Source organism: Pseudoalteromonas sp. HF66 (assembly GCF_011806445.1).
GTDB classification, from domain to species: Bacteria; Pseudomonadota; Gammaproteobacteria; order Enterobacterales; family Alteromonadaceae; genus Pseudoalteromonas; species Pseudoalteromonas apostichopi.
Genome location: NZ_JAATOU010000008.1, coordinates 57,672 through 173,014 on the forward strand (window position 1 = coordinate 57,672; position 115,343 = coordinate 173,014).

Sequence of the window (115,343 nt, forward strand, 5' to 3'; positions counted from 1 at the left end):
CGAAATTAAAGGCCGTGGCACTATTGCTGTATTAGAAGACCCACAAGGGGCTGTATTTTCGCTGATCAATACAGTTAATGGTGACCCAGAAACTCAGCAAACTGATAACGGCTGGATTTGGCAAGAAGTATGGAGTGATAACCCAGATCAAAGCAAAGCCTTTTATCAATCACTTGACAGTTATTCAGCACAAAGTAAACCACTTAACAATGGCAATTACAGTTACTTAGCTTTAAATGGCACACCTGCTATTGGCTTTGTAAAAAAACCAGATGCCGAGATTGGTAACACATGGGTAAATTACATCAAAGTAGCTGATGTTGATGCAACCCTATTAAAAGTAACCGCCGCAGGCGGCATAGTTCTGATGGCACCAAATGACAAAGTCCGTAATGGCAGCGTCGCAATTATTCGTGATCCAGCGGGTGCTGGTATTGTAATTCAGGAGCAAATGTAATGAATAAAAAAATGATTCGCTTAGCTGCTCTTGCGGCTGCACTGTTAGCTTTAAACGCCTGCACCCCCTATGCAAGTCTAGATATTAATGCGCCGTTTAAAGTAGGCCCTGTATATGTTAATCCGAGCATTGGTATTGGCGGTACACTTTAATAAATTATAGGGCTCTGCGTTTTAAACAAAGCGCCCTATTCATTAATGTTTTACTTTTAAGCGCTGAACCTGTGTAAGCACATCTTCAGCCTTAGCACCTAAGTAAACGTAAATAGCAAGAGCAATCAAAAGTCCAACTACAGCAAACATCATCAAAACAGCGGGTATAACATACTCTGTTTGCCCTAGTGCTGCTTTAAACATGGTAAGCAAAGCTTCTATTGATACCGCAATCAGTATTGTTGAGATAAAGCGCGTAATCGTGCGTCTTGTCGAGCTGTGACGAAAAATATCCTTATGCATAAGAATTTCTTCTTCCAGTATAGTTTTCCCTAAATCGAAAATAGCCAAAGCTAAAGTAACAAAGATAATAATAGTAAATGGCTTAAGAGGATCTGACTGCATATCTTCATTCAAGACTAAATCCACCATACCAGCAAACACCTTATATAACAGATAAGTTACCAAGCAAAACAAACAGCCAACAATCAGACCATAACCAACCCTGAAGTAAGGTGTCATTCTTGCTCGCTTAATATCTCCCATAATAAATTCGATTAACTCAGTTAAACACACATCAATTACCAAAAATTGCTGCTTACCTTTTTCGGAAGGAATCATTTTAATAACTGAAATACATAAATGCTTTGTTGCTGTCGAAATATACGGCGAAGTAAAATGGGGATCAGGCGAAGCTGAAGCAAGTAAGAAATAAGGCCGAGCGCTTAAGTCCTGACCAGCCCCTACATGCGCGAGTTTTTTCTTATATTGACGTTTAAAACAAACATTATAACCCTGCTGAATACCTTGTTCATTCAAGCAATATTGTAATTCTAGAAATGGATATTGATTGACTAGCTGCTGATATTCTTGCTTGTTAGTTAAAGATGCCTGAACGCTTGCCAGTATTGAGAGCAGTAAATTATGAATAAGCACTTGTTGCTCTTCATAGCGTTCTATAGCACTTAAATAACTCATTCTTGCCATTTTGCTTCCTTAGAATAATAGACACACTAAGCTAAGCAAGGAAGGCTCCAAATTTGTAACGCCTTGATAATCAGTTGATTGGAGGATTTGAAGATTTAAAAACAATGATCAAGGCACTATAAAAGTGCAGAGTATAATTAAAAAGCACTAAAACGAAAAAAGCCGTAACTTATTAAGTTACAGCTTTTTAATTTTGGTGCGGATGGGGGGACTTGAACCCCCACGGCCGAAGCCACCACCCCCTCAAGATGGCGTGTCTACCAATTCCACCACATCCGCATACAATTCTGTATGTTGTTAAGCTTGTTGTTTACTTGAGGAATGAAAACTACTTAACAATAATTAGTAAAAACTAATTAGTTAGGTACGTCAGACGCTTTTTCTTCTGTCACAGGCACATCAGTTTGTGCTGGTGTTACAGTTTCAACAGCTGGCGCAGCCTCTAGGTTTTCCCACTCATCAGTCTTTTTAATTTGACCTGCAGTAAGGTTGCCCAGAACAATACTTAGTACGAAGAAGATCGTCGCTAAGATTGTTGTTGTTTTAGTCATGAAGTTACCAGCACCTGATGAGCCAAACACAGTTGCAGAAGCACCTGCACCAAATGATGAACCCATATCAGCGCCTTTACCTTGTTGGATTAAAACCATACCAACTAATGCTAAAGCAACGATTAAATAAACTACTAATAAAATTTCGTACATCTTATACGGTCCCTTTTGCACTTTCACAGATAGCAGTAAACGAATCTGCTTTAAGACTCGCGCCGCCAATAAGGCCACCGTCTATATCTGGTTGTGCAAATAATAATTCGCTATTTTTTTCATTCACGCTACCACCATATAAGATGGTTAGTTGCTGTGCTATTTCGCTATCCGAAGAAGCAATTTTCTCACGAATAAACTTATGTACAGCTTGCGCTTGCTCAGGAGAGGCAGTCTTACCTGTGCCAATGGCCCAAACGGGCTCGTATGCTACCACAGAATTCTTCAGTGCTGCTACACCTAATTTGCTAATTACAGCATCAATTTGTGCTGCAACCACTAATTCAGTTTCATTTGCTTCACGTTGCTGTTCACTTTCACCAACACACAGAATAGGTGTTAAGCCAACTTGCTGCGCTCGTGCAAACTTATCTGCAACAACGTCATCTGACTCACCGTATATGCTACGACGTTCAGAGTGACCAACAAGTGTAAAAGTTGCGCCTAAGTCTTTTACTAACTGGGCATCTACTTCACCAGTAAACGCACCAGCATGATTTTCAGAGACTGTTTGCGATCCAAAAGTTACGTTTTGTTGCTGCAAAGAACTCAACAATGGGAATGGTGGAAACACCACTATATCCAGTTCATCCGATTGAACATTTTTGATAGCAGTTGATAACTGTTCAACAAGCTCTAAAGAGCCGTTCATTTTCCAATTACCTGCGACCATCGGCTTACGTGTTGCCATTATTCCACTCCACATTAGAAAGCGGGCAAGATACTAACTCGACTTGCCCAAAGTTACAAGAGGTTATTGTTATGCCTCGGTTTGTTTGCTCACAGTTTCGACAACTTCGGCAATTTTGCGTGCGCTATCAAGAACAACCTTTTCCTGTTCAGCTTCAACCATTACTCGTACAACTGGCTCAGTCCCTGATTTACGCAGTAATACACGACCTGTATCACCTAACTGTTCTTCAACCAGTGCTACCATATCAACGACAGCTTGATCTTGCGTTGGATCAGTGCCTTGTGGGTAACGCACATTGATCATTTTCATTGGGTACTTTGTAAAACCAGCCCCTAAGTCTTGCAATGTTTTATTCTGAGCAACCATCGCAGCCAACACTTGTAAGCTTGAAATAATGCCATCACCCGTGCTAATTAAATCAAGGTTTAATACGTGACCTGAGCTTTCACCACCGATTTTCCAACCATTTTCTTGCAATAACTCCATTACATAACGGTCACCTACTTTACTGCGAGCAAAACCAATGCCACGTGCTTTTAAGGCATTTTCAAGACCCATGTTTGACATAACAGTACCAACAACACCACCACCTAACATATCGTCGTTGGCTACTTGACAAGCAATGATATAAACAATGTCATCACCATCAAAAATTCGCCCATTATGGTCAACCATCATTACACGGTCACCGTCACCATCGTAAGCAATACCTACATCAGCATTGTGCTCAAGAACTTTACGTTTTAGGGTTTCAACGTGAGTTGCACCACATTCAAGGTTAATATTTACACCATTTGGCTCACAAGCATGACAGATAACCTCAGCACCTAACTCACGCATTACTGAAGGAGCAATGTGATAGGTAGCACCATTTGCGCAATCAAGAACGATTTTTAAACCTTCAAGTGATAAGCCTTGCGGGAATTGGCTTTTACAAAACTCAATGTAACGGCCATCTGCCGTTTCTAAACGACGTGCTTTACCAAGTTTATCAGAGGCAACACAGGTCATTGGTTCATCCATCATAGCTTCAATTTCAAGCTCAACTTCATCAGGTAGTTTTAAACCTCTGCTTGAAAAGAACTTAATACCATTATCGTGGTAAGGGTTATGAGATGCACTAATTACAATCCCCGCTTCGGCGCGAAAAGTTTGTGTAAGATACGCCACCGCGGGAGTCGGCATAGGGCCCAATAATACAACATCGATGCCAGCAGCTATTAAACCGGCTTCAAGTGATGTTTCGAGCATATAGCCAGAAATACGGGTATCTTTACCAATAATAACCTTTTTCGTCCCTATTTTTGATAATACGCGACCTGCTGCCCAGCCTAACTTCAATGCAAATTCAGGAGTGATTGGAAACTCACCAACCATACCGCGAACACCATCCGTGCCAAAATACTTTCTTGTTTTACTCATTTGTAATTCCTTTCGTGCATGCTTGCCAAACGCTAAGCACATCAACTGTTTCTTGTACGTCATGAACGCGGATAATTTTCGCACCATTTTGTGCTGCAATCAGCGCACCAGCCAAGCTTCCCGCTAAGCGTTCATGTGTTTCTCTATTTAATAAATTACCGATCATCGATTTACGAGATAACCCCGCGAGAACCGGTAACTTGAATTGATTAAATACATCAAACTTATTTAAGATTTCGTAATTATGAGCCAGAGTTTTACCAAAACCAAAACCTGGGTCTAAAATAATACGCTGTTGCTGAATACCCGCTTGCTCACATTTGGCTAAACGCTCTGCAAAGAACTCATTAATATCAGTAAACAAATCATCATAGTGTGGGTTACTTTGCATAGTGCGAGGCTGACCTTGCATGTGCATTAAGCAAATTGCCACCTCAGGGTATTGAGCTAAGACCTCAATAGCCCCAGGTTCTTGCAATGCTCTAACATCATTAATGATGTCAGCACCAGCAATAATCGCTTGGCGCATGACTTCACTTTTACTGGTATCAATGGAAATGATGCAGTCGCTAGTTTTTCTAAGTGCTTTGACTAAAGGTATAACTCGCTCAAGCTCATCTTCAAGAGATACATCTGGAGCCCCTGGACGTGTTGACTCGCCGCCTATATCTATTATTTTTGCGCCTTGGTTTAATAATATTTGAGCTTGCTTGACAGCGCTGTCTAGTTGGCAGTAGCTGCCACCATCAGAAAATGAATCAGGAGTGACATTTAAAATCCCCATCACGACAGGGGAATCGAGGTGTAAAATACGACCTCGGGGTAATTTAAGAGCGGTCATTTTTACCTTCAAATCTTCCATGCATTTGCTCTACTAACAAAGAGCCAATTTAATGCTAAAAAAAAACCCCGGCATCCGGGGTTTTTGCTGTGTATATTTTAACGATTATTCAGCTTTGTCATCAAGGCTTGTTTCATCCTTTTTTACTGAATCATCCTCTTTTGTCTCATTGGCTACAGGCTCTGCTTTTGCTGTAGGCTTTTTATCATCTGAACGACGGTCATGAACATCACGCGGCTCTCGTACAGGCTGACGTGCCATTAAGTCATCAATTTGACCGGCATCAATCGTTTCGTACTTCATTAGTGCATCTTTCATTGCATGTAAGATATCAATGTTATCTTTAAGGATTTGCTCTGCACGTTGATAGTTACGATCTGAGAATAAACGAACTTCTGTGTCGATCACTTTTGCTGTTTCATCAGACATGCTCATAGAACGGCTACCGCCGCCACCCATGTACATTTCGTTTTGATCTTCAGCATAAAGTAACGGACCAAGTTTCTCACTTAGACCCCATTGGGTAACCATTTTACGAGCAATATCAGTTGCACGTTCAATATCGTTACTTGCACCGGTTGTAACTTTGTCTTCACCATAAATTAGCGCTTCGGCGATACGACCACCATAAAGGCTAGAAATCATTGACTCTAATAGCTCTTTTGAGTGGCTCACACGATCTTGCTCTGGCAAGTACATAGTGACACCTAGCGCACGTCCACGAGGAATGATAGACACTTTATAAACCGGATCGTGTTCAGGTACCATGCGACCAACAATCGCGTGACCCGCTTCATGGTAAGCAGTCATTTCTTTTTCTTGCTCACTCATCACCATGGTCTTGCGCTCTGCACCCATCATGATTTTATCTTTTGCGGCATCAAATTCAGCCATGCTTACTACGCGCTTGTTCCCACGAGCTGCATATAATGCTGCTTCGTTAACTAAGTTTGCAAGGTCTGCACCAGAAAAACCTGGCGTACCACGTGCAATAACAGCGGCTTCTACGTTGTCACCTAAAGGCACTTTACGCATATGAACTTTAAGGATTTGTTCACGGCCACGAATGTCAGGAAGACCAACAACAACTTGGCGGTCAAAACGGCCAGGACGTAATAACGCAGGGTCTAATACATCTGGGCGGTTCGTTGCAGCAATAACGATAATACCTTCGTTACCTTCAAAGCCATCCATTTCAACCAGCATTTGGTTAAGTGTTTGCTCACGTTCATCGTGACCACCACCCATGCCAGCACCACGTTTACGGCCTACTGCATCGATTTCATCAATGAAGATGATACAAGGTGCTGCTTTTTTCGCTTGTTCGAACATGTCACGTACACGTGATGCACCTACACCAACAAACATTTCTACGAAATCAGAACCTGAAATTGTGAAAAACGGCACTTTAGCTTCACCAGCTACTGCTTTAGCAAGTAACGTTTTACCCGTACCAGGAGGACCAACCATCAACACGCCTTTCGGGATGCTGCCTCCAAGCTTTTGGAATTTTGATGGGTCACGTAAGAAGTCAACTAACTCAGTCACATCTTCTTTCGCTTCGTCACAACCCGCTACGTCAGCAAAAGTCGTTTTAACTTGGTCTTCGCTCATCAGGCGCGCTTTGCTCTTACCAAAAGACATCGCACCTTTACCGCCACCGCCTTGCATTTGACGCATGAAGAAAATCCATACACCAATAAGCAGTAACATTGGGAACCAAGAGATTAAAATGCTGGCGAGGAATGACTGCTCTTCAGGCTTAACGCCTTTAACATTAACATTGCTTTTTAAAAGATCATTCAAGATGTCTTTATCATACATAGGCATGATGGTTTGAAAGCGTTCACCGTTTGTTTTGGTACCTGTAATAGTACCCGTTGTGCTTTCAATAGAGACTTCTTGGATAGCGCCACTACGAGCGTCGCTAACAAATTGAGTGTAACTTGTTTGGCGATCAGCCTGATCACCACCATTAAAGCTCTGAAACACTGACATTAGCACTACTGCAATGACCAGCCAGAGTATTAGATTTTTCGCCATATCGCTCAAGGAGTTAACCTCTTGTATCCAATTAATTTAAATTCAACTTAACGCAGCACAACTGTACTACAGTTTGTAGCCTGTCGCCACTATATAAACTTCCCGAGAACGGGCGCGTGATGCATCAGGCTTTCTAATTTTCACCGCTTTAAAGCTATTACGTACTTCCTGCAAGTATTGATCAAATCCTTCGCCTTGGAAGACTTTGACACAAAATGCGCCATTTTTCTTTAAAACTTGGTGGCACATATCTAATGCCAACTCAACTAAGTACATACTACCAGCTTGGTCAACAGATGTATTGCCGCTCATATTTGGCGCCATATCAGAAAAAACAACATCCACGTTTTTTCCATCAATGCGTGTCAATAGAGCATCAAGCACCGCTTCTTCACGAAAGTCACCTTGTAGAAAGTCAACACCTGCCAGCGAGTCCATAGGTAAAATATCACAAGCAATAACTTGGCCTTTGTCACCTACCTTTTCCGCTAAATATTGCGACCAACTACCTGGTGCAGCACCTAAATCAACCACAGCCATCGATGGTTTAATTAATTTATCTTTGTTCTGAATTTCGTCTAATTTGAAAACCGCACGAGAACGCCAGCCTTTCTTTTGCGCTTCGTGAACATAAGGATCGTCGAAATGTTCCTTCAGCCAACGCTTAGAACTGGCTGAATGTTTTTTATTTGCCATAAATTAATACGTAACTAATTAGTAATATTCTCTAGATGGCGTTAGAATACCCTTAATTCAAGCCATATTCAGCAAAATTTGTAACATGATGAAATTATCGAACAAACAAAAGCAGTTTTTAAAAGGCCAAGCGCACAGTTTAAAACCTGTTGTATTACTTGGTGCAAACGGGTTAACCGAAGGCGTTTTAGTTGAAATTGAAAGCGCTCTAGATATTCATGAGCTAATCAAAGTTAAAGTTCCTACTGACGAACGTGAAACTAAGACATTGATTTTTGATGCTATTGTTCGCGAGACAGGCGCAACAAAACTACAAACAATTGGCCACACAATTGTGTTGTATCGCCAAAGCGAAGAGAAAAAGATTCAATTACCACGCGGTTAATCTAACCCGAGGAAATCTTGAATCAAGGAAAAGCCAGCAAAAATGCTGGCTTTTTTGTAGGCAAAAAATTTTGCATTAATTTGTAACTAAACTTTTTTACCTAGGTTATTTTTGCTCACGAGTGTATTTCAGTACCCGATTGATAAACTCAGTGGTTAACTCATTAATTAACCCGGTTTCAGCATTGAGAACTAAGCTAAACCCTATGTTCAGATGTGGAAACACAACAATATCGCTGCGATAACCTTGCACCCAGCCACTATGGTAATACAGCAGTTCATCATCATAGTTATATACACGCCAACCCAACCCATAATAAGCATCTTTGACATGACTACGCCAAACTCTACGACGAGTTTCCTTTTTAGTATGTGTATAAGGGCGTGTTTGCTTAATAAGTGCTTCTAGAGGTAACACGTCAGGATACTGCCCTAACTGCGCATTCAACCAAATAGCCATATCATTTGCGCTGGCATTGACACCTGCAGCGGCAGGTACCTTATAATAGTTTTTCTTTAATCGTGAAGTATACCAACGCTTTCTTCCACGAACATGAGGGTGAGCATAATTATCATCTCTTACCATCCCCTCAAAACCAACACTGGCATCCACCATTTTCAAGGGAGCAAATATATACTCTGAAATCCAGTGCGAGTAATCCATCTGTGTTGATTGATAAATTACAGAATCAATCAAGCTAAACATCACATTTTGATAACCGTAGCACTCGCTTGGTTTACAGATAGGTTCAACAGTCAATAACCGCTCAACAATGTCTGGGTAGCTCATACGCGACTCAATAAGGTTATCGTATGCATTAGGTACTAAGCCACTTGAGTGACTAAGGATGTGATAGATTTTTAAGTCATCTTTATAAGCTGTATTAGAAAAAGCAGGAATAAACTTACTTATTGGGTCGTCAATATTAAACTCACCTTGTGCTGCAAGTTTTGCGGTCAACGAGCCGGCAAAAGTTTTTGATACTGACGCTAATCGAAAACGTGTGTGTTTATCAACTTTGCGACCTTTTTCTATTTTTGTTCGCCCAATACCACGAATAAAATCTTCATTACCAATATTTACAATCGCCAATGACCCCCCTGGGATCCCTTTGCTTTTTAGTTTTCGGGTTAGGTGTTTATTATAGTCAGCAACGAAACTTTGCCACTGTTTGTCACTCGAAGTAGCTTCACCACTCACCACAAGCAGTAATAAAGAAAAAAGAAAAAGAATTAAAGATGAGCTGTACTTCATTATTTATTTTTTTAAGTCTGTTTGGGAAGTTTCTCATAACATAATATCATGAACTTTTGCCTCGACTAACGTACAATACGCTTAATCTTAACTTTTTATGGGTAGACTATTTTTCATGCGCTTACTTGTGGTTTTGTTTTTTACTTTAATTTCAGTTGGTTGTGCTCTAAAACCTGAACCAGCTCCGTTACTTTCAATGCCTAAGAAACCAAGCTTACAAAGCCAACGCTTTCAAGTTGTGTACCAAACAGAGCATGCTGCGCCTAAAGTAAAGTCAGTACAATTACCTGCACATGTGGTTAGTACACATCAAACTGTTGTCATTGTTGCTGATAAAACCAGTGTAACAGATACGCTTTACGCGCAGCTGGCCGAAGCACTCACAGCAAAGCAATTAAAGGTTGTAGAAGAAGGTGCACAAGCAGACTATACCCTTTCAATTCACCAGCTTGATCTTGAATTGATTGAAGACACAGAATACCAATTGGTAAAACCTGAAAAGCCATTGCCTTTATTTGATGAAGTAGCAAAACAGTTCCCGGTTCAAAAGTGTGCAACTATTTTAGGCCAAGTGAGTATGCGTCTGACTCATAAAAAAACCGGTGATGTTGTTTGGTTCGCAAAATCATCGATTGATAGTGCAAGTTTTCATCGTGAGCCACTTATCTATAGTTTTGAACAGCAACAGTTAATAAAGAATGAACTTGAAGTAGCGAGTTTTGTGCACGAGCAAAACTCAGAACAAGCTCGGATGGAGCGTATTAATAAAGAAGTCACTATTCCTGCTTATCAGACCTTCACACAAGTGAACGCGTTTAAAAAAGAGCAAGGCCCGTGTAACCGTACAGAAATTAGCGCTCTAACACCTATGATGCAGTACTACTTGAGCAGTATTTTAATCGATAAAATTAAAGTTCAGTAAAACTCATTAGCTGTTTGCCTACCCATAGGCAAACAGCGCCCTCCTTGAATTTGCAACACTTTCTTACACTTCCAATTCCTACTAATACATTTTTTTACAGATTACAGGAACTCCTTAACAATATACTATAAGCTATTACCCTTTCTAACAGACAAGGAAGCAACGTTGCGAGCTCATAGTGCCCTATTATTGATATGTTTAACCCTGCTTAGTACCACAAGCCGAGCTAGTAATCGCTATTATGCAGATAATACTTTAGAACCAAGCCAAGGTTTTGCATGGGACTGGGGCATAGGTCTAGGTTACTACATTGAAGATTCTTACCTTGTTGGCATGGATTCATACAATGATGGTATAGAGCCAGATGTTCACCTCGCCGTTTCTTACGACCGTTTTTATCTTGATTACGATCAGAGCCAACTCAGTGGTGGTTTAACACTCGGTTACAGTGTTATCGATAAATTTGAATGGGGCTTAGATATTGTTGGCACGAACATTCAATCTGGATTTGATGAAACAGGCTTAAACATTTATGGCAACGATGTGATTGAAGAGCTCAAAGGGATTAGAGCTAGAGACTACGATTTTGATGTAGGGCTGCGTTTATCGCGTCGCTTTGAGAATTCACAAATTTCATTTGAGTATTTACACGATGTGTCAGGTGCGCATAATGGTTGGGTAATGAATTCATTTTTTAGTCAAATTATCCCTTGGCGAAATTGGGAATTTCGCTCAGGCGTTGGCTTGAGTGCCTATTCAAATGACTTTACAGATTATTACTTTGGCATTTCAAACGCAGAAGCATTGGATACACGCCCAGCATATAACCCAGATACCTCTTACAGTCTTATTTTTGAATTTCACGCAGAATACCCCATCAATAGGCACTGGGTATTTTTAACTGGCTGGCTATCAACTTGGTTTTCAAATGATATCCACCAAAGCCCTATTATCTCTCAAGAATATCAGCATAAAGCCAAGGTAGGCGTGCGTTATGTTTTCTAAGTATTACTTGTGCTTTATCTTCTTGGTGTCAGGGCCCTTATTCGCCAAGCAGCAGTTAGAAGCTGATCAGACAACCGAAAGTGCACTAGTTGCACTACCAGATACCTGTGTAGCGCTGCGTGAAGGCAGAAATTGTTATGCCGAAGTTGATATTACATGGCACCAGCAGCAAGTTGGTAATTACTGCTTACGTAACGCACAAAGCAAGCACATAATGCAATGCTGGTTAATGCAACAAAAGGGCTTATTTAGATACCAATTTGATTCAGCAGAAACCATAGGTTTTGAACTTATAAGTAGTGATAACGGTAAGGTTGTTGCAAGCACTGAAATACAATTACAGTGGGTCTATCAAAATCGTCAGAAGAAACGTCGTTGGCGACTGTTCTAAGCAGGAGTAAAAAATGGAACATTACGGAACTATCTTATTAGTAGAAGATGATATCTCGCTCGCCAACTGGGTTGCGGAATACTTAATTGAGCAAGGCTATCAAACGACTATATGCCAACGCGGTGACCTAGTAGTTGAGCAAGTACGTAAAACAAATCCAGACTTAGTGTTGTTAGATATTATGCTACCAGGTCAAGATGGTATTAGTGTGTGTCGCGATTTAAGGCATTTTTATCAAGCTCCGATTATTATGCTAACTGCACGTGATGATGAAATGGATGAAGTTATAGGCCTCGAAGTGGGTGCCAGCGACTATATGATGAAACCAGTTCGCCCTCGCGCTTTATTAGCACGTATTAAAGCTGCACTTCGTTCTAAAACCGACACGCATGAAGCTGCAAACTCTGAACTTATAAGTGTTGGTAAATTATCAATTAACACTGAATCACGCACGGTTTACTTGGCTAACGACGAGGTACATATTTCAAGCGCTGAATATTTACTGCTAAACTATTTAGCAAGCAATGCAGGTCAGGTGGTATCTCGTGATGCGGTGTTTAAGGCAACGAAAGGCCGAGAGTATGATGGCTTGGACAGAAGTGTAGATGTACTCATTTCCTCATTAAGAAAAAAATTTAATGATGACCCACAGCACCCTGAAAAAATTAAAACCATTTGGGGCAAAGGCTATTTACTTGTTGCCACTGCTTGGCAATAACGACTAGCGCCTGTGAAAAAGTTTTATATTTCGCTACTTGGTAGCGCTTTGCTTTCAATCATTGTTTTGGGCTGGCTAATTGATGCTTTTAGCCAACAAACCCAGGCACCTCAGGATGTGTTTTCTAGCGAAACGAAAATGATCAAAGGTTTTGCAAAGCAACTGGCTAAACTTGACGCGAAGCAACGAGAGCACGCTATTGCAGAGTTTAATCAAGACTTTTCTGTACAACTTGAGTATCGACCAACCCAATCCCTTGCGCTGCCTTACTCATTATTAGCTCAAATAACTCAGCCAAGTGGTCTCATTCTAGAAGATCAGCAAGGCTATTATTTGCTTTACAGTGAAGCAGCCCTTGATACTCATCATATAAAAATGCGACTAGACAAAGACTTAACTCATGAACAAGGTAACGATGTATTACTTACCTTGTTATTCTACACTGGGTTATGTGTATTTATGGGCTTCATTATTGCACCACTTGCAAAGCGTTTAAGCGTATTAAACGAGGCGGCACAACGCTTTGCAAAAGGTGATTTAAAAAGTCGCATTCAATTATCACACTTTACTTATATCAAAGATGTTGAACTGACATTTAACCGCATGGCAAACCAAATAGAAAAACTCCTTGATGAGAATAAGTTAATGGCATCGAGCTTATCTCATGATATTCGCACACCTATAGCTTGTTTACGATTTGGTTTAGAAGCGGCACAAGACTGTCCAAGTGAAGAAAAGCGCCTTGAATATCTTGCACGCATGGAAAACGACTTAGATCAAATGGAGTCTATGTTAAAAAGTTATCTGGCATTTGCAACACTTGAGCAAAAATCTAATCAGCTAACGTTTAACCACTCTGATCTGCAAACTTATATTCTAACTTTAATTCATCAAATAGAACCTAAGCTTGAGCAACGCGGTTTACGAATCAGTCACCGAGTTAAAGTTGGTGATATTTGTGCTGATTTACACTGGTTAGCACGCGCCATTGTTAATCTATTAAGTAATGCCTGTGACTTTGCAGAGTCTGAAATTTCAATCAGTGCAACCAGTACTAATGAGTGTATCACTATAAGTATTGAAGATGACGGCCCTGGTGTGAGCGAACAAAATTGGCAAAAAGTATTTAGCCCATTCTTTCAAGAACAAACGCACCGTAATCGCGATGGAGAAAGCTACGGGCTAGGTCTTGCTATCGTGGCTAAAGTCGCTGATTGGCACCACGGCACGGTCGAAGTATCAAAAAGTAAGCAGCTAGGTGGCGCCTGTTTTAGCATAACAATCCAAAATAAAAGCCAATAAACATGTTTCATTTGTGTTAATTGTTTCGTATTGTAATGCGCAATTGCACGAATTCTACGCTGACAACTCGCACACAACGAAGAACAACCAAAATGCGGATGATTAACCCTTTTTATTTAGTGTTAATTCGAGTAGATTGTCAGCGCCGTCACAAATAGAGAAGTAACAATAATATGAGCGCATCACGTGGGGAGTTCAGCTCCCGCTTTGGATTTATTATGGCTGCAGCAGGCTCTGCTGTTGGCTTAGGAAATATTTGGGGTTTCCCAACACAAACTGCAAGTAATGGCGGTGCCGCGTTTTTAGTGGCTTATTTAGTGTTAGCATTTTGTCTTGCTTATCCTGCTTTAATGGCTGAGTTAGTAATTGGTCGTCATGGTCAAGCTAATGCCGTCACTTCACTTCGAAAAGTAACGAATCAAGCATGGCAAAAGAAGTTCGCCTTCGTGGTGGGTTTTGGCGGTATTATTTGTGCGGGTCTCATCTTAAGCTTCTATGCGATTGTGGCTGGCTGGATGCTGAGTGCAACCCTCGAACCCGTTGCACAATTAGCCGGTCAAGAACAAGCTGGCGCTTGGCTAAGTGAGCAATCACTATCAAGAAATCTTATATTTACTGCTGCATTCATAATTCTAACCGTCTCTATTATCTCTAAGGGTGTAGAAAACGGCATCGAAAAATGGTCTAAACGCTTAATGCCTGCCCTTTTAGGTATTTTGTTTATGCTAATCATCTATGTAATGACGCAAGAAGGCGCGATGGAAGGCCTAAAAGCGTATTTAGTGCCAGACTTTTCATCGATTTTAAACCCAGAGTTATTAGTGAATGCGTTAGGGCAGGCGTTTTTCTCATTGTCGCTTGGTACCAGCGTAATGATTATCTACGGCTCATACATAAGCAAAAAAGAGAATTTAGTATCGCTAGGTGCGTATGTTACTTTAATCGATGTGTTCATTGCCTTTGTAGCTGGTTTATTGATTATTCCAGCTATGTATGTTGCACAAGCGCAAGGCGTACAAATTTTTTCTGCTGAAGGTGCCCTACTTTCTGAAGATACCTTGGTATTCCAAGTGCTACCAGCATTATTCACTAGCATGGGTGATGTAGGTATTTTTGTTGGCTTTGCTTTTTTTGCTTTAATGAGTATTGCCGCATTAACGTCATCAATCTCGATGCTAGAAGCACCTGTTTCTTATGCAGTTGAGCGCTTTGCTTTGAAACGTGTTCAAGCTACTTGGATCATCGGTGGTATCATTGCACTCGTTAGTTTCACAATCGTATTTAACCTAAGCACGTTATTTGGTTTTGTAATTACTTTAACCACTAAGATTGGGCAGCCTATTCTAGGCTTAATGTGTTGTATTTTTGTCGGTTGGATTTGGCATCGTGCGTCTTTACTAAAAGAAATTCAACAAGGATGCCCAGAAGCTGCAAACAGCTTCTTCTGGAAAGTATGGCCATGGTACATTAAGTTCATTTGTCCACTTGCCATTGCATTGGTATTTGCTAACTCATTACTAAATTAACAAATTACGGAGGTAGCCATTTGGCTACCTCAAACACATATCCTGGTGTGGAATGCCATCTTCTAAATAATCATCCCCCACATTTACAAAGTCAAATTGCTGATAAAACCCGGTTAAATAGCACTGAGCACCAATCATGATCGCTTTATCTGGCCAATGTTTTTTACAAGTATCTATCGCGGTTTGCACTAGTTTAGTTGCCAACCCATCACCACGAAATTGCTCTGCAACCAGCACTCGACCAAATGCGCTAAATTGCTCATTCTTTTTATAGCAACGTGCATAGGCAGCTACCTGCTGAGCTTTAAACAAAAATATATGCTGAGTAAGCTCATTGTTATCAACTTCGTCAATTTCTGGGTAAGGACAGGTTTGCTCTACAACAAATACATCAACCCGCGCCCGTAAAATGGCGAATAACTCATCTTTACTGAGTTCGCTATAACTTTTAATAGAAAACATAACGCTCCTTTATGAAGACAAAAAACCCAGCCGTAGCTGGGTTTTAACTAACTAGCTAATAGTTAGTCTTTAAGCAAATAATCGTTCTAGCTGATCACAAAGCTGTGACAGATTTACATGATCATGTTCAATGGTTAAATCTACATAACCATCCCCTCTGAAGGCGCGATCAAGTTCGATTAATACATGTGTTTTATGCGCTTCAGGCACAAACGACAACTCAACCTCTTGTAAACCAAAGAGGCTACGGCTATTTGGGCGATATTCTAATTCTTGATAACAACCAGAGTGTGATTGAAAAGTGGGAGCCCTTAAGAAGCCTTTTTCTACATCCGCTTTTACTAGACTGAAGCCCAGTCGATCCATCGCTTCCATAAACGTGCTTACAGCGTCATTAGGATAAATATGCAATGCATCACGGTCTGTTGGATCAAGCGCTAAATCAATGTCTAAGCCAGTTTCAAGCCAAACATGCGATTGGTTATAACCAGCATTAATTTCGGTGATCGGTGTTTCAGAATGAAGGCGAGCTTCAAATGGAATATGTTTTTCAACACCCGCTGCAATTGTGCCTATATCTGTAATACGCCATTTTTCAATAACATGGTTTGTGAAATACTCACCATCTTCGCCATCGACTTTTACACGTGTCATAAGTGCTAGGTCTAAACCCGATATTTCTTGGTTCACATCGCCACCTTTGATGACAATAACGGCATTAAACTTTTGACCCGGTTGTAAATGCTCTGTCTCGAGTACAGTGTCAACTTTTGCTGCACCAATACCTACTGATGCAAGGATTTTCTTAAACATCTATTCTCCTTAAGCCAGCTTCTAACCTATGGCTTAAATTCCTTTGTTAATGCATCTTAACCACAATTAAAAGCTAATGTCAGCGAAAAAATGATGCTTTTGCCGGATTAATCAATAAATCATGTATAAGTGCTTATTTTTTGAACTCCTATTACTCGTTGTTGTTTTCCAACTACGAATATTTCGCTACACTTCAAACAAATGAAGTTAAAAGAACAATTATGGAACTAATCTACTTTGCTACCGCGTTCGTTTGTGGCTTTGCTGTTTACCAGTTAAAGCTGCCTCCTCTTATCGGCTTTTTATTAGCGGGTTTTGCACTCAACCTATATGGATATAAGACAACCGAGCTGCTAAATACCTTGGCAAGTCTTGGTGTTACTTTGTTATTGTTTAGCATTGGTCTTAAACTCAAAGTATCTAACCTAATGAAGCCACAAGTATGGGCGCCAGCCTCAATGCATATTGTTTTGAGTAGCACGCTGTTTAGTGGTTTTATGTTGTTATTAGGTGCCTTAGCACTACCTTTATTTAATGAGCTGACTTGGCAAAGTGCATTATTAGTCGGCTTTGCCTTTAGCTTCTCAAGCACCGTATTTGCAGTAAAAGTACTTGAAGAGCGCGGTGAAATGGCAAGCCTTCATGGTAAAATTGCTATTGGTATCTTAGTTATGCAAGATATCTTTGCGGTTATCTTCTTAGCCATCAGTACAGGTAAAGCCCCAAATATTTGGGCACTGGCATTATTAGTCGGCTTACCAGTTTTAAGACCTGTGATGTTTTGGGTATTAAACCGCTCAAAGCACGGTGAATTATTGCCGCTGTTTGGTTTTTTCTTTGCACTTATTATTGGCTATCAGGCTTTTGAATTCGCGGGCCTTAAGGGTGATTTAGGCGCTTTGATCATTGGTATGATGTTCGCTTCACATAAAAAAGCTGGTGAGTTATCAAAGTCGTTACTTAATTTAAAAGACGTATTATTAGTCGGCTTTTTCTTAAATATTGGCTTGAATGCAGAACTGACAACTCATGCAGTGATCGTTGCAATCATCATTATATTAGTCTTACCATTAAAAGTTGCTCTTTATTATGTGCTAACAAACACATTCAAATTACGTGCTCGTACTTCTTTGTTAAGCGCCTTCAGCTTAGCTAATTATAGTGAGTTTGGCTTAATTGTGTGTGCTGTTGCCGCCACCAGTAATATGATCACCTCTGAGTGGTTGGCAGTGATGGCTATTGCTGTGTCGATCACCTTTATTTTAGCTTCGCCATTAAATAAGCGATCAAATGAAGTTTATGTGAAAATTGAACATTGGCTGCTTAAATTTGAAAGTGATAGTCGTCTTGCTGAAGAGCTGCCCGTAAACCTTAATGATACAAAAATTGTTATATTTGGCATGGGTCGCATTGGTACAGGTGCTTATGAAACAATCAGCCAAACCCATCCAAATCTTGTCGCAGGTATTGATATAAAGCCTGATGTTGTTGATAAACATATCAAACGCGGTCGCCGTGTATTGCTTGCAGACGCCACTGACCCTGATTTCTGGCAGCGTGTAAATCACTCACATGTAGGGATGGTGATGCTTGCGATGCCGAAGCATATGCAAAATATTTTTGCTTTAGAGCAACTTCGTGCTTCTGGCTATGAAGGTCAGGTTACTGCTATCGCAAACTACCCAGATCAGCAAAAAGAACTAGAAGATATGGGGGTTGACTCGACATATAACTTCTATTTAGAAGCTGGTAGTGGCTTCGCTGAGCATGTAAAACAAAAACTTTTCTCTTAATGTAAAAAAAAATTATCAGTACCTCCAGATGGTACTGATAATTATTTTCACTGTATTCAGTTAGTTGGCTAACTAGTTTTCTTTCCTCAACAACCCCGTCCCCACATTGGGTTAAGCCTATTTACAAAGCTTTACATCCAAATTAGCAATCAGGCTAAAAAAAAGAGTAGAATTAATTCTAAGGTGCTTAGCTAAGTATCTATTTTTAACACAAAAAAGTTTAGCCATGTTGTGATTTCGTTATCTCAAATACAGCGCGGTTAGATTGATTGAGGTTGTTTAAATGAAAAATAAGTTTACCAACGAGTTTTTAGCAAATACGGATGATGCACGTGGTGGGAAACTTTCAGATATTCAGCAGCAACTTGATGAGTTACAAAATAACGGCATGACTGCTTTGGATATTAGAACCGTGCTATTCAACAAGATGCTCGATGTATATCAAGTACCTAGTGATCATTTTCTTCGTGACTGTGAAACACCTGAACGAATCGACGACCCAGCTATTGCCCTCAAGCTAAATAAGCTTGGCTTTACGAAAAAGCGTCGTAACCAACTACACTAATACGCCGTAATTAATTTAGTGGCTGTTATTCTGAGGGCCTACATCCCTCACTAAATAGGCTGTTTCTTGCCCGTCACAGCCTATTTTCTCTCCCCTTTTTACCGTATCATCTAGCTTTAAAATTTCTTTGAGATAAAGATGGATACAGCTCAACTCAAACGCGCCATAAATACTAAGATGCCATTTGGAAAGTATGCTGGTCGCCCTTTATTATTGCTGCCAGAGCCTTATTTGGTGTGGTTTAAACAACAAGGATTTCCTGATTCCCAGTTAGGTGCACAACTAGCGATGATGTATGAAGTGAAGCTCAATGGCCTAGAAAAAATGCTAATGCCATTATTAGATGAAAAATAATTAACCTTTTTTCGAACTTTTATAATTAAGTGCGGTCTATTACTTTGCTACTTGTTTATTTTTGGTTTTAATCTTTAAAAAGCGCCTTAGGCGCTTTTTTTATGCCTGCAAAAATACCTGTAATCTAAGGCTTAATTAGTCTTGAACAAGCGAATCACAAATTTTGCTCCACCTAATGGTGAATCACACACTTCAGACTGCCCTTGATGCCAACTGACAATTTTAGCGACAATTGCAAGACCTAACCCAAAGCCACCTGTTTTCTTATCACGGCTTTTATCTAAACGAGTAAATGGCTTAAAAATACTTTGCCACTCAGATTTAGCGATCCCTGGACCATCGTCTTCAACACTAATTTGTATCGAATCACCTAACTCTTCAAGGCTCACATGAATTTTGTGGTTTGCGTATTTTTGTGCATTGCCTAATAGGTTTTGAATACAACGCGCCATAAAATGCTCGTCACACTCGTAGTAAAGCTGCTTAGGTGCACTCACAGCTACCTCAATGTCAGTAGCAAATTCGAGCTTATTCACCACACTGTTGATAAGCGCAGTAAGGTCACAAGAACGTGGTTTTAAACTCGGTTGATGTGAATCAAGCCGCGCATATTCCAGCATTTCGGAAACTAATGCCTCAAGCTCTGCAATATCAGCCTGCATGTTATCAATGTAAGTATAAGATTTTTCATTCTCAACTTGCTCTTCAAGCATAGCAATTGCAAACTTTAAACGAGCAAGTGGCGTTCTAAACTCATGAGAAACAGAAGAAGTAAGCTCTTGCTGTGCTGCTAGAAGGTATTGGATACGCTCTTGCATCGCATTGAGTGTATCTGTGATTGGCAGGAAAAAGGATTTGGAAGCGTCTTGTAGTTCGAAGTCTTGCGCTCCTCCTACAGCTTCACAGGCAAGTGTGAGTTTATTAAAATCTCGCCATAGTAATAAGCTCCATAGCCCAATAGGCAAACCAATTACTGTTAATAATAAAAAGTAAGGCCAAACTGAGCTAAAATTTGGGTTTTCAACAGAAAGTGGACCTACTTGCAAAAGCTGTGTGTCGTTGATAGCAATATACCAAACCACCTTTTGCTCTTTATTAAACAAATACAGATGATGATCATTTTTGAGCTGTGATTTTAAATCATCTGGTAAAGCAAGGTCTGAGAGATTAATCAATTCGCTTTCATACTCTCGTTCTAGCGAAGCTAAACCATTATCCGTTTGGCTTAATAGCCATAGAGATTTACCAAATTCTTGGTCGAGGGCTATTTGTTGTTGAGTTTCTTCGTAGGGCCATAACTGTTCTATGACCCCACTAACAAGAAACAGAGAAACTATTATATAAAGATATAAGCTTGCAAATAGTTTCCCCATTAATGTTTACATATCCCATGCATCAGATACAAAGAGGTAACCTTGTCCCCAAACTGTTTTAATTCGGTATGGTTTATCACTGTTATCACCTAGCTTCTTGCGGATACGTGATACGCGTACATCAACTGTACGGTCTAAGCCATCATACTGACGGCCAATCATATGCTGGTGCACATGTTCACGGCTTAACACTTCACCTGCATTTGATGCGAGTAACCAAAGTAGCTCAAATTCATGGGAAGTCAGTGTAATTTCACTGCCTTTTAGTGTAACGATGCGGCTAGTTTTATCAATAGTTAAATCACCAAAACTAAGCTCTTCAGGTGCTTTGTTAGTAGCTTGTCCACGACGTAATAACGCATTAATACGCGCTAATAACACACGAGGCTCAGCAGGCTTGATTACATAATCATCTGCGCCAAGCTCCAAACCAATCACTTGGTCAAAGTCTTCACCTTTTGCTGTTAACATTAAAATAGGTAAGCTGAATTTATCACGAACCTGACGACACACACTAAAACCGTCTTTACCTGGTAACATGACATCTAAAATCATTAGATCAACAGGGTTGTTTTCAAGGTATTCAAATACTTCATCGCCGCGTTCAAGGACCGCAACATCCAACCCATTATGCTGAAGGTAATCACGTGTTAACTGCTGTAAGCCGAGATCATCTTCAACAAGTAAAATCTTTGCCATTGGTTGCTCCTAAATTAAAAAAAGCTCCACGGTGAGCGTAACCTACGCCTCGTTGTTTTTGCTTCGGTGCTTTGCACTTCGACTTTTGCTGTCGCAATTTTACTCCCCGTGTGCGGATTGACTAAGGAGTATATTGTTTCAATCTGAACCCGCGCTTTATGGCTGAAAACCCCTGAACTAGTGTCGTTCCAGCATTGAATTTTCTGATTATTTTGGTACAAACACAAATCTTGAGGCTGTTGACTTTGCCAACTCATTTTTAACTCAAGATCACAAAATTCGTGCTGTTGTAATACAACGCACACTTTTGGTGTGATATCAAACTGAGTCGCTTGTGCATAGCTTGGGGAAGCCCAAATAACAGCAACAAACACACACAGACTAAAAGCAAAATACTTCATATTAAAAAATATGATTGAATCCTATAAATGCAGTCATCGAGTACGTGTGTTCAAAAAGCGGACTGTCATCCACGGCTGAGTAGTCATAATATGCTAAATGAAAACGAAGAGAGTTAGCCTCACTCAGGGGCCAACGGGCGTCGATTTTAGCATAAGGTTGCCAGCTACTGCCAACATCAATTTCCCCATATGAGGACTCTTCTGCCGATAAACCATAAAAATAATCATTTAGTCTGGCTGATTTGTACCAGATCCCTAGGCTAGGTGCGATCGATAAGTTTCCTATACGGTGATGTGATTGCCATTGTAAAGCACTACGCAAACCGTTATAAACTCCGGAAACATCGGTCAACGCTTGTACAGAGATAACATGATTATTTCGAATATAGTGATAACTTAAGCCAGCATCTAAAGCCCAGCGTCTTTTTTTAATATCGCTTGTAGATACAGACTTTTCTGCCAGTTCATTACTGGTGGTCGATTCAACAATAAAACTATTTGATGTTTGCAGTGCAAATATATTACTTGGATGGAAATCTATAAAGAAACGCGTCTCAGGGTTGAACTCAGTAACAAAGTTAACGACGTGACTATCACTCTCTTGTAATGAATAACCTAAACGGCCATTATCAAAGAACCATTTTTCACCATAAAAAGCGATTTCAGGCAGCACGAGCAAAGGTAAGTTATCACCTCCATGAAGTGGATTCGTGATCACCCCCGCACCTGTATTAATACTTAGATGCCATTGCTGGGTATCAATCTGTTGATTTGCCACACGGCTTTCACGTTCAGTGCGCGTTGAGTCATCAGCGCTTGCTTGACTCACTAGCATGCCAAATATGGCATAAACCAGTGCGCACATCCTGATCGTTTGAGATTTCATTGTTATTTTACGACCAAAGAAATTTATGCAATAAAAGCATAATATCAAGATGTGAACAAACTGTCGTTGCAAGGTTACAACTATTCACAAATTTGATACATATATCGATTAAGTTTGTTACTCTTCGACGATTTCTATGCGATTGCGACCATGCTCTTTTGCTAAATAAAGCGCTTTATCAGCTTTAGCAATCAGTTGTTCCGGTTTACTATTTTTAGCTTTAATAGCAATACCAAAGCTTGCTGTCACTTGGCTTAACACCTTGTCAGATTTAGGATTTTTAATTTGTAGTTTAGTAACAGCCTGACGTAGTTGCTGGGTAAAGTTAGTCATATCACTAATGCTGGCAAACTGAGCCGTGAAACAAAACTCTTCGCCACCATAACGATAAGCTTGGCCAACACTTGAAACATGCTTAAGTAGTTTTGCTGAAACAGCTCGTAAAACTTGATCTCCTTTTTGGTGACCAAAGGTGTCGTTAAACTGTTTAAAGTGATCGATATCGACCATTGTAAGCACGGCGACTTCAGCTAAATTATTAGTTTGGCAAAATCGCGTTATATCTTCATCAAACTTACCACGATTATAAAGCCCAGTCAGAGGGTCTTTTTCAGCTTTACTTCTTGACCTAACAAGCTCTTGCTTTAGCTCTGTAATTTCGGAGTACGCCATAGCGAGTTGGTTTTGAAAATCTTGCGCACGGCTTTGCAAAGCTGCCGACTCATCACTTAAACGCTCTACACAATCAAGTACATCATCAAAGCCACTTTCTTGGCTTATATCAGCACTCGTTAGTGTTTCACGACACTCTTGCAGCGCCTGATTAAATTCAGTTGAGTAATTTAGTGCTTCGTTAATATCTTGATGTACCTTGCCAACAACATCGTTAAAGCCGCTAGAGAGCTGATAAAATAGTGCCAAGTCATCCCGAGATAAGTACTTATCGAAAAGCCGTTTTGCCTGCTCATGACTACAAGTATTGTGTTGTTTAATAATACTATCGAGCTCTTTACTTAACTTTTGATTTTTATCACTCACATAGCAATACCAAAGCGCATAATTAAGCGGCGTAATTGGCATCTTGTATTTTACCATTAGAGGAATTGCTAGCTTCAGACAATGGCTCGAGTAGCTTAAAGAGTGGTCGGCTTGCGCTGAGAGTATCATGAGTCTAGGCCATGAAAATTTTTATTATTTCAATTAAGTTAACAACACCCAAAGAAAAATCAATGAAAAAGGATTTTGACAGACTAAAACCAGTAAAAACCACGAAAAAATTTTACAAAAACCAATACTAAATAACTAATTAAAGTGTGCGGTTGTATCTATGTAAAAGTTTAAATTAAAGTCAAAGCCACTAGTTATTAAGTTAAATTGCTTGCTGGGTAAGCGATTGAGCAATACTCCAAATCGCGTTGAGTGCAGGATCATGACGCTCTTTATTTAGTACGGCTAGACCAATTTCGAAACCTGCAATAGTTTGTTCTGCATCACTAACAATTTGCACTTTATCTTTGAGCGGGCTGTTATCCAGTACTATTTTTGGCACCATAGCAATACCTAAACCTAGACTCACCATAGAGACCATAGCTTCATGACCTGCAACCTGCGCATATATACGGCCATGAATATTTTTTTTACGCCACCACTGCTCAAGACGCTGTCTTGATAAACCTTGCTCAGCAACAATAAATTCTAAATCTGACCAATCAATTTGCTCATTTGCTGACAGTTTTTCGCTGATCGGGCACACGATTTTTGGCGCAATCAATACTAGTGGCGAATAACCAACACTAGTAAAGGCAATTTGTCCCGGTAGTTTTGTTGGTTTAGCAGCAATTGCCATATCTTCATGACCATCTAAAACACGATTTATTGCTAATGCAGGGTCACCAGTATTCAAAGTAATTTCAATATATGGGTGCTGCATACGCAGTTGTTCAAGTATTTGATGTAAAAAACTATATGAGGCAGTTACAGAGCAATAAATACTGACATTGCCATAAACATGCTGTTGCGGCTCTTGTACATTAGCTTTAAAACGATGCCAGTTAGCAAGCGTCGCATTAGCGTACTCAATAAATGACTCACCCTCGCGGGTTAATTTTACGGTGCGATTATCCCTATTAAATAACACCACCCCAACCTCTTCTTCGAGTTGCTTGATGTTCCGACTCAAGGTTGGCGCACTGATATGGCAAAGCTCACTGGCTCTTGCAAAGTGTAGCGTCTTTGCTAACGCCAAAAAGTAATTAAGATGTTTATGATCCATACCACCACCATTTCATTTTATGAAATACTTTAATTCAAATATATCATTTTACGCAAGGTAAAAAATTGCATAGTGTTAAGACATACAAAGAACACTACGTCGGTTCTTTGATTTTCTAACAAAATTGTATTTATAGGACACTAACAATGGCGAATTATTTTAATACTCTTCCTTTAAGAGAGCAGTTAGCGCAATTAGCGCAGTGTGAATTTATGGACCCAGCAGAGTTTGCTGATGGTGTAGACGCTTTAAAAGGGAAAAAACTCGTTATTGTCGGTTGTGGCGCACAAGGCCTTAACCAAGGTTTAAATTTACGTGACTCAGGTTTAGATGTTTCTTATACATTGCGTGAATCAGCTATTGCTGAGCGTCGTCAATCTTTCTTAAACGCATCTGAAAATGGTTTTACTGTAGGCACATATGAAGAGCTTATCCCAACAGCAGATGTAGTATTAAACCTAACACCTGATAAACAACATACCGCTGTTGTAAATGCTATTATGCCTTTAATGAAGCAAGGCGCAACGCTTGCTTACTCACATGGTTTCAATATTGTTGAAGAAGGCATGCAAATCCGTGAAGACTTAACGGTTATCATGGTTGCACCTAAGTGCCCTGGATCGGAAGTACGTGAAGAATATAAGCGTGGCTTTGGTGTACCAACATTGATTGCGGTTCACCCAGAAAATGATCCTCAAGGCCATGGCCTAGCTCAAGCTAAAGCTTATGCAGCTGGTACAGGTGGTCATCGTGCTGGCGTATTAAAATCATCATTCATTGCGGAAGTTAAATCTGACTTGATGGGTGAGCAAACGATTCTATGCGGTATGCTACAAACCGGTTCATTACTATGCTTCGACAAAATGGTTGAAAAAGGTATTGATGCAAGCTACGCGTCTAAACTAATCCAATACGGTTGGGAAGTGATCACTGAAGCACTTAAGTATGGCGGTGTTACTAACATGCTTGACCGTTTATCAAATCCAGCAAAAGTAAAAGCATTTGAATTAAGTGAAGAGCTTAAAACAATTATGCGTCCACTTTACAATAAGCATATGGATGACATCATTAGCGGTGAATTTTCTCGTGGCATGATGGCTGATTGGGCTGAAGATGACGCAAAATTACTAGCTTGGCGCGCCGAAACAGCAGAAACCGCATTCGAGAAACAACAAAATACAGATCAAGAAATCAGCGAGCAAGCATTCTTCGATCAAGGTATTTTAATGGTTGCCATGGTTAAAGCAGGTGTTGAGTTGGCCTTCGAAACCATGACTGCGGCAGGTATCATCGCTGAATCTGCTTACTATGAATCACTACACGAAACGCCACTTATCGCGAATACCATTGCTCGTAAGAAGCTTTTCGAAATGAACCGAACTATTTCAGATACTGCAGAGTATGGCTGTTACTTATATAACCACGCGTGTTTACCGTTGCTGCAAGATTTTATGAAAAATATCGATACAGATGTAATTGGTAAAGGTCTTGATAGTGCTAGCAACCAAGTTGATAACCAAACCTTGATTGCCGTGAATAAAGCACTGCGCGAGCACCCGGTTGAAATTATTGGTAGCAAGCTACGTGGTTACATGTCAGCAATGAAGAAAATTGTTTAACCCTGGAAAGTAAGTTTCGCTTGTTAGAAACCAAGCCCAATTGCTTATATGCTTTGGGCTTTTTTTTTGTCCCTACATTGATTCGTCATCTATAAAGTGTATGCTAAAATTACTGACTTAAATGTTGTAAACTAAGACACTTTCATGGCGTTAAATCAACTCACCATTACTAAAAAAATTACACTGCTTGGCAGTTCTATTGCCCTAATTGTTGCTGCGTTAATCGGCGCAACGGCTATATATAGTGCAAAACAAATCATTGAACAACGAATGATTGAATCTGAACTACCTAGCAAATTGCAAGCAATTGATAATTATATTACTCATGATATAAATCAAATGATCAGTGCGGCAGAGCAGCTATCTAGTAACGAATTTGTATTAGAATGGGCTCGCTCAGGTAATACTGATGACAAGACTTTGCTTAAAGAGCTCAACCGCCTTGTTAAGCAATACGACTTAGCAACTGCTTCGTGGGCTAATCGAGAAACTGCACAATATTGGAACCAAGATGGCTTTTTGCGAGTTTTAACCAAAGAGCAGGATGGCTGGTTTTATGCGTTTACCAACACTACACAGCCTTTTTCAATCAGTATCTATCAAGAATCACCCACTGATGTAAAAATGTTTGTAAATCACCAGCAAACCAATGGGATTGGTTTAGCAGGCCTTGCAAAAAGTATTGACGATATGCAAGCAATGTTACAGCGTTTTAAAATTGAAGAGACTGGTTTTGTTTACATTGCCGATAAAAACGGCCTAATTCAGCTTCATAAAGACGAGAGCAAAGTCGCCAAAGCTAAATTAGATGACGTTTATAAAACTGCTATCACTCGTTCTCTGTTAACTCAAAGTGAATTCAATTTACAGGAAATCGATCTTGATGGTGAAGCGACATTAGTAGCCGCAAGCCCAATCCAAAACACAGATTTATTTGTCATTGCCCAAGTACCTAAGCACGAAGTATTTTCTAGCATCCAAGTTTTACAATGGCAAATTATCAGCTTTGCAATTGTTATTGCCCTCATTGCAAGTTTTGCAGGGCTGGTGCTGGCACGTACACTATCATCGCCGCTGTCTAAAATGGCAGAGTTGTTTACTCGTTTAGGCTCTGGTGATGCAAATTTAGCTTATCGTTTGCCTGCTTCAGAACAACCTGAACTCGCTAACTTGTCAGCAGGCTTTAACCAATTCATCTCTAAGATTGAGACTGCTATCAGCCAAGTTGCCCAAGAAAGTAGTGAAATAAGACAAAGCGCTGATCATGTGTTTAAGCAAGCACAGAAGAACTCTGAAGCGCTAGATAATCAAAAAGAACAAACAATTTCGGTCGCAGCAGCGATTAATGAAATGGGTGCGACAGTGCAAGAAATTGCCTCAAGCGCAGCTAATACGGCTAAACTCACTGAAAACAGTAAACAAAATACCGAACAAAGTCATACTCAGGTAACACAAAGCAAAGAAGCAATTATAGAACTTGCATGCGATATCGATAACATCACTGAGCAAGTAAACGAGCTTGCAAATAAAACGCAAGCTATCGCCAGTATTGTTGACTCTATCAGAGGTATTTCTGAGCAAACTAACCTATTAGCACTTAATGCGGCGATTGAGTCAGCTCGTGCTGGTGAGCATGGTCGCGGTTTTGCAGTTGTAGCCGATGAAGTAAGAGCATTAGCAAACCGTACTTCACAATCAACAACTGAAATTCAAACGATGATCAGTGAACTAACGAATACGTCTGATCTAGTGGTTAATCACATCAACCACTCGAAATCACAAGCACAGTTAAGCGTTGATGCAATGCAAAGTTCAGTTGAATTGCTCAATGCCATTAACGATGCTGCCAATGAAATAAACGATATGGCGACCTTAATAGCGACTGCTACCGAAGAGCAAAGTAACGTAGTGGCAGATGTGGGCCGTAACATTGAGCAAATAAGCGATATTAGTGACAACGTAATGCGTGAACAAATCGACAGTGAACAAGCAATCAAAGATTTAGCAAACAGTGCTCAAACTCTTGATGACCTTGTTGCGACCTTCGATAAACGCTGACACGTTTTGTAACAGTTAACCCTGACCCTTTTTCATTCACGGCCTATACTTAAATGGTATTAGGCCAAGAATTAAGAGGGTCAGATGAAATTACCTAGCATTGTTTTAGCCTCAAGCTTTTGCTTATTAACAGCGTGTAGTAGTACAGAAAATAACACCGCTCCCCCACCACTTGCTTTGACGCAAAGTAATACGTTTACTCAAACCTCAGTTGAAACTCAACAAGAGATTTTTGCATTAAATGAACATGTAAAAGAGCAACTTGATAGTACCTTTCCAAAAGACAGCCGTTCATTGCAAAGCACTAAACGTTTGCTCAAGTTCCTTTTGCAAAATGGTGATGCGTCTTTATCTTATCAATCTGGTGCTACCTTAACGGCTAATCAAGCCTACTCAAATTTAAACGCAAATTGTTTATCGTTATCGATTTTAGCCTACAGTCTTGCTGAGTATCTCGGCCTTGAAGGACAATTTCAAAAAGTACATATTCCAGAATATTGGGCACTTGATAATGGCTTTAATTTACTCACAGGCCATATCAACTTAAAAGTAAGTGAGGCCCAAAAGCTCGTGGTAAATAGAAAAGTCATTTACCCAGAAGAGCGCTCTTTAGTGATAGATTTTGATCCAAACAGCCGCCAAGAAGCGTTTAAAACCAGCAACATCAATAAAGCACGTATTACAGCAATGTTTTATAACAATAAAGGCGCAGCTGCGATGCTAAAACATGATTATGATACTGCTTTTAGCTATTACAAAGCAGCTGTTAATATTGATAGCAACTACTCAGGTGCTTGGGGTAACCTTGGGGTATTGTTCAGATTAACAGATGACTATCCAAGAGCTGAAACAGCCTACCAATACGCGATTAGTTTAGATCCAGATAACAACACCGCATTAGGCAATTTAGCCAGACTCTATAATCTGACCAATCGCGAAGAGCAAGGCCAGGCGATATTAGCCAAGCTTGATAATAAGCGCCAAGCAAACCCCTATTATCACATTTCTTTAGGTAATGATGCTTACACGACCGCCCGTTATCAAGATGCAATAAAGCACTACAAAAAAGCCCGTGACTTAAACCCAACCCTGCATGATACTGATTTTGGTTTAGCGAGAACCTATTATCAATTAGGTGATCTAAAGCTCGCTAAAAAGTACTTAACTATGGCAAACAATAAAGCAGACTTTGATCATGATAAACAGCGTTACGAAAGTAAGTTACAAGCGCTTCGCTCGCATACTGCAAAGCTTATTGATTACCGCTAGTGCTACACTAAGCACTGCGCAAGCTTTTGCCAGTACAGATTTAGAACGAGACGTCATAACGCTAACATCGGCTCAATTTGCTGGGCGAAAAACGGCGACTCAAGGCGCTCAGTTAGCCGCCCACTTTATAAAAGAGCGCTTTATTGCTCATGGCTATTCTGTTGATGATCAAGTATTTACTTATCAGTCAGGGTTATTTAGCGAGGCTTCAGGACGCAATATTATCGCCACAAAAAATAGCCACTGTGAGAAGTGTAAAAAAGTAATTTTTACCGCTCATTACGATCATTTAGGGCAAAAAGGTAATCGGCTCTACCCAGGTGCGAACGACAATGCCAGCGGCGTTGCCGCTTTACTTTATTTAGCTGAGCACTTTGCGCAAAGCCCTCTGCCCTATCAATTAGTTTTTGTTGCAACCGATGCAGAAGAAAATGGCCTACATGGTAGCGAGTACTTGGTATCGACACTTAATAAAGACGAAATCAAACTTAATATTAATTTAGATATGCTCGTTGTGAACCCCAGAAAACCGCGTATCTATGCATTTTTAGATAATCAATCATTAGCACATTATGAAGCTGACATTAAAATTCTATCTGATGAACAGTTAACCTTTATGGTAACTAGCTCGTCAGCGAGGCTAAATCGGTTATTTGATCTCAAAGTTGATTGGCGTAGAGCAAGCGACCATTATTCATTCGCTAAAGCGGGGATCCCTTATATTTACTTTGGTATAGGACATGACAAACACCACCACCAAAGCACAGACACGGCGGCGCACATCGACTTTACACTATTCGAATATGCCATAGCGAAAATAGCCCTATTTATTGAAAAGCTTCCAAGTTAGTTATTTAGGTAGCTCAGACGTTAAAACAAACTGTCTTTTTTGTGCTTTGCTGAGCTTTTTTACGCTTATTTCTAGTTTAGTTGCTTCACTACGGTTACCCACCTGCTGTTGATAGATAAGCGTTAGAGGCCCTTTTCCCTTAAGATTTTTCGCACCTTTTCCCGCTTGATGCTGAGCGAATCTTTTTTCAACATTGGTACTGATCCCTGTATACCAATGACCTAAACGTGTTTGCACTATATACAAACACCACATGACATCTGAGTTATCGCTGTTTTTTAAAGGCTGATGTAAACTTTTTGGGTTTGCAGTGGTCAAATTTGTGCCTCGTGGTTTTTAATCGCATTTCAGTAAAAACAATTACTGAAAAGGGTTTTACCTTCTGTGACTAATCGGTATCATGCAGTGTATAAAAAATAAGGATTCAAACAAATAATGCAGTCGTTTAAAACTTTTTCTTTTTGGTTAGTACTTACCCTTACTTTAAGTGCTACAGCAGGGTGTTCAAGCTGGGTTTACCGTATCAATATTCCTCAAGGTAACTTTTTAGAACAATCAGATGTAGATAAGCTACGTGTTAATATGACTCGCGAGCAAGTACTGTATGTTCTAGGCAAGCCAGTAGCAGAAGACTCTTTTGATAAAAATACGTGGCATTACCTGTATGTATTTAACATTGGCCGTAGCAACGAGCAACGTAAGTCACTCACTATTAACTTCGAAAATGATAAGCTTGTTTCGTTATCAGGTGACTACGAGCAACCTAGCGAATTTAATACGCCGCTTGAACAAGAGTAATCTTAATTCTAATTAATTAAGGGTAGCCTGAGCTACCCTTTTTTATGCCTTGTTTAGTGGCCTTCCGCCAGTCACTTTATTGGCACGTCCTTCTTCTTTGGCCTTTTCAGCTCGACGTCTGCGCGCATCCTTTGGATCAGCAATAAGAGGTCGATAAATCTCAATACGATCCCCTTCCTTTACTTCTTGATTAAGCTTACAGGTACGGTTCCAAATACCCAGTGTTAAGTTATTTGCGTCTATTTCAGGACACTTATTGATAATACCCGACTTAATCACCGCTTGCTCAGCTGTCGTGCCTATCGGCACTTCTACTAATAAACTGGTTGCCGTTGTTGGTAAAGCAAAAACTACTTCAACAGTTATCATGGACGAACTCCGTACACAGTTTTAGCACGCTGAGTAAATGCATTAACCATATTTTTAGCTACTTCGTTAAATACTTTTCCAAAAGCCAGTTCGATAAGTTTACTCGCAAATTCAAACTCAAGATGAAGCTGTACTTTGCACGCTTTATCGTCCAGCGGTAAAAATTGCCATTTACCTTGTAACTTTTTAAATGGGCCATCAACTAAGCGAAGTGCAACTGTTTGCTCATCAATAAACGTATTTTCGGTAGTAAACCACTTTTTTAAACCCGCTTTTGAGATCTCCAAACTGGCCGTCATGCCACTAGCTTGTTGCGTGATGATTTTAGCATCTGAGCAATTTGGCAAAAACTCTGGATAAGCATCAACATCATTCACTAAATCAAACATTTCTTTGCTGCTGTACATTACAAGCGCACTTTTTTCTATTTGCGGCATATTCACTCCCAACTTTGTCGGCGAATTTTAGCAAGCTTTGGCTATTTCCCCAAATTTTAGTAACACGAAAATATCCGCAAAGCCTTAAAAAAGCGATGTAAAAACGCTGTTTTTACGTATAATATGGGCCACTATGGCTAAGAAAAAATCATCTAAATCGACAAGTAATACCATCGCGCTTAACAAAAAGGCGCGCCATGAGTATTTTTTACACGATAAGTTCGAAGCAGGGGTTGAACTACAGGGCTGGGAAGTAAAAAGTATCCGAGCTGGTAAAGTAAACATCTCTGAGACTTATATTCATATTAAAAACGGCGAAGCATTTTTACTTGGCAGTCAAATTCAGCCTCTCAACAGTGCTTCTACTCACGTAATTTGCGATCCACTTCGTTATCGTAAGTTACTTTTAAATAAACGTGAAATCGATCGTCTTATCGGTGCAACAGAACGCGACGGGTTTTCACTAATCGCAACTGCAATGTACTGGAAAAAATGCTGGGTGAAGTTGGAGTTCCACCTTGCTAAAGGTAAAAAGATGCACGATAAACGTGAAGACGGAAAGAATAAAGATTGGGCACGAGAAAAAGAGCGCCTAATGAAACATAAAGCTTAATTTATGAAATGAGCCTAACTTTCGTGTTAGGCTCGTACCCCTTACAAACACTCACTTTTTACAAAAATATCAATACCCTCTCTAAAAAACCCATCCTTTTTTGCTATTCCAAACCAGTACGTTTACATGATATCAATCTTTACCGTGATAACTTCACAACTTTTTCACAATTACACAAGGATTGAAATTTATGAAGAACACCCACCGCTTTCTACAGCGACCTCTCTACGCATTTACTATTGCAGCACTAAGTGGCACAAGCTTTATGTCTATTGCTGCTGAGTCAGATGGAGCTGAAAAGGTCGAGCGTATTGAAGTTACAGGTTCTCGTATTAAACGTTCAGACATTGAAGGGCCATCACCGGTACAGTCAATAAGTCGTGCAGACATAGACAATATGGGCTACGACAACCTACAACAATTATTAGAACGTATGCCAGTTGCAGGTAATGGTACTTTCTCTACTCGCGGCAATAACCAAGACTCTACAGCTAATGGGGCTGCTGCGGTAAGTCTCAGAGGCTTAGGCTCTGATGCAACATTAGTACTTATTAATGGCCGTCGTGTTTCAATAAGTGCTTTTGCGGAAAGCATCACCAATTCATTTGTAGATATCAACTCGATTCCTGTTTCAGCGATTGAGCGTATCGATATTTTAAAAGATGGTGCATCGGCAATATATGGTTCTGATGCGGTTGCAGGTGTAGTTAATATCATCTTAAAAAAGGATATTAATGGTCTAGAAGTAAACCTTGGATATGGTGGTACTGATGGTCCTAACTACGAAGAAAAAACAGCAAGCCTCGTTTGGGGTACCAGTACAGAAAAAAGCAGCGCATCAATTATTATTGATTACTTTAACAACTCAGCACTCTCCTCTGATGAAATGGGCCGTCTAGGTACAGCAAACCAAGAACCATATGGTGGTATGGATTTCCGTTCATCGCGTGGTTTCCCTGGCTACTTTTATGTAGATGGTGAAAAAACCATTGATCCAGCATGCCCTGCAGAAAATGCGACAGCAAGTGGTAGTTGTTTATTTGACTATGGCCCGTATGGTTACGTAACCCCTGCATCTGAACGTGTTGGTGCTATTTCGCAGTTTGAATATAACTTTGATAATGGTATATCGGCATTTTTAGAAGTTGCAGTACAACACAATAGTTCGCAAGCAGCTGGTGCACCGACTCCGCTTGATGAAGATGCCGGCCTTACAGTGCCAGCAAACCACCCTAACAACCCGTTTGGCCAAGATATCGAAATTGGTCGCTACAGAACAGTAGATGCGGGCCCCCGTCAATGGGATATTGAATCAGATACACTTCGCTTTGTTGCGGGCCTAAAAGGCGAGATCAGTGACTGGAGCTGGGAAGCAGCCGTTCAAAAAGGTCGAAGTAAATCAATGCAAACAGGCGATAGAAGCCAAGGCTGGGTGCGTACTGATTTCTTACAACAAGAAATCGATGCGGGTAACTATAACCCTTTCGGTGGCACCTATAATGACCAAGCAGTTATTGACCGTATTACGACAAGCTTAGTTCGTCGTGGTGAGTCTCATATGACATCATTTGATGCAAATATCAGTGGTGAAGCATTTAGCTTTGGCGATGATGTGGTGATGATGGCTGCCGGTATTGAATACCGTGAAGAAGATGTGAGCGATATTCCAGACGATCAATTCCAGCGTGGTTTAATCTTTGGTACTGAGTCAGTATCAGCCGCTGCAGAACGCGACCAATATGCAGCTTATATTGAGTTTTCAATTCCTCTTGCTGAAAATTTAGAGCTACAATTAGCTGGTCGATATGATGACTACAGTGATTTTGGTTCAACAACAAACCCTAAAGTAGCTGTACGCTGGGCGCCAACAGACTCAATTACTGTTCGTGGTTCATGGGCACAAGGTTTCCGAGCACCTTCACTAGCACAGATTGGTTTAGGCCCTTCTGAAGAAAGCCAATTCTTCGTTGATACATACCGCTGTCAAGCGACAGGACTTGACTGTAATGCCCTTGATTACAATATCCAATTTGCGGGTAACCCTAACCTTGAAGCTGAAGAATCAGAGTCATGGAATGTTGGTTTCATATGGGCACCAACCGCTGAATTTGGTTTCGGTGTCGATGTATGGAGCATTACGCAAGATAACAAGATAGATGAACAAGAATTCGGCCCTATCTATGATAATAACTGTAACGATCAAAACAGCACTGTGTGTGTGCGTTTAGCACCACAAAATGGTCAAAGTTTAGGTGTAATCCAAAAAGTTTACAGCACCTTTGAAAACGTTTCATCGCAAGAAGTATCGGGTGTTGATGTGTCGGCAAACTACACTCATGCTATGAACGATTACGGCTTCTTAAAATTCAATTTAGAATGGGCATACCAAAACGAATTTAAAAAAGATGGTCGCGATTACACAGGCGAGTACCGTTATCCTGAAAACCGTTGGATTTTCTCTACAAACTGGGAGATGGGTGATTTCAATACCAATGTAAATGTGAGCTACACTGGTGAGTTTGAAGATACACCAGACATCGACTTTGATGGAAACTTAGACTTTGATAGCAACACATCACGTATGGTTGATTCGCAAACACTGGTTGATTTACAAACTGCGTATAACTTCTCAGATAAAATCAAACTATCTGTGGGTGTGAATAACGTGTTTGATGAAGATCCTCCGTTTGCAATCGGTGATGGTGATGGCGACTTATATGGCTATGTGTCGAGCGTACATAACCCACGTGGTCGTTATTTCTATACTAAACTAACAATGCGCTTTAATTAATCGCGTTGAGCTTAAAAACAAAAACCCGCCAATTGGCGGGTTTTTTAATTCGCTAACAAAGGCCTAAATTATAGGTCGCCTTCGTTTTCAGAAAGGAATTTAGCAACACCTTCAGGGCTTGCATCCATACCTTTTTTACCTTCAGTCCAACCTGCTGGACATACTTCACCGTGCTCGCTGTGGAACGCTAGCGCGTCAACCATGCGGATCATTTCGTCGATGTTACGGCCTAGTGGAAGGTCGTTAACTACTTGGTGACGTACGTTACCTTCTTCATCGATTAGGAAAGAACCACGGAAAGCAACACCTGCTTCTGGGTGCTCAACGTCGTATGCTTGACAGATTTCGTGTTTAACGTCTGCAACTAGTGCATATTTAACTTGACCAATACCACCGTCAGCAACGGCAGTGTTACGCCATGCATTGTGTGAGAATTGTGAATCGATAGAAACACCGATTACTTCAACGCCACGCTTTTGGAACTCTTCAAAACGCTTGTCGAAAGCGATTAACTCTGAAGGACAAACGAAAGTGAAGTCTAACGGGTAAAAGAAGATAACTGCTTTTTTACCTTTGATAGTTTCTTTTAGGTTGAAGTTTTCAACGATTTCACCGTTACCAAGAACAGCTGCTGCAGTAAAGTCTGGTGCCTGACGGCCAACTAATACACCCATTTTTATCTCCAAATATTTGAGTTTATTTCCAATTGCCTATGCAATACTCACTTATATATGGTTACTAAAAAGCAAAAACCAAGAGTAAGTATTGATAATTTGCAAGATAGTTTAATGAGGTTACAGACAAATGAACAATCGAAAAAAGCGATATGCCTAATCGGAAAAATTGATTCACATTAAATACTGACGATTCTTATCAATTCGTGAAATAAGTGAGGACCTTTTTATAGTGGTAGCGACAGGTCTAATCCCTCAAAATGATTAAGTATTATTAGTATTAATCTTGGTCAGAACAAAGCAGTGACGATAGAAAAGAATGTCGTGCACACCTGCTCGTAAATCTAACTTTCTGCTGTAAAAAGTTTGCGAACACAAAAAACCCAGCATCAAGCTGGGCTCTTAAAAAATAGAAAATCAATTAGTGCTACCTAGTCCATGATATCTTCTGGCATATCACCACGGATTTGCTGCCAGATTTCACCTGTTTGATGACCGTATTTACGCATCATAGAAATCGCTCCATCGTGTTCACGACGCTCTGCCAGCACAGTTAAATCTTTATAAAACTGACGCGCTAATTCACGGGTACGTGAATCAGAGAAGTAATGGCAACCAATTTTTGAGTAGAAGCCTTTAAAGCCATTTAAGATAAGCACGTAAATGCGGTTATTACCAGCAACGGCTAGTTCATGGTGAACTTTATAATCGTAATCAGCAAATGCTTGAGCACTGTCTTCAAGTTCTTCACTTTGCGCTAAGATTTCAATTACACGCTCAGGGGCAAGCTTAATTGCCGCACGAGTGTAAATTGCGCTGATATTAGTACGAGCAGAAAGTAATTGATCTGTAAGCTCTGGCATTTTATCTTCATCAAGACGCGCAAGTGTTTCTAAAATATTTAGACCTGAGGTTTCCCAGAAGTTATTTACACGAGTAGGTTTACCGTGTTGAATTGTTAACCAACCATCACGAGCTAAACGCTGCAGTACTTCACGTAACGTTGTGCGTGTTACACCAATAAGTTCTGACAATTCACGTTCGGCAGGAAGAATTGAGCCAGGCGGAAAGTCACCATTCCAAATAGATTCTACAATGTATTCTTCAGCAAAACCTGCTGGGCTTTTCGCTTTAAAAATTCTCATTCAATTTCCACTTGAGTTAGCAACTACTTTTACCGCATTTGGCATTCAACTCACTGATTGTACCAGATGATCAGCAACTAACAAGTAAACTAACTCTGCTGTGCATAAAAATCTTTAAGATCTCGTTAAATAAGTGACCTTTTGGATTAAAAGCACACCAAACAACAATACTTTCGATATACTCAACTTCTAATTATTTACAATAACAACCAGCACTAATAAAAGGTACAGCCATGCAACAGCGCGTTTTACCAGCAATATTTAAAAACTTTTTGGGGACTTCGCCACAGTGGTATAAATACACCATTATTGCGTTTTTACTAATCAACCCAGTTTTATTTCAACTTAACCCTTATCTGGCAGGATGGGTATTAGTGCTCGAGTTTATCTTCACACTCGCAATGGCGCTAAAGTGTTACCCGCTTCAACCAGGTGGCTTATTAGCCATAGAGGCGTTGTTTATTGGAATGACAACAGCCGGCCAAGTTGAGCATGAAATAGTACAGAATATTGATGTAATTCTGTTACTTATCTTTATGGTTGCAGGCATATACTTTATGAAAGACTTGCTTTTGTATATTTTCACAAAGCTTGTTGTTTCGGTGCGTAGCAAGACCGTGTTATCGCTGTCGTTTACAATTGCAGCTGCCTTCTTATCCGCTTTCTTAGATGCGTTAACGGTTATGGCTGTGGTTATTGCCGTCGCTATGGGTTTCTATAGCATTTATCATAAAGTGGCATCTGGCAAAGATTCTAACAGTGAGCACGATATTAACGATGATAACCAGGTACGTCCTGTCAATCGCCAAGAGCTTGAAGAGTTTCGCGCTTTCTTACGTAACTTGTTGATGCATGCATCAATTGGTACTGCCTTAGGTGGTGTGTGTACTATGGTAGGAGAGCCACAAAACTTAATTATTGCGGAACGAGCTGGCTGGTTCTTTGGCGAGTTTTTCTTTCGTATGCTGCCTATTACTTTGCCTGTAATGATTGCAGGTATTGCCACGACTTTCTTCCTCGAGAAAACCAAAGCATTTGGCTATGGTGCCAAACTCCCAGCACCCATTCACACTATATTATCGGACCACGCTAAAAAGCTTGAGAAAAAACGTACTACACGCGATAAAGTGAACTTAGCTATTCAAGCATTTATCGCTGTTTGGTTGATTATAGGTCTAGCCCTTCATTTAGCCACTGTTGGTTTAATTGGCTTATCGGTAATTATTTTTGCGACAGCCAGTGCCGGCATCATTGAAGAACACCAACTAGGTAAAGCATTTGAAGAAGCCCTGCCATTCACTGCATTACTTTGCGTATTTTTCTCAATTGTTGCCGTTATTATCGACCAGCATTTATTTACACCCGTGATCGCATGGGTACTTACTTTTGAAGGCCAGCTGCAATTAGTCATGTTCTTCATAGCTAACGGTATTCTGTCGATGGTCAGTGACAATGTTTTCGTAGGTACTGTGTATATAAACGAAGTTGCTGCTGCACTACAAGCAGGTCAAATTACTCGTGATCAGTTCGATTTACTGGCTGTGGCTATTAACACTGGTACTAACTTACCAAGTGTTGCTACCCCTAATGGCCAAGCTGCGTTCTTGTTCTTGTTAACATCAACATTAGCACCTGTACTAAGGCTGTCTTACGGGCGCATGGTTTATATGGCCCTACCATATACCATAGTGTTAACGATTGTTGGTTTGAGTATGACCTTATTTAGCCTATCTGATATGACAGATTTACTCTATCAATGGGGCTTAATCAACCACCATACGGGTGTGTTACCAGGCTCACTTGGTGGTCATTAATCTAAACAAAAAAGCCCGCGAAATGCGGGCTTTTGGTTTTATTGAGTATGAGTATTTAATCTAACACTTTTGCATCGTTCGCTTTGTTTAGTAAGCTTCGGCTTTGCGTTAAGAAATGCGCTGTCGCATCAGAGAAATACTCTTTCGCATCTGCAAACGCGGCAATCAATGCAGCTTTATCACCTGCTTTGAGTTTTTCGAGGGTTTCCGCAAAAGTATCTTGGTAATTTGAAAGTAATGATTCTACATCGTCGAATTGCGCTAACATGATATCAGAATATAGTTCAGGTGACTGAGCAAACAATCTCCCAACCATCATTAACTCTAACTGATAAATTGGTGATGAACAGCTGCGAAGTTCTGCCAACGTATGACTTTGCTTGGCAAGAAACTGACCGTATACAAAGGTTGTTAAGTGACGCATTACCTGAATGATTTGCATCGCTTCATCATGTTTTTTAGCATCCATTTCAACCACTTGACATCCCCAAACTTGGAGTTGCGCCATTAGCCCTTTAGCTACTTCATGATCTCGCCCTTCACACACAACAACGGTTTGTTTTACCCAGTGTGAAATATCTGGACCAAACATGGGATGCAACCCGACTACTGGGCCGCTATGAGCCGCCATTAGGGCTTTTAAAGGCTTTTGCTTAACTGATGTAATATCAACTAATAAACAGTCATCATCGAGTATTGGTAATGCCGAAACTACGTGTTCAAGTGCATTAATTGGTACACTTACAAGGACTAATTTTGCCCCTTTTAATATCGCTTCACTCTGTGCTTGCTGTGCTTTATCTAAAATACGGACTTCATAACCTGAACGAGCAAATTGTTGAGCAAATAGCTGACCCATGGCACCTTCACCACCAACAATTACAATGGGTGATAACTGAGGTGCAACACAAGCGAGGCTACCTTGCTGGTTTTGATACGCTTCACGCATCATACGGCGCAGGATATCTTCAACTAACTCAGGGTTAACCCCTTGTGCGACTGCTTCTTTGCGGCGAGCTGCAAGTAAATCAGCCTCGCGATCTGGGGCATGTAATGGCGCACCGATTTGTTGTTTAATTGCGCCTATTTTTTCTGTAATCCCATTACGCTTTGCCAGTAATGCCACCAATTGCGCATCACATTCATCTATTCCTGCTCTTAAATCAGCTAGATCATTCACTGTTACCACGTTACTACACCTCAAACCCTAAAAACGTAAATAATTATATACAAAAAAGTAAAGCTTTTAATACAAATTATAGTAACAGGATAACAGCCAAAGCACAAAGCCCTAACGTGAATGTAGCATAGCTTATAAAGGGATAAATAGAGGTCAGTCGATCAGTTTGAAGGGAGTACTTAGGTGTCTCACAAAGGGGGAAAATTATTTTTGTGGTATAAAAACCAAAACGGGCTGCAACCTAAGGCTGCAACCCGTTTTATTTTGCGTTGTAAAACAGCGCGTATTAGTTAAGTTTTTCTCTAATACGTGCAGATTTACCAGAACGCTCACGTAGATAGTAAAGTTTCGCACGGCGAACAGCACCGCGACGTTTAACTGAGATACTATCGATAAGAGGGCTGTGCGTTTGGAATACACGCTCAACACCTTCACCGCTCGAAATTTTACGAACTGTGAATGCTGAGTGAAGACCACGATTACGCTTAGCGATTACAACACCTTCAAAGGCCTGTAGACGCTCTTTGTTACCTTCTTTTACACGTACCTGTACAACAACTGTATCACCAGCGCCGAATGCTGGTACGTCTGATTTAAGCTGCTCTTCTTCAAGCGCTTTAATAATATTTTGGTTTACTTTTGCCATTATATTTCTCACTTTCCTAGGTGTAACTGTCTTCTAGCCACAAGCTTGTTGGTACTCTTGCTGAAACTCAGCAAGGAGTGCCGCTTGCTCCTCAGTCAGAGCTAGGTTATGCAACAAGTCAGGACGACGAAGCCAAGTTCTACCAAGTGATTGCTTTGTGCGCCACTTAGCGATTTCTTGGTGGTTTCCGCTGAGCAATACAGCAGGCACCTGTTTATCATCCAATGTCTCTGGCCGTGTATAGTGAGGACAATCAAGCAAGCCATTCGAAAATGAATCTTGCTCAGCTGACTGGTTATGACCTAACACCCCTGGTACTAATCGTGCTACTGCATCAATTAGCGTCATTGCGGGTAGTTCACCACCACTTAAAATAAAATCACCAATTGACCATTCTTCGTCAACGTATGATTCTATAATTCGCTCATCTATACCTTCATAGCGACCGGCAATTAAAATCAGCTTTTCTGAATGCGCAAGTTCACTTGCACCTTGCTGATCTAATTTGCGCCCTTGCGGTGACATATAAATTACTTTTGCACCATCACCTGCCGCTTTTTTAGCGTCAAGGATAGCTTGTTTCAATGGTTCAACCATCATTAACATGCCAGGACCACCCCCGTAAGGACGGTCATCTACAGTTCTATGCTTATCAGTAGCATAGTCACGCGGATTCCAGCAGTTAAAGTCAATTAGACCATTTTTAACTGCGCGACCTGTAACCCCTTGAGTGGTAATCGCATCAAACATGTCCGGGAAAAGGCTAATCACCCCTACCCATAGCGAACTCGTTTGTGACATTAAAACCCTGGGTCCCAGTCAACGGTAATTTCTCTTGCATCATATTTAACTTCTTTAATAACAGAGTCTGTTAAGAAAGGAATTAAACGTTCTGCTTGGCCAAATGCATCTTTTTTGTTTGCTTTCACAACCAAAACATCATTTGAGCCTGTCTCCATAAGGTCATCGACTGTGCCTAAGTTATAACCTTTATCAGTTATAACAGACATGCCGATCAGATCTCGCCAATAGAATTCACCTTGCGGTAATTCTGGTAGCTGCGCTGCGTCTACTGAGATTTCTACATTGGTTAAAGCCATTGCTTCGTCTCGGTCGTTTACTTGCGCAACTTTAGCGATAAAGCCTTTGTTGTGGCGACGCCAGTCGACCACTTCTAAGGTCTGCCATTTACCTTGCTGCCCTATCAACCATGGGCTGAAATCGAAGATCCCTTCGGGATCATCAGTAAATGAATGCACCTTAAGCCAGCCCTTTATACCATACGGGGCACCGAGCTTTCCTACTGTAATATACGAGGTGTTCTCTTGACTCATGGTTACTCTTACGCCTATTAAGCCGCTTTACGAGCGTCTTTAACTAACTTAGCTACGCGATCTGAAAGAGATGCGCCTTGACCTACCCAGTGTTCAACACGAGATAAATCTAAACGTACTTTTTCTTCCTGACCAGAAGCAATTGGGTTAAAGAAACCTACTTTCTCGATGAAGCGACCGTCACGCGAGAAACGGCTATCCGCAACCACAATTTGATAGAAAGGGCGTTTTTTAGCGCCACCACGTTGCAAACGAATAGTTACCATACCGTCCTCTACATTAGATTGACTGTTTTCATTAATAAGATTTACTCCCCAGTACGGGAAGCTGGGGAATTGTACGAGTTTTTTGCAACATTGCAAGTAAGAACTGCTGCAAAATGTAAGTTTAGTTGATTAAACACTGATCTGGCCTTTAAATCTTACATGCAGCTAACAACTATGCATAAATTATCTACAAAAAAAGGAGCTATACGCTCCTTTTTATACACTTAATAAAAAGCGCTATTAAAATTTAGGACCACCACCCATCATGCCAGGTGGTAACATGCCTTTCATACCGCGCATCATTTTCTTCATACCCCCCTTGCCTTTCATCTTTTTCATCATCTTCTGCATTTGCGTAAATTGCTTAAGCAGTTTGTTGATTTCTTGCACTTGGGTACCAGAGCCTGCGGCAATACGTTTTTTACGAGAGCCCTTGATGATTTCAGGACGCGCGCGCTCTTTTGGTGTCATTGAGTTAATGATGGCTTCCATTTGTACGAAAGTCTTATCGCCCATCTGCCCTTTTACGGCGTCTGGTAAGTTTTGCATGCCCGGTAGCTTATCAAGCATCGACATCATACCGCCCATGTTCTTCATTTGACGAAGTTGCTCAGCAAAGTCATCTAATGTGAAGCCGTCACCTTTAAATACTTTCTCAGCAACTTTAGCCGCTTTCTCTTTATCTACTTTCATTTCGACTTCTTCGATTAATGAAAGTACATCACCCATACCTAGGATACGAGAAGCAATACGGTCAGGGTGGAAAGGTTCAAGTGCATCAGTGCGCTCACCTACACCCATAAACTTGATCGGCTTACCGGTAATATGACGGATTGATAATGCAGCACCACCACGAGCATCACCATCAGTCTTTGTTAAGATCACACCACTCAAAGGTAGCGCTTCATCAAATGCTTTTGCGGTGTTTGCTGCATCTTGACCTGTCATCGCGTCAACGACGAATAAGGTTTCGATTGGATTAATCGCACTGTGCAGTGCTTTGATCTCGTCCATCATGTCGTTATCGACATGTAAACGACCTGCAGTATCGACTAATACTACATCGATGAACTTTTTCTTCGCGTGTGAAATCGCATTATTCGCAATATCTACTGGCTTTTGTGAGATATCGCTTGGGAAGAACTCAACACCCACTTCATCAGCAAGTGTTTCTAGCTGTTTGATTGCTGCCGGACGATAAACGTCAGCACTAACAACTAACACAGACTTTTTCTTACGCTCTTTTAAGAATTTAGCTAGTTTACCAACACTGGTTGTTTTACCAGCACCTTGTAGGCCCGCCATCATAACTACCGCAGGCGGCTGCGCATTAAGGCTTAACTCTTCATTTGCTTCACCCATTGCCTTTTCAAGTTCTTCACGAACAATCTTAATAAAGACTTGGCCTGGACTTAAGCTTTTCGTTACTTCAACACCAACGGCGCGTTCTTTAACTTGCTTAACGAACTCACGAACAACAGGTAATGCAACGTCCGCTTCCAAAAATGCCATGCGGACTTCACGTAATGTATCTTTTATATTTTCTTCAGTTAGGCGTCCGCGGCCACTGATATTTTTTAAGGTTTTACCTAAGCGTTCTTGGAGATTCTCAAACATGTAAAGGTTCCGATAAAACGTGTTTCACCTGTAGTGTACATAAAACAGACAAGTTTGAAGACAATACAGGCAATATTAAAATTTAATTACTAGCAGTATACCGTAAATGATGGTCGACAATACAGTGTTCAAGTGTGTAGTTTGAGTTTCTTTTTACAAACTCTATGCTTTTTCCTTGCTATAAAATACAATGGCATCAAAGAGACAAGGATTTATCTATATAAATTAAGTGGCCAAAACACGATGATTATTAGTTTAACTATTATTGCTAGTTTGTTTTATGTGTTAGCAACGTCACATGTGCTATCACGCCTTTTCCACAAACAAGGTCCGAGCCAAAAACTCACAGTGATACTAAGCACTGTGGCTATCCTTGCCCATATGCTATTACTGGTTAATTCAGTTTTTCGTGCTGACGGTCAAGATTTGAGTATCGTCAACGTTGCTTTATTGACCTGTTGGGTCATCGTAGTATCCGTTACAGCTGTGTCGCTCAAGTTCCCTGCTACCTTATTACTACCAGTTGTGTATGGTTTTGCAGCCTTACTTACACTTGCCAGCTTATTTATTCCGCATCATGTGATTTTACAATCAATAGATGTTGAACTTGGCTTAGTCACTCATATATCGTTATCACTTTTGGCATATTGTGTGCTGATAATCTCGACACTCTATGCGGTACAGTTTTACTTTATTGATAAGCGTTTAAAGCGCAAAGACTTAGCAATCGTACACAGTCATCTTCCACCTTTAATGGTCGTTGAGCGTCAGCTTTATCAATTACTCACGCTTGGTACAATTCTACTTACCTTTGCACTACTTTCTGGGTTTATCTTCTTAGAAGGTATGTTTGCCAGTGAATTTATCCATAAAACGGTTTTATCGTTAATTGCTTGGCTTATTTTCACTGTTGTAACAGTGGGTCACTTACGTCAAGGCTGGCGTGGTAAACCCGTGGTGTTTTCGATCATGATAGCCGCTTTTATCTTGTCACTTGCTTATTTTGGCAGCCGTTTCATCCAAGAAGTGATTCTAAATAAGTTTTAACTTGACTCAGCAAGCTGTCTCTAGCTTAATATGCACTGATTTATAAAAAAAGGATCCATCGTTGGACGACATATCGACTAGTACCCTGTTTATTATATTGGGATTATTGATACTTATTTCTGCTTATTTTTCTGGTTCTGAAACTGGAATTATGTCAATTAACCGTATCCGCTTGCGCCATCTTGCTAAAGAAGATCATCGTGCAGCGAAACGCGTCAGCAAACTGTTAAGTCGCCCTGACAGACTCATTGGTCTGATCTTGATTGGTAACAACCTAGTTAATATCGCTGCAGCACAGGTTGCAACGATTATTGGTATTCGCCTATATGGTGACCTCGGTATCGCAATTGCAACTGGTGCACTGACCTTAGTGGTTTTAATCTTTGCCGAAGTAACGCCAAAGACACTTGCAGCGCTTTACCCAGAAAAGGTCGCTTTCCCAAGTTCGATTGTCCTTAAGGGGCTTTTGAAAATACTTTTCCCATTTGTGGTTATCGTAAACTGGATGACCAATGGCATGCTGCGCTTGTTTGGTATCACAACAGCACAAATTGAAGAGCACAGTTTAAGTAAAGAAGAATTAAAAACCGTGGTGAACGAATCTGGTGCTCTATTACCAGCTCGCCACCAAAGCATGCTGACTTCAATTTTAGATTTAGAGCAAGTAACTGTTGAAGATATTATGATCCCACGCAACGAAATTGTTGCTATCGATATCAATGATGACTGGAAGCTTATTAGCCGTCAGCTAACTCATGCTCAGCATACTCGCGTTTTATTATATCGTGACCAAATTGATGATGCTGTTGGCTTTATTCACTCACGTGATGCACTGCGCCTGTTAACTAAAGAACAGTTTGATAAGCCATCACTATTACGTGCGGTTCGTGAAATCTACTTTATTCCTGAAGGCACATCACTAAACACACAATTGCTTAAGTTCCAGCAATCAAAAGAACGTATCGGTTTAGTTGTTGATGAATATGGCGATATCCAAGGCCTAGTAACACTTGAAGATATTCTCGAAGAAGTTGTTGGTGACTTCACAACAACGCAAACTCGCACGCCAAGTGAGGAAGTTACAGAGCAAGACGATGGCTCAGTACTTGTAGATGGCGGTGCTAATATTCGCGATTTAAATAAAGAAATGGGTTGGGAGCTCCCGATTGATGGCCCGAAAACGCTAAGTGGTTTAATCGTTGAATACTTAGAGGATATCCCAGACTCAAACCTAAGTTTACGTATTGCCGGATACCCTATTGAAGTGATCGAGATAAAAGAAAACATGGTGAAGTTAGTTAAAGTTATTCCAAGCAAACGCACGGAGTAACGTTCGACTCACCCCAAAAAAGGAGTAGCTTGCTACTCCTTTTTTGTTAGTTATAACTGAAACGCCTCAGAAAATTCACATTTTCCCAGCAGACCCCACACCGTAAAGCAATTCCTCTACTATTATTTTCTTTAAATACTCTGTTGTATAACAAGGAAAAATAATGGACGAAATATCAATCGAGAAAATCTACAACCAAGCTATAGAGTTGCTAATGCTCTACGGGCCAAAGTTTATTCTAGCAATACTGGTTTTAATCATTGGTTGGTGGTTAATTGGTAGAGTTGCCAACATGGCTGAAAAATCAATGAATAGGGTCAAATTCGAAGTTGGTTTGACGCACTTTTTAGTCTCCTTCATTTCTGTCATTTTAAAGGTACTACTGCTGATATCTGTTGCCTCGATGATTGGTATCGAAACAACCTCATTTATTGCAATGCTCGGAGCAGCCGGTTTAGCCGTAGGTATGGCACTGCAAGGCAGTCTAGCGAATTTTGCAGGTGGAGTGCTTATCCTATTCTTCAAGCCTTTTAAAGTAGGTGATGTTATTGAAGCCCAAGGCTACATGGGGAAAGTAGTAGAAATTCAAATTTTTGTCACTGTTTTACTTACCTACGATAATGAAAAAATCATTATTCCAAATGGCACGCTATCAAATGGCTGTGTTAAGAATAAGTTTGCAGAGCCAACACACCGCGTTGCAATCGAGTTTGGTATTAGCTATGGCGATGACGTTCATAAAGCCCGTGACGTGCTTATGAGCGTACTGGATGACTATGATCTGGTATTAAAAGATATAGAAGATAAAAAACCAACAGTGCATGTTAGCCAGCACGGTGAAAGTCATATCGGCATGTTAGTGTGGGCTTGGGTTGAATCGGATAACTACTGGCCTGTGTACTTTGGTTTGTATGAACGAGTCAAAATTGCCTTTGATGCTGCTGATATCACTATTCCATTCCCACAGCGAGATGTTCATATTCACCAATTCCCTGGTAAATAATTTACAAGGCGAGGTCAACTCGCCTTATTTGATTGTGCTTGTTGAATTCGTATCAATAACTCTGCCGTAGCAGTTGCATCGGCTAATGCTCTATGATGATTCGTTAAGTTCAATTCAAAGTGTGTCGCTAAGTTACCAAGTGAATAAGACTTTAGCTTTGGAAATGTCTTTCGTGATTCAACTACTGTACATAGCTTAGGCATTTTAAAACCTTGCCCGAGTGCAGCGTATTCCTTACGAATAAATCCGTAATCAAAATTCACATTGTGAGCAACAAATACACTGCCTTTTAACAGGGCACGCAACGTGTCGGCTATGTCCTCAAAGCGAGGAGCATCACGTACCATTGCCGCGTTAATTCCTGTTAATTTGGTAATAAAGGCAGGAATACTTCGTTCGGGATTGATTAAACTCGCCCACTGCTTAATAACTTCGCCAGCTTGTAACTGCACAACCGCAATTTCAGTGATTTTATTATTCCCTTGTACGCCGCCAGTAGTTTCTATATCGACCACACTATAAATGCGATTTGGATCATTAAACCAGCCCACCTTAACGATATTTACTTCAAAGCCGTGTTGTTTTAAGACATCAATACTGACAAGTTGGTTGCGTCTTAGTTTGTCGCCCGGAGCTTTAACTTCTTCAAATGTGAGCTTATGCTCTTTTAAAACCATTAAATCTGGGTAACCATCTTTAAGCTGCTTAAAGGTTTTTGTCATTTGCAATAAATGCGCTTTTAAACTAGCTAGACTGCTGTGTTTTATCAACATTTTTAGTGGCTCTAAAATATCGCTATGCCACATAAAAACACCATTGGCTATTTCGTAGTACTGTCCTGCGTTTTTACAAACATATTTATACAACGCTTCATTACTAGTGAAATTTGCAAGCTTTTGCTCAATTTGTGTATGCTGCGATGTGTAAAAGCAATCAGCAAGTAGTACTTGTGGATAAAGATCAAATTCATTACACGGCGGGTACGGTGTCTCGATATAGAGCTCTTGCCAAAATGTTAGGGTAAAAAGACTTAACCAAAGATTATTCTCGGTAAAAAACACAGTGTTACCGAGCTGTTGATAATACTCGCATACTCCTTGCTCTACATCACCACGGTAAATGTCATCAACCTCTATTTGATGCTCTGTATCAATTAACATTTGTGTTAAGCGTGAACGTTGCTGCTTATTATATTTACGCTGTAGAAAGTCTTCGGCGAAATACAAAATGCTATCATCAAGCGGATTTTGGATAATATTTTCAAGTTTATGCTCAACCCAGCTTTTGTCTCCTAGCTTGTAACGCTGGCGAATTGCCAGCTCTTGCGCTTCACTACTGCCCTCACAATGCTCTAGTAACTCAAATGCAAAACCTAAGTCATGATCTTTAAGCTGCTTATATAAGCGGATCAGTAACTTGTTTTTGATGCTCTGGGTTAATTCATCTTCACAGTTAATAGCTAAAAGTGCTTGAGCTAAGGTTTGGTACTGTGTTTCTGATTGGCTTTGCTTAAGCTGCATACGCAACTGGTTTAATTGATAATGCGATTGTGCCTCGGCTAAGGTTTTAAAACGCGATAAGCTGTCGCTGACATCACCACGTACTTTTGCAATTCCTAAGTCACGCATTACAAAGCGATTTTGATGGTTTATATCGCCTTGACTTAGTCGGCCGCTATGTAAAAACTCAAAGTATTCATAATACTGGCTTCGGCTATTGACCACGAACTGACTAAATAAAGCGTCTAAATCACTGTGGTTGCGGTCAATATACTGTTTACAAAGTTGAATTAAGCTATGTTTGCTGGCTGATTTTTTATAATCAGGTTGTGTCGTCATTAACTCATCGTTTGCTAATAAGGTTAATAAAGTTGGCTTTGTTAAATGCTCAAGCAGCAAATCTAATTCATCATTACTTGGATGTGCCACCAGCCCCTGTTGCTTTAGCTTAAAAATAGCCCCATGTAGATTAGGGATTTCTTCATAATTTAATGATGACAGTGCCACGATTTTTGGTTTACGGGAATAAATACGCAGCAAAGTACACAAACTTTGCTCATCAAGTAGAGTGAGTTTTTCAAGAAATTGCATTTGCTCAGCTAAGAGTAAATGTGTGCACTGAGATCGAATAAACTCAGCGAGCTCAAAGAAATGACTTAAATAATATTTTGCTGGTAATTGTGTTTTCATAGCCAAACCTGACACTGTATATAAACACAGTATCAGGTATTAGTAAACTGATTTCAATGTTTGAGGCTATTTAACTTTTAAAATACCTACAATCGCGCAAATTGCACCGCCTACCATACCGAGCCAAGCCTCAATCGGTGTATCACCACTAAAAGTTCGGCTAATTTGTGCACTTGCAGAGTCATAAACGTTATATCCCCATACTGCGAGAGCTACACCAATAACGATTAAAGCAATACCTATAATTTTTCCCATCGTGTTGTTCCTTTTTGTTGTTTTGATTTCGTGCTGCTATGTTTAGTTTTGCACATATAATAATTAGCTGCAAAACCTTAAGAAATAATCAAACTAAAGGTTATGTTTTGCTCACTTAACGAAACCTGAAGTTCAGCATCAATTGCTTTACTTAACGCTTTGGCAATGGATAAGCCTAAGCCAAAGTTATCTTCAGACGTTCTGGCACTATCTTTTTGCCAAAGCGGATCAAATAACTGGCTAATGTCTTCATCTGTTAATGGTACTTTTAATTCGTTAGTAACAGAAAATTGCAACTTCCCCTTTTTATTAAGCAGCGAACTTACAGTCACTATGCTCTTTTCTGGGCTGTATTGTTTAGCGTTATTTACAAGGTTGGTGATGATTGATTCAAGGGCAAATAAGTTACTTACAATGGCTGGGATATCATCTTGAAACTCAAACTTAACCCATTCTAAATCGCACTTTTCTAAGGTGCGTAAAATAACCTGATTTAAATCACATGCATCTTGCTTAGGTAGGGCTTCATCACTGTACTTATGCAGTAGCAATAAGTTCGACACAATGCTCTTTAAACGCTGGCTAATTTTTAGCACTTCAGGTTTAAAGTCTGCCTCAAACTCTTTTTCATTTGGAAACCGAATCGCCACTTCAGCCATATTAATAAGCTCAGCAATCGGCGTTTTTAACTCATGGGCAATATCTGAGGTCAGGCGCTTTTCACGAAAATAGAGCTGGCGATTTTCTTGAATAAAGGCATTTAAGCTATCAACAATGGGTTGCAGCTCTTTCACAGGTTCTTTTATTGTTATCACGGCACTTTTATCTGCGATACTAAGCCGACTTATATCACGGTTTAGTTTATTAAGTGGCGCTAGAGAACTGTCGACCGATTTACGCACAAATAATCGAATGAATACGATTACTGACACGGTAGAAACAACAAAAATAACGTCAATTAACCATAAAATAAAATCAACTTTTTCTGATGAAGCTGCATAAGCCAAAGTAAGCGTGGTGTGATGCGTTTTGCTCACGCCATCAAAAAAATTTCTATGTGAGTGAGAGTCGATTTGCGGCTGGAAACGAGTATAAATAATTCGCCCGTCACGACCATCCGGCAGCTCAGTGGTCATTATTTTCGCTTCACCCAGTTTTAATTTTTCAAACTTGAGGTTCTTCAAAGCGAATAAATTAAGGCTCTGTGAGCGGGTAAACACCCCATCATCAGTCCACATTTGAAAATATTCAGGCTCAACTTGACCATCAAATTCTGGCATAAAGTCACTAGAAAAATTAAAAGTTAACCCCTCTTCATCTTCATGAACCAAAGTCATCAGCATACCGGCTTTTGATTTCATGCCACGGTTAAATTCATTATCAATCCAACTATCAACGGCTATATCAGTGGCGACTAAAATACTTAAAACTAGCCCAGTTATAGTAATCGATAATGTAGTTACCAACTTACTGCGAATTGACTTCATTATTTTCCTTGAATGATATAACCAAAGCCACGCTTAGTTTGAATAGGTAATTCACCGCCTGCCACCCTAACCTTTTTGCGGGCCGATGATAAATGCGCTTCAATGGAATTTTTTGAGACCAAGTCATACTGCCCAGCTATGTAGCTACTCAACTTTTCTGCAGTGATCACTTTATTTTGATTGCTAAATAAACACTCAACTATTTTATATTCGTTAGGTGTTAAGTCGACTGAAGTACCACCGACTTGTAAGAGTTTTAATTGTAAATTTAAAGCCAAGTTATCAATGCGGATCACATCACTGATTGTTTTCAGACCACCGCGACGCATTAAATTTAATAACCTTGCATGCAGCTCATCAAACGAAAATGGTTTGGTCAAATAATCATCGGCCCCAGTCAGCAGCCCCATTACTCTGTCTGCAGGTTCTTGCTTGGCAGATAAAATAAGCACACGCACATCGAGCTGCTTTGCTCTTATGGTTTGTAATAACGTAATGCCATCAAGACTGGGTAACATAATGTCGAGTATTACTAATTCGTACTCACCAGACATGGCCATACTCAAACCTTCAGCACCATCGCCGGTTTCATCAATGGTAAAACCTAAGTTTTCAAGGCCAATTCGTAGACTACGTCTTAATGACACCGAATCTTCTATTATCAACAATTTCATATGTTACTCATTTAGATAAAAACCACTTTTTTGTCATTAGGTTACGCTCAAAATCTTAAGATTCCCTTAAGATTTACTTAAGTTTTTCTAGTTTAGAAAATATTAAGATTACCATAAGGGTTTCTTAAGTTTCACTGCCTAGTATTGCCATAGTTTCGATTAAGTAAGTACGACTATGACAGCAAAACTCTCTGTTTTAAAACCTTTGTTCCGTTTTTCATTAATATTAATGGCAGTTTTTATACTGTCGAGAATAAGCTTGCTAATATGGCAACAGCAAAGGTTAGCTGATGGCGATAGCCTAGCGGTTTTATTTGGCGGCTTAAGGGTAGACTTAAGTAGTTTAGGGTACTTATTAGCCCTTGCCGTTTTAATGTTGATAGCTCATGTTCTTTTGCGTAGCAAAACCTCTTTATTGCAACTTATTTTTACTCTTTATAGCAGCATAGTCGTTACTTTAATCGTGGTTATTGAAGCTTCTACTCCCGCGTTTATTACCCAGTACGATGTACGACCAAATCGCTTATTCGTCGAATATCTTGATTACCCCCAAGAAGTATTTTCCATGCTATTACATGGCCACCTGTTCGCTATGATAAGCACCTTAATTATTGCAACGCTAAGCTGTGTGTTTGCGTATCGTTATATAAATGCAGCATTTAGCAAACAACAAAACGCTAAAACTGTTAGCCAAGTTGTAATACTCGTTACCACTTTATTAGTCTGCTTAATTAGCGCACGAGGCACTGTAAGCCACCGCCCTTTAAATCCTGCTTTAGTGTACTTTTCAAGTGACTCGCTGGTTAACTCGCTGGCTTTGAATTCAACGTACAGTGTGGCATTTGCTATTAAAAATATGGGCAATGAGAAAAATGCCAGTAGTTTATACGGCAACATGCCACGTAATGAGATTTTACAAACAGTAAAGCAAGCAGCCTATAAACAAAAGTTTATAACTGAGAATATTCCTACACTTTCAAGCAACACGCCTTTTAACACGGGTAAGAAAAAGAATTTAGTTATCATTTTAGAAGAAAGCTTAGGTGCACGTTTTGTTGGTGAACTAGGTGGCATTGGTGTGACTCCTGAGCTTGATAAGTTATACAAGCAAGGCTGGGGCTTTAATAACTTATACGCAACTGGCACTCGTTCTGTTCGAGGCATTGAAGCGGTAACAACTGGGTTTACTCCGTCTCCTTCACGCTCAGTGGTAAAACTATCAAAATCACAGCGTAATTTTTTCTCACTAGCTGATGTATTAGCCCGCACAGGCTACACCACTCAGTTTATTTACGGCGGTGAAAGTCATTTCGATAATATGAAAAGCTTTTTCTTAGGCAATGGCTTTAGCGATATTGTAGATATCAATGACATGCAAAACCCTGAGTTTATTTCGTCATGGGGTGCAAGCGACGAAGACTTGTTCAATCAAGCTGATAAAGAGCTAAGCGCATTAAATAAAGCAGGCAATCCTTTTTTTAGCCTTGTGTTTACTTCAAGTAACCACGATCCATTCGATATTCCAGAAGGTAAAGTAACACTACCTGAAGGCCATGACTCAGAAAACCTCAAACGTGATCTAGCAATCAAATATGCAGACTATGCACTAGGTAAATTCATAGCAAAGGCAAAAACGCAAGATTACTGGCAAGACACAGTATTTTTAGTGGTTGCAGATCATGATGTGCGAGTGTTTGGCTCAGAGCCTGTGCCGCTTAAATCTTTCCATATTCCTGCCGTGATCCTAAATAGTGGTATGGACGCAAAGCAGGATACTCGCTTAGTCAGTCAAATAGACTTACCTGTCACTTTGTTATCGCTATTGGGCGTAGACCAAGCGACACCTATGCTTGGTTATGATTTAACTAAACAATACCCAGTTGAGCGCGCCATGATGCAGTACTACGACAACTTTGCTTACGTTGAAAATGGTGAGGCAGTGATACTCATGCCAAACCAAAAGGTTAGCTATTGGCACTACGACCCAGCCACTAAAACCCAAGTAGCTATTGATAAGGCTGGCAGCAGCGTTGAACTTGCCAAAAAAGCTCTGGCTCACGTCTTATTTAGCAATTTAGCTTATACCGAACAGTTGTATCGCTTACCAAATAAATCGTAGCGATGAGGAATAATCATGAGCATGAAAATTAAACAACTCCTTATTAAAAAATGGCAAGTTAGCTACAGTCAGTTTGTGTGGCTGGTGTCGTTGTACTTGGTTATCGCATTTAATGGTCTATTTTTATTTAACATGGCTGAAGCAGCAAGCAAGCCAGAACATGTCAATTGGTTATTTATAGCAAGCGTACCGTTTTTATTATTAGCACTGACGGCAATGGTGTTAAGTTGGTTATCGTTAATCACCTTTGTAAAACCAGTGCTTTTAACAAGCATCGTAGTTTCGTCACTGTTGTTTTATGCAACCTTAAACTACGGTGTTATCTTCGATAAAAGCATGCTACAAAATATCTTAGAGACAAACTCAGGTGAAGCATTTTCATACTTAAATATACAAGTTGTCGTCTTTATTTTTGTACTTGGCGTGCTCCCCGCTTACTTGTTTTCACGTTTTAAAATTGTTGGTAACTTTCGTGTTCGTCTAAAAAACTTTGCGCTTCTCAACGTCACAGCATTTATTGCTATAGCAGCTATTGCAGTACCATTTTATAAAGATTATGCCTCTGTTGGGCGTAATAACCGTCAATTAACTAGCTATATTACCCCTTTTGCATTTTACACTGCGGGCTATAAGTATCTGCGCGATAATTATTTTTATCCGCCTTTACCATTTAAAGTACTGGATAAAACGCCGCATTTACTAGAACAGCAACAAAGTTCGCTGACAATTATGGTAGTAGGTGAAACAGCTCGTGCAGCAAACTTTTCACTGCAAGGATATAACAAGCCAACTAATCAATATACACCTAAGCTTGGCGTTAAATATTTCAGTGACGTTAGTTCATGTGGCACGGCTACGGCTATATCTGTACCTTGCATGTTCTCGCGTTTAGACCGTAATCACTATGATTCGCGCATAGCGCAAAGCCAAGAAAATGCGCTTGATATCATTCAACGAAGTGGTGTCGAAGTAACGTGGATTGATAACAATAGCAGCTGTAAAGGGGTTTGTGTGCGGGTAAACTCACAAACGGTAGAACCAACAAAGAGCAACCCACTTTGTGATGGACGCTATTGTTTTGATGAAGTACTCGTGGAAGAGTTAGCTACAAAACTTGCCAAGAGTAATGCTAAACATCAACTTGTTGTGTTACATATGATTGGTTCACATGGTCCAACTTACTATCGTCGATACCCAAAAAAAGACAGTGTATTTATGCCTGATTGTCCGCGTAGTGATATTCAAAATTGTAGCAGCGAGCAACTAACAAACACCTATGACAATACTATTGCTTATACAGACTTAGTACTCAGTAAACTTATTAATTTAATGCAAAACAGTCAGGCGGATGACAAAGCCCTGCTGTATGTTTCTGACCATGGTGAATCACTTGGAGAAAAAGGCTTGTACTTGCATGGCTTCCCATACGCATTAGCACCTAAAGAGCAAACCCAAGTGCCTATGTTGTTTTGGAGTAATAAACTAGCCGATACCCGTTTTAATCAATGTATCGAACAACAGCGTAACAACGCTTTTTCTCACGATAATATTTTTGACACCCTACTTGGTTTAACCCATGTAGACAGCACTGAATATCATCCAGAGCAAGATATCTTCAATGCTTGCTCAAAACAAAGCTAACGAAATAGAGATTTCATACTATGCAATTTGATAGCACTAACAAACCCATTGGCATTAAACGTATTCGCCTAGCATTTAAAAACTCCCAACGTGCATTCACTTGGTTAGCAAAGCATGAGTCTGCTTTTAAACAAGAGCTGATACTGTTGGTCCTTGCCATAGCAGTGGTTTTTGTATGGCAAATTAACCTGTATGAGAAAATCATGCTGCTTGTATCTGTACTATTTGTGATGTTTGCTGAAGTCGTAAATACGGCAATTGAAGCCACAATAGACCGTGTAGGCCTTGAAATTCATCCATTATCAGGCCTAGCTAAAGACTTAGGATCAGCAGCCGTACTTATTGCCCTAACAATTTGTGCGCTGGTATGGGGCGGTGTGTTTGTAAACAATCTAAGTTAACTCGCTTTTTTATCATCAGGGGTGTCATTACAAAGTGCACAGTGGCGCCCTTTTGATGAATGATATAAACGGGTTGCGATAAAAATTGCCGTGGCAATAAAAGACCAAAGTAACGCAAAGCCTAATGCGCTGAGTGTCTCGTGACCTTTCAGTATTTCCACCATAAATAATAAAATAGCCACCAGCGTGAAAACTCTAGTGGCTCTTAAAACCCAAAATTTAATACCCATAACTTACTCCTTTAAATGAGACCCCTTTAAACGAGCCTCCTTTGAAAGAATGAGTGTAGTTCAAAATAAGAAAAACACCTTATAAATCCAGAACAGGCTCAGACAATATTTGTACGTTATTTTTAAATACCTCTAACAGCCCCGGCGGTGAGTGTTCAGTACCAAGTACGGTAACATGACATACATAACGATAACCGTTATTAGTAAAGGTATAAAAATGATTTCCGCCACTGCCATCAAAGCTTAGAGTGCCCCCTGTGATCACAAGGCTTGGCTCATCTTGCATAGATTGATCTATTTCCCATGCTGCATAGCGGTACTGATTATCAGCAAGCTCATCGATACGAATTAAGTGCTTTTTTGTTTGCCACGTTAATATCGGTTTTGTAAATTCACGAAGGCTTTTATGTAATGCTTGTTTTTGCTCGTCAATCAGTGCTTCGCGTCGTGCTTTTTCTGCCTCTGATTCATAAGGCACAGCCCAAATAGAGCCATCAAAGTCTAACCAAAATTTGCCTGAATCAAACATAATGCCGCGCCACCCCATCATTTCCCAGTCGTGGCGAATATTTGAATTCACGATTTTTTCGACAAACTCTTTATCAAAAATTTGCTCAAACTTTTCTATAAGCATTTGCTCATTTTCAATTGCTTGCAGAGGCGCTTTGCGCTGCAGAGGATAATGCACTCGCTTGGCGATTGCAGCTCTATCACCCGCTTTAAACGCCGCAACCACAGGTTTTACAATTTTTATATGTTTTGTTGCGGCTGTTGTTGAAAAAGAGATAAGGCAACCGAACAAAATTACCGCGAAAGACTTCATATGCCTACTTTAAAATTTAAAAACCAGATTATTCAAAGCGTAACAAATTTTTGTATATACAGTACAGGTGCTATTTCATTAACAACTCAATCTCAGCGCTTTGATTACCAAGCCTATCAATTGCAATTATCTTCATTGCCTCTAATGGTCGTTGTCCATAAGAAGCTGCAACAGAGAACGTACTCTCATCACTTGAGTAAATATGATAGTGCCACTGCTGCGCATATTTTAGATAGACAAGTAACTCAGACACTTGATCTGAATCTGGGTGTGTCCAAGTCAAATGAACATCGTCACCATCATATTTAACATCAACTTTAACAGCTGCTATTACTGACGCATCTAGCCAAGGAGTTTCTGGAATTAAGGCTTGATGTTGAAATACGCCTTTAGTAATCACATCACTCATCAATTGACTGCCTTCAAGCGCTGTAACATTCCAAAAAACTGTACCGGGTGAAGTTGATAAAAACCCACGATTTATCATAATTTGATTGACGACCTCATCAACACCAGTCTCATCAAATGAACGCAATGCATTAATGCCAGGCCATAAATGTCGCCCATGAGTGTTTTGTGATTGCCACCAGCTTAATAAGAGCGGGTAGCTTTGTGCATATTGATTAATTGGCCAATAAAGTTGCGGTGAAAAATAATCAAGCCAGCCTTCGTTAAGCCACAGCTTTGCATCAGCAAACAAGGTGTCATATTGATCCATACCACGAATAGTTTCAGGTTCATCAGGCCTATATATACCAAATGGGCTTATCCCAACAAGAACATGAGGCTTTGTTTGTTTAACTAATTTGTATAAGCTTTTCACAAAATGATTTACTGCTTCACGGCGCCAATCACCGATAGATAACTCACCACCTGCTTCTAAATACTGAGTGTATTGTTTAGCATCAGGAAAACCTTCATCGTTATTGTAAGAAGGATATGGGTAAAAGTAGTCATCATAGTGAATACCATCTAAATCATAGTTTTCTACAAGTTCCGTTAATACACTTAAAGTATGCGACACTACAGCTTGATCTGTAGGCAAAAACCAATAGGTCTCATTTTTTAGTTTCACTACTTTATCCGTCATTTTTTCAACAACTGAATGCTCTGAAACGGGGCCTCCAATGTGGTGATGAGCGCGGTATGGGTTTATCCATGCATGTAACTTTAAGCCTCGTTTATGTGCTTGTTCTATCCAAAATTTTAAAGGATCATAAAACGGTTCAGGTGCTTTTCCCTGCTTTCCAGTAAGATAATAAGACCATGGTTCATTCGTACTTTTATATAAACTGTCTGCTTGCGGTCTAACCTGAAAAATAACGGTATTGAAGTTATGTTGTTTTAGTAAATTAAGGATTTTAATTGCTTGTTGTTTTTGCTCAGCAACAGATAATCCAGGCTCTGATGGCCAATTAATGTTTGCAACGGTTGCTACCCATGCAGCACGAAACTCTCTTGCAACCTGAGGTTGCTGGATAGTGCCAAAAAACTGCTTTTCAATGTTCGTAGCCTCTTGTTTTTGCATAAAAACACACGCATTCAAAGCAAAGCAGATGAACAATAATAATAAATGTTTAAAATACACTGTATACCTCACAAAAAAGGCACAACAAAAACTTGTTGTGCCTACATGAATCTAATTCAAATAAGAAAATTAGAACTTCATTTGCGCGCCGACCAAGAAACGACGACCATAATCATGAATAGCTAAAGGGCGATTAGCATCTGGCATACCGGTGCTATTACCTGAAGTCGCTTTTTGCTCTTCATTTGTTAAGTTAATAGCTTGGAAAATAAGATTAAAATCTTCAGAAACATTGTAGCTTATATTCAAATCATACTGACCAAAACCATCTTTATACTGATTTAAACCAAGGTAATTTGTATAAAAATATTCTGAACGATAGGTATAAGAAACACGCGCACTGAAAGCTGTATTTTCGTAGTAAACAGTCGCGTTGAAGGTATCTTCTGAATTGTTAGGTAACACAGCCTCTTCACCCGCAGCTTTTTGCTCTGCAGTTTGCTCTAGCTCAGCATCTGAATAAGTGTAGTTCGTTTGAATGCCGAACCCATACATTAGCTTTTGCGTGTAGTTCACTTCAAAGCCGGAATTCTCACCACCTAGCCCGTTTTGCGGTTGAGTCACTAAGAAATCACGAACCTCTTCAACGCCAGTATCAGGGTCTGTCCATGTCCACTGCTTTTCAATAGTGGTATTGGTAATATACGAATCAATGTCTTTATAAAAATAAGCTAATGACAATATTGATGACTCATTAAAGTACCACTCAGCTGATAAATCATATTGAGTTGAACGATAAGGTTTTAAATCTGGATTGCCTTGTGAGCCTTTACAACCTGTTGCCGCTGCACAGTAGCCACTTTTACGCGCTGATAAAAAATCGTAGTCAGGACGAGACATTACTTTAGCTGCAGCAAAGCGAAGCACAACATCATCCGTAAAGTCATAGTTAATATTTACACTTGGTAAAAAGTCATCGTAGCTATTTGAACTATACACATCTTGAATATTTTCAGGCGCAAAACTACGTCCTGTGTATTCAACTGAACGAGAGTCAAGCTCTGTTTTAACTGCACGTACGCCCATATTACCGCGCCACTTATTGTGCTCGAACACAGCTTTGACGTATCCAGCCGTAACGGTTTCTTCTAGATCGAAGGTGTAGTCAAGGTGCTCATAAGGACCTGAAGTAGGACTTGTTGATGAAATCCAGTCTGCATATTGGTTATTATCAAACTGCCATAAAATGCCGTCACTAGCAGAATCACTTGCAAACATACCCAAATTAAAATTTTCACCTGCTGCTGAGACTTTTGGATAATTGGCTTTCATTAAACTGGCTGCTTTTGTATGCTCACGGTATTTTACACCCGCTTTAATTGCAGTGAAAAAACCAGTATCTAATAAATATTCAACATCAAATTGTGCATAAAGCTCATCAGAATCGTTGAATATATCATTTTTATGGTTGTAATCTAATCGATAATCTTCAGGGCTTAAATCTGCAGATAAAGTTACATCAGGCGTGCCGTTTTCTAATGTAAATGATGCATTTGTATTGGCGTAATACTCAGAATACACATCACTCACCTCACCATCCGCTTTACTATAACCAAATTGACCTGTAAGAGTGTAATCATCGGCTTTAAAAGTCACTTTTAAGTCATGCGCTTGAGTTTTAAATTCACCGCGATATCCCGCATTACCATAATAACCCAAGTTATTGTGTGCTGGTAAATCACCTGCGACAACCGTACCATCAACAATCACTGGGTTCTCAATATTAGCAATATTCTGTAAGATAAAACCGCTTGAATACGTGCCATATGATTCATGTTCTGACTTTGAATATAAGTTATTGAAAACAAATTCAAGATTATCATTAGCTGCGTATTGGAATGTCGCTGTTGCGGTATCTAAATCACTATCACTTGCGTAGCGGTTGTAACCCACTGCCCCTGGATAAAATTCTGCATTCCCATCTTGGTTGGCATCTGTGCTGCGATATCCAAAACGTACTTCTTTACTATCACGCTGCGTTGCCGTTTCTTTGTGGACAAAACCAACATTAAACCCAAAGTCTTGGGCTTCATTTTTCCATGAATATAAACCAGACACGTATGGCTTAGTTTCGTCTGCGTTTTCAAAATGAAATGCTTTTACTGAAAGCGCAGCATAGTTAGCTTCACTATCAAGCGGTTTACGTGTTTTTACTACAACAGTGCCGCCAATTGAACCCTCATCAATGTCAGCTTCAGCAGACTTATAAACCTCTAGAGTATCGACCATTTCTGCTGGTAATAATGAGTAATTAAAACCACGCGACGGGCGTGTAATTGATGCCGAAGCCGTTGCAGAAGCCACATTTTGGCCATTTAACAGCGTTATATTTAAATGAGGTGCTGTACCACGAATACTCACTCGATCGCTTTCACCGCCTAAGTCTTTCTCTACTTGCACGCCTGGAATACGCTGTAGTGCATCAGCAACTGTTTGATCAGGAAATTTACCGATATCTTCGGCAGAAACCGCATCAACAACGCTGTTTGAAAAACGTTTCATGTTGATACTTTTCTCAACTGACGCCGCATAGCCGCGTACTTCGATCTGCTCTATATCCTCTTTTGTAATTTTATTTTTTCCATCTTCTTGAGCAGCTGCAAAGGCAGTCGTACATGTTCCTAACACAAGTGTTGGGAGCAATGCTTTTTTAATACAAACAGTTAGCGTGGAGAATTTTTTATTCATGGAAATGTAACCCTATCGTTTTTAAAAAGTGAGAGATTTTGTGACTACAAACTACATAAATGCTCTTTTGAACAACAACTGGTAACAACTTTATTGCTACATTGCGGCTACAATAGTAGCAACGCCGCACAAAATCAAGATATTTTATTCTTGATTGAGCTGTAAATTAAAATATAAAATTCCTAAAAGACATCCAAAAAGACACCCTAAAAAAGGCAATAAAAATACCCCATTAAAATCAATTATTTGAATTTAAAATAAAAACAAGAACTTACAATTAAGCTGGTACCTAAAAAGCATTCTTAAAAGAAAGAATTATTCTAACAACAAATCAAACACAACATTGACACTTGCTCTGAAGGTAATCGATTCTTGTAAATACTTACCTTCTGGGACTGCATTAATACGTGAGCCCGTTACCATAATTTGTTCAATATTGTTGTTGCTACCATAGCCGAAGTGACTACCTACCTCTTGCGATTGAATACTATACACTCGACCAAGTTTCGCTTCGAATGCGCTAGCAAGGCTGCTCCCCTGTTGTTTGGCATTCACTACTGCCTTATTCAGAGCGACTTGCTCGTAGTCTGAGGCTTTCGTTGATAAAAGTTGAATTTGCTCGATTTGATTGACACCCACTTTAAGCGCAAAGTTTAAGAAACCATCCAAAAGAGAGAGTTGTTTAAGGCTGACTTTGAGCTTACGCGTGGCTCGAAAACCATCTTTAGCTGGGTTATCGTTTTCGTCATAACGCATATTGGGCTCAACAAATATCCGCCCCGCAGAGATACTTTTTTCGTCTATAGAAAAATTGCTTAATCCCGCAAGAAGTTTGTTCACTTGCGTATCGACTTGCTGCTTCGCTTGCAAACTTTCAGCTTTTACAGATTCAAACTCTAACGTGATATTAGCCATATCGGGAGCAGTACGCACAACAGCCTCACCTTTAACAACGATGTGGCGATTATCTGGTAAACTCGTTGCAGCCATCACAGAACTGGTACATAAAACCAATAGTAACAAAGATTTAAGCATCATAATCTCTCCCTAGAAAAAGTTATGATGCCTTGCTACGGTATGAAAGTATAGTAATACTATGCTTTAATGAAGTGTAAAAAAACCAAAGTTAGCAAGTCTGCACTCGCTACCGCATCGAAGTTAAGATGAGAGGAAATAAAATCTAAGCAGCTTTAGCTCGCCATCGCATTGTCGACGTAATCTTCGACCATATCTGCAAAATCTTGGTCAACAATGCCAAGTTCAGATAAGCATTGCTCTTTAATTTTAAACCACTCGCTTGAATACTGTTGGTGGCGCGCATAGTCCACAGCACTCTCTGCGCACTTTAAAATGGCATACGCCATACGCTGCTGCTCATCATTGCTTTGCTCTAAAAAGTGCGTGTTGTGATGATTTAAAATAACGTGACATAGTGGCTTAGGTAGGTGCCAAGATACCGATATAAAGTAGCCAATCACCGCATGGTCACACTGATAACGTGCTTGTTCAAGGTCTGTAATTGCGAGCTCTTTGGCTAGGTTTGCTTGCTTGAGTACCTCAACATAATCTCTAAATTTTAATGCCATAGCAGCAATACCTACATTATGAAAAAGCCCTAATGAATAAAGCTCATCCACTGGCATTAAAGACTTATAACGATTACCCAGCAACACACAGGCATTTGCAACTTCAACCGATTCATCCCAAAAGCGCTCTAAGCTAATACAAGCATTGCCTTTAAAGTTTTGCTTTAGGAGAGCCAAAGTTACCAGCCGATTAAGCTGATCTAACCCTAAAAACATCGCCGCTTGGCGTATATCACTTATGGTGCGTTGTAAGCCAAACACGGGGCTGTTGATTGTTTTTAATAATAAGGCCGAAAGGCTAATGTCACGTGATATTAAATTGGCTACTTTATCTAAGCTTGCATCAGATTTTTGCATTTCTTCGGCAATTTGGCTCAATAGCTCAGGTTTAGGTGGAATATGAAAACCGCGTTCGAGTGAAACTAGGTGTTGTTCATCTAAGTTGATCATTTGCCCAAGAGCCTCCGTTAATAAGCAACGAGCAATTTAATAGTTTAGATGTGTAAAATAACCTAAGAAGTTTGCCTTAGTATTGTTTGAGATCAATGTGTTGCGAAGAAAGGGAATTAATTCATAAAAAGCTAACACGGCATATTATGACACGTTGCTATAATATGCCGTCTTTTTGAAGGTTTGCGGTTTGCTTAGTGAGCAAGTACGCTTAGCCACTCATCAGGGTTTGCTAAAATGAACTCAAATACATCCTTGTTATTTAGAGTAATGCGAATTCCATCTGCTGTGATTGGCAAAATACCCGCACCTTTACCTGAACACTTATCAACGTTATTGATTTGCGCTCGTGAAAATCTGTATGGGCCTAAGCCTAACTCTTTATTAAACGGTTCAAAAACAATGTCTTGTTCAGTAACTAAAAGCTTACCATCCGCTTTTGCGACACCCGATTGAATAGTTGCTGCTGATTCTTTGACTGTGTGTGCGTGCATATCCTTTACTCCACTTAACAAATGAGTGTTAGCCTACACTCAATTAAACCTTAAAATAGCGTACCAACTTAAGATACAACAAGTACGAAAAAAGTACAGTTAAATCAATTAATTTCAAATCATTATTTTACAAAGGGCTTTTGAACACGTTAGATTACTTTTCCTTTGTATAGGACTTTTAATATTTTCATAAAAAAGCCGTCACAGCTTTTACCCTTTCTTATGTGAACAAATAAAAATGCGCTATGCTTAGAATAACAACAGGATAGGTGCCGTAAACTGATGATAAAAGCGTTGCAGCAAACTAAAAACAAGTTAAAAGTAAATGCCATTATCATGATTGCATTAGTAGCTTCGCTTACTGTTACCTCTTTATTCTTTTACAGAAATGTTGACTCACAATGGCATGACTATTCAAAAACCGCCGCTAACATTTATGTACTTCACGACAAGCTAATTCAAAAACTCGGTTATGGTGGCTTTATTCACCATTTTAAAAACCTAGTACTAAGAAAAAATACAGATCTATACCTACCGCCCATTGAAAATGAACTCCGCGAAATAAAAGAGATCTTTGCCAAACTTGGCGCAATAAAAGAATACGATCAAACAGCACTTATTGACGTTAAAAAAACGGTTAATGAGTATAAAAATAATCTCGACATTGTTTTAAAAATGATTGCTGATGGCGCAACTAGCGAGCAAATAGATTCCAAAGTTAAAGTAGATGATACAGAGGCATTGAAGGCACTTGCCGCGTTCGAGCAACATATAAACTTAACACTTAAAGAAAAAAGTATCGCAATTGATGAAAACTTCCAAATTGCTTATACCGTTCATGTTTTAACAATTATATTGCTCACCAGCATATTGCTTATTTACTTTAGAAAGCTTTCAAACTCTTATAAACAACAGATTGAGCTTACTGAACGTGCCTTAGAAGGCACAAGAATAAAATCAGAATTTTTAGCTAATATGAGTCATGAAATACGCACTCCACTTAATGGCATAATGGGGCTATTACAAATTTTGCAGCCGAACATTCAAAAACCGAAAAATATTGAAGTTGTTGCTAAGGCGCTGTTTTCTTGTCGGTCACTCCTTACCATTATCAACGATATTTTAGACTTTTCGAAAATGGAGGCGAACGAGCTTTCGATTGAGCAGGTGGATTTTTCGATGTCGAAGGTCGTTGAGTCGATCAATTCTGATTTTCTGCCGCTTTGTAACGAAAAAGCAATTGAATTAAACATAGATATAGACGATGACGTTGAAGATTTATGGATAGGAGACCCAGTTCGGGTTCGACAAATTATTTTAAACCTGGTTTCTAACGCCGTTAAATTTACCGAGCAAGGTGGCGTGCAAATAAAGGTTAATAAATCTTCGCAAAGCCAAAAGCAAGGTGTTGAGATAGAAGTGATTGATACCGGCATTGGTATGAATAAAGAGGGGTTAATGCATCTATTTAACCGTTTTCAGCAAGCCGATAACAGCATAACGCGGCGTTTTGGCGGTACAGGGTTGGGTATGTCGATCACCGCGAATCTCGTTAAACGGATGCATGGCCGTATTGATGTAGACAGCGCACTCGGTAAAGGCACCCATTTCACGGTTTATTTACCGCTCAAAGTATCTGAAAAGCAACACTTAAATGATAGCTTTACTGATGTAACCGCACCTGATTTATCGGCTAAAACCTTATTAATTGCTGAAGATAACCCACTCAATACTATGATCATCAAATCGATGCTTGCAGAAACCAACGCAGAACTTCACTTTGCAAAAGATGGTGCTGAAGCTGTCGAGCTATTTAAACAACTCAACCCCATTTTAGTTTTGATGGATATACAAATGCCAAATATGGGAGGGATCGAAGCTTGCTCCCATATTCGTAGTATTGATAAAGAGATTCCCGTTGTTGCCTTGACTGCCAACGTGATGAAAGAAAATATAATCGAATACATGAACTGTGGTTTTAATAGCCACGTAGGCAAACCCATTGAAAAGCATTTACTATTTAAAGCGCTGCATGATGCAATTGCAGTTAGCCGCGATGAGCTCATTGACTAAGCTTTTATAGTACAGCGATAACCCTCTGATTTTTAATTTCTTATAAATATACCAATTTTTTAAAGCGTAACTTATTACATATTTTCAATGAGTTATATTTGTAGATTACTACTAACTCCCTCTCTTATAGCGCTGTACAAATATCATTCGATATTAATTGACTTAGCTAAAAAGATCCCCCATAGTCGAAAAAACCATCAGTACACATTAGACCAAATTATAAAACCAAGTAGCAAACTAATTGCTATAAACAAAAATGTGGAGGAGATGCGTTATGAACCGTAAGTCAAAATTAATCTACCGTATTATGTTGGCCTCTAAGCTTCATAGCCGTAATAAAGAGATATCACTCGATACATTAAAACAAGGCTGTTGTCTAAGTGACTCTGAATTACTAACCATTTTAAAAGAGCTAGAAATTAAAAAACTGATCAGCTGGGATGCCAGTAAATCTGCTTTTATGATTTCAGCCTAGCTCAGCATATTTAAACGACAGCTTGGCTATGCATTGCTGTCGTTTTAACATATACCCGACCCGGTTTAATCATTTAAGTTTTTACCTTCCTAGCCCTTTAAATACACCTTTGAAAGATGAACTTAATCGATTACGTAAATATACTGTGAATACGTATGTACAAATTTGTTACACACAAACCTTGGGTATATATTTATCAGACTGTTTGTTAGTACACACAATTTAAATTGACAACAAGGTCTGACATGAATTCACTTCTTACCAAAAGCTTGCTTATATTTACACTGAGCTTACTCGCTGCATGTTCACAAACCACAAGTACAAAAAGTGCCTATGAACCAGAAGCCTATGTAAAAATAACTCATCCTGAATGGTCAAAAAATGCGGTACTTTATCAATTAAATACTCGCCAATTTACTCCAGAAGGAACCTTTATTGCAGCACAGCAACAGCTGCCTCGCTTAAAAGCATTAGGTGTAGATATTATTTGGCTCATGCCCATTAACCCTATTGGCGAAGAAAATCGCAAGGGCAGTTTAGGTAGCCCTTATTCTGTAAAAGATTACCGTAAAGTAAACCCTGAATTTGGCACATTGAATGATCTAAAAGCCTTTGTTGATAAAGCTCATGAAATGGGTATGTATGTTATTTTAGATTGGGTAGCGAATCACAGTGCCTGGGATAATTGGCTTCGCTATGAGCACCCTGATTGGTACGAGCGTGATTATCAAGGAAACTTTAGGCCAACGCCTTGGTGGGATTGGTCTGACATTATCGATTTTGATTATTCAAAGCCAGCGCTGCGTAAGTATATGACTGAATCAATGAAATACTGGGTAAAAGAAGTAGGTATTGATGGCTATCGCTGTGATGTGGCAGGCTTTGTACCCGTCGACTTTTGGAATAACGTTCGCCGTGAGCTTGATGAAATAAAGCCTGTTTTAATGCTGGCTGAGTGGGAATCTCGTGATTTACATGCTAAAGCATTCGATATGACTTACGCTTGGTCATGGTCTAAGCATATGCATAATATCGTAAATGCTCATGCCGATGTCAGCGCTCTCTTCCTTTATTATTCATGGAATGAAAGTGCATTCCCGGCCGAGGCGTACCGCCTTGTAGGTGTTGCAAATCACGACACCAATGCATGGGAAGGCACCATGTTCGAAAACTACGGCGATGCACTTGAAGCTGTAATTACACTTTCTGTGATTGGCGAAGGTTTCCCGATGATTTATAACGGACAAGAAGCTGGCAACGATAAACGACTCGCCTTTTTCGAACGCGATCCAATAAAGTGGCAAAAGCACCCTATCGGTGATTTATACCAATCGCTATTTGCACTCAAACATAACAATGAAGCCCTGTGGAATGGTCAATTTGGCGGCCGCATGGTACATGTACCAAACACCGCACCTAAGCAGGTGCTTAGCTTTGTTCGTGCAAAAGGAAACGATAAAGTATTTGCCGTATTCAATCTTTCAAAAGAGCCTAAAACTGTCAGCTTTAAAGAGCCGTTGTTTACAGGAAAATATAAAGAAGTACTTTCTAAAGAAATAGTTGAGTTTACTGAAAGCTCAGCACTAACCCTGCCTGCTTGGGGGTTTAAAGTATTCGCGAAATAACAATTTTGAGTGCACTTAAGAGAGCATGAATTCCTTTATCAATTCTTATAAAAAAAGGTGCCACTGCACCTTTTTTTTATTATTAAGTATAGAAATAGTTTAGTAAAAGCAATGGCGCTAATACGACTGTCTAACGTTAGATTTGGCCAGTTATCTACTATTTTTTTCATTTCTAGATCGAGTAACCACCGCGCCAAAATTGATACTTTTTCATTAATAAATTTTCATTTCATACTACTCATCTTTAAAGTTTGAAAATCTCAATATTTTAAATAAACATAGTATTTTCATAACCTTAAGAATTTAGCGGTTTAGTAATTTAATCGTTTTGTAATTTAATATTTTTAATGGTTTTAATACTTTTAATAATTATTGATATGACAATTAAACCAAGTACCATATTTGGATACGGAGGATAAGATGAAATCAGAACACTCAGGAACCAGCCAAGCTCCAATCAAAAACAAACCTCTTATTTTTGATTACGGAAGCCTGACTATTTATGGAAAAAAATACAGAGTCAGCCCTGCCACATTTAGGGTTTTTGAGGTTCTTTATCGGAATATTGGAAAAACAGTTAATAGGTACGAATTACTAAGGATTGGTTGGCCAGAACAGAAAGCTGTTATTGGCAATGTAAATGTTTCAATTTATCAGTTAAGAATTATCTTGAATGACACCAGCTACATTATTGAAAGTGTGAGAGGAGTCGGTTTCAAGTTAATAAATATAAGGAGAGAATAAAATGAACGTATTGGACAAGAATATAGATGAGTCTATTGTTAACTTAATACTTGTTATTGACTCTTTACCACGTCTCAACTTCGCGAGAAATAACCGAGCATCTATTTCAGAGCTCTCCAGCAAACTACTTCTCGCAGGCCTAGATAACACATCACTTGAAGACAAAATAAACTTTATTAAGCTCAGCTCTACTTTTCTTAATGATGCAATGCATCATAACGACACTGAAGAAAAAGCATTAAATAGAGAAGAAATTGATTACATAAACTATGTAACAAGTAACTAAAATGATAATACTCAAAAAAAACAAATTAAGAATTATCAATCATTCTTTAGCACTTTCGTTGTTAACATTGGTGCTGTTTTACGTCGACTTTAAGCTCTTCATTTTGAGCCTAACATTCTTAATTTTATTCATCGTTTTCTGTTTCATTTCAAGATTAGAAAAGTATAGACAAGGGCTATACTTTTCATTCTTATCATTTGAATCTTACATTAATTCTGAAAGAGTTCTTGAAAGAAGGTTACCTTTCTACACTTACTATTGGGACAATAAAGCATTCCCAATTCACTTAAGTTTTAGGGAGCATTAAGGCGCTCACTATACACCTGCCTAACACCCATTGTGCCACCATTGAACATGCATAAATACAAGCAGCAGTTTGACCTATTTTAAGAACTCTAGACTCCTCACTTATCAAAAACCATACAAAAATTAATTCTGTCAAATTGCACTGCAAGCCTAACGAACCGCATTAAGGCATAAGCAACAATACCATCCAAATACTATTGCACATAAACACGGCACCGCGTCTTGGACTGAAAAAGCCAATCATCTAGAGCAATTAAAATAAAATCAGATAAATATTGGATTACAACAGAGTATTAAAACTTGAAAAAGATAATGAAAATAAAGAAAGTCACCCAAATAGGATTTTGGGTGGCAGTCTTACCAGCCGCATCTCGGCACACACGTCACACGCTGTGGCTGCTCCCTTCCGGGCCTGACCAGGTTCACCTGCTAGTGTTGCGAGAGGACCAATAAGACTACCATTGAGGGCCTTGTTTGGCGCGGGAGGGATTATCTCTACTTTTAGCCTGTTATTCAAGGGGTATTCGAAAAAGAAAGTGCGATTGCATACTTGGTATACAATCACACTGTATTTAGAGGGGTAATTACTTACTTTTCAAGTTCAGCTTTTATGTTGCGTAAAGCTGCTTTCACTTTTTTCATATTTTCTGGCCCCATGCGCAGCAATTGTTTTTGCGCATCTGGAAGATTTTCCCATTCAGAGTATGCGTATTGATAAGTGACTGAGTTACGAACTAGTGGCATATCACCTTTTGGTTCTGGCGTATCTAGAAGCACATCAATAGCTTCTTCTAAAGTCCCAGTAAATGCATCACCTTCGTAGCCAATTTCTGCATAAGCTTCGTTGATAAGAGGTTTATATTCATCATACATACGAATCACTTGCGCAGCACTTAAGCTTGTAAAGAGTTTCACATAAGGCGTATAGCGCTCATAGCTATTTGGATCAATTGTTAAAATATCACCTTCTATGACTTTAAACGACTCCTTAGGGCGCTCAACAGGAGCATGACTTAATGCTACTTTACCTTTTGCAATGTTATCAACATACACAACACCACGACGAATAAGATCATCAGTCACCATTAAACTCATCACTTGGTCACTTAGTAATTCATCCATGCGAGCAACAACAACTTCATCACTTTCATTTAAGGTTGGTAATGGCTTAACTTCAGGAACTGGCTCAGGAGTGCGCTCTGGAGCTGTATCTACTACAACAGGCTCTGGTTCAGGGTTTGTAACTTCTGGTTCTGACTCTGCTTCTGGTTCTTGATATTCCACAACAGGTACTTCTTCAGTAACAATGCCTTCAACAACTTGAACTGGTTTATCTTCAGGCTTTAATAAAATAAACGCTGCTACACCAGCGATAAGGATAAGAATAACAACCGCAAAAATGAGGTTATTATTTGATGAACCTTTTTGTACTTCAGGTTCTGACGAATGCTCCGACATAGACACTCCCTTAAAAATAAAACAGATAAAAATACGAAAAAACCATTTAGCCTTGAGCTAATCTTTGCTTCTTCTAGCTTAAAGACTTACAGTTGATAAATAAAGTAAAGACGCACAACTATTTAAATGCAACCATGAGCAGTAAGTTAAAAAAAACACAACACTCTAAAATCGCTTTATTACTAACAGGTGGTGGCGCACGAGCGGCTTATCAAGTCGGTGTACTTAAAGCGATAACGCAAAGCATGCCTCGAACAGCACCGCTGCCCTTTACTATTATTAATGGGACATCAGCTGGCGCAATTAATTCCGCAGCATTAGCTTGTTATGCATCTTGTGCGCACTTAGCATGTAAAAAACTTGAATGGGTTTGGAAGAACTTTTCTACTTCTCAAGTATATAAAAGTGACTTTTTAAGTGTGTTTTTGCATATCACTCGCAACATGCTGACAAGCTTTCAATCTGAACATATAAACCACCCACCAGCGAGCTTATTAAACAATAAGCCACTTAGAAAACTACTGCACGAAATACTCGATTTATCGCGTATTGAACGAAACCTACATAAAAACTATTTAGATGCAGTTTCAATTACGGCTTCAAGTTATACCACTGGCGACTCTGTAGCGTTTTTTCAGTCACTGACACAAAATCCTTGGCGCAGAGCAAAGCGTGAAGGCCAAGCAACCCGCATTAATGTTGAGCACTTAATGGCATCAAGTGCCATTCCTATGGTGTTCCCAAGTGTAAATGTTTATAACCACTATTTTGGTGACGGCTCTATTCACCAACTCTCGCCGCTTAGCCCGTCAATACATTTAGGTGCTGAGAAAATCTTTATTATTGGTGTTGATGAGCCAAAAGAGTTGCACCCACCGGGTTATCAACCCCATTACCCAGGTCTTTCTAATATTGCTGGTCACTTACTCGACAGTGTGTTCACAGACACGCTACAGTCTGACTTAGAACGCTTACAACGTATCAATCGTACTTTGAGCCTATTGCCTGCCCGCGACAAGCACCAGGAACTAAAACAAATCGAAACATGCGTCATCAATCCATCGCAAAACTTCAATGCGATTGCTGCTCAGTTTTATGATGATATGCCCATGGCAATCAAATTACTACTGCGCATGATAGGTGTGAAAAAGCGTTCTCAATCAAGTTTAACCAGCTACTTGCTCTTTGAGAAACGCTATACCCAAAAGCTAATTGAAATTGGCTACCAAGATGGTCTCAATAAACTACCAGAAATTCGCAAATTCTTAGAGTTGGAGTAGCTACTCCATACCATCGAGTAAAAAGCGCTCTACCCGCTCTACTCGCCGAGGTTTACCTTGGAGCACTAAAATATCGCCGGCCAGTAAAATAGTTTGTGGTGAAGGAGCGTCAATTTCGCGGTCTTGTCGGCGCAGTGCTCTAACCGACACGCGGCGCTGCTCAAGCTTTAGCTCGCTAATTTTCTGATTTACCGCATAAGCATGCTCAGGCAACGCAATAACATGCAGATACTCAAGTCTGTCTGAGCTCGCCTCTTCACCATCAAGTTTATCACCAGTGAAAAAACCATGTAGAAACTTATAGCGATTACGCCTTTCTTTACTAACACGGCGAATAATTCGCGTCATCGGCACGCCAGACATATAAAGCACATGTGACACCAACATTAAGCTTGCTTCCAGCGTCTCTGGCACAACTTCAGTAACACCAAGCTCTTTAAGGGTTTCAAGTTCTGTATCATCACGCATCCTTACAAGTATTTTAACATCAGGCGCAATTTGCTTAATGGCATCTACAACTATTTGAGTTTGCTCAAAATCTGTAAAAGTAATGATCACTAGTCTTGCACGCTCTACACCCGCTGATTTTAAAATATCTTTTTGATTTACATGGCCAAATATAACAGGCTCGCCAGCTGCTTTAGCTTCTTGCAGCAAGATAGGGTTACTTTCTACCGCTACATACTCAATAGCTTCAGGTTTTAAAAATCGTGCAACAGTTTGGCCTACGCGAGAAAAGCCACAGATCACCACATGATTTTGATACAAAGGACTGCTGGTCGCGGGCTGTTGCCAGTACTGACCTGTGTGGCTCAAAAGACCCAGTTTTTTAAGAATAAGGGGGGTTTTATCAATGAGGTAAGGCGTTAACGCCATTGAAAGCACGCCAACTGCAATTAAAAATGAAGCTTGCTCTGAGCTTATTAATAAATGCTGCGAAGCAAGCGCTATTAATACAAAACCGAACTCCCCCATTTGCCAAAGCATTATACCTGCCGATACAGCATCTTGCTTACGTTCACCCATCACTTGAGCAGAAATCGCGAGCACTGCAATTTTAAACAGTAACAAGCCAATTAATACGGTGATGATCCAGTACCAGCTATTTAGCACGTAAAGCACATCTAACTGCATACCTACAGTAACAAAAAATAGCCCCATTAAAATATCGCGAAAAGGCCTAATATCGGCTTCTAATTGGTGTCGATAATGACTTTCACCCAACATCATACCAGCTAAGAAAGCCCCTAACGCCATTGATAAGCCAAATAAGTAAGTTAGACCTGCGGCAAATAAGGCAACCAGTAAGGTCGTTAGCATAAATAGCTCATCGGTTCTTACTAGCGCTATTTCGCTAAACACTTTAGGTAAAATCCACTTACCTATACCAAACAACAAAATACACACCAAGGCACCTTTGGTGAGAGCAAAAGCAAGTGCGCCAACAATTTCTTCAGAGCCACTTTGAGCTAGTAAAGGATAAACAATGAGCAGAGGAACAACAGCAATATCTTGAAATAGCAACACCCCGATTGCCAGCTGACCGCGGCGCTGATTTAAATCTCCTGATTCTTTAAGCAACTTAACCACCACCGCCGTTGAAGACAGTGCCATCAAACTGGCAATAGTAAAACTATTTAAAAGGCTGTGCTCCAACAATAGTAAAACCAGCATAAACACAATACTGGTTACCACCACCTGCAAGGATCCAAGGCCAAATACAATGTTGCGCATCGCCATTAAACGCGGCAATGAAAACTCAAGCCCTAAACTAAACAATAAGAACACAATGCCTAGCTCAGCAACAAAATGCATTTCATGGCTTTGCGCCATCCAGCCTATACCATGACTACCCGCCAACAAGCCTGTAGCAAGATAAGCAAGAATAGGTGGTAAACCAATTCGTTTGAAGAACCAAACAAATAATACGGCAGCGACGAGCAAGCCAAACACTTGAATCAGCACATTTTGCAAGCAATAAACTCCTTTCTACTTGATGATAAAGCTGTACCCTCCTTTAAATATAGCAACCATCTGTTTTTCAGCCAGTTTAAAAATGTGGCACAAATCTCGCTAAGTATGAGTATCTAAACACTCCGGGGGGAGAATTATCATGGAAAATGTCCATATTTTGACGCAGCGGGTGTCTGCGCGAGGCGAGTTTCTGCCGTTTTCGGCAGAGCATTACCGAATAAATGAAACGAATAATCCACAAGACTTGGTCGCGAGGTTACAAACCACGTTATCAATCGAAGAAATTTTGACTATTTTTGCCGAGCACGCAAAACAATTAATCAATTTATCTGGGTTACAGTTTCAATCTGCGCTCGGAGTGTCACAAAGTGCTGGAAGCGATACCAGTCAAACACCCTACTCTTTTGATTTAGATATCGAAAGTGAACGATTAGGGCAATTAATTTACTTTAGCCAATTTCCTATGGGCAAGGCAATTGAAGCTAAACTAAAAATGCTTCATGCAGTCCTTGTTTATCCGTTACGTAACGCTCTTATGTACACCCGCGTATTACGCTTGGCTACTAAAGATGCACTAACTGGCTTAAACAACCGTAGTCAATTTAATGACAGCTTGGCACAAAAATTAGAGCGTTGCCGCCGACAACATCGTCCGTTTAGTTTAATGCTGCTTGATTTAGATAACTTTAAACAAGTTAACGATACCTATGGTCATAAAATTGGCGACGATGTTTTACAAGAATTTGCTGAAGTTTTGCGTTGCAGCGTGCGTGGAACAGACTCAATTTTTCGCTTTGGCGGAGACGAATTCGCGTTATTAATTGATGACCCCGAATTTACAACCAATAAAGTGGTTGCAGAACGCATTATGAAACTAGTAGAAGATTCCAGCTTAATGAAAAAATATAGTGTTTCTTCTAGTATTGGTTATACACTCGCCAATAACCAAGACTGCGAAAATGAAGTATTCGCACGTGCTGATAAAGGCCTTTATAAGGCAAAAGCAGCAGGCAGAAATTGCGCACGAGCTTACTAATCAAGTAAAAGCCTAGCATCCCCCGCTAGGCTTTTTTGTTTATAAATTTATAACCAAGTAGTACTAACCAAAAACCAGCAAAGAAGCCAGTTAATAAGTAAAGCAAAGCAGCCATGTTGGTAAGGGGCGATACCATCACTAAAGCCAATGGCGTAAGCACGCCTAAAATAAAGAAAATACCGCCTTTACCTGACCAATAGCCTAGCAGCAATATTGAACAAACTATGCCGCCAGCTAGCGCATAAAAAAGTGTGTTTAAAGTCAGTTCTGCATAGGCAAAACCAGCAATAACAGCCACTAACACCGATAACACAAAGCCTAGTGGTGCTTTATTAACTAGCGATAAACCTACATGTGGTTGTTCACTCATAGAGTGTCTCCCAGATAATTCCATCTTCAACACTGTGCTGCTCACTAACAAAGTAGCCAACAACTTGCACAAGTTGATCATTATAAAAGATAAGTGGTGTCTGCGCACGAAGCCAAGGGGCAACTTTGGCATCTTTAAACCAATGTTTTAAGGTATTTGAGCCAGGTTTATGCAAAGGCTTTATGCGCGCTTGTGGTTTATTAAATTCAACCCTTACTCGCTCATCTTTTTGAGGTTTCCTAACACCTTTGCCCGCTTTGACAATTAATTTGCGGCCATCTGTAAGTTCAACGCTCTGCAAAGCAATATCCATTGCCTGTGGTATTGCTTGCTCCGTCACAAAGTACAAATATTGCTGATGACGACGAACATCGCCGCTTTGCAAACAGATTTTTAACTGCGCATCGGCTTTTGCCGTTAAGCCTTGCTCGATAATTTGCTGCAGTTGATTTTCAGAAGGTAACTGATACATAAACTGATTAAGCCACACACGCACTAGGTTAGCTTGTCTGGGCTTACTAAAATCAGCAATTGCCGCACAACTTAAGCCTTTATACTTATTTTGACAGTTTGCAAGATCGTTTTGGGTATACTCATCAAGTAACGATTGCTGTTGCTGTAACAGTCGAATACTACGCGCTGCACTTTTTTCAAAGCCTTGAAAGCGTTCAGTTAAAGTAGGCATTACCTGATGACGTAAAAAATTACGGTCAAAGCGTTCATCAACATTTGAGTCATCGTTGATGTGGGTAATGGCAAACTCATCGGCAAACTGCTCTATTTGCTCACGAGTAATATCTATCAGTGGCCTAAAGCAAACTCGCCCAGAAGCTAATAATCGCTTTTGTTGCATCGATGCCAAGCCCTGTAAGCCTGAGCCGCGTTTAAGCCGTAATAAGAAAGTTTCAAGTTGGTCATTTAAGTGCTGACCAAGCAGAATTACACTACCAACCAAACAGTGCTCATCGAGAGCTTGGTATCTTGCCTCTCGAGCTTGTGCTTCGAGTGAAGTACGCGAGCGTTCAATAATTTCAACCTGCAACGCTTTAAATGTCACACCTAGCTCTTCGCATAGCGATTTACAAAATACTTGCCACTCATAAGCATGTTCACTCAAACCATGATTAACATACACGGCTTCAAGTTCAAGTTCAGGATGCTGTTTTCGAGCTAAGCTCATTAGATGTAATAACACGACAGAGTCAACACCACCTGATAAGGCGACACTAAAGTAGCGTTGCTGAGCGTTCAGCAAAGGCTGTAATTGTGCTAAAAAATGGTGATATAAACCTGATGTTTGCATTAATAACCAATGAGTATATAAGCGCCTGAGTTATCGGCATTATAAAACAAAAAAAGCCGCAAAAGCGGCTTTTTTCATTTATTTGCTGTGTTAGCAATAACCAAACGACATTAAACGCTTGTAACGCTGATCAAGCATTTCATCAAGTGAAAGGCCTTGTAACTCAGCAAGATCACGCTTAAGTTGGTTTTTAAGGTTACGAGCCATGGCATCATAATTGCGATGTGCGCCACCTAGCGGCTCATCAATTACGTTGTTGATTAAATCAAGCTCTTTAACACGTGCAGCAGTTACACCCATTGCTTCTGCAGCTAATGGTGCCTTGTCTGCGCTTTTCCATAAGATTGATGCACAACCTTCTGGTGAAATAACTGAGTAAGTGCTGTATTGCAACATGTTAACGCGGTCACCCACACCAATTGCTAATGCACCACCAGAACCACCTTCACCGATCACAGTACAGATGGTTGGTACTTTTAATGCAGCCATTACTTTAAGGTTACGAGCAATAGCTTCACTTTGACCACGCTCTTCTGCACCAACACCTGGGTATGCACCTGGCGTGTCGATGAATGTCATGATTGGCATTTTGAAACGCTCAGCCATTTCCATTAAGCGTAGTGCTTTACGGTAACCTTCTGGCTTTGGCATACCAAAGTTGCGTTTAATTTTTTCTGCAGTATCACGACCTTTTTGTTGGCCAATAACCATCACTGGTTGACCATCAAAACGTGCAACACCGCCTAAAATAGCTGGGTCGTTAGCAAAAGTACGGTCGCCTGCTAGTTCGTCAAATTCCGTGAAAATACGCTCGATGTAATCACGAGTATAAGGACGCAACGGATGACGGGCTAACTGAGAAACCTGCCAAGCACCTAATTCAGAGAAAATTTTCTCTTTCATTTCAGCACTTTTCTCTTTTAATCGACTGACTTCCTCTTCTAATCCAAGGTCTAATTCGCCAGCGCGGCTTACATTTTGTAATTCTTCAATTTTTGCTTCTAATTCTGCAATTGGAAGCTCAAAATCAAGATAATTGAGGCTCATGCTCTAAACTACCTAATTAATTAAATTCTAGTTCTACATCTTGCGCCGCCATAAGCGATAACTTGTGAATTAAGTCATCGCTCGGCGTAACACACCATTCGGTTCCTAAAGTAATCTCAGCCAACGCATCCGGACGTTGATAGAATACTTTAATAGGACAAGTACCAAACTTATAAGGTTCCAGTACTTTTTGTAAATTATCGAAGAAGTTCGCCTCGATCTGCACCATATTTAAGGTCATTTTAATCGCTTTTATACGTTTTTCTCGCGCCTCAGCGATGGTGCATATGTCTCTAGCGGTCATTGTAATGCCACCGGAGAAGTTATCAAAGCTGACCTGTCCTGATATTACCAAGATATTGTTTACTTGCAGCAAATCTTGGTACATTTCAAACTGTTCTGGGAATAAGCGTACATCAATACGGGCACTCTTGTCATCTAAAGTTACAAGACCCCAACGATTTCCCTTTTTGTTTATCAGGGTTCGGGCAGAAATCACTAAGCCTGCAGCTGTGGACTGCACATCGCGATTAGTTGGCTGTAAATCGACTAGTCTTCCCGTTGTATAGTGTTTTAACTCTTTACGATACTGATTAATTGGGTGGCCAGTTAAATACAGGCCTAAGGTTTCTTTCTCACCATCAAGCCACTCATTGTCGGTTAAATCGGTTGCTTTAATGAATGCTTGTTCAACTTCATCTGGCTCTGTCGCAAGTAAACCAAATAAATCTGCCTGCCCTAGTGACTCAGCCTTATGATGCTGATCGGCTGCTCGCATTGCATCTTTTAAACTAGCCAATAAGGTAGCACGACCAGGCTGTGTTTTATCTGGGCCGAGTTGATCGAGTGCTCCGGCATAAATAAGCTTTTCAACAACACGCTTATTTAAACGCTTTAAGTCAACACGGGCACAAAAATCAAATAAGTCTTTAAACGGACCACCTTCGCTACGAGCTTCTAAAATAGCTTCAACAGGCGCCTCACCGACCCCTTTAATTGCACCGATACCGTAGACAATTTCACCTTGTAGATTAACCGTAAACTTGTACTCACCGGCATTTACATCTGGTGGTAGCAAGGTCAGTTTCATGTTTTCACATTCATCTACCAAGGTAACAATTTTATCGGTGTTATCCATATCCGCCGACATTACCGCAGCCATAAACTCTGCTGGGTAGTGGGTTTTCATCCACAGTGTTTGGTACGATACTAAGGCATAAGCAGCTGAGTGAGATTTGTTAAAACCATAACCTGCGAACTTCTCTACCAAGTCGAAGATTTTCATTGCAAGTTCGCCGTCAACTCCGTTATTAACAGCTCCTTCTTCGAAGGTTGAACGCTGCTTTGCCATCTCCTCTGGCTTTTTCTTACCCATCGCACGACGCAACATATCAGCGCCACCTAGCGTATAACCTGCTAGAACCTGCGCAATCTGCATTACTTGTTCTTGGTATAGAATGATACCGTAGGTTGGCTCTAATATTGGCTGCAGACTTTCATGTTGCCATTGAACATCTGGGTAGGATATTTCTTCTCGACCATGCTTACGGTCGATAAAGTTATCTACCATGCCTGATTGCAATGGACCTGGGCGGAATAGTGCTACCAGTGCGATCATATCTTCGAAACAGTCGGGTTTCAGACGGCGAATCAAATCTTTCATACCACGAGATTCTAGCTGGAATACCGCGGTGGTTTCGGCGCGTAGCAGTAACTCAATACTTGGCTTATCATCAAGAGGAATAGCGTTGATATCAACCGGCTCTTTCCCCTCTCGGGCTAAGCGCTCATTAGTCATATCAAGCGCCCACTGCAAGATAGTTAACGTTCTTAAACCTAAGAAGTCGAACTTAACTAAGCCTGCCGTCTCAACATCGTTTTTATCAAATTGCGTTACTGGGAATTTACCTTCATCATCACAATAAAGGGCCGCAAAGTCAGTAATAGTAGTTGGAGATATTACAACACCACCAGCGTGTTTACCGGCATTACGTGTACACCCTTCAAGGATGCGACACATATCGATAAGTTCTTTTACCTCTTCATCACCGTCGTAGGCTTCTTGTAAACGTGGCTCAACATCAAAGGCTTTAGCTAAGGTCATACCCGGATCGCCCGGTACTAATTTCGAAATACGATCAACAAAGCCGTAAGGGTGACCTAATACACGGCCTACGTCCCGAATAACCGCTTTTGCGGCCATGGTACCAAAAGTGATGATCTGAGATACCGCGTCACGACCATAAAGCGCCGCTACGTGATCGATTACCTCATCGCGTCGGTCCATACAGAAGTCGACGTCAAAGTCGGGCATTGAGATACGCTCAGGGTTCAAGAAACGTTCGAATAGTAAGTCAAATTCTAACGGATCAAGGTCGGTAATCTTTAGTGCATAAGCAACTAGCGAACCAGCACCAGAACCACGCCCTGGTCCTACCGGAATATTGTTATCTTTACTCCACTGGATGAACTCCATTACGATCAAGAAGTAACCAGGGAACCCCATTTGGTTGATTACCTCAAGCTCTATTTTTAGACGCTCATCATACTCAACACGTTTTTCTTTACGCTCTTGCTCATCGGGGAATAAAAACTGTAAACGCTCTTCAAGACCATCTTCAGAAACCTTTACCAAGAAGTCGTCAATTTTCAGCGATCCAGTTGGATAATCTGGTAAGAAGTAAGTCCCTAGCTGCACGGTCACATTACAGCGCTTGGCAATTTCAACGGTGTTTTCTAACGCTTCTGGAATATCGCTAAATAGCTCAGCCATTTGCTCCGCTGTTTTAAGATATTGCTGCTCAGAAAAGCGTTTTGGTCTACGTTTATCTTCTAATGTGTAACCGTCATGGATTGCAACTCGGATTTCGTGGGCTTCAAAGTTTTCTGGTTTTAAAAACACTACTTCGTTAGTTGCCACCACGGGTAACTGCTCTTTTGCAGCAAGCTCAACAGCTAGGTGTAAATAGTCTTCTTCTAAAGCACGCTCAGTACGAATAAGCTCAATGTAATAATGATCGCTAAAATGCTGCTTATAAAAGCTAACTACCGATTCAATGAGCCCAGGGTTACCTTTTAATAGGGCTTTACCTAAGTCACCATCTTTCGCACCAGATAATAAGATTAGGCCATTTTTGTGCTCCACCAGCCATTCACGGTCAACCACAGGGCGATGAAATAAATGTCCGCGCTGATATGCTTTAGAGATCAATAAAGTAAGGTTTTTATAGCCTTCGTTATCTTTCGCTAAGATGGTAATACGACTAGGTTCGTCTTCAAATTCAGGGCTTCTTAACCAAAAATCAGCGCCGACAATTGGCTTAATACCGGCACCATGGGCAGCACCATAAAAACGCACCAAACCACATAAGTTCATCTGATCGGTAATAGCCAATGCAGGCATTTGCAGCTCTTCTGCTTTAGCTACAATCGGCTTAGTTTTAGCTAGACCATCCACCATTGAGAAATCTGAGTGAACACGTAAGTGAACAAATTGCGGCGCTGGCATTACAATTGCTCTCCTTTTAACGCCAAAATGCGCTGAACAGGTTTAAAGCTTTTACGATGTTCTGCAATTGCACCGTATTGTTCGAGTGCCGCAAAGTGCGCTTTAGTCGGATAGCCTTTGTGGCCTGCAAAGCCATAATCAGGATAACGCTTATCAAGCTCAATCATTTCATCATCACGGGCAACTTTAGCTAAAATAGAAGCAGCTGAAATCTCTTCGACCAAGCTATCGCCTTTTACTACCGCCTGTGCTGGAACTGTCAGTTGGCTTGGCACACGGTTGCCATCAATAAAAACAAACTCAGGTTTAACACTTAAGCCTTCAACTGCGCGACTCATTGCTAGCATAGTGGCGTGCAATATATTTAATTCGTCAATTTCACTTGGGCTACAGCGACCAATGGCATAACACAGCGCTTTTTCTTTTATTTCTGCAGCCAATAATTGACGTTTTTTGTCTGATAACTTTTTAGAATCGGTTAAACCTGCAATAGGCTTATTTGGGTCGAGTATCACCGCAGCGGTAACAACATCACCGACCAATGGACCACGGCCAACTTCATCTACACCAGCAATATAATTAACATTCGGTCGTTCAATTTGCATTTAGTAACTCCGCGACTGCTGCTGCAGCTTGTTCATTGGCATTTAATCTTATGTCTTTATGGATGGCTAAAAAGCGCGCTTTTAGTTCACTGTTATCCGTATTCAACATAGGTGTTAGCGCAGCTGATAAGTTATCAACATTACACTCTGATTGTAGGTATTCTGGTACTAGTTCTTCATTGGCTAATAAGTTAGGCAACGAGAAATATTTAATGTTAAAAGTGAATAATGTTTTGAATATCCAATAACTCATAGGCTTAATTTTGTAGCCCACGACCATCGGCTTTTTATACAACATGCCTTCAAGTGTTGCGGTTCCTGAGGCAAGTAAAATGGCATCCGCTGCTTGCATTGCAAGGTTTGACTGACCATCCAATAATTGCAGTTTTAGCTCAGGATCTGTTTTTTCTAAAATTTCACAAAACTGTGCTTTTCGTTTCTCATTAACTAATGGCACCACAATTTTAAGATCAGGATTTTGTGCTTGTAGTTTAGATGCCGTTTCGATGTAGGTTTCGCTTAAAAGCCCCACTTCAGAACCACGGCTACCCGGTAATAACGCTAGCACTTTATCTGTTTGTGCTAAACCAAGTTTGTTACGAGCCTCGGTTTGGTCATGCTCAAGTGCAATATCATCGGCAAGCGTGTGCCCAACAAAAGTACATGGTACACCGTGTTTATCGTAAAAGGCTTTTTCAAACGGTAATAATGCCAACACTAAATTTGTGGCTGCACTGATTTTATGAATACGTTTTTCACGCCACGCCCACACTGATGGACTAACATATTGTACTGTTTTAATGCCTGCTTCTTTTAGCGGTTTTTCAACACGTAAATTAAAGTCAGGCGCATCAATACCAATAAATACATCCGGTGGATTGTCGATAAAATGTTGCACCAATTGTTTGCGTATTTTAAGTAAGCGAGGTAACCGGCCAAGTACCTCAACTAAACCCATTACCGATAATTCATCCATATCGAATAATGTTTTACAGCCAGCCGCTTGCATACGCGGGCCCGCAATCCCTTCAAATATGGCATCCGGAAAACGGCGTTTAAGTGCTTTTATTAGCCCTTCACCTAAAATATCACCAGATAACTCACCTGCCACCAAGGCAATACGTAACGGCTTTGTATGTTCTTTCATTCGTTGATAATTCGCAACTTTTGGCACTAATAAAAATGAGTTTACCGTGTTTTAGCAGTCGGATAAATGTCACAGAGTTAATAAATACTAGAAATCGAAATTAGCGTGCTTACTTGCTCAATGATTGAGCTTCTTAAGCGCGAATCGTGCAGGTTTATTGCCGCTTGCTAAAAAAAATATATGAAAAAGAATAAAATAAGCCATAGCTAACAGGCTTTTTATAACGATTAAATATTTGAAATTTTAGAGTTTTATCTCTAATCTGTAGAAAAGATGAACATAATTAATTCATCTTTATTTCATATTTTCCTATTGACTAAAATGAATACAGGTTTACTATTTGCAAAGTTTCAATAATTACTGAAACTTTATAACCGATAATTTGTCGTGTCTACCGCACCCGCTAACAAGGAGCTTAACAATGATAGATGAAACATTTGTGGATCTATCGCGATTGCAATTTGCAATCACTGCCCTATTTCACTTCCTATTTGTCCCACTTACCTTAGGTATGACGTGGATTTTGGTGATCATGGAATCCGTTTACGTGATGACTGGTCGAGAAATTTATCGTGATATGACTAAGTTCTGGGGTAAGTTATTTGGTATTAACTTTGCGATTGGTGTGGCCACAGGCCTTACCATGGAGTTTGAGTTCGGTACCAACTGGTCTTATTACTCTCACTATGTGGGCGATATTTTTGGTGCTCCACTAGCGATTGAAGGCTTAATGGCTTTCTTCTTAGAATCAACTTTTGTGGGTATGTTCTTTTTAGGCTGGGAACGACTGACACGACGCCAGCATCTTGCTGCAACCTTCTTGATGGCATTAGGTACTAACTTATCTGCGCTATGGATTTTAGTAGCAAATGGTTGGATGCAGAACCCGGTAGGTGCTGAATTTAATTACCAAACCATGCGTATGGAAATGACCAGCTTTGCTGAATTGGTATTTAACCCAGTCGCACAAGTTAAGTTTATTCATACCGTATCAGCAGGCTATGTTGCAGCATCTATGTTCGTACTTGGTATTAGTAGCTGGTACATCTTAAAAGGTCGCGACCTTGCTTTTGCAAAACGCTCGTTCTCGGTCGCGTCAGGTTTTGGTTTAGCGTCTATTCTTTGTGTTATTTTACTTGGTGATGAATCTGGCTACGAAGTTGGCGAGGTGCAAAAAGTAAAACTCGCTACCATTGAAGCTGAGTGGCACACCGAAGAAGCCCCTGCTGCATTCACACTGGTAGGTATTCCTGACTCTGAAGAGCAAGTAACCCACGCTGCTGTTAAAATTCCATATGCGCTAGGTATCATTGCAACGCGCTCAATTGATGAGCAAGTAACAGGCATTAAAGACCTCGAAGCACAGCATGAAGAGCGTATTCGTAATGGCATGATTGCATACGAATACCTAGAGAAGCTTCGTGGTGGTGAAGACACCCCTGAAAACATTGCTAAATTCGATACTTTAAAAGCTGATCTTGGCTATGGTTTGTTACTTAAGCGCTACACACCTAACGTGGTAGATGCAACAGAAGAACATATTCAAAAAGCAGTGAAAGACTCAATCCCTCAAGTTGGCCCTATGTTCTGGTCATTTAGAATCATGGTTGGCTGTGGTGTCATTATGCTTGGCGTATTTGTTCTGGCGTTTTATTACAATGCACACCGTATTATTGAGCAAAAGCGTTGGTTACTCTGGGCTGCAGTATGGAGTATTCCACTTCCTTGGATTGCCATTGAGTTTGGCTGGATTGTTGCAGAATACGGTCGCCAACCTTGGGCAATTTCAGAAATTCTACCGACCTTCTTGGCAACCTCGTCGCTGACGGTGAATGACTTATTGATTAGTATTACTGGTTTCTTAGTATTCTATACAGGTCTAGCTGCAGTTGAAGGCTGGTTGATGCTGCGCTTTGTTAAACAAGGTCCAAGCTCGCTTCATACCGGTAAATATCACCATGAACTTGCCAAAGCGGATTCACTTGTAAGCGAAGGAGCTCAGTCATGATTTTTGATTACGAAACACTAAAACTAATTTGGTGGCTGTTAATTGGTGTATTACTGATTGGCTTTGCAGTGACCGATGGTATGGATATGGGCGTGGCAATTTTGCTTCGTCTGGTTGGTAAAACTGATGTTGAACGCCGTACAGTAATTAACACCATTGGCGCTCACTGGGATGGAAACCAAGTATGGTTCATCACCGCAGGTGGTGCCCTCTTTGCTGCTTGGCCTATGGTGTATGCAGCCGCATTCTCTGGCTTTTACTTTGCAATGATGCTGGTGTTATTTGCGCTATTTTTCAGACCGCTTGGTTTTGATTACCGCTCAAAAATAGATTCACCACGCTGGCGTAATAACTGGGATTGGGGCCTGTTTGCAGGTAGCTTTATTCCAGCACTCGTATTTGGGGTTGCCTTTGGTAACCTATTACAAGGTGTGCCTTATCATATCGATGATCTACTACGTGTTAGCTACCAAGGTTCATTCTTTGCGTTATTGAACCCGTTTGCCATCGTCGTTGGTCTCGTTAGTGTACTTATGCTAGTTGGTCATGCGGGTATGTGGTTGCAACTTCGAACTGATGCAGAAGTAGCAAAACGTTCAGCACAATATGGCCAATATGCACTTATGGCGTTTATTGTATTATTTGCCTTAGCAGGTGTGTGGGTATCTCAAATTGACGGTTATAAAATCGTTAGCATGGGCGATACACAAGGCTTTGCAAATCCATTGGCTAAAACAGTAACTCAGGCACCTGGTGCATGGCTTGATAACTATACAAAAATGCCATTAACAATGCTGTTCCCTGCTCTTGCTTTTATCATGGCTGCACTGGCAATTGTGTTATCTAAATTACAAAAACCAGCGATGGCACTTATCGCTTCAAGCTTAATGCTAGCAGGTGTGATATTGACTGCGGGTATGTCAATGTTCCCGTTCGTTATGCCTTCGAGCAATAACCCAAATATTAGTCTAACTATGTGGGATGCAGTTTCGAGCCATATGACATTAAACGTGATGTTTTTCGCTGCCGTTATTTTTGTACCACTTATTCTTATTTACACGACATGGTGTTATGTGAAAATGTGGCGCAAAGTAACCATCAATGAAATTGAAAACAACACCCACGGTAGCTATTAAGGAGATTTAAATATGTGGTATTTTGCCTGGATATTAGGTGTTCTATTAGCCTGTACTCTTGGGGTGATTAACGTAATGTGGTACGAATTTCACCAACATAAAGATTCTATCGCTGATGATGAGCTAGAGCTGTACGCGAGACTCAAAAACAACGATGACAACTAAACCCCGACCAAATCGCGCGCAGCAGCAAACGCTGCGCGCTTTTTTAAAGCAGTATAGTCAGTCCGCTTCAGGACTTCTTAAATTAAGCATTAGTCTGGGTACACTCAATGCCCTATTAATGATTGCCTCTTGTTATCTTCTTGCAAACGCTGTTCATCAAGTCATGTTTGAGCAAGCAGACTTGCAAGCTGTAACCCCCTTGTTATGGCCTCTTGCTGGACTTATCTTACTACGCGCTGTGCTTGTTGCTCTTAGTGAGCGAGTAAGTAACATTGCCGCATTAAAAATAAAAAACGTGATGCGCAATACATTACTTGAAAAGTTAACCAAACTTGGTCCGGCCTATAGTGAACAAAAAGGACATGGCGCAACGCTTAATACATTACATAATGGTGTTGAAGCGCTGCATCAATACTACGCAAACTACATCCCCAGCGTGGCATACAGCGCACTGATCCCTTTGGCTATATTAGTAGTGATTTTTCCAACCGATTACAAAGCTGGGCTCATTTTTCTTTTAACAGCCCCGCTTATCCCATTTTTTATGATTTTAGTGGGCCATAAAGCTGAGCAGCTCAACCAAGAACGTTGGCAGCAACTTGCTGTACTCGGCAATTACTTTTTCGACCGCCTACAAGGGCTTACTCAATTAAAACTATTTAATGCAACCAAGCGTGAGCTAAATAGTATCAGTCAGATTTCTGATGATTACCGTGGTGCAACCATGGGAGTATTGAAAGTTGCCTTTTTATCTTCTTTCGCACTTGAGTTTTTAGCCACTATTAGTGTTGCACTTGTTGCAGTGATCATTGGCTTTAGACTGTTTTTTGGTACGCTCGATTTTGCCACCGGATTTGTAGTGCTATTACTGGCTCCTGAGTTTTACTTACCACTTCGACAAATGGGCACTCATTACCATGCAAAGCTCGAGGGTATTAGCGCCGCTGCTGATATGGTCGACATAATTAATCAGAGCGACGCCGATGAACATTTAGGTTCCTCTAAACTTGAGTTACCGCTAAAAGACATACAACTGAGTGCGCTTAGCTACCACTACCCCGAAACAAATGAAGGGGTGACTGATATAAACTTAACCCTACCTAAAAAAGGCCTAATTGCATTTGTGGGTGAAAGTGGCTCTGGTAAAAGTACCTTATTTGATTGCCTATTGGGTTTTCATCATCAAGCCAGCAGTGCCATTATCATTAACGGACAGCAACTAAGCACTATTGCTTTACATGATTGGCAAGCACAACTTGCGTGGATCCCACAACAAGCCACGTTATTTTATCGAACTGTTGCAGACAATCTGAGATTAGCTAAACCAGATGCAAGTCAAACAGAACTCGACGAGGCCGCAATGAGAGCAGGTGCGCTAGAGTTTATAAACGCCTTACCTGATGGATTTAATACCTTATTAGGTGAGCAAGGAGAAGGCCTCTCTGGGGGGCAAAAGCAGCGCATAGCCCTTGCCCGTGCGTTTTTAAAGAATGCCCCTGTGCTAATGCTTGATGAGCCTACAGCGCACTTAGACAGCCAAACAGAGCGCCTAATCAATCAGGCAATTCAAGATTATGCAAAAAACCATCTCGTGTTGGTTATTGCTCACAGGCTTAATACGGTAAAACAGGCGGATAATATTTACGTAATGCAACAAGGTCAAATTGTTGAATCTGGTCATTATCAGCAACTCATTGAACAAGCAGGCCTCTTTGCTAAACTCGTGAGCCAAGGTGAAGCCCATGCATAACTTTATACGCTTATTAAAGCTATGCAAGCCTCATGCTGGCATGCTGTTACTGGGTGCTTTTTTAGCAAGCTTAACGGTACTTGCTAACGTTGGCTTACTCGCTATTTCGGGCTGGTTTTTAGCAGCCATGGCAGCCGCTGGTATTGCCGGAGTGCAGATGAATTACTTTACTCCAGCTGGGGTGATCCGCTTTTTAGCGATAGTACGCACAGCTTCACGTTACGGTGAGCGGATGATAACTCATAATGCCACCTTTTTATTACTGAGCGAATTTCGCGTAAAAATGTTCAGGACCCTCAGCCAGCTAAACAACGTTGACTTAGCAATGAGTCGTAGTAGCGATTTGTTTAACCGCCTACAAAACGATGTTGATGCGCTAGATAAGTTTTACCTAAATGTGCTGCTTCCCATTATCGTCGCGATTATCAGCATCCCTATCGTAATGGCATTTATGGCTATGTATAGCGCTGAGGTTGCATTAGTCTGCTTTATTTCACTGATGATTATTGGCGTACTGCTACCAGCAATATTAAGCCGTAAACTTCACCGACAAGCAGATGCAGAAACACAAATTTCAGCAGAATTAAGGTCTGAACTTGCCGATACTCTAAAAGGTGCAAGAGAGCTTGCTGTTTATCAAGCACAAGAAGCGCAATTAACCCATTGTGACTTACTGAGTAAGCAATACAACAGCCAGCTCTATAACCGCCACAAAGCCGTTGCAAACAGCAATGGCTTAAGCACTTTGGTGATACAGCTTACCATGCTAGCCAGTGTATTTATGATAATTCCACTGGTTGCAATGGGAACCATGAAAAACGTTGAACTGGCGATGCTCGCGTTATTTGTATTAGCAAGTTTTGAAACAGTGCTCACCTTGCCCACTGCATTTATCGAGTTGCCACTCACCCTAAGTGCTGCAAAGCGACTGTTTGCACTTGAAGATAAGCACAGCAGCCATCTAAGTAAACAGCAAAACTGCTTAGCTCACCAATCTGCAATAGGTCTTGAACTGGCTGCGGTAAATTACCAATACGCAGGAGCGAAAAACAAAGCTCTTAATAATATCAATTTTGTGATTACACCGGGGAGTAAGGTTGCGCTAGTGGGTGCCAGTGGCAGTGGCAAAACTACTCTTGTTAACTTACTCACAGGCCTTTGGCCAAAGCAATCAGGCTCATTAAAATTCATTACAGATCAAGGTACCTTTGAACTAGAAAGCATGACGGCTGCAACACGCTTTAAGCAGCTGACAATTGTTGCTCAGCAACATCATATTTTTGATGGTACGCTTCGTGAGAATCTTCGCTATGCAGCGCCAGAGGCGACTGATGAAATGCTTATTGAAGCCTGTGAACAAGCTGAACTTGGCTCTTGGCTAAAGAACTTAAAGACCGGCCTTAATACCCGTTTAGGCACCGCGGGAAGAAAACTTTCACATGGTCAGTCACGTCGAATCGCCATTGCCCAAGCCCTATTAAGGGAAGGTAATTTAATTGTTCTTGATGAACCAACAGAGAGCCTAGATAACCATACCAAGCAGAAATTGCTCACTACGCTTGAAAAAATATGGGCCGATAAAACTATGCTGACCATTACTCACGATCCAGAAATGCTAAGTCGTGTTGATAAGGTTATTTGGTTAGAACAAGGACAAGTAAGAGCGCTTGCAAGTCATGCAGAATTAGTGGCGAATGAAGCTGATTACGTGGAGCTCATCACCCGTTTTTAATCGAGTCGCTCAACTGTGACGTCAATCACACCTTGCTTTACAGAGGCAATTTGTGAGAACGCCTTTTTTGATAAATCGATAATACGACCGCGGATAAATGGGCCGCGGTCATTAATGGTAACAATTACACTTTTATTGTTACTAATATTGGTGACCTTTACTCTGCTGCCAAAGCCAAGCGTCTGATGAGCCGCGCTCAATGCCTGTTGATTAAACACCTCTCCACTTGCTGTAGTTCGGCCATGGTATTTATCAGCGTAATAACTGGCTTTGCCTTTTTCAATCACTCCTTTAGATACCGAAGGCGCACTACTACAACCAGTTATAATTAAGCTTAATAATGCAAAGAGGATGAGTTTGTTCATATTATATAATCCTTTTTCTTACCATAAAGGTAGCAAGCGCTTATACCAATTCGCTTAATTAAATGGTCTATTTTGAGGCAATAAAACCTCGTTGATAACAAGGCAAAAATTTCGTTATTTAGTTGTTCTAAATCAGAAATTTTTAACGCAGGTAGCGACAGGTTTGATCCCTCAAAATGATTAAGTATTTTTGCGGATTGGTATTAGCAAAACCTGAACTATAAAACAAAAAAGCCACCTTACGGTGGCTTTTAGTCTATCGCTTATTTAGCGAATAATTCCGCGCTCAGAGCTTTTCACAAAGTCTATCATCAGCTGAACAGCTGGGTACTTCGCAGCATCTTCGCTTAGCTCAGCGATTGCTTCTTCAACACCTAAGCTCTTACGGTAAAGTGTTTTATATGCACGACGTGTGGCCATGATTTCATCGCTTTCAAAACCTCGGCGCTTCATGCCTTCAGTATTGATTGCTACAGGGCCCGCCGGCGTACCAATAGTTGTTACAAATGGCGGTACATCTTTATTAACACCTGAGTACATACCAACAAAGGCATGAGAACCGATTTTACAGAACTGATGCACACCAGAATTACCTGCAAGGATCACCCAATCACCTACATGAACGTGGCCAGCAACAGAGGCATTGTTAGCAAAAATAACGTTATCGCCCACGACTGCATCATGTGCAACGTGTGTGTAAGCCATGAATAGGTTATTGCTACCAATTTTTGTCACACCTTGATCTTGAATTGTACCTCGGTGAATAGTTGCACACTCACGGATCACGTTGTTGTCACCAATAATCAAGGTTGTTGGCTCATTAGCGTACTTTTTATCTTGGCAAGCTTCACCAACCGAAGCAAATTGGAAAATATGGTTACCAGAACCAATCGTCGATGGGCCTTTTACAACCACATGAGATTCGATGATACAGTTATCACCAATAGTTACATCGTTACCGATATAGCTATAAGGGCCAACTGATACGTTATTTCCAAGTTTTGCACCTGGTTCGATTATTGCCGTAGGATGGATCACTATTAAAACTCTCTTCTCGCACACATGATTTCGGCAGTACACACTACTTTGCCGTCAACTTTTGCTTCTGCTGCAAATTTCCATATATTGCGGCGCTCTTTTACAAACTCTACATGCAAATGCATGGTATCACCAGGTAATACCGGCTGTTTGAATCGCGCATTGTCGATCGCTGCGAATAAATATAGTTCGTTATCACTGCGATTTTCAACTGTCTTAAAACCAAGTAAGCCAGTTGCTTGTGCCATTGCTTCTAAAATCAACACACCTGGAAAGATAGGTTGATTAGGAAAATGACCCGTAAAAATAGGTTCGTTCACTGTTACGTTTTTTATAGCATGTAACGACTCGCCTGGCGTGTAATCAAGTACACGGTCAACAAGTAGCATCGGGTAACGATGCGGAAGTAAACTCAAGATATCTTGGATATCAAGACTATTTAATTCATTTGCCAAAATAGCATCCTTATTTGTCTTCAATATTGAGTGACTTTGTCAGTAACTCAAGTGCTTTAATGCGGTCTTTCATATCGCCAAGGTTACGGATATGGGCAATACTACGTCGCCATTCTTTATTGGTTAAATGTGGCAAGCCTGAAGAATAAATTCCAGGTTCTGTGATTGCCTTAGTCACCATACTCATGCCAGTGATTATAGCACCATCACATACGCTAATGTGACCATTAATTGCAACCATGCCGCCAATCTGACAATTCCTACCGATCACTGTGCTGCCAGCAAATACCGTGCAACCAGCAACCGCTGTACCTGAACCGATCTCGACATTATGCGCTATTTGACATTGATTATCGATAATTACATTGCTGTGGATGATAGTATCGTCTAGTGCGCCACGGTCAATCGTGGTAGACGCACCTACCTCAACCTTATCACCGATTATAACTCGACCAAGTTGCGGTATTTTCACCCATTCGCCACGCTCGTTAGCGTAACCAAAACCATCACTGCCCACGACCGTATTCGCTTGGAATAAACAGTCACTGCCAATTTCAACTTCATGGTAAACGCTAACATTTGCCCAAAGCTTTGTGCCTTGACCTATTTTTGCTTGCTCACCGATAAAACAGCCTGGGCCAATCTGCACATTGTCAGCAATAACAGCACCCGCTTCAATTACCACATTGGCTGCGATCGCGACATTATGGCCAATAGAGGCTGAATCGTGAATGACTGCACTTGGGTGAATACCCGACACTGCAGAGCGCGGTGTGGTGTCCATCAATTGAGCGAGCTTTGCGTAACAAACATAAGGGTTTGCAACAACAAGTTTATTACCTGAAAAGTACTCAGCGTCTGCTGGTGACAAAATCACTGCACTTGCTTGAGTATCATCTAATTGCGAGCGATATTTCTTGTTCGCTAAAAATGCAATATGCCCATGTTGGGCATTTGCAAGTGTAGATATTTTTTTAATCTCTGTGGCGCCGTCACCTTGAAGGTCAGCGCCCAGAAGATCCGCTATCTGCGAAAGCGTGTAGTTTTGCATATATGATTTCTATTGCTTACTTACTTTTTCAACAACTTTACTTGATAAGTCATCGACAGTTTTAGGGTTAACATAAATCGTTGTTTCTTTAACTTTAACTTCATCGAATTTGCCAGCTTTTGCGACTTCTTCGATTGCATCCAAGATTAGCTTTTGAACTTTAGCTAGTTCTTGGTTTTGACGCATTTTGATTTCTTGCTCTAAAGGACGACCTTTTTCTGCAAGCTGCTGTTGCATACCTTGAATCTTAGTACGTAATTCATCTTTTTGCTTATCGCTCATTGTTGTCGCTTCACGCTTGAACTTTTCAGCTTCAAAACGAATATCACCTTGAAGCTTTTCAAGCTCTTGACGACGCTCAGAGAATTCAGCTTCTAGCGTTTGCTCTACTTTTGCCATTTGTGGGATTTGCTTGTAGATTTCTTGCATATCAACAATACCTACTTTGTGCGCAAATGCGTTAGTAGATAGACCCATAGATAAGGTGGCAAGTAGTGCAAAAGCTGTTGATTTAATTGATTTATTCACGAAAAAACTCCTTTAGAATGTATTACTAATGTTAAAGCTGATGGTCTTCGTATCGTCATCTTCTTCTTTTTGCAATGGATACGCAAAACTGATCAGCATTGGACCCATTGGAGAGATCCATTGTAGAGAAAGACCGGTTGAAACCCTAAAGCGCATTGGATCTGAATAATCATCCAATTTTGCACGCTGATCTGTTGACAGGTTTTGATAACGGTCAATATTAAACTCTGTATCCCATACGTTAGCTGCATCTACGAAGAAGCTGGTACGTACAGAGCTGGTGTTTTCTTCATCTAAGAAAGGTGTTGGAACAATTAGCTCCATCCCTGCTACCGCTTTGGCGTTACCACCAATTCGGCCTGCTGTGTAAAGTTGGTCAAATTCTGATGCACCACCAATGCTACCAGTCGTAGTGCCATCAGGTAATGGTGTACCAGGAATATTTTGCGGAACACGCGATACAGCCCGTGGCAAAATCGTATTTCGATCGAAGCCACGTAATTCCATCTCAGTGATTCTGAAGAACTCTTGGAACGGTAGTGTTTGGTCATAACCATTCGTTGTTCCATAACCATTACCATAGCCAAGTGCTGCACGAGTTGAAAATACCCAACGATGGTCATTACTGATTGGCCAGTAGAAACGCGAGTCGTAGTTTAACTTAAAGTACTGTAAATCAGAGTTCGGGGTTGTTGCTGTTAAGTTAAGTGATTGGCGCGAACCTGCTGTTGGGAATAAACCACGGTTAACAGTAACACGTGACCAACCTGCGCTTAACTCGTACTTGGTAAAATCAAAGCCAGCATCTGGATTTTCAGGATCTAAGAAAGTTTCACGAATAACACGTGTTTGCTCATATTCAGCAATATCAGATAACTCTTCTTGCACCCAACGGACACCAAAGTTAATACGGTTTACAGCATCAATTGGGAAGCCAATATTAGTACCAATACCATAACTCTTTGACTTATAGTCGATTAGGCTGAACTTGCTCGCATCATAGTTGCTGTAGAATATACTACTACCTTGCGATACACCGTCTGGAGTAAAGTAAGGGTCTGTGTAAGAAACGCTGACACGCTCAGAACCACGTGAAGTATTAATGTTAAAACCAATTTGGTTACCAGTACCTAAAAAGTTTGACTCACTCACACCAATGTTAAATTGCAGACCCAAATAAGAACCATAAGCAAGACCAGCATTGAAGCTACCTGCAGATTGTTCTTTAACAGTAAAGTCAACATCAACTTGGTCATCAACACCAGGGACTGGAACAACATTGAAATCAACGCTTTCCATATAAGGTAAACGCTGGATTTGTAGCTTAGAGCGCTCAAGGCTTTGGTTTGATAGCCACGCACCTTCAAGCTGTGTCATTTCACGACGTACAACTTCATCAGAGGTATTTTGGTTACCACCCACAATAATACGACGAACATAAACACGCTTGCCTGGGTTTACTGATAACGTTAGCTGAACTTCTTTATTTTCGTCATCAATCTCTGGGATTGTTCGTACTTCAGCATTAGCATAACCAAAACGTGCTAAGTAGCTTTTAATAAACTCTTCAGAAGAAGTAACCACAGAGCCATTATAAAGCTCGCCAGTTTTCAGCGGAATAACACTTTTAATTAGTTCTTCACGACCTAGCAAGTCACCAATAAAGTCAAAGCCTTTAACTTTGTATTTAACACCTTCGGTAATATTCGCCGTAACATAAACAGAATCACGCTCAGGGCTTACTGATACTTGTGTTGAATCGATATTAAAGCGTAAGTAACCACGGTCAAGGTAGTAGCTGCGAATTTTTTCTAAATCGCCTTCAATGGTTTGCTTTTGATAACGGTCGCTAGACATGAATTGCCACCACGGCAGATCTTGCTGAGACTCTGCTAACTTAAGCAATTCTTCATCAGAGAATAATTCGTTACCAACTAGGTTAATCTGACGAATTGAAGCTGCATCACCTTCATCAAATTCAAACATTAGTTTTACACGGTTACGCGGTAACTTAATGATGCTTACATCCACTTTTGCATTGTATTTACCAATACTATGGAAAAATTCAACTAAGCCTTTTTCAATGTTATCAAGGACTGTTTTATCAAGCGGCTCACCAGTACGGATATCTTGCTGGTCTAGCGACTCATTTAGCTGCTCATCTTTGATGTCTTTATTGCCATCAAATTCGATCATGCTGATCGTTGGGCGCTCAGTCACTCGGAAGATAACACTGTTGCCATCACGTAACGCTTTAATATTGTCAAAGTGACCTGAACGATAGAGAGCCTTTATGGTTCTTGAAATTGTGTACTCATCAATATTATCGCCCACGTTGATAGGAATATGTGTTAACGCAGCACCGAGTGCAACACGTTGTAAGCCTTCAACTTTTAAATCATCTACAATAAAGGAGTTTTGGCCTAGGGCTGCAAAGCTAGCACCTAATAAACTTGAAACTGCCAAATGTTTTTTTATAGCCATTTTGTTATCTTTATCCTTTACAACTGTATTACCGCTCAACACCTTATAAATTTAACTTTTGCGGTGTTTTACAATCGTGTTCAAATTGGAATTTTTCGCTTATTTGTTATAAACGCGATACATCATTGAACAATGCGAAACATGTTAAAAACAGAAGCAGCAAGGCCCCCACTTTAAAACCAAATTCTTGCGTCTTTTCAGAGACCGGTTTTTTGCGAAAAAGTTCAATTATGTAATACATTAAGTGCCCACCATCTAGCACTGGCAGCGGTAATAAGTTAAATACGCCAAGGTTTACACTGATTAATGCTAAAAAGCTTAAAAATGCAACCAAGCCATAGCTTACGCTAGTTCCCGCACCAACTGCAATGCCCACCGGACCACTTAAATTTTTAACCGATACCTGACCGGTAATTAAATTACCAATCATATCAAAACTAAGAGTAATTAAACGCCATGTTTCGTGTATGCCCAGCACAATACTATCGACAGGGCCATAATGTCTAGTTTCAATATAGTTTTCTGGCCATGGCTCAACCACCGGAGACACACCTAGAAAGCCCTGTGAAACACCAGCATCATTAGTTCTGCTTTGTGGCGTCACTATTAGCTCTTTTATACTATCTTGCCTTTGTACACTAAATTGTAAGGATTTGTTAGGTGATTGCTGAATTAGTGAAACTAACTTGGTCCAACTGCTGATATTTTCACCATTTACGGCAATGATTTTGTCATCAACTTGTAAGCCAGCAGCCTCAGCCGCCGAACCTTTACTGATCATGGCCACTTGTAAAAGTGCTTTAGGGCGAAATGGTACAATACCAATTGAGGTTAATGGCGGAACATCTTGTTGATCTAATTTCCAGCCATCTAGGTTGAGTGTACGTACATGTTTTTGATAATTCTGGTCACGAAGCGTTACCACAACACTTTGTTCACCTAAACGGCTCATTAGCGAGAATGTTGCATCTTGCCAAGTGTTGATATCGTCTTCACCGATTTTGATAATTTGCTGGTTTGGTTCAATATTGGCAGCAGCTGCACGGCTACCTTGCGAGACCTCGCCAACGACAGGTTTTAACGACTGTACGCCCACCATATACATCACTGCAAGGGCAAAAATAGCAAATAAAAAGTTCGCCATCGGACCTGCAGCAACAATAGCAATACGTGCTTTAACTGATTTGGCATTAAATGATAAATGACGCTGCTCTGGCGGAACTTCGTCAACTCGCTCATCAAGCATTTTGACATAACCACCTAATGGAATCGCCGCAATCACATATTCTGTTTTGTGTTTGTCATACCATTTTATCAATGGCTTACCAAAGCCAATCGAGAAACGTAGTACTTTAACACCTGCTTTACGAGCGACCCAGAAGTGACCATATTCATGTACAGTTACTAAAATACCAAGCGCAAGGATAAATGAACCAAGGTTCCAGAAAAAATCAAACATGCTAGTCGAAGCCTCTTTTTACAAACTCAGTAGCCTTTAGGCGTGCCGCTTGGTCACAAGCTAAAATCTCTTCAAGTGTTTGCACGTTAATGTCTTGTGTAGCATTGAGTGTTTCTGCGTTGATTCGGTAAATATCCGTAAAGCCTATTTGACCATTTAAAAATGCAGCAACAGCTATTTCATTAGCTGCATTTACTGTAGTAGTTGCACCTTGCCCCATTTCACACGCATCAATTGCGAGTTTTAAATTAGGGTATCTCGCATAATCAGGCTTGGTGAAAGTAAAGTCCGCCATTTGTGAAAAATCGAGAGGTTTTACACCTGCATCAACGCGCTCAGGAAATGCTAAAGCATGCGCTATAGGAGTGCGCATATCAGGATTACCCATTTGCGCAAGCACAGAGCCATCTTGATATTGCACCATAGAGTGAATAATGCTTTGTGGGTGAATTACCACTTCAATATCACTAGCATGGCAGTTAAACAACCACTTAGCTTCAATAAACTCGAGGCCTTTGTTCATCATGGTTGCTGAATCAACGGAAATCTTTTGTCCCATTGACCAGTTAGGATGAGCCACCGCTTGTGCAACAGTTACTGATGATAACGTAGCTATGTCGCGCTTTAAGAAAGGACCGCCAGAGCCAGTTAATAAAATTTTACTCACGCCATTGTCAGCCAGTAAGCCCGACGCATTTTGTAGTGATGCTGGCATACATTGGAAAATAGCATTATGTTCACTGTCGATAGGCAGCAAAGTTGCGCCATGCTGTTTAACTTTATCGATAAACAACTGACCCGACATGACTAGAGATTCTTTATTTGCTAACAGCACTTTTTTGCCAGCTTCAACCGCACTTAAAGTCGGGAGCAGACCTGCAGCACCAACTATAGCTGACATCACAGTATCAACATCTGCATGAGCAGCTAGTTCACTCATAGCCTCAACACCCGCTAGCACTTGTGTGTTACATGAACTGTTAGCGAGTAAGTTCGAAAGTGCTGAAGCGGCTTGTTGGTCAGCCATGACAGCAAATTTAGGTTGATGCGCGATACACAGCTCAGCCATTTGATCGGCATTTTTACCGGCTGCTAATGCAAAAACCGCAAAACGCTCTGGGTTTCTAGAAACAACATCTAAGGTGCTTAAACCGATTGAACCAGTTGCGCCCAATACGACAAGTTGCTCTATTTTGCTCATAAACTCAGTGTCCATGCGTAGCAAAGTACAAAAATAGGCGCAGCTGCGGTAAGGCTATCGATACGGTCTAAAATACCGCCATGACCTGGTAAACATGAGCCACTGTCTTTTAAACCAACTTCTCGTTTGAACATGCTTTCGAGTAAATCACCTACCGCTGAGAATAATGCGATAAATGCAGTCATCACCGCATAGATGGGCCAAACACTCATATCAACATTAGTGAAGTGACAAAATATTAAGACAAAAATAACTGAGGCCACGACCCCACCTAATAAACCTTCTATCGTTTTATTAGGACTTACTTTTGGCATTAACTTGCGTTTACCAAAATTTTTGCCGGTAAAGTAAGCACCAATATCAGCGCTCCATACAATTCCTAGCACAACTAAAATCAGCATTGAACCAAAATGTGTTGACTCGTTGTAACCTGCGCTACGCAGTGTATTTAGTGCAAGCCAAAGCGGTACTAAAGTTAAAAACCCTGCTATGGCGCGCATCACAATACCTTCATTCCATGCTTTTGCCATTGCTGGATAGCGCCAAACTAAGTAAGTTGCCACAATCCACCAAGCAAATGACAGGGTAAATAAATAATTTGCATCACCCACTAATTGACCATTTTGCCAAAGTGATTCTATTGGCCAATGCCAGTTAAGTAATGCCAAAAATGCCGCTGTTGCTGCAACAAATCCAAAACGTTTAACTTTATCGCACAGGCCCATAAATGCAGACCATTCCCATGCACCGAGTAAAACAATACCGGCGGCGATATAACTAAATAGTGTTAATGGGGTATAAAAAACCAAAATAAGTGCAAGTGGTGCCAACACGAGCGAGGTTAAAATTCGTTGTTTTAGCAATGTGTGTACCTTCAACTAGTAATTAGGTCTCGGCGAGTAATTGTTTTATTTGTTCGCCTGTACAACCGAATCGTCGCTCTCTGGCAACGTAACATGCGATAGCGTCAGCAAATGCAGCTTCATTGAAGTCTGGCCAAAGCGTATCAGTAAAGTAAAGCTCAGCATAAGCCGCTTGCCATAAAAGGAAGTTACTGATGCGTAAATCTCCACCGGTGCGGATCATTAAATCAAGTTCACCTTGATCGGCCATACTCATTTGTTCGGCCATGAGCTCTTCAGTAATATCTTCTGCGGCCATTTCACCGGCTGCGACTTTTTTTGCAAGCATTGTTGCGGCGTTAGTGATATCCCAACGTCCGCCATAATTAGCTGCCACGTTTAACTGTAGACCCGTATTATTACGAGTTAATTCATGGGCTGCATCAACTTTCTCGCGCAGACCTTCTGAAAAGCGTGATAAATCACCAATTATGTTTAGCTTTACATTATTTTTATGAAGCTTTTTAACTTCTTTGCCCAGTACGAATAAAAACAGCTCCATAAGCGTATTTACTTCGTCCTCTGGACGTCGCCAATTTTCGCTACTAAATGCGAATAGTGTTAACGACTGTATACCTAAGCGAGTACAAAATTGCACTGATTGACGAACTGCATCAACGCCCTTTTTGTGTCCGTAAACACGCGGGCGATTTTTCGCTTGTGCCCAACGTCCGTTGCCGTCCATGATTATAGCGACATGCTTAGGCAAACTTTGCTGGGAAATTTTATCAGCGTTAAGAACCATAAATATCGAGTATTCCATAAAAAAACGCCGTCTAGTATACCCTAGACGGCGTTTCAAAACTAATAAATTTAGTTGCGCCTGTTTACTTACAGAATCAGTGTCTGAAAGATAAACAGCAGCAATTAGATTTCCATTAGCTCAGCTTCTTTTGCAGCTAATTGTGCATCCATCTCTTTGATGAACTTATCTGTAAGCTTTTGGATCTCGTCTTCTGCTTGACGTGCTTCATCTTCAGAAATATCTTTTTCTTTCAATAAGCTCTTAATGTCGCCATTTGCGTCACGACGGATGTTACGTACAGCAACACGGCCGCTTTCAACTTCGCCACGTACGATTTTGATTAGGTCTTTACGACGCTCTTCTGTAAGTGGAGGAAGTGGAACACGGATAACTGTACCTGCAGACATCGGGTTTAAACCTAAATCTGAAGCCATGATCGCTTTTTCTACTGCTTGCGCTAATGACTTGTCGAACACGCTAATTGCAAGTGTACGTGAGTCTTCAATTGTTACGTTAGCAACTTGGTTTAATGGTGTGTCAGCACCGTAGTAAGACACTTGAATACCATCAAGTAATGCTGGGTGCGCACGGCCTGTGCGAATTTTAGATAATTGACTGCCTAGTGCCGCAACACTTTTTTGCATACGTTCTGACGCATCTTTTTTGATATCGTTAATCACGGTTCAATCCTAATCTATTTGCTAGTTTCATCTGAGGCTTGTGAAGAGATAAGCGTTCCTTCATCTTCGCCCATAATAACACGCTTAAGCGCGCCTGATTTATTCATGTTAAATACGCTTAATGGCATTTTGTGGTCACGCGCCAGCGTAAATGCAGCTAAATCCATAACCTTAAGCTCTTTATCAATGATTTCATTGTAGCTTAAGTGGCGATATAGTGTAGCTTCTGGGTTTTTCACTGGATCATCAGAGTAAACACCATCAACTTTAGTCGCTTTGATTACAGTATCTGCTTCAATTTCAATACCACGTAGACACGCTGCTGAGTCAGTCGTGAAGAATGGATTACCTGTACCCGCTGAGAAAATTACAACGCGGCCAGATTTTAATAGGCTAATAGCTTCTGCCCAGTTGTAAGCATCACATACACCGTTAAGTGGAATAGCTGACATTAAACGACAATTTACAAATGCACGATGAAGTGCATCACGCATTGCCAAACCATTCATTACAGTAGCAAGCATACCCATGTGATCGCCTACTACGCGGTTCATGCCCGCTTCTGCTAATGAACCACCACGCAAGAAGTTACCGCCACCGATAACTAAACCTACTTCTACGTCGAGCTCTACAAGTTCTTTAATTTCTTGAGCCATACGGTCAAGTACTTTTGGGTCGATGCCGAAGCCTTCGTCTCCCATTAATGCTTCACCGCTAAGTTTAAGAAGAACACGTCTAAAAATAGGTTTACGATTGATAGTCATAATATTTGGGCCAGCCTTAGTAATGAGATAAAAAATAACCGCGCTATGGTTACACATAAAACGCGGTTATTTTAAAGAATTTTCATCAGTGACGCAAAAGCTAATAACAGATTAATTTCATCTAATTGGCCTACGTCACTAAGTTAGAAAATTACTCGCCTTTTGCAGCAGCGATTTGAGCAGCAACTTCAGCAGCGAAGTCTTCTTCTTTACGCTCGATACCTTCACCAACTTCTAAACGGATGAAGTTAGAAACAGTTGCGCCTTTCTCTTTAAGAATTTCGCCAACTGATTTTTTAGGTTCCATGATGAAAGCTTGACCAGTAAGAGAGATCTCACCAGTGAATTTCTTCATACGACCGATAACCATTTTCTCAGCGATTTCAGCAGGCTTGCCTTCGTTCATCGCGATATCGATTTGAACTGCTTTTTCTTTTTCTACAACGTCAGCTGGTACGTCTTCTGGGTTTACGAACTCAGGCTTAGACGCAGCTACGTGCATAGCAACTTGCTTAAGTGTTTCTTCGTCAGCTTCACCAACTACAACAACACCGATACGGTCGCCGTGGCGGTAAGAAGAAAGTTTGTCACCGTCGATGTACTCAACGCGACGAACATTGATGTTTTCACCGATTTTAGCAACTAGAGCAACACGAGTTTCTTCGAACTGTGCTTTAAGTGCGTCGATGTCTGCTTTAGATTCTGCAGCAGCGTCAAGAACTTGGTTAGCGAAACCAAGGAAGTTAGCGTCTTTAGCAACGAAGTCAGTTTGACAGTTAACTTCAAGAAGTGCAGCGAAACCGTTACCTTCTTTGATTAAGATTGTACCTTCAGCAGCGATGTTACCTGCTTTTTTAGCAGCCTTTGCAGCACCGCTCTTACGCATGTTTTCGATCGCTAACTCGATGTCACCGTTAGTTTCAGTTAACGCTTTTTTACAATCCATCATGCCAGCGCCAGTACGCTCGCGTAATTCTTTAACTAGGGCAGCAGTTACAGCCATTAGAATATCCTCAATTGAATTCTGTTATAGGGAAGCGGTATAGGCCGCTTAACAAGAATAACAAGTCTTCACCTTAATTAGATGAAGACTTGATGACAGCTAATTACTCAGCTTCTACGAAGTCGTCTTTCTCAGCTTGAGCAACGATGTTGTTCTCACGACCTTCAGTGATCGCAGCTGATACAGCGCCTGTGTAAAGTTGGATAGCACGGATCGCATCGTCGTTACCAGGAACGATGTAATCAACACCGTCTGGGTTAGAGTTAGTATCAACGATAGCAACAACTGGAATACCTAGGTTGTTAGCTTCACGGATAGCGATGTGCTCGTGGTCTGCATCGATAACGAAAAGCGCGTCAGGAAGACCGCCCATGTCTTTGATACCACCAAGGCTCTTTTCAAGCTTTTCCATTTCACGAGTAAGCATTAACGCTTCTTTCTTAGTTAACTTCTCGAAAGTGCCGTCTTGGCTTTGCGCTTCAAGATCTTTAAGACGCTTGATTGATTGACGAACTGTTTTCCAGTTAGTCAACATACCACCTAACCAACGGTGGTTCACGTAGAACTGCTCGCTTTGGATCGCTGCTTCTTTAACTGCTTCGCTTGCTGCGCGCTTAGTACCAACGAAAAGTACTTTACCTTTGTTAGAAGCTGCGTTCGATAAGAACTTAAGTGCTTCGTTGAACATTGGTACAGTTTGCTCTAGGTTGATGATATGAACACGGTTACGAGCGCCGAAGATGAAAGGCTTCATCTTAGGATTCCAGTAACGTGCTTGGTGACCAAAGTGAACACCAGCTTGAAGCATATCGCGCATTGAAACGTTTGCCATTTGTATAATCCTCTATAATTTAGGGTTAGGCCTCCACATATCCCATAGCACCAACACCGCAGTTAATTTGTAACTTAAGTGCACCCAAGTGTATGTGACGATACGTGTGTGTGTTAAAATAAAATTGTGTTTGCCTTAAATACAAAAAATCAGTTAAGAATTTATTTGTAAAAAGACGGCGCGCTTTATACCATATTAAAATTGAAAACTCAACGTCTAGTGCAAAATTTGTGCACTAAAAACTGACCTGAAAAACAACTTTGGAGCCTCAATGAGTGCTGTGATCAAGACCCCTGAAGAAATCGAAAAAATGCGTGTTGCCGGGCGCTTAGCCGCCGAGGTACTAGAAATGATAGAACCGCATGTGGTGCCAGGTGTAACCACAGATGAACTAAATACAATTTGTCATGATTATATTGTCAATGTTCAAGATGCTATTCCAGCACCGCTTAATTATCACGGTTTCCCAAAATCAATTTGCACCTCAGTGAACCATGTAATTTGTCACGGTATTCCAAATGACAAACCGCTTAAAGAAGGCGATAGCGTGAATATCGACGTGACTGTGATCAAAGATGGCTATCACGGTGATACATCTAAGATGTTCCACGTTGGTACACCTAATATTCAAGGTAAACGCCTTGCTGAAATTACCCAAGAAAGCCTATACCTTGCAATTAAAATGGTAAAACCAGGCGTACGCTTAGGTGATATCGGTGCTGCAATTCAAAAATACGCTGAAGGCTTTAACTACTCAATCGTTCGCGAATACTGTGGTCACGGCATTGGCGCTGAATTCCACGAAGAGCCGCAAGTGATGCACTATGGCAAAGCAGGTACTGGCGAAGTATTAAAAGCAGGCATGTGTTTAACAATCGAGCCTATGGTTAATGCCGGTAAACGCCAATGTAAGCTACTAAAAGATAACTGGACTGTAGTAACAAAAGACCGTTCATTGTCTGCACAGTGGGAACATACACTGTTAGTGACTGAAAATGGTGTTGAAATTTTAACGCTCCGATCAGATGATACTATCGACAGGATCATCGAACACTAGGAGCCAGCCCCTGTGGCATTACCCAATAAAGTAAAAAAGTTGCTCAGCCAAGCTGAGCAACTTAGCGATTATCGCGACTGTTCTAGTTATTTTTATAAATGGCTACAGAACGAATTCTCAAAACAACCCGTTAGCAACTTAATTAATGCCCGTGCTGAGTTTATCGACCGCTTATTAATTAAACTGTTTCACGATTACAACCTTGCTCACGAAAGTGACCTAGCCCTGATTGCTGTGGGAGGTTATGGTCGAGGCGAACTGCACCCCTACTCCGATATCGACTTTATGCTGCTAGTTAGCGAGCAACCAAGTGAAGCTGTGTGTGAAAAAATTGGTCAGTTCGTTACCATGCTATGGGACCTTAATTTAGAGATTGGTCATAGTGTTCGTACGATAGAACAAGCATTAGAACAAAAACGCGAAGATGTGACATTTGCCACCAGCTTACTCGAAAGCCGATTAATCTTCGGTAATCATATCGAATTCGAAAAACTAAAAAAACACCTGCTTGATACGCCTATTTGGCGCTCAGACGAATTCTTTTTGGCAAAAGTTCAAGAGCAAAGTTTACGCCATAAAAAATGCCATGGTACGGCTTATAACCTTGAACCCAATATCAAAGAAAACCCAGGTGGCCTGCGCGACCTACAGACCATTATTTGGGTTGCTAAAAAGCACTTTAGAGCCGAAACATTACAAGAACTTATAAATCACGGCTATCTTACTCACGAAGAATACCAAGAGCTGTCTGAATGTTTAGAAAACCTTTGGAACATTCGTTTTGCGCTGCACATCGCTGCGGGTCGCTCTGAAAACCGTTTGTTGTTCGATCATCAACCTCATGCCGCAGAAATTCTCGGCTTTGGTAGTGATGGTAAAGCCTCGGTCGAGCGCATGATGAAACGCTTATTTAGGATCATGAGCCGCGTACGTGAGCTTAACCAAATGCTGCTTTCATACTTTGAGCAAAGCATTTTACCGGGTGCAGGTGAGTTACCTGTGATTGAACTTGACCGTAACTTTGAGCGCATTGGCCATCAAATTCGTGTTAAAAATCCATCGGTATTCTTCCGCCGTGATCAGCTATTTGTGTTGTTCGAACACATTGCTGATAACCCAGAGATCACCCATATTTACCCAAGTACCATACGCACAATGCGTCAAGTTCGCCGTCGTTTACTAGGTGATTTACAAGATTACGCCGCTTGTCGTGAGGCATTTTTACGCCTAATAAAGCATCCTAACGGTATGGGTCGTGCATTTACCCTAATGCATAAACACGGCATTATTGCCGCCTACTTACCGCAGTGGCGTAATATCTTCGGGCAAATGCAATTTGATTTATTTCATGCCTACACAGTGGATGAGCACACCCATAAACTAATCAACAATATTTATAAGTATTTTGATAAATCAAAAGTCAGCGAATTTCCGTTATGCAGTGAAATTGTCACTCGTATGGATAAGCCTGAGTTACTTTATTTAGCTGGTATTTTCCATGATATTGCGAAAGGTCGTGGTGGCGACCACTCAGAACTGGGCTCGGTTGATGCAATCGCATTTGCTAAGCTACACCGCTTCCCAGCATCAGATGGCAAGCTAATTTCGTGGTTAGTGGCTAATCACTTACTTATGTCGGTTACAGCGCAACGTAAAGACATAAATGACCCAGATGTGATCAAAGACTTTGCGAGTAAAGTAAAAAATGAGCGCCAGCTTGATTACTTATATTGCTTAACTTTAGCTGATATTCGCGCAACCAATGATAATTTGTGGAACGATTGGAAAAACACCCTACTTCGTGAGCTTTATTTACACACCCAGCGCGCGCTTCGTTTAGGGCTTGAAAACCCGATGGACCAACGTGACCAGATACGTGATAAAAAGCAGCAAGCCAAACAGCGCTTATTGAATCATGGCTGTAACGAAGATCAAATCGACTTAATCTGGAGCCGCTTTAAAGCTAACTACTTTACAGCCTTTAGTGAACAGCAAATTTCATGGCATACAGAGCACTTATTGAGCTGTGATGATTTAAGCCAACCAAGCGTTGCAGTTTCAAACACTGCAATGCATGGCGGTACGCAAGTCTTTGCCTACAGCCCTTACTCAGGCGGTTTATTCTCTCGTTTAGTCAGTGTAATTGGTTCGAAAAAAGCGCAAATTCAACATGCACAAGTTTTGACTACGAAAGACGGCTACGTGCTATTTAGCTTTGTTATTTTAGAGGTCAATGGTGACCCTATTGCGAGTAATCGAGCACAAGGCATTAAACGTGCATTAGATCTTGCTATTAGCGACCCGAAAAAGAAAATTCGCTTTAAGAAGAATCGCTCACAGCGCTTCAAAGACTTTAATATCAAACCAAAAATTGTGCTTAGACCACATGCTCGTAAAGATCGCAGTTTAATTGAAATTCAAGCGGTGGATATTCCGGGTCTGTTGACGAAAATAGCTGAAGTTTTTCAAGCACACTTATTACATATTCATGCCGCACGGATCACCACTGTTGGTGAGCGTGCAGAAGATTTCTTCGTGGTATCAAATAACGAATACCAAGCATTAACAGACGAAGAACAAGCTAAAATTCATCAAGCATTGCGTAAAAAACTCAACGCAGAAACCGAATAAGAGGATCTTATGTCAGATTTAAAAACCATGATCGAAAACGCCTGGGACAACCGCGATAGCATCAGCCCGAGTACGGTATCAAGTGAAGTAAAACAAGCTATTATCGATGCGCTTGAATTACTTGATAGCGGCGCTGCTCGTGTTGCTGAAAAAATCAGCGGTGAGTGGGTTGTACACCAATGGTTGAAAAAAGCAGTGCTACTGTCTTTCCGTATTCGTGACAACCAGCCAATGAACGATGGTGTTAATCAGTTTTACGACAAAGTACCACTTAAATTTAGCGACTATACACCAGAACAATTTCAACAAGGCGGTATGCGTGTTGTGCCTAATGCTGTTGCACGTAAAGGCAGTTTTGTAGGTAAAAACGTGGTGCTTATGCCGTCTTATGTCAATATTGGTGCCTACGTTGATGAAGGCACCATGGTTGATACATGGGCAACGGTTGGCTCATGTGCTCAAATTGGTAAAAATGTTCACTTATCGGGCGGTGTAGGTATTGGTGGCGTACTTGAGCCACTTCAAGCAAACCCAACTATCATCGAAGACAACTGCTTTATTGGCGCGCGTTCTGAGATTGTTGAAGGCGTTGTAGTTGAAGAAGGCGCGGTTATCTCAATGGGTGTTTACATCAGCCAAAGCACACGTATCTATGACCGTGAAACTGGCGAAATCCATTACGGCCGAGTACCAGCCGGTGCGGTTGTTGTTCCAGGTTCTTTGCCATCAAAAGATGGTTCACACAGCCTATACGCTGCCATCATAGTGAAAAAAGTTGATCAACAAACTCGTGAAAAAGTAGGTATTAATGCCCTACTTCGCTCGATTGATGAATAACAAGACTGAGCTTTAAGTTTTAGAGATAAGAAGCGCGATACTAACTAGTTTCGCGCTTTTTTATTATCTGTAATGCAGTGATTTTTAGCTAGTTTATTGAGATACGCTCAAAAATATGTTTTAGTATAAAAAACAAACAAAATAATAGTGGAAATGTTTAAATCTTTTCGGAGTTTTACCCACACAGAGTTATTTTATTACACAGGATTATTCTATCTTGTGGCAATCTTGCTGTTTGTATCACGTAGCTACCTATACGAGTTGTTTGTAACAGATACAAATTCACATCGCGTTGAGGTCAAAAAACTTGAAGTTGCTTTAACATCACACGTTCACAAAGAATATGTTTTTGATGCATTACAAACAACCCTAGATAGCCTTGCAACCCCAGATCGAGTTGCTGTTAAAATCCAGTGTTATACAACTTTCTGCGATGTTAGTTTCACTAATCCCTTTATCACCATTAATGACCACAATAACTACAGTGCAGAAGTAAAACGTGTGTTTGAGCAAAACGTTACCAACCTGCTTCGAGAAGATACTGCCGACTAGTTTCAGGCTTTTTAGTTAAAGCTTAGGGCTTAAAACTTAAAGCTCCCCTTGTTAAATTGTTACATCTTATTTCAAATACACATTTTATCGCGTAATTAAGGCCATTCAGCGTTACTTCTGACATACATTTCCTTTACCTCACTGGCACTTTTTTTACATCGCACTACAATGCACACAAACTGATTTTGGAACACACACAATGAATCTGACACGTAGTTCGCTGAAAAACCCTGCGAGTGTTATTGTCATCTTGGTGTTGATTATGTTGTTTGGCATGTTGAGCATTTTTAAGCTGCCAATTCAGCTCACACCAGATATTGAGCAGCCGCAGATCACTATTTTTTCTGGCTGGCGCCAAGCTGCGCCTGAAGAGATTGAATCGGTGATCATTGAGCCGCTCGAGAACGCAGTAAAAAACACCCCGGGTGCGCTAGAGGTTAATACTTACATTAACCGTGGTAATGGCTCTATCACGTTGACTTTTGCTGTTGGGCAAAACATGCAGCAGGCAATGCTTGATGTGTTAACTAGCCTTAACCAAGCGCCGCCCCTGCCATTAGATGCATTTGATCCTGTGGTATTTGCTGGCGGTAATAATGGTGAAGCCGCAGCAACGTTACTGGTCACCCCGAAAGACTTTAATAGCGACAGCCTTGATTTAGACATGGCGCAGTTCCAAAAACAAATCGATGAATTTGTTGAGCCCCGTTTGGCACGTATATCTGGAGTTGCCCGTGTTGATTTAGCCAGTGAACGACCAAAAGAATTACGTATTACCTTTGACCCTCACAAAGCCGCCGCACTGGGCGTCAGCCTTGACCAAATCAGTAATGTATTAGCCAGCTCACGCGATACTTCCGGTGGCCTAGCTAATGTTGGCCGTCGTCAATATACAGTACGCTTTACGGGGCAATATGATTTATCGAGCATGGCACAAATGCGCGTTGGCTATTCAGGCGACAGACCCATTTACCTTGGCGATATAGCAAGTGTAGAACGCACTTTTTCTGACCGTTTAGGAATGAGTGGCCGAAACGGTAAACCTGCGTATTACATTCGTATTTCGCGCGCTAACGAAGCCAATACCGTTGCCCTACTTGACGACATTAACCTTGCCATTAAAGAGCTCAACGAAGGGCCGCTGGCCGAAAATGGCTTATCGATTGAATTAAGTTTTGATGCCTCTGTGCATATTCGTAATGCCTTGTCGTTGGTTAAAAGTAACTTAGGCCTAGGTGTTTTGCTGTCGTGTTTAATCTTGTGGCTGTTCTTTAGAGGCTTAAAAGCCACGTTTGTGATTGCAGCGACAATTCCTGTCTCTTTGTTAGTTGCGTTTTTAACGTTGAATATTTTTGATCGCAGCTTAAATGTTATTTCACTGGCGGGCCTTGCCTTTGCTGTAGGCTTAGTACTTGATGCCGCCATCATAGTGCAAGAAAACATCGCAAGACTCAGAAGCGAAGGCTTTGATAGTAAAAAAGCCGCGCTAAAAGGCGCTGCTCAAGTAACAGGCGCTTTATTTGCTTCAACCACCACCAGCGTTGCTATTTTCTTGCCTATTTTATTTATGGCAGGTATTGAAGGGCAGTTATTCTCTGACTTAGCGCTCACTTTATCCATTGCTGTAATTGCCTCTATGATTTGCGCAATTACACTTATTCCGTTGGCTAACCACTTTTGGCCAGACAAAGAGCTCAAAGCAGATCCTTATCGTGAATATTGGCACAAGCTAACTAACTTCATCATGGCGCTTACCAATACCCGCGTGAAACAAATAGTATGGATTGTTTCGTTATTAGGTGGCTCACTCGTCGCGACCATGACCATGCTCCCGAAAACTGATTTTATGCCGCGTGCACCAACCGATGGCTTTTTCTTTAACTTGAATACCCCGCCTGGCGGCAATGTGCAGTTTATGGAAGAAGAGCTACTGATGCGTATCAAAAAGCGCTTAATGCCTTATTACACAGGCGAAAAAGAGCCGGGTATTAAAGACTTTAACTTTTATGCGTTTGGTTCTAATGCTGGCGGCTTTATTTATTCTGCCGATCCACAACGCGTTGAAGAATTAATGAAAGTAGCCCGAGAAGAAATTTTCATTGATTTACCCGACACCCAAGTATTCTTCTTTAGAGGGTCGATGATCCAAGTGGCCAATGGCGGTGATGGTCGTAATATCAATATAGATTTAACAGGCCCGAATATGGACGAGCTAATCGCTGGTGCTAATGTGGCGCTACAAGCTGTCACCGAAGCTATGCCGAACGCCACAGCCAGGCCACAACCACGACTCGATATGGCAGAGCCAGAACTTAGACTCACACCCAATGACCGTCGTATAACCCAAGCTGGGCTAACTCGTCGTGATGTATCTCAAGCAGTGCAAGCCTACACAGGTGGGTTATTTGTTAATGAATACTTTGATGGCAACGAACGCATGAATGTAATTTTGCGCGGTATTCCGTGGCAAACACCTGAGGAGCTTAAAGCACTTCCTATTGTGACCCCGCGTTCAGGTATTCAAACCTTAGGCGAGCTTGCCAATATTGAACGCACCGTGGGACCAACCCAACTTAGACGTGTTAATGGCCGCCGTACCGTGAGTATTGTTGTCACACCACCAGCAGATATGAGTTTGCAGCAAGCACAAACCATTCTTTCTGAGCAAGTTATGCCAAAAGTACGTGCAAGTTTGCCCGACAGCTCCGGCGCGATTTTGGCAGGTAATGCACAAAAGATGAATTCAGCCATGCAAGAGATGACAATCAACTTTATCTTGGCTCTGTTTATTTTATTCTTGCTAATGACCGCATTGTTTAAGTCAGCCAAAGATAGCGCGTTAGTTTTACTGGTCATGCCATTGGCAATTGCAGGCGGTGTACTGGCTCTATTTGTGCTTAACTTATTTACCTTCCAATCGCTCGACTTACTGACCATGATTGGCTTTATTATCTTGCTCGGTCTGGTGGTAAATAATGCCATTTTGTTGGTTGACCAAACCCGTGTCGCGATGGCTGCAGGACTCAGCCGAGAAGACGCTGTTCGCCAAGCTGTGCTACTGCGCGCACGACCCGTTTACTTAAGTACCTTAACCAGCTTATTTGGCATGCTGCCACTGATGCTAATGCCGGGGGTAGGATCAGAAATTTACCGTGGCCTTGCCACTGTGATTGTCGGTGGCATGGCCATTAGTGCCCTATTCACCTTGATATTAATGCCAAGTTTATTGCAACTTGGCAGACAACTGCCGCCCGTTAATAACAAACAGCAACCAGAAAAAACGCCTTTAAGCTTGGTATCGAATCAATGAGTATTAAAACAATGAACACACCTTTTCGTAAATTAACCGCTCGCTTTTGTGCGCTAATAAGCCTTATCGCATTTAATGCCTTTGCAGTCGTGCCGGTTACTGTAGAAACTGTCACACAAGCTCCACTGACAAGCGAAATTGAAGTCAGTGGCACTTTGTATGGCAAAGATGATGTAACCCTAACAGCAGGCGTTAGCGGCCGTTTATTATATGTTGTTGAGCCAGGTACTCTGGTTAAAAGTGGCGACACCCTCGTACGTATGGATACCTTACCGCTTGAGCTTGAAAAAGCACGTCAGCAAGAAATGCTCAATCGCGCCAAAATAAACTTACGCTTATATCAACAAGAGCTAGCTCGTTTACAAAAACTCGCCAAAGCCAGCAGTGCAGCAGCAAGCCAAGTTGATGATATGCAAAATAAGCATGACCTTGCGTTATCTGATATCGCACTGGCTAAGGTTGAATTAAAAGTGATAGACGATCAGCTTTCCCGTGCAACCGTTCGCGCCCCATTTGATGGCGTGATCAGCGAGCGTTTTAAACGCGCTGGCCGCGAAATAAATCGTGCTGATGAACTGGTCACCCTTCTCGATATTAATAACTTAGAAGTGCGTTTGTACGTGCCTGTTAAATACTTAAAGTTTTTACACAAAGGCATAGAGTTACCAATTCAAGCCGGCGACTTATCAGCCCCTGATATGACAACAGCTACCGTAACAGCGGTGATCCCATCAACCGATCCGCGTTCACAAACTGTAGAAGTACGCGCCCTACTACCAAGAGACGCCGAGCAAACATGGGCGATTGGCCAACTGGTTGATGTAGCCGTGCCACTAAAAAGCAAAGGGGATGTACTACTGGTGAATCGCGATGCGCTTATCTTACGCAAAAAAGGCACCCATATCGTCAAAATCGACAACGACAACAAAGCCCTGCAAGTTCCCGTAAAAGTAGGTAATGGTAAAGATAAACTTGTTGAAGTCACCCCGACTTCTAACATCGCTTTAAATGCGGGCGATAAAGTTGCAGTGCGCGGCGCCGAGCAACTACAAACCGGGCAAGAAGTCGAAGTTCAGGTAAAGCAATAGCAAGTAAGCCATGTAAGAAATAGACTGCCAGCTTTAGAGGATATTTTCAGAGCTGGCAGTTTCGACAATATAAATCCCAATACTGTTTTCTTTGAAAAAAAATACAGCTCATAACGCCAAACACCTTCCCGCTTTATTGCAAACAGCCATACCCTTTTAATGAAATTTCTTGAGTATTCGCGCCGCTTTGGTTTTTATGTTGAATGATCAAACGTGAATCTTGGCTAGTAAAAGTAAAGGTTCCAAGCCAAGGTAGCTGGGCAATTGGTTGCATATGGTAAAAACCATTGGCATCAAAGCATATAAATGAAAACTCATGATGTACCGGGGCAAATACGCCATAATCAGCGGTAAATACAGCAATGTTATCTTGCAGCATAAAGTGTTTCGCTTGCGTGCCCGCTACTAAATACCAAAAGCATATTGCAGTCATTATCACAACTTGTAAGCCGCCGAGTAAAAATACTGAAAATTTAAGCATACGGGTCGATTTACTGGCTTCCATATAAAGGCGCTTTGCTTTGAGTAATAACCAAAGCCCGATGGCAACCATAGTGAGCTTTACAATCATCAGCGCTACGCCTATTTGATACATCAGCTTAGGGCTATGCCATTGCATGCCAAATGTTTGCGGGATAAACAAGCTATCAATTAAGGGCAGTAAAATGAGTAGGAATGGCAGAATAAGCGCTTTGTTTTTCATTATTTACTTTTCTAGTGTTCTCGCAAAGATAAGAGCCTAATGTTAATTCTTGGGCTCTAAAAAAGCAAAAAGGCGCAACCTGAGGTTACGCCTTTTATCGTTCTGGGCAGAACTTAAAATTTACAGTGCAGCGAATACATCGTCTGTTTTAGCTGCACAGATAAAATCATTTTTGTGTAACCCTTTGATAGAGTGGCTCCACCAAGTAACGGTTACTTTACCCCACTCGGTTAACAGACCTGGGTGGTGGCCTTCTTCTTCAGCCATATCGCCCACTTTATTAGTGAACTCAAGTGCTTGCTTGAAGTTTTTAAACTTGTAAACACGCTCTAATTGCATAATGCCGTCGCGCACTTCTGGAACCCAGTCTGGGATCATTTTGATCAATTCTGCTAATTCAGCATCAGATACTTTAGGCGCATCCGCACGACACGCTTCACACTTTTGTGTGCTTAATGAAGACATTATAAATCCTTAACTTGCTAATTTTTCTTTAGGAGGAAACTTTGGCTCATGTAGCCCTAATTCTTTTGCTTTACTCACCAGCGACATGATATCCATTTGTGAAATATCAAATAAGTCATTGATTGAGTTAATGGTGTAGTACACAGGCTGCATAATATCAATACGATAAGGTGTACGTAATACATCAAGCACGTTCATCGCATTGATTTCTGGCTTATCTGAGTACACATATTGTGTTTCGCCTGGGCTTGATAAAATACCACCACCATAAATTCGCAGACCTTGTTCGGTTTGCATTAAACCAAACTCAACAGTAAACCAGTAAAGGCGTGCTAAATAAACACGATCTTTCTTTTCAGCGGCATAACCTAACTGACCATATTTGTGTGTAAATTCAGCAAATGCTGGGTTGGTAAGCATAGCACAGTGACCAAAAATCTCGTGGAAGATATCTGGCTCTTGTAAGTAGTCAAACTCTTCACGGCTGCGAATAAAAGTCGCTA

107 protein-coding genes, 1 tRNA gene and 1 other RNA gene (2 of these 109 cut by a window edge) are annotated in these 115,343 nt (G+C 40.7%); 44 read left to right on the top strand and 65 right to left on the bottom strand.

Annotated features, from left to right (window positions below):
• Both HCZ11_RS09845 and HCZ11_RS09850 read left to right on the top strand, forming a co-directional pair.
• Positions 1-457, top strand: partial view of a VOC family protein gene (locus HCZ11_RS09845; protein ID WP_130051095.1) — the 3' portion only. Its footprint begins 386 nt before the window's first position; the window shows 457 of its 843 coding nt (coding positions 387-843); its start codon lies off the left edge, out of view; it ends in the stop codon at positions 455-457.
• A complete protein-coding gene (locus HCZ11_RS09850; RefSeq protein WP_167658344.1) occupies positions 457-609 on the top strand; it encodes a hypothetical protein in 153 nt (50 codons plus the stop codon). Before HCZ11_RS09845 ends, HCZ11_RS09850 begins: the two co-directional genes overlap by 1 nt.
• Before the next feature lie 42 nt (positions 610-651).
• Here the strand turns inward: HCZ11_RS09850 and HCZ11_RS09855 are convergent, their stop codons facing one another.
• From HCZ11_RS09855 to rlmE, 8 genes are all read right to left on the bottom strand, one after another.
• Positions 652-1,596, bottom strand: coding sequence for a general glycosylation pathway protein (locus HCZ11_RS09855; RefSeq protein ID WP_167658345.1), 945 nt, complete (start codon positions 1,594-1,596; stop codon positions 652-654).
• A gap of 194 nt (positions 1,597-1,790) precedes the next feature.
• Positions 1,791-1,875 (bottom strand) — tRNA-Leu (locus HCZ11_RS09860).
• Between the two features lie 77 nt (positions 1,876-1,952).
• On the bottom strand, positions 1,953-2,300 hold the full coding sequence (gene secG, locus HCZ11_RS09865) for a preprotein translocase subunit SecG (RefSeq protein ID WP_130051093.1): 348 nt from the start codon (positions 2,298-2,300) through the stop codon (positions 1,953-1,955).
• 1 nt (position 2,301) lies between these two features.
• On the bottom strand, positions 2,302-3,051 hold the full coding sequence (gene tpiA, locus HCZ11_RS09870; protein WP_130051092.1) for a triose-phosphate isomerase: 750 nt from the start codon (positions 3,049-3,051) through the stop codon (positions 2,302-2,304).
• Positions 3,052-3,120: 69 nt separating this feature from the next.
• Entirely contained in the window at positions 3,121-4,476 is a 1,356-nt protein-coding gene (glmM, locus tag HCZ11_RS09875) for a phosphoglucosamine mutase (RefSeq protein WP_167658346.1), read from the bottom strand.
• Positions 4,469-5,317 (bottom strand): dihydropteroate synthase, encoded by an 849-nt coding sequence (folP, locus tag HCZ11_RS09880; protein WP_167658387.1) that lies wholly within the window; start codon positions 5,315-5,317, stop codon positions 4,469-4,471. Before folP ends, glmM begins: the two co-directional genes overlap by 8 nt.
• A gap of 105 nt (positions 5,318-5,422) precedes the next feature.
• Positions 5,423-7,360 (bottom strand): ATP-dependent zinc metalloprotease FtsH, encoded by a 1,938-nt coding sequence (gene ftsH, locus HCZ11_RS09885; RefSeq protein WP_130051090.1) that lies wholly within the window; start codon positions 7,358-7,360, stop codon positions 5,423-5,425.
• Positions 7,361-7,426: 66 nt separating this feature from the next.
• Positions 7,427-8,056 carry a 23S rRNA (uridine(2552)-2'-O)-methyltransferase RlmE gene (rlmE, locus tag HCZ11_RS09890; RefSeq protein ID WP_130051089.1) on the bottom strand — a complete coding sequence of 210 codons (630 nt, stop codon included), beginning with the start codon at positions 8,054-8,056 and terminating at the stop codon, positions 7,427-7,429.
• A gap of 88 nt (positions 8,057-8,144) precedes the next feature.
• On the opposite strand from rlmE, the gene yhbY reads away from it, so the two are divergent.
• Positions 8,145-8,441: a ribosome assembly RNA-binding protein YhbY gene (yhbY, locus tag HCZ11_RS09895; RefSeq protein ID WP_130052264.1), complete on the top strand. Its 297-nt coding sequence runs from the start codon at positions 8,145-8,147 to the stop codon at positions 8,439-8,441.
• A 105-nt stretch (positions 8,442-8,546) separates the two neighbouring features.
• Here yhbY and HCZ11_RS09900 read toward each other — a convergent pair whose 3' ends face one another.
• Positions 8,547-9,695 carry a serine hydrolase gene (locus HCZ11_RS09900; protein ID WP_130051088.1) on the bottom strand — a complete coding sequence of 383 codons (1,149 nt, stop codon included), beginning with the start codon at positions 9,693-9,695 and terminating at the stop codon, positions 8,547-8,549.
• A 115-nt stretch (positions 9,696-9,810) separates the two neighbouring features.
• On the opposite strand from HCZ11_RS09900, the gene HCZ11_RS09905 reads away from it, so the two are divergent.
• From HCZ11_RS09905 to HCZ11_RS09930, 6 genes are all read left to right on the top strand, one after another.
• On the top strand, positions 9,811-10,617 hold the full coding sequence (locus HCZ11_RS09905; RefSeq protein ID WP_167658347.1) for a hypothetical protein: 807 nt from the start codon (positions 9,811-9,813) through the stop codon (positions 10,615-10,617).
• 165 nt (positions 10,618-10,782) lie between these two features.
• Positions 10,783-11,622: a MipA/OmpV family protein gene (locus tag HCZ11_RS09910; protein ID WP_167658348.1), complete on the top strand. Its 840-nt coding sequence runs from the start codon at positions 10,783-10,785 to the stop codon at positions 11,620-11,622.
• Entirely contained in the window at positions 11,612-12,013 is a 402-nt protein-coding gene (locus HCZ11_RS09915) for a DUF3019 domain-containing protein (RefSeq protein WP_167658349.1), read from the top strand. The genes HCZ11_RS09910 and HCZ11_RS09915 overlap by 11 nt, the downstream gene beginning before the upstream one ends.
• A 13-nt stretch (positions 12,014-12,026) precedes the next feature.
• Positions 12,027-12,731 carry a response regulator transcription factor gene (locus HCZ11_RS09920; protein ID WP_130051084.1) on the top strand — a complete coding sequence of 235 codons (705 nt, stop codon included), beginning with the start codon at positions 12,027-12,029 and terminating at the stop codon, positions 12,729-12,731.
• Between the two features lie 12 nt (positions 12,732-12,743).
• Complete coding sequence (locus HCZ11_RS09925) at positions 12,744-14,033, top strand: ATP-binding protein (protein ID WP_130051083.1); 1,290 nt, start codon at positions 12,744-12,746, stop codon at positions 14,031-14,033.
• Positions 14,034-14,206: 173 nt separating this feature from the next.
• Entirely contained in the window at positions 14,207-15,559 is a 1,353-nt protein-coding gene (locus tag HCZ11_RS09930) for a sodium-dependent transporter (protein ID WP_167658350.1), read from the top strand.
• A gap of 24 nt (positions 15,560-15,583) precedes the next feature.
• Here HCZ11_RS09930 and HCZ11_RS09935 read toward each other — a convergent pair whose 3' ends face one another.
• Together HCZ11_RS09935 and HCZ11_RS09940 are read right to left on the bottom strand one after the other, a co-directional pair.
• Positions 15,584-16,021 (bottom strand): GNAT family N-acetyltransferase, encoded by a 438-nt coding sequence (locus tag HCZ11_RS09935; protein WP_130051081.1) that lies wholly within the window; start codon positions 16,019-16,021, stop codon positions 15,584-15,586.
• A gap of 69 nt (positions 16,022-16,090) precedes the next feature.
• Positions 16,091-16,834, bottom strand: coding sequence for a sporulation protein (locus HCZ11_RS09940; RefSeq protein WP_167658351.1), 744 nt, complete (start codon positions 16,832-16,834; stop codon positions 16,091-16,093).
• Positions 16,835-17,055: 221 nt separating this feature from the next.
• Between HCZ11_RS09940 and HCZ11_RS09945 the strand changes: the two genes are divergently transcribed.
• From HCZ11_RS09945 to HCZ11_RS09955, 3 genes are all read left to right on the top strand, one after another.
• Positions 17,056-18,627, top strand: a complete 1,572-nt coding sequence (locus HCZ11_RS09945; RefSeq protein ID WP_167658352.1) for a cation:proton antiporter family protein — start codon at positions 17,056-17,058, stop codon at positions 18,625-18,627.
• A gap of 283 nt (positions 18,628-18,910) precedes the next feature.
• Positions 18,911-19,192, top strand: a complete 282-nt coding sequence (locus tag HCZ11_RS09950; protein WP_130051078.1) for a hypothetical protein — start codon at positions 18,911-18,913, stop codon at positions 19,190-19,192.
• A gap of 138 nt (positions 19,193-19,330) precedes the next feature.
• Positions 19,331-19,546 (top strand): DUF3820 family protein, encoded by a 216-nt coding sequence (locus tag HCZ11_RS09955; protein WP_062564309.1) that lies wholly within the window; start codon positions 19,331-19,333, stop codon positions 19,544-19,546.
• Between the two features lie 131 nt (positions 19,547-19,677).
• Here the strand turns inward: HCZ11_RS09955 and HCZ11_RS09960 are convergent, their stop codons facing one another.
• The 6 genes from HCZ11_RS09960 to ilvY all read right to left on the bottom strand — a co-directional run bounded on the left by HCZ11_RS09960 (position 19,678) and on the right by ilvY (position 25,177).
• Complete coding sequence (locus HCZ11_RS09960; RefSeq protein WP_167658353.1) at positions 19,678-20,919, bottom strand: ATP-binding protein; 1,242 nt, start codon at positions 20,917-20,919, stop codon at positions 19,678-19,680.
• A 6-nt stretch (positions 20,920-20,925) separates the two neighbouring features.
• Positions 20,926-21,618 carry a response regulator gene (locus tag HCZ11_RS09965; RefSeq protein WP_054562019.1) on the bottom strand — a complete coding sequence of 231 codons (693 nt, stop codon included), beginning with the start codon at positions 21,616-21,618 and terminating at the stop codon, positions 20,926-20,928.
• Positions 21,619-21,632: 14 nt separating this feature from the next.
• Positions 21,633-22,019: a DUF3019 domain-containing protein gene (locus tag HCZ11_RS09970; RefSeq protein ID WP_130051075.1), complete on the bottom strand. Its 387-nt coding sequence runs from the start codon at positions 22,017-22,019 to the stop codon at positions 21,633-21,635.
• A gap of 1 nt (position 22,020) precedes the next feature.
• The gene (locus tag HCZ11_RS09975; protein WP_130052263.1) at positions 22,021-22,854 is read right to left on the bottom strand and encodes a MipA/OmpV family protein; all 834 of its coding nucleotides are present in this window, start codon (positions 22,852-22,854) and stop codon (positions 22,021-22,023) included.
• Between the two features lie 168 nt (positions 22,855-23,022).
• Positions 23,023-24,000, bottom strand: a complete 978-nt coding sequence (locus HCZ11_RS09980) for a GGDEF domain-containing protein (RefSeq protein ID WP_233786745.1) — start codon at positions 23,998-24,000, stop codon at positions 23,023-23,025.
• A gap of 274 nt (positions 24,001-24,274) precedes the next feature.
• Entirely contained in the window at positions 24,275-25,177 is a 903-nt protein-coding gene (gene ilvY, locus HCZ11_RS09985; protein WP_130051073.1) for an HTH-type transcriptional activator IlvY, read from the bottom strand.
• A gap of 146 nt (positions 25,178-25,323) precedes the next feature.
• On the opposite strand from ilvY, the gene ilvC reads away from it, so the two are divergent.
• The 4 genes from ilvC to HCZ11_RS10005 all read left to right on the top strand — a co-directional run bounded on the left by ilvC (position 25,324) and on the right by HCZ11_RS10005 (position 30,973).
• Positions 25,324-26,796 (top strand): ketol-acid reductoisomerase, encoded by a 1,473-nt coding sequence (ilvC, locus tag HCZ11_RS09990; protein WP_130051072.1) that lies wholly within the window; start codon positions 25,324-25,326, stop codon positions 26,794-26,796.
• 144 nt (positions 26,797-26,940) lie between these two features.
• Positions 26,941-28,854, top strand: a complete 1,914-nt coding sequence (locus HCZ11_RS09995; protein ID WP_130051071.1) for a methyl-accepting chemotaxis protein — start codon at positions 26,941-26,943, stop codon at positions 28,852-28,854.
• An 84-nt stretch (positions 28,855-28,938) separates the two neighbouring features.
• Positions 28,939-30,123 (top strand): tetratricopeptide repeat protein, encoded by a 1,185-nt coding sequence (locus HCZ11_RS10000; RefSeq protein ID WP_167658354.1) that lies wholly within the window; start codon positions 28,939-28,941, stop codon positions 30,121-30,123.
• Entirely contained in the window at positions 30,110-30,973 is an 864-nt protein-coding gene (locus HCZ11_RS10005) for a M20/M25/M40 family metallo-hydrolase (protein ID WP_167658355.1), read from the top strand. Before HCZ11_RS10000 ends, HCZ11_RS10005 begins: the two co-directional genes overlap by 14 nt.
• Here HCZ11_RS10005 and HCZ11_RS10010 read toward each other — a convergent pair whose 3' ends face one another.
• The gene (locus HCZ11_RS10010) at positions 30,974-31,291 is read right to left on the bottom strand and encodes a GIY-YIG nuclease family protein (protein WP_240701308.1); all 318 of its coding nucleotides are present in this window, start codon (positions 31,289-31,291) and stop codon (positions 30,974-30,976) included. It abuts the gene before it with no gap.
• Positions 31,292-31,408: 117 nt separating this feature from the next.
• Here HCZ11_RS10010 and HCZ11_RS10015 point away from each other — a divergent pair, with 117 nt between their 5' ends.
• Entirely contained in the window at positions 31,409-31,771 is a 363-nt protein-coding gene (locus tag HCZ11_RS10015) for an outer membrane protein assembly factor BamE (protein WP_063528054.1), read from the top strand.
• Between the two features lie 42 nt (positions 31,772-31,813).
• Here HCZ11_RS10015 and HCZ11_RS10020 read toward each other — a convergent pair whose 3' ends face one another.
• Both HCZ11_RS10020 and HCZ11_RS10025 read right to left on the bottom strand, forming a co-directional pair.
• Positions 31,814-32,140, bottom strand: a complete 327-nt coding sequence (locus HCZ11_RS10020; protein ID WP_130051068.1) for an RnfH family protein — start codon at positions 32,138-32,140, stop codon at positions 31,814-31,816.
• On the bottom strand, positions 32,137-32,577 hold the full coding sequence (locus HCZ11_RS10025) for a type II toxin-antitoxin system RatA family toxin (RefSeq protein WP_167658356.1): 441 nt from the start codon (positions 32,575-32,577) through the stop codon (positions 32,137-32,139). The genes HCZ11_RS10020 and HCZ11_RS10025 overlap by 4 nt, the downstream gene beginning before the upstream one ends.
• A 133-nt stretch (positions 32,578-32,710) precedes the next feature.
• Here HCZ11_RS10025 and smpB point away from each other — a divergent pair, with 133 nt between their 5' ends.
• A complete protein-coding gene (gene smpB / locus HCZ11_RS10030; protein ID WP_063700124.1) occupies positions 32,711-33,190 on the top strand; it encodes an SsrA-binding protein SmpB in 480 nt (159 codons plus the stop codon).
• A gap of 265 nt (positions 33,191-33,455) precedes the next feature.
• A complete protein-coding gene (locus tag HCZ11_RS10035; protein ID WP_233786807.1) occupies positions 33,456-35,981 on the top strand; it encodes a TonB-dependent receptor in 2,526 nt (841 codons plus the stop codon).
• A 68-nt stretch (positions 35,982-36,049) separates the two neighbouring features.
• Here the strand turns inward: HCZ11_RS10035 and HCZ11_RS10040 are convergent, their stop codons facing one another.
• Complete coding sequence (locus tag HCZ11_RS10040) at positions 36,050-36,655, bottom strand: peroxiredoxin C (protein WP_054551729.1); 606 nt, start codon at positions 36,653-36,655, stop codon at positions 36,050-36,052.
• Positions 36,656-37,086: 431 nt separating this feature from the next.
• Positions 37,087-37,800, bottom strand: a complete 714-nt coding sequence (fadR, locus tag HCZ11_RS10045; RefSeq protein WP_130051065.1) for a fatty acid metabolism transcriptional regulator FadR — start codon at positions 37,798-37,800, stop codon at positions 37,087-37,089.
• A gap of 233 nt (positions 37,801-38,033) precedes the next feature.
• Between fadR and nhaB the strand changes: the two genes are divergently transcribed.
• Positions 38,034-39,614, top strand: coding sequence for a sodium/proton antiporter NhaB (gene nhaB, locus HCZ11_RS10050; RefSeq protein ID WP_130051064.1), 1,581 nt, complete (start codon positions 38,034-38,036; stop codon positions 39,612-39,614).
• A gap of 55 nt (positions 39,615-39,669) precedes the next feature.
• Here nhaB and tyrA read toward each other — a convergent pair whose 3' ends face one another.
• The 6 genes from tyrA to ffh form a co-directional block, all read right to left on the bottom strand.
• Complete coding sequence (gene tyrA, locus HCZ11_RS10055) at positions 39,670-40,803, bottom strand: bifunctional chorismate mutase/prephenate dehydrogenase (RefSeq protein WP_167658357.1); 1,134 nt, start codon at positions 40,801-40,803, stop codon at positions 39,670-39,672.
• 277 nt (positions 40,804-41,080) lie between these two features.
• Positions 41,081-41,440, bottom strand: a complete 360-nt coding sequence (rplS, locus tag HCZ11_RS10060; RefSeq protein WP_130051062.1) for a 50S ribosomal protein L19 — start codon at positions 41,438-41,440, stop codon at positions 41,081-41,083.
• Positions 41,441-41,473: 33 nt separating this feature from the next.
• Positions 41,474-42,241: a tRNA (guanosine(37)-N1)-methyltransferase TrmD gene (trmD, locus tag HCZ11_RS10065; RefSeq protein ID WP_130051061.1), complete on the bottom strand. Its 768-nt coding sequence runs from the start codon at positions 42,239-42,241 to the stop codon at positions 41,474-41,476.
• Positions 42,241-42,774 carry a ribosome maturation factor RimM gene (rimM, locus tag HCZ11_RS10070; RefSeq protein WP_130051060.1) on the bottom strand — a complete coding sequence of 178 codons (534 nt, stop codon included), beginning with the start codon at positions 42,772-42,774 and terminating at the stop codon, positions 42,241-42,243. The genes trmD and rimM overlap by 1 nt, the downstream gene beginning before the upstream one ends.
• Before the next feature lie 17 nt (positions 42,775-42,791).
• The gene (gene rpsP / locus HCZ11_RS10075) at positions 42,792-43,040 is read right to left on the bottom strand and encodes a 30S ribosomal protein S16 (RefSeq protein ID WP_036967110.1); all 249 of its coding nucleotides are present in this window, start codon (positions 43,038-43,040) and stop codon (positions 42,792-42,794) included.
• A 240-nt stretch (positions 43,041-43,280) separates the two neighbouring features.
• Positions 43,281-44,657, bottom strand: coding sequence for a signal recognition particle protein (ffh, locus tag HCZ11_RS10080; protein WP_130051059.1), 1,377 nt, complete (start codon positions 44,655-44,657; stop codon positions 43,281-43,283).
• 243 nt (positions 44,658-44,900) lie between these two features.
• Between ffh and HCZ11_RS10085 the strand changes: the two genes are divergently transcribed.
• From HCZ11_RS10085 to HCZ11_RS10095, 3 genes are all read left to right on the top strand, one after another.
• Positions 44,901-45,704: an inner membrane protein YpjD gene (locus tag HCZ11_RS10085; RefSeq protein ID WP_130051058.1), complete on the top strand. Its 804-nt coding sequence runs from the start codon at positions 44,901-44,903 to the stop codon at positions 45,702-45,704.
• A 61-nt stretch (positions 45,705-45,765) separates the two neighbouring features.
• Positions 45,766-47,034, top strand: a complete 1,269-nt coding sequence (locus tag HCZ11_RS10090) for an HlyC/CorC family transporter (RefSeq protein ID WP_130051057.1) — start codon at positions 45,766-45,768, stop codon at positions 47,032-47,034.
• A 163-nt stretch (positions 47,035-47,197) separates the two neighbouring features.
• Positions 47,198-48,037, top strand: a complete 840-nt coding sequence (locus HCZ11_RS10095; protein ID WP_130051056.1) for a mechanosensitive ion channel family protein — start codon at positions 47,198-47,200, stop codon at positions 48,035-48,037.
• 14 nt (positions 48,038-48,051) lie between these two features.
• Here HCZ11_RS10095 and HCZ11_RS10100 read toward each other — a convergent pair whose 3' ends face one another.
• From HCZ11_RS10100 to HCZ11_RS10115, 4 genes are all read right to left on the bottom strand, one after another.
• Entirely contained in the window at positions 48,052-50,226 is a 2,175-nt protein-coding gene (locus HCZ11_RS10100) for an exonuclease domain-containing protein (RefSeq protein ID WP_167658358.1), read from the bottom strand.
• A 66-nt stretch (positions 50,227-50,292) separates the two neighbouring features.
• Positions 50,293-50,481 (bottom strand): DUF3185 family protein, encoded by a 189-nt coding sequence (locus tag HCZ11_RS10105; protein ID WP_054553751.1) that lies wholly within the window; start codon positions 50,479-50,481, stop codon positions 50,293-50,295.
• Positions 50,482-50,558: 77 nt separating this feature from the next.
• Positions 50,559-51,968 carry a cell wall metabolism sensor histidine kinase WalK gene (locus tag HCZ11_RS10110; protein WP_130051054.1) on the bottom strand — a complete coding sequence of 470 codons (1,410 nt, stop codon included), beginning with the start codon at positions 51,966-51,968 and terminating at the stop codon, positions 50,559-50,561.
• The gene (locus tag HCZ11_RS10115) at positions 51,968-52,642 is read right to left on the bottom strand and encodes a response regulator transcription factor (protein WP_130051053.1); all 675 of its coding nucleotides are present in this window, start codon (positions 52,640-52,642) and stop codon (positions 51,968-51,970) included. The genes HCZ11_RS10110 and HCZ11_RS10115 overlap by 1 nt, the downstream gene beginning before the upstream one ends.
• 175 nt (positions 52,643-52,817) lie before the next feature.
• On the opposite strand from HCZ11_RS10115, the gene HCZ11_RS10120 reads away from it, so the two are divergent.
• From HCZ11_RS10120 to HCZ11_RS10130, 3 genes are read left to right on the top strand one after another with little or no spacing between them, the layout of a single operon-like run.
• The gene (locus HCZ11_RS10120) at positions 52,818-54,761 is read left to right on the top strand and encodes an LTA synthase family protein (protein ID WP_167658359.1); all 1,944 of its coding nucleotides are present in this window, start codon (positions 52,818-52,820) and stop codon (positions 54,759-54,761) included.
• A gap of 15 nt (positions 54,762-54,776) precedes the next feature.
• Entirely contained in the window at positions 54,777-56,402 is a 1,626-nt protein-coding gene (locus HCZ11_RS10125) for a phosphoethanolamine transferase (RefSeq protein WP_130051051.1), read from the top strand.
• A gap of 20 nt (positions 56,403-56,422) precedes the next feature.
• The gene (locus HCZ11_RS10130) at positions 56,423-56,803 is read left to right on the top strand and encodes a diacylglycerol kinase (RefSeq protein ID WP_130051050.1); all 381 of its coding nucleotides are present in this window, start codon (positions 56,423-56,425) and stop codon (positions 56,801-56,803) included.
• Here HCZ11_RS10130 and HCZ11_RS10135 read toward each other — a convergent pair.
• The 7 genes from HCZ11_RS10135 to HCZ11_RS10165 form a co-directional block, all read right to left on the bottom strand.
• A complete protein-coding gene (locus HCZ11_RS10135) occupies positions 56,800-57,033 on the bottom strand; it encodes a hypothetical protein (RefSeq protein WP_130051049.1) in 234 nt (77 codons plus the stop codon). The genes HCZ11_RS10130 and HCZ11_RS10135 overlap by 4 nt on opposite strands.
• A gap of 79 nt (positions 57,034-57,112) precedes the next feature.
• The gene (locus tag HCZ11_RS10140; protein WP_167658360.1) at positions 57,113-57,856 is read right to left on the bottom strand and encodes a hypothetical protein; all 744 of its coding nucleotides are present in this window, start codon (positions 57,854-57,856) and stop codon (positions 57,113-57,115) included.
• Between the two features lie 70 nt (positions 57,857-57,926).
• The gene (locus HCZ11_RS10145) at positions 57,927-59,384 is read right to left on the bottom strand and encodes a glycoside hydrolase family 10 protein (RefSeq protein ID WP_167658361.1); all 1,458 of its coding nucleotides are present in this window, start codon (positions 59,382-59,384) and stop codon (positions 57,927-57,929) included.
• A gap of 129 nt (positions 59,385-59,513) precedes the next feature.
• Complete coding sequence (locus HCZ11_RS10150) at positions 59,514-62,132, bottom strand: TonB-dependent receptor (protein WP_167658362.1); 2,619 nt, start codon at positions 62,130-62,132, stop codon at positions 59,514-59,516.
• Positions 62,133-62,447: 315 nt separating this feature from the next.
• On the bottom strand, positions 62,448-63,170 hold the full coding sequence (locus HCZ11_RS10155; RefSeq protein WP_167658363.1) for an SIMPL domain-containing protein: 723 nt from the start codon (positions 63,168-63,170) through the stop codon (positions 62,448-62,450).
• Between the two features lie 152 nt (positions 63,171-63,322).
• Positions 63,323-64,168: an HDOD domain-containing protein gene (locus tag HCZ11_RS10160; protein WP_130051044.1), complete on the bottom strand. Its 846-nt coding sequence runs from the start codon at positions 64,166-64,168 to the stop codon at positions 63,323-63,325.
• 194 nt (positions 64,169-64,362) lie between these two features.
• Positions 64,363-64,662, bottom strand: a complete 300-nt coding sequence (locus HCZ11_RS10165) for a hypothetical protein (RefSeq protein WP_130051043.1) — start codon at positions 64,660-64,662, stop codon at positions 64,363-64,365.
• A gap of 282 nt (positions 64,663-64,944) precedes the next feature.
• On the opposite strand from HCZ11_RS10165, the gene HCZ11_RS10170 reads away from it, so the two are divergent.
• The 5 genes from HCZ11_RS10170 (at position 64,945) to HCZ11_RS10190 (ending at position 69,865) form a co-directional block, all read left to right on the top strand.
• The gene (locus tag HCZ11_RS10170) at positions 64,945-66,735 is read left to right on the top strand and encodes an ATP-binding protein (protein ID WP_167658364.1); all 1,791 of its coding nucleotides are present in this window, start codon (positions 64,945-64,947) and stop codon (positions 66,733-66,735) included.
• A gap of 274 nt (positions 66,736-67,009) precedes the next feature.
• On the top strand, positions 67,010-67,210 hold the full coding sequence (locus HCZ11_RS10175; protein WP_130051041.1) for a hypothetical protein: 201 nt from the start codon (positions 67,010-67,012) through the stop codon (positions 67,208-67,210).
• Between the two features lie 245 nt (positions 67,211-67,455).
• The gene (locus HCZ11_RS10180) at positions 67,456-68,835 is read left to right on the top strand and encodes an alpha-amylase family glycosyl hydrolase (protein WP_167658365.1); all 1,380 of its coding nucleotides are present in this window, start codon (positions 67,456-67,458) and stop codon (positions 68,833-68,835) included.
• A 420-nt stretch (positions 68,836-69,255) separates the two neighbouring features.
• Positions 69,256-69,579, top strand: a complete 324-nt coding sequence (locus HCZ11_RS10185; RefSeq protein WP_130051039.1) for a helix-turn-helix domain-containing protein — start codon at positions 69,256-69,258, stop codon at positions 69,577-69,579.
• Between the two features lies 1 nt (position 69,580).
• On the top strand, positions 69,581-69,865 hold the full coding sequence (locus HCZ11_RS10190; protein WP_130051038.1) for a hypothetical protein: 285 nt from the start codon (positions 69,581-69,583) through the stop codon (positions 69,863-69,865).
• Positions 69,866-70,526: 661 nt separating this feature from the next.
• Here the strand turns inward: HCZ11_RS10190 and ffs are convergent.
• An RNA gene (ffs, locus tag HCZ11_RS10195) (signal recognition particle sRNA small type) lies at positions 70,527-70,623 on the bottom strand.
• A 136-nt stretch (positions 70,624-70,759) separates the two neighbouring features.
• On the bottom strand, positions 70,760-71,629 hold the full coding sequence (locus HCZ11_RS10200) for a DUF3014 domain-containing protein (RefSeq protein ID WP_167658366.1): 870 nt from the start codon (positions 71,627-71,629) through the stop codon (positions 70,760-70,762).
• Positions 71,630-71,763: 134 nt separating this feature from the next.
• On the opposite strand from HCZ11_RS10200, the gene HCZ11_RS10205 reads away from it, so the two are divergent.
• Positions 71,764-72,909, top strand: a complete 1,146-nt coding sequence (locus HCZ11_RS10205; RefSeq protein WP_130051036.1) for a patatin-like phospholipase family protein — start codon at positions 71,764-71,766, stop codon at positions 72,907-72,909.
• Here the strand turns inward: HCZ11_RS10205 and HCZ11_RS10210 are convergent, their stop codons facing one another.
• Positions 72,910-74,883: a monovalent cation:proton antiporter family protein gene (locus tag HCZ11_RS10210; RefSeq protein WP_167658367.1), complete on the bottom strand. Its 1,974-nt coding sequence runs from the start codon at positions 74,881-74,883 to the stop codon at positions 72,910-72,912.
• A gap of 139 nt (positions 74,884-75,022) precedes the next feature.
• Here HCZ11_RS10210 and HCZ11_RS10215 point away from each other — a divergent pair, with 139 nt between their 5' ends.
• Positions 75,023-75,919 carry a GGDEF domain-containing protein gene (locus tag HCZ11_RS10215; protein ID WP_167658368.1) on the top strand — a complete coding sequence of 299 codons (897 nt, stop codon included), beginning with the start codon at positions 75,023-75,025 and terminating at the stop codon, positions 75,917-75,919.
• A gap of 25 nt (positions 75,920-75,944) precedes the next feature.
• Here HCZ11_RS10215 and HCZ11_RS10220 read toward each other — a convergent pair whose 3' ends face one another.
• The 6 genes from HCZ11_RS10220 to lpxB form a co-directional block, all read right to left on the bottom strand.
• Positions 75,945-76,289, bottom strand: a complete 345-nt coding sequence (locus HCZ11_RS10220; RefSeq protein WP_167658369.1) for a hypothetical protein — start codon at positions 76,287-76,289, stop codon at positions 75,945-75,947.
• Entirely contained in the window at positions 76,282-77,592 is a 1,311-nt protein-coding gene (gene tilS, locus HCZ11_RS10225; protein ID WP_167658370.1) for a tRNA lysidine(34) synthetase TilS, read from the bottom strand. The genes HCZ11_RS10220 and tilS overlap by 8 nt, the downstream gene beginning before the upstream one ends.
• Before the next feature lie 90 nt (positions 77,593-77,682).
• The gene (gene accA, locus HCZ11_RS10230; RefSeq protein WP_130051031.1) at positions 77,683-78,639 is read right to left on the bottom strand and encodes an acetyl-CoA carboxylase carboxyl transferase subunit alpha; all 957 of its coding nucleotides are present in this window, start codon (positions 78,637-78,639) and stop codon (positions 77,683-77,685) included.
• Between the two features lie 16 nt (positions 78,640-78,655).
• Positions 78,656-82,147 carry a DNA polymerase III subunit alpha gene (gene dnaE, locus HCZ11_RS10235; protein WP_130051030.1) on the bottom strand — a complete coding sequence of 1,164 codons (3,492 nt, stop codon included), beginning with the start codon at positions 82,145-82,147 and terminating at the stop codon, positions 78,656-78,658.
• A complete protein-coding gene (rnhB, locus tag HCZ11_RS10240; RefSeq protein WP_130051029.1) occupies positions 82,147-82,752 on the bottom strand; it encodes a ribonuclease HII in 606 nt (201 codons plus the stop codon). The genes dnaE and rnhB overlap by 1 nt, the downstream gene beginning before the upstream one ends.
• Complete coding sequence (gene lpxB / locus HCZ11_RS10245) at positions 82,742-83,899, bottom strand: lipid-A-disaccharide synthase (RefSeq protein WP_167658371.1); 1,158 nt, start codon at positions 83,897-83,899, stop codon at positions 82,742-82,744. Before lpxB ends, rnhB begins: the two co-directional genes overlap by 11 nt.
• A gap of 421 nt (positions 83,900-84,320) precedes the next feature.
• Here lpxB and HCZ11_RS10250 point away from each other — a divergent pair, with 421 nt between their 5' ends.
• Genes HCZ11_RS10250 through cydC form a run of 5 tightly spaced genes read left to right on the top strand, consistent with a single transcriptional unit; the run spans position 84,321 to position 90,690 of the window.
• On the top strand, positions 84,321-85,907 hold the full coding sequence (locus HCZ11_RS10250) for a cytochrome ubiquinol oxidase subunit I (RefSeq protein ID WP_130051027.1): 1,587 nt from the start codon (positions 84,321-84,323) through the stop codon (positions 85,905-85,907).
• Positions 85,904-87,043, top strand: coding sequence for a cytochrome d ubiquinol oxidase subunit II (gene cydB / locus HCZ11_RS10255; protein WP_130051026.1), 1,140 nt, complete (start codon positions 85,904-85,906; stop codon positions 87,041-87,043). Before HCZ11_RS10250 ends, cydB begins: the two co-directional genes overlap by 4 nt.
• A gap of 12 nt (positions 87,044-87,055) precedes the next feature.
• Positions 87,056-87,208, top strand: coding sequence for a cytochrome bd-I oxidase subunit CydX (cydX, locus tag HCZ11_RS10260; RefSeq protein WP_036969707.1), 153 nt, complete (start codon positions 87,056-87,058; stop codon positions 87,206-87,208).
• Positions 87,198-88,958, top strand: coding sequence for a thiol reductant ABC exporter subunit CydD (gene cydD / locus HCZ11_RS10265; RefSeq protein WP_167658372.1), 1,761 nt, complete (start codon positions 87,198-87,200; stop codon positions 88,956-88,958). The genes cydX and cydD overlap by 11 nt, the downstream gene beginning before the upstream one ends.
• Positions 88,951-90,690 (top strand): thiol reductant ABC exporter subunit CydC, encoded by a 1,740-nt coding sequence (cydC, locus tag HCZ11_RS10270; RefSeq protein ID WP_167658373.1) that lies wholly within the window; start codon positions 88,951-88,953, stop codon positions 90,688-90,690. Before cydD ends, cydC begins: the two co-directional genes overlap by 8 nt.
• Here the strand turns inward: cydC and HCZ11_RS10275 are convergent.
• From HCZ11_RS10275 to rpsB, 14 genes are all read right to left on the bottom strand, one after another.
• A complete protein-coding gene (locus HCZ11_RS10275; protein WP_167658374.1) occupies positions 90,687-91,055 on the bottom strand; it encodes a septal ring lytic transglycosylase RlpA family protein in 369 nt (122 codons plus the stop codon). The genes cydC and HCZ11_RS10275 overlap by 4 nt on opposite strands.
• Positions 91,056-91,322: 267 nt before the next feature.
• Complete coding sequence (gene lpxA / locus HCZ11_RS10280; protein ID WP_054553112.1) at positions 91,323-92,093, bottom strand: acyl-ACP--UDP-N-acetylglucosamine O-acyltransferase; 771 nt, start codon at positions 92,091-92,093, stop codon at positions 91,323-91,325.
• Positions 92,094-92,095: 2 nt separating this feature from the next.
• Positions 92,096-92,548: a 3-hydroxyacyl-ACP dehydratase FabZ gene (gene fabZ / locus HCZ11_RS10285; protein ID WP_054562040.1), complete on the bottom strand. Its 453-nt coding sequence runs from the start codon at positions 92,546-92,548 to the stop codon at positions 92,096-92,098.
• Between the two features lie 10 nt (positions 92,549-92,558).
• Positions 92,559-93,599: a UDP-3-O-(3-hydroxymyristoyl)glucosamine N-acyltransferase gene (gene lpxD / locus HCZ11_RS10290; protein ID WP_130051022.1), complete on the bottom strand. Its 1,041-nt coding sequence runs from the start codon at positions 93,597-93,599 to the stop codon at positions 92,559-92,561.
• A 9-nt stretch (positions 93,600-93,608) separates the two neighbouring features.
• Positions 93,609-94,127 carry an OmpH family outer membrane protein gene (locus tag HCZ11_RS10295; protein WP_130051021.1) on the bottom strand — a complete coding sequence of 173 codons (519 nt, stop codon included), beginning with the start codon at positions 94,125-94,127 and terminating at the stop codon, positions 93,609-93,611.
• 12 nt (positions 94,128-94,139) lie between these two features.
• On the bottom strand, positions 94,140-96,611 hold the full coding sequence (bamA, locus tag HCZ11_RS10300; protein WP_130051020.1) for an outer membrane protein assembly factor BamA: 2,472 nt from the start codon (positions 96,609-96,611) through the stop codon (positions 94,140-94,142).
• A 106-nt stretch (positions 96,612-96,717) separates the two neighbouring features.
• Positions 96,718-98,070, bottom strand: coding sequence for a sigma E protease regulator RseP (rseP, locus tag HCZ11_RS10305; protein WP_167658375.1), 1,353 nt, complete (start codon positions 98,068-98,070; stop codon positions 96,718-96,720).
• Between the two features lies 1 nt (position 98,071).
• Positions 98,072-99,271, bottom strand: a complete 1,200-nt coding sequence (gene ispC / locus HCZ11_RS10310; RefSeq protein ID WP_167658376.1) for a 1-deoxy-D-xylulose-5-phosphate reductoisomerase — start codon at positions 99,269-99,271, stop codon at positions 98,072-98,074.
• A complete protein-coding gene (locus tag HCZ11_RS10315; protein WP_130051017.1) occupies positions 99,268-100,134 on the bottom strand; it encodes a phosphatidate cytidylyltransferase in 867 nt (288 codons plus the stop codon). Before HCZ11_RS10315 ends, ispC begins: the two co-directional genes overlap by 4 nt.
• Positions 100,135-100,156: 22 nt before the next feature.
• Positions 100,157-100,936 carry an isoprenyl transferase gene (locus HCZ11_RS10320; protein WP_130051016.1) on the bottom strand — a complete coding sequence of 260 codons (780 nt, stop codon included), beginning with the start codon at positions 100,934-100,936 and terminating at the stop codon, positions 100,157-100,159.
• 104 nt (positions 100,937-101,040) lie between these two features.
• On the bottom strand, positions 101,041-101,598 hold the full coding sequence (frr, locus tag HCZ11_RS10325) for a ribosome recycling factor (protein WP_054553121.1): 558 nt from the start codon (positions 101,596-101,598) through the stop codon (positions 101,041-101,043).
• Between the two features lie 14 nt (positions 101,599-101,612).
• Positions 101,613-102,362 carry a UMP kinase gene (pyrH, locus tag HCZ11_RS10330; protein ID WP_130051015.1) on the bottom strand — a complete coding sequence of 250 codons (750 nt, stop codon included), beginning with the start codon at positions 102,360-102,362 and terminating at the stop codon, positions 101,613-101,615.
• 151 nt (positions 102,363-102,513) lie between these two features.
• Complete coding sequence (gene tsf, locus HCZ11_RS10335; protein ID WP_130051014.1) at positions 102,514-103,365, bottom strand: translation elongation factor Ts; 852 nt, start codon at positions 103,363-103,365, stop codon at positions 102,514-102,516.
• A gap of 103 nt (positions 103,366-103,468) precedes the next feature.
• Positions 103,469-104,197 (bottom strand): 30S ribosomal protein S2, encoded by a 729-nt coding sequence (gene rpsB, locus HCZ11_RS10340; RefSeq protein ID WP_054562046.1) that lies wholly within the window; start codon positions 104,195-104,197, stop codon positions 103,469-103,471.
• Positions 104,198-104,444: 247 nt separating this feature from the next.
• Between rpsB and map the strand changes: the two genes are divergently transcribed.
• The 6 genes from map to HCZ11_RS10370 all read left to right on the top strand — a co-directional run bounded on the left by map (position 104,445) and on the right by HCZ11_RS10370 (position 113,672).
• Complete coding sequence (gene map / locus HCZ11_RS10345) at positions 104,445-105,254, top strand: type I methionyl aminopeptidase (protein ID WP_256854704.1); 810 nt, start codon at positions 104,445-104,447, stop codon at positions 105,252-105,254.
• A 12-nt stretch (positions 105,255-105,266) separates the two neighbouring features.
• Positions 105,267-107,885 (top strand): [protein-PII] uridylyltransferase, encoded by a 2,619-nt coding sequence (gene glnD / locus HCZ11_RS10350; RefSeq protein ID WP_130051012.1) that lies wholly within the window; start codon positions 105,267-105,269, stop codon positions 107,883-107,885.
• Positions 107,886-107,894: 9 nt separating this feature from the next.
• Positions 107,895-108,722, top strand: coding sequence for a 2,3,4,5-tetrahydropyridine-2,6-dicarboxylate N-succinyltransferase (gene dapD, locus HCZ11_RS10355; RefSeq protein WP_167658377.1), 828 nt, complete (start codon positions 107,895-107,897; stop codon positions 108,720-108,722).
• A gap of 153 nt (positions 108,723-108,875) precedes the next feature.
• Entirely contained in the window at positions 108,876-109,274 is a 399-nt protein-coding gene (locus tag HCZ11_RS10360; protein WP_167658378.1) for a hypothetical protein, read from the top strand.
• 199 nt (positions 109,275-109,473) lie between these two features.
• A complete protein-coding gene (locus tag HCZ11_RS10365) occupies positions 109,474-112,584 on the top strand; it encodes an efflux RND transporter permease subunit (protein ID WP_167658379.1) in 3,111 nt (1,036 codons plus the stop codon).
• Positions 112,585-112,595: 11 nt separating this feature from the next.
• On the top strand, positions 112,596-113,672 hold the full coding sequence (locus HCZ11_RS10370) for an efflux RND transporter periplasmic adaptor subunit (protein WP_130052260.1): 1,077 nt from the start codon (positions 112,596-112,598) through the stop codon (positions 113,670-113,672).
• Between the two features lie 133 nt (positions 113,673-113,805).
• Here HCZ11_RS10370 and HCZ11_RS10375 read toward each other — a convergent pair whose 3' ends face one another.
• The 3 genes from HCZ11_RS10375 to phhA form a co-directional block, all read right to left on the bottom strand.
• Positions 113,806-114,375, bottom strand: a complete 570-nt coding sequence (locus tag HCZ11_RS10375) for a hypothetical protein (RefSeq protein WP_167658380.1) — start codon at positions 114,373-114,375, stop codon at positions 113,806-113,808.
• 120 nt (positions 114,376-114,495) lie between these two features.
• Complete coding sequence (locus HCZ11_RS10380) at positions 114,496-114,840, bottom strand: 4a-hydroxytetrahydrobiopterin dehydratase (protein WP_036969771.1); 345 nt, start codon at positions 114,838-114,840, stop codon at positions 114,496-114,498.
• Between the two features lie 9 nt (positions 114,841-114,849).
• A protein-coding gene (gene phhA, locus HCZ11_RS10385; protein ID WP_054553132.1) for a phenylalanine 4-monooxygenase crosses the window boundary here: on the bottom strand, positions 114,850-115,343 show its 3' portion. Its footprint extends 304 nt past the window's final position; 494 of the gene's 798 nt are visible here — the last part of the coding sequence; its start codon lies off the right edge, out of view; its stop codon occupies positions 114,850-114,852.

Bases quoted from the DNA above. Each gene is read 5' to 3' on its own strand.
- HCZ11_RS09850 (WP_167658344.1), top strand. From the start codon at position 457: ATGAATAAAAAAATGATTCGCTTAGCTGCTCTTGCGGCTGCACTGTTA.
- HCZ11_RS09855 (WP_167658345.1), bottom strand. From the start codon at position 1,596: ATGGCAAGAATGAGTTATTTAAGTGCTATAGAACGCTATGAAGAGCAA.
- secG (WP_130051093.1), bottom strand. From the start codon at position 2,300: ATGTACGAAATTTTATTAGTAGTTTATTTAATCGTTGCTTTAGCATTA.
- tpiA (WP_130051092.1), bottom strand. From the start codon at position 3,051: ATGGCAACACGTAAGCCGATGGTCGCAGGTAATTGGAAAATGAACGGC.
- glmM (WP_167658346.1), bottom strand. From the start codon at position 4,476: ATGAGTAAAACAAGAAAGTATTTTGGCACGGATGGTGTTCGCGGTATG.
- folP (WP_167658387.1), bottom strand. From the start codon at position 5,317: ATGACCGCTCTTAAATTACCCCGAGGTCGTATTTTACACCTCGATTCC.
- ftsH (WP_130051090.1), bottom strand. From the start codon at position 7,360: ATGGCGAAAAATCTAATACTCTGGCTGGTCATTGCAGTAGTGCTAATG.
- rlmE (WP_130051089.1), bottom strand. From the start codon at position 8,056: ATGGCAAATAAAAAACATTCAGCCAGTTCTAAGCGTTGGCTGAAGGAA.
- yhbY (WP_130052264.1), top strand. From the start codon at position 8,145: ATGAAATTATCGAACAAACAAAAGCAGTTTTTAAAAGGCCAAGCGCAC.
- HCZ11_RS09900 (WP_130051088.1), bottom strand. From the start codon at position 9,695: ATGAAGTACAGCTCATCTTTAATTCTTTTTCTTTTTTCTTTATTACTG.
- HCZ11_RS09905 (WP_167658347.1), top strand. From the start codon at position 9,811: ATGCGCTTACTTGTGGTTTTGTTTTTTACTTTAATTTCAGTTGGTTGT.
- HCZ11_RS09915 (WP_167658349.1), top strand. From the start codon at position 11,612: ATGTTTTCTAAGTATTACTTGTGCTTTATCTTCTTGGTGTCAGGGCCC.
- HCZ11_RS09920 (WP_130051084.1), top strand. From the start codon at position 12,027: ATGGAACATTACGGAACTATCTTATTAGTAGAAGATGATATCTCGCTC.
- HCZ11_RS09930 (WP_167658350.1), top strand. From the start codon at position 14,207: ATGAGCGCATCACGTGGGGAGTTCAGCTCCCGCTTTGGATTTATTATG.
- HCZ11_RS09935 (WP_130051081.1), bottom strand. From the start codon at position 16,021: ATGTTTTCTATTAAAAGTTATAGCGAACTCAGTAAAGATGAGTTATTC.
- HCZ11_RS09940 (WP_167658351.1), bottom strand. From the start codon at position 16,834: ATGTTTAAGAAAATCCTTGCATCAGTAGGTATTGGTGCAGCAAAAGTT.
- HCZ11_RS09945 (WP_167658352.1), top strand. From the start codon at position 17,056: ATGGAACTAATCTACTTTGCTACCGCGTTCGTTTGTGGCTTTGCTGTT.
- HCZ11_RS09950 (WP_130051078.1), top strand. From the start codon at position 18,911: ATGAAAAATAAGTTTACCAACGAGTTTTTAGCAAATACGGATGATGCA.
- HCZ11_RS09955 (WP_062564309.1), top strand. From the start codon at position 19,331: ATGGATACAGCTCAACTCAAACGCGCCATAAATACTAAGATGCCATTT.
- HCZ11_RS09960 (WP_167658353.1), bottom strand. From the start codon at position 20,919: ATGGGGAAACTATTTGCAAGCTTATATCTTTATATAATAGTTTCTCTG.
- HCZ11_RS09965 (WP_054562019.1), bottom strand. From the start codon at position 21,618: ATGGCAAAGATTTTACTTGTTGAAGATGATCTCGGCTTACAGCAGTTA.
- HCZ11_RS09970 (WP_130051075.1), bottom strand. From the start codon at position 22,019: ATGAAGTATTTTGCTTTTAGTCTGTGTGTGTTTGTTGCTGTTATTTGG.
- HCZ11_RS09975 (WP_130052263.1), bottom strand. From the start codon at position 22,854: ATGCTAGTGAGTCAAGCAAGCGCTGATGACTCAACGCGCACTGAACGT.
- HCZ11_RS09980 (WP_233786745.1), bottom strand. From the start codon at position 24,000: ATGGTAAAATACAAGATGCCAATTACGCCGCTTAATTATGCGCTTTGG.
- ilvY (WP_130051073.1), bottom strand. From the start codon at position 25,177: ATGGATCATAAACATCTTAATTACTTTTTGGCGTTAGCAAAGACGCTA.
- ilvC (WP_130051072.1), top strand. From the start codon at position 25,324: ATGGCGAATTATTTTAATACTCTTCCTTTAAGAGAGCAGTTAGCGCAA.
- HCZ11_RS09995 (WP_130051071.1), top strand. From the start codon at position 26,941: ATGGCGTTAAATCAACTCACCATTACTAAAAAAATTACACTGCTTGGC.
- HCZ11_RS10000 (WP_167658354.1), top strand. From the start codon at position 28,939: ATGAAATTACCTAGCATTGTTTTAGCCTCAAGCTTTTGCTTATTAACA.
- HCZ11_RS10015 (WP_063528054.1), top strand. From the start codon at position 31,409: ATGCAGTCGTTTAAAACTTTTTCTTTTTGGTTAGTACTTACCCTTACT.
- HCZ11_RS10020 (WP_130051068.1), bottom strand. From the start codon at position 32,140: ATGATAACTGTTGAAGTAGTTTTTGCTTTACCAACAACGGCAACCAGT.
- HCZ11_RS10025 (WP_167658356.1), bottom strand. From the start codon at position 32,577: ATGCCGCAAATAGAAAAAAGTGCGCTTGTAATGTACAGCAGCAAAGAA.
- smpB (WP_063700124.1), top strand. From the start codon at position 32,711: ATGGCTAAGAAAAAATCATCTAAATCGACAAGTAATACCATCGCGCTT.
- HCZ11_RS10035 (WP_233786807.1), top strand. From the start codon at position 33,456: ATGTCTATTGCTGCTGAGTCAGATGGAGCTGAAAAGGTCGAGCGTATT.
- HCZ11_RS10040 (WP_054551729.1), bottom strand. From the start codon at position 36,655: ATGGGTGTATTAGTTGGCCGTCAGGCACCAGACTTTACTGCAGCAGCT.
- fadR (WP_130051065.1), bottom strand. From the start codon at position 37,800: ATGAGAATTTTTAAAGCGAAAAGCCCAGCAGGTTTTGCTGAAGAATAC.
- nhaB (WP_130051064.1), top strand. From the start codon at position 38,034: ATGCAACAGCGCGTTTTACCAGCAATATTTAAAAACTTTTTGGGGACT.
- rplS (WP_130051062.1), bottom strand. From the start codon at position 41,440: ATGGCAAAAGTAAACCAAAATATTATTAAAGCGCTTGAAGAAGAGCAG.
- trmD (WP_130051061.1), bottom strand. From the start codon at position 42,241: ATGTCACAAACGAGTTCGCTATGGGTAGGGGTGATTAGCCTTTTCCCG.
- rimM (WP_130051060.1), bottom strand. From the start codon at position 42,774: ATGAGTCAAGAGAACACCTCGTATATTACAGTAGGAAAGCTCGGTGCC.
- rpsP (WP_036967110.1), bottom strand. From the start codon at position 43,040: ATGGTAACTATTCGTTTGCAACGTGGTGGCGCTAAAAAACGCCCTTTC.
- ffh (WP_130051059.1), bottom strand. From the start codon at position 44,657: ATGTTTGAGAATCTCCAAGAACGCTTAGGTAAAACCTTAAAAAATATC.
- HCZ11_RS10085 (WP_130051058.1), top strand. From the start codon at position 44,901: ATGATTATTAGTTTAACTATTATTGCTAGTTTGTTTTATGTGTTAGCA.
- HCZ11_RS10095 (WP_130051056.1), top strand. From the start codon at position 47,198: ATGGACGAAATATCAATCGAGAAAATCTACAACCAAGCTATAGAGTTG.
- HCZ11_RS10100 (WP_167658358.1), bottom strand. From the start codon at position 50,226: ATGAAAACACAATTACCAGCAAAATATTATTTAAGTCATTTCTTTGAG.
- HCZ11_RS10105 (WP_054553751.1), bottom strand. From the start codon at position 50,481: ATGGGAAAAATTATAGGTATTGCTTTAATCGTTATTGGTGTAGCTCTC.
- HCZ11_RS10110 (WP_130051054.1), bottom strand. From the start codon at position 51,968: ATGAAGTCAATTCGCAGTAAGTTGGTAACTACATTATCGATTACTATA.
- HCZ11_RS10115 (WP_130051053.1), bottom strand. From the start codon at position 52,642: ATGAAATTGTTGATAATAGAAGATTCGGTGTCATTAAGACGTAGTCTA.
- HCZ11_RS10120 (WP_167658359.1), top strand. From the start codon at position 52,818: ATGACAGCAAAACTCTCTGTTTTAAAACCTTTGTTCCGTTTTTCATTA.
- HCZ11_RS10125 (WP_130051051.1), top strand. From the start codon at position 54,777: ATGAGCATGAAAATTAAACAACTCCTTATTAAAAAATGGCAAGTTAGC.
- HCZ11_RS10130 (WP_130051050.1), top strand. From the start codon at position 56,423: ATGCAATTTGATAGCACTAACAAACCCATTGGCATTAAACGTATTCGC.
- HCZ11_RS10135 (WP_130051049.1), bottom strand. From the start codon at position 57,033: ATGGGTATTAAATTTTGGGTTTTAAGAGCCACTAGAGTTTTCACGCTG.
- HCZ11_RS10140 (WP_167658360.1), bottom strand. From the start codon at position 57,856: ATGAAGTCTTTCGCGGTAATTTTGTTCGGTTGCCTTATCTCTTTTTCA.
- HCZ11_RS10145 (WP_167658361.1), bottom strand. From the start codon at position 59,384: ATGCAAAAACAAGAGGCTACGAACATTGAAAAGCAGTTTTTTGGCACT.
- HCZ11_RS10150 (WP_167658362.1), bottom strand. From the start codon at position 62,132: ATGAATAAAAAATTCTCCACGCTAACTGTTTGTATTAAAAAAGCATTG.
- HCZ11_RS10155 (WP_167658363.1), bottom strand. From the start codon at position 63,170: ATGATGCTTAAATCTTTGTTACTATTGGTTTTATGTACCAGTTCTGTG.
- HCZ11_RS10160 (WP_130051044.1), bottom strand. From the start codon at position 64,168: ATGATCAACTTAGATGAACAACACCTAGTTTCACTCGAACGCGGTTTT.
- HCZ11_RS10165 (WP_130051043.1), bottom strand. From the start codon at position 64,662: ATGCACGCACACACAGTCAAAGAATCAGCAGCAACTATTCAATCGGGT.
- HCZ11_RS10170 (WP_167658364.1), top strand. From the start codon at position 64,945: ATGATAAAAGCGTTGCAGCAAACTAAAAACAAGTTAAAAGTAAATGCC.
- HCZ11_RS10175 (WP_130051041.1), top strand. From the start codon at position 67,010: ATGAACCGTAAGTCAAAATTAATCTACCGTATTATGTTGGCCTCTAAG.
- HCZ11_RS10180 (WP_167658365.1), top strand. From the start codon at position 67,456: ATGAATTCACTTCTTACCAAAAGCTTGCTTATATTTACACTGAGCTTA.
- HCZ11_RS10185 (WP_130051039.1), top strand. From the start codon at position 69,256: ATGAAATCAGAACACTCAGGAACCAGCCAAGCTCCAATCAAAAACAAA.
- HCZ11_RS10190 (WP_130051038.1), top strand. From the start codon at position 69,581: ATGAACGTATTGGACAAGAATATAGATGAGTCTATTGTTAACTTAATA.
- HCZ11_RS10200 (WP_167658366.1), bottom strand. From the start codon at position 71,629: ATGTCGGAGCATTCGTCAGAACCTGAAGTACAAAAAGGTTCATCAAAT.
- HCZ11_RS10205 (WP_130051036.1), top strand. From the start codon at position 71,764: ATGAGCAGTAAGTTAAAAAAAACACAACACTCTAAAATCGCTTTATTA.
- HCZ11_RS10215 (WP_167658368.1), top strand. From the start codon at position 75,023: ATGGAAAATGTCCATATTTTGACGCAGCGGGTGTCTGCGCGAGGCGAG.
- HCZ11_RS10220 (WP_167658369.1), bottom strand. From the start codon at position 76,289: ATGAGTGAACAACCACATGTAGGTTTATCGCTAGTTAATAAAGCACCA.
- tilS (WP_167658370.1), bottom strand. From the start codon at position 77,592: ATGCAAACATCAGGTTTATATCACCATTTTTTAGCACAATTACAGCCT.
- accA (WP_130051031.1), bottom strand. From the start codon at position 78,639: ATGAGCCTCAATTATCTTGATTTTGAGCTTCCAATTGCAGAATTAGAA.
- dnaE (WP_130051030.1), bottom strand. From the start codon at position 82,147: ATGCCAGCGCCGCAATTTGTTCACTTACGTGTTCACTCAGATTTCTCA.
- rnhB (WP_130051029.1), bottom strand. From the start codon at position 82,752: ATGCAAATTGAACGACCGAATGTTAATTATATTGCTGGTGTAGATGAA.
- lpxB (WP_167658371.1), bottom strand. From the start codon at position 83,899: ATGAAAGAACATACAAAGCCGTTACGTATTGCCTTGGTGGCAGGTGAG.
- HCZ11_RS10250 (WP_130051027.1), top strand. From the start codon at position 84,321: ATGATAGATGAAACATTTGTGGATCTATCGCGATTGCAATTTGCAATC.
- cydB (WP_130051026.1), top strand. From the start codon at position 85,904: ATGATTTTTGATTACGAAACACTAAAACTAATTTGGTGGCTGTTAATT.
- cydX (WP_036969707.1), top strand. From the start codon at position 87,056: ATGTGGTATTTTGCCTGGATATTAGGTGTTCTATTAGCCTGTACTCTT.
- cydD (WP_167658372.1), top strand. From the start codon at position 87,198: ATGACAACTAAACCCCGACCAAATCGCGCGCAGCAGCAAACGCTGCGC.
- cydC (WP_167658373.1), top strand. From the start codon at position 88,951: ATGCATAACTTTATACGCTTATTAAAGCTATGCAAGCCTCATGCTGGC.
- HCZ11_RS10275 (WP_167658374.1), bottom strand. From the start codon at position 91,055: ATGAACAAACTCATCCTCTTTGCATTATTAAGCTTAATTATAACTGGT.
- lpxD (WP_130051022.1), bottom strand. From the start codon at position 93,599: ATGCAAAACTACACGCTTTCGCAGATAGCGGATCTTCTGGGCGCTGAC.
- bamA (WP_130051020.1), bottom strand. From the start codon at position 96,611: ATGGCTATAAAAAAACATTTGGCAGTTTCAAGTTTATTAGGTGCTAGC.
- rseP (WP_167658375.1), bottom strand. From the start codon at position 98,070: ATGTTTGATTTTTTCTGGAACCTTGGTTCATTTATCCTTGCGCTTGGT.
- ispC (WP_167658376.1), bottom strand. From the start codon at position 99,271: ATGAGCAAAATAGAGCAACTTGTCGTATTGGGCGCAACTGGTTCAATC.
- HCZ11_RS10320 (WP_130051016.1), bottom strand. From the start codon at position 100,936: ATGGAATACTCGATATTTATGGTTCTTAACGCTGATAAAATTTCCCAG.
- pyrH (WP_130051015.1), bottom strand. From the start codon at position 102,362: ATGACTATCAATCGTAAACCTATTTTTAGACGTGTTCTTCTTAAACTT.
- tsf (WP_130051014.1), bottom strand. From the start codon at position 103,365: ATGGCTGTAACTGCTGCCCTAGTTAAAGAATTACGCGAGCGTACTGGC.
- rpsB (WP_054562046.1), bottom strand. From the start codon at position 104,197: ATGGCAAACGTTTCAATGCGCGATATGCTTCAAGCTGGTGTTCACTTT.
- dapD (WP_167658377.1), top strand. From the start codon at position 107,895: ATGTCAGATTTAAAAACCATGATCGAAAACGCCTGGGACAACCGCGAT.
- HCZ11_RS10360 (WP_167658378.1), top strand. From the start codon at position 108,876: ATGTTTAAATCTTTTCGGAGTTTTACCCACACAGAGTTATTTTATTAC.
- HCZ11_RS10365 (WP_167658379.1), top strand. From the start codon at position 109,474: ATGAATCTGACACGTAGTTCGCTGAAAAACCCTGCGAGTGTTATTGTC.
- HCZ11_RS10370 (WP_130052260.1), top strand. From the start codon at position 112,596: ATGAACACACCTTTTCGTAAATTAACCGCTCGCTTTTGTGCGCTAATA.
- HCZ11_RS10375 (WP_167658380.1), bottom strand. From the start codon at position 114,375: ATGAAAAACAAAGCGCTTATTCTGCCATTCCTACTCATTTTACTGCCC.
- HCZ11_RS10380 (WP_036969771.1), bottom strand. From the start codon at position 114,840: ATGTCTTCATTAAGCACACAAAAGTGTGAAGCGTGTCGTGCGGATGCG.